The sequence below is a fragment of the Phytopseudomonas flavescens genome, assembly GCF_900100535.1.
Lineage (GTDB): Bacteria > Pseudomonadota > Gammaproteobacteria > Pseudomonadales > Pseudomonadaceae > Aquipseudomonas > Aquipseudomonas flavescens.
This window is the reverse complement of the sequence record NZ_FNDG01000015.1, coordinates 1-115,343: the sequence shown is the minus strand read 5'-3', so window position 1 is coordinate 115,343 and position 115,343 is coordinate 1. Positions and strand designations below refer to the sequence as shown.

88 protein-coding genes and 2 pseudogenes (1 of these 90 running past the window's edge) are annotated in these 115,343 nt (G+C 64.2%); 62 read left to right on the top strand and 28 right to left on the bottom strand.

The window, feature by feature from the left end:
• The 15 genes from BLR94_RS18475 to BLR94_RS27255 all read left to right on the top strand — a co-directional run.
• On the top strand, positions 1-2,347 hold the 3' portion of the coding sequence (locus BLR94_RS18475) for a toprim domain-containing protein (protein WP_084307456.1). The gene continues 470 nt to the left of window position 1, outside the view; the window shows 2,347 of its 2,817 coding nt (coding positions 471-2,817); its start codon lies beyond the left edge, outside the window; its stop codon occupies positions 2,345-2,347.
• Between the two features lie 53 nt (positions 2,348-2,400).
• Entirely contained in the window at positions 2,401-3,225 is an 825-nt protein-coding gene (locus tag BLR94_RS18470; RefSeq protein ID WP_084307457.1) for a hypothetical protein, read from the top strand.
• A gap of 175 nt (positions 3,226-3,400) precedes the next feature.
• Positions 3,401-3,769, top strand: coding sequence for a DUF7673 family protein (locus tag BLR94_RS18465; RefSeq protein ID WP_244158229.1), 369 nt, complete (start codon positions 3,401-3,403; stop codon positions 3,767-3,769).
• 74 nt (positions 3,770-3,843) lie between these two features.
• Positions 3,844-4,098, top strand: coding sequence for a hypothetical protein (locus BLR94_RS18460; RefSeq protein ID WP_084307458.1), 255 nt, complete (start codon positions 3,844-3,846; stop codon positions 4,096-4,098).
• Entirely contained in the window at positions 4,088-5,884 is a 1,797-nt protein-coding gene (locus BLR94_RS18455) for a DNA cytosine methyltransferase (protein ID WP_084307459.1), read from the top strand. Before BLR94_RS18460 ends, BLR94_RS18455 begins: the two co-directional genes overlap by 11 nt.
• Complete coding sequence (locus BLR94_RS18450; protein ID WP_084307460.1) at positions 5,881-6,120, top strand: type II toxin-antitoxin system HicA family toxin; 240 nt, start codon at positions 5,881-5,883, stop codon at positions 6,118-6,120. The genes BLR94_RS18455 and BLR94_RS18450 overlap by 4 nt, the downstream gene beginning before the upstream one ends.
• An 88-nt stretch (positions 6,121-6,208) precedes the next feature.
• Positions 6,209-6,400 carry a DUF4224 domain-containing protein gene (locus tag BLR94_RS18445; RefSeq protein WP_084307461.1) on the top strand — a complete coding sequence of 64 codons (192 nt, stop codon included), beginning with the start codon at positions 6,209-6,211 and terminating at the stop codon, positions 6,398-6,400.
• A complete protein-coding gene (locus tag BLR94_RS18440; RefSeq protein ID WP_084307462.1) occupies positions 6,397-7,548 on the top strand; it encodes a site-specific integrase in 1,152 nt (383 codons plus the stop codon). The genes BLR94_RS18445 and BLR94_RS18440 overlap by 4 nt, the downstream gene beginning before the upstream one ends.
• A 325-nt stretch (positions 7,549-7,873) precedes the next feature.
• Positions 7,874-9,193, top strand: a complete 1,320-nt coding sequence (locus BLR94_RS18435; RefSeq protein WP_084307407.1) for a tyrosine-type recombinase/integrase — start codon at positions 7,874-7,876, stop codon at positions 9,191-9,193.
• Between the two features lie 930 nt (positions 9,194-10,123).
• Positions 10,124-11,104 (top strand): integrase domain-containing protein, encoded by a 981-nt coding sequence (locus tag BLR94_RS18425; RefSeq protein WP_084307408.1) that lies wholly within the window; start codon positions 10,124-10,126, stop codon positions 11,102-11,104.
• Positions 11,101-11,376: a hypothetical protein gene (locus BLR94_RS18420; protein WP_084307409.1), complete on the top strand. Its 276-nt coding sequence runs from the start codon at positions 11,101-11,103 to the stop codon at positions 11,374-11,376. Before BLR94_RS18425 ends, BLR94_RS18420 begins: the two co-directional genes overlap by 4 nt.
• A 107-nt stretch (positions 11,377-11,483) precedes the next feature.
• On the top strand, positions 11,484-13,793 hold the full coding sequence (locus BLR94_RS18415) for an AAA family ATPase (protein WP_084307410.1): 2,310 nt from the start codon (positions 11,484-11,486) through the stop codon (positions 13,791-13,793).
• Positions 13,790-15,739 carry a UvrD-helicase domain-containing protein gene (locus BLR94_RS18410; RefSeq protein ID WP_084307411.1) on the top strand — a complete coding sequence of 650 codons (1,950 nt, stop codon included), beginning with the start codon at positions 13,790-13,792 and terminating at the stop codon, positions 15,737-15,739. The genes BLR94_RS18415 and BLR94_RS18410 overlap by 4 nt, the downstream gene beginning before the upstream one ends.
• A gap of 159 nt (positions 15,740-15,898) precedes the next feature.
• A complete protein-coding gene (locus BLR94_RS18405) occupies positions 15,899-20,278 on the top strand; it encodes an ATP-binding protein (RefSeq protein ID WP_084307412.1) in 4,380 nt (1,459 codons plus the stop codon).
• A 71-nt stretch (positions 20,279-20,349) separates the two neighbouring features.
• On the top strand, positions 20,350-21,699 hold the full coding sequence (locus BLR94_RS27255) for a hypothetical protein (protein ID WP_167359779.1): 1,350 nt from the start codon (positions 20,350-20,352) through the stop codon (positions 21,697-21,699).
• A 729-nt stretch (positions 21,700-22,428) separates the two neighbouring features.
• On the opposite strand, the gene BLR94_RS28220 is transcribed toward BLR94_RS27255, so the two are convergent.
• On the bottom strand, positions 22,429-23,745 hold the full coding sequence (locus tag BLR94_RS28220) for a methyl-accepting chemotaxis protein (RefSeq protein WP_084307463.1): 1,317 nt from the start codon (positions 23,743-23,745) through the stop codon (positions 22,429-22,431).
• A gap of 396 nt (positions 23,746-24,141) precedes the next feature.
• Here BLR94_RS28220 and BLR94_RS18395 point away from each other — a divergent pair, with 396 nt between their 5' ends.
• The gene (locus BLR94_RS18395; RefSeq protein WP_084307464.1) at positions 24,142-24,621 is read left to right on the top strand and encodes a BRO-N domain-containing protein; all 480 of its coding nucleotides are present in this window, start codon (positions 24,142-24,144) and stop codon (positions 24,619-24,621) included.
• 4 nt (positions 24,622-24,625) lie between these two features.
• Here BLR94_RS18395 and BLR94_RS18390 read toward each other — a convergent pair whose 3' ends face one another.
• Entirely contained in the window at positions 24,626-25,237 is a 612-nt protein-coding gene (locus BLR94_RS18390) for an SDR family NAD(P)-dependent oxidoreductase (protein WP_084307465.1), read from the bottom strand.
• A gap of 212 nt (positions 25,238-25,449) precedes the next feature.
• On the opposite strand from BLR94_RS18390, the gene BLR94_RS18385 reads away from it, so the two are divergent.
• From BLR94_RS18385 to BLR94_RS18365, 5 genes are all read left to right on the top strand, one after another.
• A complete protein-coding gene (locus BLR94_RS18385; protein ID WP_244158228.1) occupies positions 25,450-26,148 on the top strand; it encodes a response regulator in 699 nt (232 codons plus the stop codon).
• Positions 26,145-27,485, top strand: coding sequence for a sensor histidine kinase (locus BLR94_RS18380; RefSeq protein ID WP_084307467.1), 1,341 nt, complete (start codon positions 26,145-26,147; stop codon positions 27,483-27,485). The genes BLR94_RS18385 and BLR94_RS18380 overlap by 4 nt, the downstream gene beginning before the upstream one ends.
• A gap of 650 nt (positions 27,486-28,135) precedes the next feature.
• Entirely contained in the window at positions 28,136-28,621 is a 486-nt protein-coding gene (locus BLR94_RS18375; RefSeq protein ID WP_084307468.1) for a hypothetical protein, read from the top strand.
• A gap of 388 nt (positions 28,622-29,009) precedes the next feature.
• A complete protein-coding gene (locus BLR94_RS18370; RefSeq protein WP_084307469.1) occupies positions 29,010-29,684 on the top strand; it encodes a TetR/AcrR family transcriptional regulator in 675 nt (224 codons plus the stop codon).
• The gene (locus BLR94_RS18365) at positions 29,671-30,027 is read left to right on the top strand and encodes a DoxX family protein (protein ID WP_084307470.1); all 357 of its coding nucleotides are present in this window, start codon (positions 29,671-29,673) and stop codon (positions 30,025-30,027) included. The genes BLR94_RS18370 and BLR94_RS18365 overlap by 14 nt, the downstream gene beginning before the upstream one ends.
• A 9-nt stretch (positions 30,028-30,036) precedes the next feature.
• Here BLR94_RS18365 and BLR94_RS18360 read toward each other — a convergent pair whose 3' ends face one another.
• Together BLR94_RS18360 and BLR94_RS18355 are read right to left on the bottom strand one after the other, a co-directional pair.
• Positions 30,037-30,513, bottom strand: a complete 477-nt coding sequence (locus tag BLR94_RS18360; RefSeq protein WP_084307471.1) for an SDR family NAD(P)-dependent oxidoreductase — start codon at positions 30,511-30,513, stop codon at positions 30,037-30,039.
• Between the two features lie 4 nt (positions 30,514-30,517).
• Complete coding sequence (locus BLR94_RS18355; RefSeq protein ID WP_084307472.1) at positions 30,518-31,618, bottom strand: LysR family transcriptional regulator; 1,101 nt, start codon at positions 31,616-31,618, stop codon at positions 30,518-30,520.
• A gap of 282 nt (positions 31,619-31,900) precedes the next feature.
• Between BLR94_RS18355 and mapR the strand changes: the two genes are divergently transcribed.
• Positions 31,901-33,310: a GntR family transcriptional regulator MpaR gene (gene mapR / locus BLR94_RS18350; RefSeq protein WP_084307473.1), complete on the top strand. Its 1,410-nt coding sequence runs from the start codon at positions 31,901-31,903 to the stop codon at positions 33,308-33,310.
• 60 nt (positions 33,311-33,370) lie between these two features.
• On the opposite strand, the gene BLR94_RS18345 is transcribed toward mapR, so the two are convergent.
• The 5 genes from BLR94_RS18345 to BLR94_RS18325 form a co-directional block, all read right to left on the bottom strand.
• Positions 33,371-34,129 carry a type IV pili methyl-accepting chemotaxis transducer N-terminal domain-containing protein gene (locus tag BLR94_RS18345; RefSeq protein ID WP_244158226.1) on the bottom strand — a complete coding sequence of 253 codons (759 nt, stop codon included), beginning with the start codon at positions 34,127-34,129 and terminating at the stop codon, positions 33,371-33,373.
• 478 nt (positions 34,130-34,607) lie between these two features.
• Positions 34,608-35,366 carry a TerC family protein gene (locus tag BLR94_RS18340; RefSeq protein ID WP_084307537.1) on the bottom strand — a complete coding sequence of 253 codons (759 nt, stop codon included), beginning with the start codon at positions 35,364-35,366 and terminating at the stop codon, positions 34,608-34,610.
• Between the two features lie 233 nt (positions 35,367-35,599).
• Positions 35,600-35,980, bottom strand: coding sequence for a nitrite reductase small subunit NirD (gene nirD, locus BLR94_RS18335; protein WP_084307474.1), 381 nt, complete (start codon positions 35,978-35,980; stop codon positions 35,600-35,602).
• A complete protein-coding gene (nirB, locus tag BLR94_RS18330; protein WP_084307475.1) occupies positions 35,980-38,538 on the bottom strand; it encodes a nitrite reductase large subunit NirB in 2,559 nt (852 codons plus the stop codon). The genes nirD and nirB overlap by 1 nt, the downstream gene beginning before the upstream one ends.
• Before the next feature lie 625 nt (positions 38,539-39,163).
• Entirely contained in the window at positions 39,164-40,051 is an 888-nt protein-coding gene (locus BLR94_RS18325; protein ID WP_084307476.1) for a PA4780 family RIO1-like protein kinase, read from the bottom strand.
• 172 nt (positions 40,052-40,223) lie between these two features.
• On the opposite strand from BLR94_RS18325, the gene ada reads away from it, so the two are divergent.
• Positions 40,224-41,264, top strand: coding sequence for a bifunctional DNA-binding transcriptional regulator/O6-methylguanine-DNA methyltransferase Ada (gene ada / locus BLR94_RS18320; RefSeq protein ID WP_084307477.1), 1,041 nt, complete (start codon positions 40,224-40,226; stop codon positions 41,262-41,264).
• A gap of 118 nt (positions 41,265-41,382) precedes the next feature.
• Here ada and BLR94_RS18315 read toward each other — a convergent pair whose 3' ends face one another.
• Positions 41,383-42,660, bottom strand: coding sequence for an acetyl-CoA C-acetyltransferase (locus BLR94_RS18315; RefSeq protein ID WP_084307478.1), 1,278 nt, complete (start codon positions 42,658-42,660; stop codon positions 41,383-41,385).
• A gap of 291 nt (positions 42,661-42,951) precedes the next feature.
• Between BLR94_RS18315 and BLR94_RS18310 the strand changes: the two genes are divergently transcribed.
• From BLR94_RS18310 to BLR94_RS18285, 6 genes are all read left to right on the top strand, one after another.
• Positions 42,952-44,307, top strand: a complete 1,356-nt coding sequence (locus tag BLR94_RS18310) for a 3-oxoacyl-ACP reductase (RefSeq protein ID WP_084307479.1) — start codon at positions 42,952-42,954, stop codon at positions 44,305-44,307.
• Positions 44,308-44,471: 164 nt separating this feature from the next.
• Positions 44,472-45,323 (top strand): MaoC family dehydratase, encoded by an 852-nt coding sequence (locus BLR94_RS18305; RefSeq protein ID WP_084307480.1) that lies wholly within the window; start codon positions 44,472-44,474, stop codon positions 45,321-45,323.
• Positions 45,324-45,364: 41 nt separating this feature from the next.
• The gene (locus BLR94_RS18300) at positions 45,365-45,670 is read left to right on the top strand and encodes a MazG-like family protein (RefSeq protein ID WP_084307481.1); all 306 of its coding nucleotides are present in this window, start codon (positions 45,365-45,367) and stop codon (positions 45,668-45,670) included.
• Complete coding sequence (locus BLR94_RS18295; protein ID WP_084307482.1) at positions 45,667-46,416, top strand: methyltransferase domain-containing protein; 750 nt, start codon at positions 45,667-45,669, stop codon at positions 46,414-46,416. The genes BLR94_RS18300 and BLR94_RS18295 overlap by 4 nt, the downstream gene beginning before the upstream one ends.
• A 25-nt stretch (positions 46,417-46,441) precedes the next feature.
• Positions 46,442-47,065 carry a DUF4136 domain-containing protein gene (locus BLR94_RS18290; RefSeq protein ID WP_084307483.1) on the top strand — a complete coding sequence of 208 codons (624 nt, stop codon included), beginning with the start codon at positions 46,442-46,444 and terminating at the stop codon, positions 47,063-47,065.
• 33 nt (positions 47,066-47,098) lie between these two features.
• Entirely contained in the window at positions 47,099-47,662 is a 564-nt protein-coding gene (locus BLR94_RS18285; protein WP_084307484.1) for a DUF4136 domain-containing protein, read from the top strand.
• A gap of 140 nt (positions 47,663-47,802) precedes the next feature.
• Here BLR94_RS18285 and BLR94_RS18280 read toward each other — a convergent pair whose 3' ends face one another.
• Positions 47,803-48,738, bottom strand: a complete 936-nt coding sequence (locus BLR94_RS18280) for an SdiA-regulated domain-containing protein (protein ID WP_084307485.1) — start codon at positions 48,736-48,738, stop codon at positions 47,803-47,805.
• Positions 48,739-49,054: 316 nt separating this feature from the next.
• Between BLR94_RS18280 and BLR94_RS18275 the strand changes: the two genes are divergently transcribed.
• The 8 genes and pseudogenes from BLR94_RS18275 to BLR94_RS18240 all read left to right on the top strand — a co-directional run bounded on the left by BLR94_RS18275 (position 49,055) and on the right by BLR94_RS18240 (position 60,059).
• Positions 49,055-51,310 (top strand): ATP-binding protein, encoded by a 2,256-nt coding sequence (locus BLR94_RS18275; RefSeq protein WP_244158225.1) that lies wholly within the window; start codon positions 49,055-49,057, stop codon positions 51,308-51,310.
• Positions 51,311-51,326: 16 nt separating this feature from the next.
• Positions 51,327-51,812, top strand: coding sequence for a response regulator (locus BLR94_RS18270; protein WP_084307487.1), 486 nt, complete (start codon positions 51,327-51,329; stop codon positions 51,810-51,812).
• 61 nt (positions 51,813-51,873) lie between these two features.
• Positions 51,874-54,264 carry a response regulator gene (locus BLR94_RS18265; RefSeq protein ID WP_084307488.1) on the top strand — a complete coding sequence of 797 codons (2,391 nt, stop codon included), beginning with the start codon at positions 51,874-51,876 and terminating at the stop codon, positions 54,262-54,264.
• A 104-nt stretch (positions 54,265-54,368) separates the two neighbouring features.
• A complete protein-coding gene (locus tag BLR94_RS18260; RefSeq protein ID WP_167359778.1) occupies positions 54,369-56,123 on the top strand; it encodes a hybrid sensor histidine kinase/response regulator in 1,755 nt (584 codons plus the stop codon).
• 239 nt (positions 56,124-56,362) lie between these two features.
• Positions 56,363-56,746: pseudogene (locus BLR94_RS27545) on the top strand (response regulator); the annotation flags it as partial.
• 181 nt (positions 56,747-56,927) lie between these two features.
• Complete coding sequence (locus BLR94_RS18250; RefSeq protein WP_084307491.1) at positions 56,928-57,221, top strand: hypothetical protein; 294 nt, start codon at positions 56,928-56,930, stop codon at positions 57,219-57,221.
• 107 nt (positions 57,222-57,328) lie between these two features.
• Positions 57,329-58,567 (top strand): MFS transporter, encoded by a 1,239-nt coding sequence (locus tag BLR94_RS18245; protein ID WP_084307492.1) that lies wholly within the window; start codon positions 57,329-57,331, stop codon positions 58,565-58,567.
• Between the two features lie 202 nt (positions 58,568-58,769).
• Positions 58,770-60,059 carry an NCS2 family permease gene (locus BLR94_RS18240; protein ID WP_084307493.1) on the top strand — a complete coding sequence of 430 codons (1,290 nt, stop codon included), beginning with the start codon at positions 58,770-58,772 and terminating at the stop codon, positions 60,057-60,059.
• A 49-nt stretch (positions 60,060-60,108) separates the two neighbouring features.
• Here the strand turns inward: BLR94_RS18240 and BLR94_RS18235 are convergent, their stop codons facing one another.
• On the bottom strand, positions 60,109-60,849 hold the full coding sequence (locus BLR94_RS18235; RefSeq protein ID WP_084307494.1) for an SDR family oxidoreductase: 741 nt from the start codon (positions 60,847-60,849) through the stop codon (positions 60,109-60,111).
• A 100-nt stretch (positions 60,850-60,949) separates the two neighbouring features.
• On the opposite strand from BLR94_RS18235, the gene BLR94_RS18230 reads away from it, so the two are divergent.
• The 5 genes from BLR94_RS18230 to BLR94_RS18210 all read left to right on the top strand — a co-directional run bounded on the left by BLR94_RS18230 (position 60,950) and on the right by BLR94_RS18210 (position 73,429).
• Positions 60,950-61,894, top strand: coding sequence for a LysR family transcriptional regulator (locus BLR94_RS18230; protein WP_084307495.1), 945 nt, complete (start codon positions 60,950-60,952; stop codon positions 61,892-61,894).
• Positions 61,891-62,988 carry a tRNA (uridine(54)-C5)-methyltransferase TrmA gene (trmA, locus tag BLR94_RS18225; protein ID WP_084307496.1) on the top strand — a complete coding sequence of 366 codons (1,098 nt, stop codon included), beginning with the start codon at positions 61,891-61,893 and terminating at the stop codon, positions 62,986-62,988. The genes BLR94_RS18230 and trmA overlap by 4 nt, the downstream gene beginning before the upstream one ends.
• 94 nt (positions 62,989-63,082) lie before the next feature.
• Complete coding sequence (locus tag BLR94_RS18220; RefSeq protein ID WP_084307497.1) at positions 63,083-63,562, top strand: MarR family winged helix-turn-helix transcriptional regulator; 480 nt, start codon at positions 63,083-63,085, stop codon at positions 63,560-63,562.
• 129 nt (positions 63,563-63,691) lie between these two features.
• Positions 63,692-64,420 carry a Crp/Fnr family transcriptional regulator gene (locus BLR94_RS18215; RefSeq protein WP_084307498.1) on the top strand — a complete coding sequence of 243 codons (729 nt, stop codon included), beginning with the start codon at positions 63,692-63,694 and terminating at the stop codon, positions 64,418-64,420.
• A gap of 372 nt (positions 64,421-64,792) precedes the next feature.
• Entirely contained in the window at positions 64,793-73,429 is an 8,637-nt protein-coding gene (locus tag BLR94_RS18210) for a glycoside hydrolase family 94 protein (protein WP_084307499.1), read from the top strand.
• Between the two features lie 87 nt (positions 73,430-73,516).
• Here BLR94_RS18210 and BLR94_RS18205 read toward each other — a convergent pair whose 3' ends face one another.
• The 6 genes from BLR94_RS18205 to BLR94_RS18180 all read right to left on the bottom strand — a co-directional run bounded on the left by BLR94_RS18205 (position 73,517) and on the right by BLR94_RS18180 (position 81,898).
• A complete protein-coding gene (locus BLR94_RS18205) occupies positions 73,517-75,256 on the bottom strand; it encodes an acyl-CoA dehydrogenase (protein WP_084307500.1) in 1,740 nt (579 codons plus the stop codon).
• Positions 75,257-75,286: 30 nt separating this feature from the next.
• On the bottom strand, positions 75,287-76,525 hold the full coding sequence (locus BLR94_RS18200) for a thiolase family protein (protein ID WP_084307501.1): 1,239 nt from the start codon (positions 76,523-76,525) through the stop codon (positions 75,287-75,289).
• A complete protein-coding gene (locus BLR94_RS18195; protein ID WP_084307502.1) occupies positions 76,522-78,393 on the bottom strand; it encodes a feruloyl-CoA synthase in 1,872 nt (623 codons plus the stop codon). The genes BLR94_RS18200 and BLR94_RS18195 overlap by 4 nt, the downstream gene beginning before the upstream one ends.
• 114 nt (positions 78,394-78,507) lie before the next feature.
• Positions 78,508-79,956, bottom strand: coding sequence for an aldehyde dehydrogenase (locus BLR94_RS18190; protein ID WP_084307503.1), 1,449 nt, complete (start codon positions 79,954-79,956; stop codon positions 78,508-78,510).
• A gap of 91 nt (positions 79,957-80,047) precedes the next feature.
• Positions 80,048-80,878 (bottom strand): p-hydroxycinnamoyl CoA hydratase/lyase, encoded by an 831-nt coding sequence (locus BLR94_RS18185; RefSeq protein ID WP_084307504.1) that lies wholly within the window; start codon positions 80,876-80,878, stop codon positions 80,048-80,050.
• 72 nt (positions 80,879-80,950) lie between these two features.
• Complete coding sequence (locus BLR94_RS18180) at positions 80,951-81,898, bottom strand: LysR family transcriptional regulator (RefSeq protein WP_084307505.1); 948 nt, start codon at positions 81,896-81,898, stop codon at positions 80,951-80,953.
• A gap of 122 nt (positions 81,899-82,020) precedes the next feature.
• Between BLR94_RS18180 and ilvD the strand changes: the two genes are divergently transcribed.
• The 6 genes from ilvD (at position 82,021) to BLR94_RS18150 (ending at position 89,659) form a co-directional block, all read left to right on the top strand.
• The gene (gene ilvD, locus BLR94_RS18175; protein WP_084307506.1) at positions 82,021-83,733 is read left to right on the top strand and encodes a dihydroxy-acid dehydratase; all 1,713 of its coding nucleotides are present in this window, start codon (positions 82,021-82,023) and stop codon (positions 83,731-83,733) included.
• Entirely contained in the window at positions 83,730-85,013 is a 1,284-nt protein-coding gene (locus BLR94_RS18170; RefSeq protein WP_084307507.1) for an aconitase X, read from the top strand. The genes ilvD and BLR94_RS18170 overlap by 4 nt, the downstream gene beginning before the upstream one ends.
• Positions 85,010-85,480 carry an aconitase X swivel domain-containing protein gene (locus BLR94_RS18165; RefSeq protein WP_084307508.1) on the top strand — a complete coding sequence of 157 codons (471 nt, stop codon included), beginning with the start codon at positions 85,010-85,012 and terminating at the stop codon, positions 85,478-85,480. The genes BLR94_RS18170 and BLR94_RS18165 overlap by 4 nt, the downstream gene beginning before the upstream one ends.
• A 97-nt stretch (positions 85,481-85,577) precedes the next feature.
• A complete protein-coding gene (locus BLR94_RS18160) occupies positions 85,578-86,855 on the top strand; it encodes an FAD-dependent oxidoreductase (RefSeq protein ID WP_084307509.1) in 1,278 nt (425 codons plus the stop codon).
• Between the two features lie 69 nt (positions 86,856-86,924).
• Positions 86,925-88,289 carry an MFS transporter gene (locus BLR94_RS18155; protein ID WP_084307510.1) on the top strand — a complete coding sequence of 455 codons (1,365 nt, stop codon included), beginning with the start codon at positions 86,925-86,927 and terminating at the stop codon, positions 88,287-88,289.
• A gap of 134 nt (positions 88,290-88,423) precedes the next feature.
• On the top strand, positions 88,424-89,659 hold the full coding sequence (locus BLR94_RS18150) for an OprD family porin (RefSeq protein ID WP_084307538.1): 1,236 nt from the start codon (positions 88,424-88,426) through the stop codon (positions 89,657-89,659).
• 276 nt (positions 89,660-89,935) lie between these two features.
• Here the strand turns inward: BLR94_RS18150 and mhpT are convergent, their stop codons facing one another.
• The gene (mhpT, locus tag BLR94_RS18145; protein ID WP_084307511.1) at positions 89,936-91,147 is read right to left on the bottom strand and encodes a 3-(3-hydroxy-phenyl)propionate transporter MhpT; all 1,212 of its coding nucleotides are present in this window, start codon (positions 91,145-91,147) and stop codon (positions 89,936-89,938) included.
• Positions 91,148-91,328: 181 nt separating this feature from the next.
• Positions 91,329-91,490 (bottom strand): hypothetical protein, encoded by a 162-nt coding sequence (locus BLR94_RS27540; RefSeq protein WP_167359776.1) that lies wholly within the window; start codon positions 91,488-91,490, stop codon positions 91,329-91,331.
• Here BLR94_RS27540 and BLR94_RS18140 point away from each other — a divergent pair.
• On the top strand, positions 91,470-92,771 hold the full coding sequence (locus BLR94_RS18140) for an OprD family porin (RefSeq protein ID WP_084307512.1): 1,302 nt from the start codon (positions 91,470-91,472) through the stop codon (positions 92,769-92,771). The genes BLR94_RS27540 and BLR94_RS18140 overlap by 21 nt on opposite strands.
• Here BLR94_RS18140 and BLR94_RS18135 read toward each other — a convergent pair.
• Positions 92,750-94,096: an MFS transporter gene (locus BLR94_RS18135; protein ID WP_084307513.1), complete on the bottom strand. Its 1,347-nt coding sequence runs from the start codon at positions 94,094-94,096 to the stop codon at positions 92,750-92,752. The two genes, BLR94_RS18140 and BLR94_RS18135, sit on opposite strands and share 22 nt — an antisense overlap.
• Before the next feature lie 395 nt (positions 94,097-94,491).
• Between BLR94_RS18135 and BLR94_RS18130 the strand changes: the two genes are divergently transcribed.
• On the top strand, positions 94,492-95,556 hold the full coding sequence (locus tag BLR94_RS18130) for an aromatic ring-hydroxylating dioxygenase subunit alpha (protein ID WP_084307514.1): 1,065 nt from the start codon (positions 94,492-94,494) through the stop codon (positions 95,554-95,556).
• Positions 95,557-95,624: 68 nt separating this feature from the next.
• On the top strand, positions 95,625-96,572 hold the full coding sequence (locus BLR94_RS18125) for a PDR/VanB family oxidoreductase (protein ID WP_084307515.1): 948 nt from the start codon (positions 95,625-95,627) through the stop codon (positions 96,570-96,572).
• 659 nt (positions 96,573-97,231) lie between these two features.
• Here the strand turns inward: BLR94_RS18125 and BLR94_RS18120 are convergent.
• The 7 genes from BLR94_RS18120 to BLR94_RS18085 all read right to left on the bottom strand — a co-directional run bounded on the left by BLR94_RS18120 (position 97,232) and on the right by BLR94_RS18085 (position 104,182).
• Positions 97,232-97,537 (bottom strand): hypothetical protein, encoded by a 306-nt coding sequence (locus BLR94_RS18120; protein WP_084307517.1) that lies wholly within the window; start codon positions 97,535-97,537, stop codon positions 97,232-97,234.
• Positions 97,538-97,912: 375 nt separating this feature from the next.
• On the bottom strand, positions 97,913-98,626 hold the full coding sequence (locus tag BLR94_RS18110) for a GntR family transcriptional regulator (RefSeq protein WP_084307519.1): 714 nt from the start codon (positions 98,624-98,626) through the stop codon (positions 97,913-97,915).
• Between the two features lie 66 nt (positions 98,627-98,692).
• Positions 98,693-99,082 (bottom strand): DUF4345 family protein, encoded by a 390-nt coding sequence (locus tag BLR94_RS18105; protein ID WP_084307520.1) that lies wholly within the window; start codon positions 99,080-99,082, stop codon positions 98,693-98,695.
• Positions 99,083-99,161: 79 nt separating this feature from the next.
• Positions 99,162-101,618 carry a TonB-dependent siderophore receptor gene (locus BLR94_RS18100; RefSeq protein ID WP_084307521.1) on the bottom strand — a complete coding sequence of 819 codons (2,457 nt, stop codon included), beginning with the start codon at positions 101,616-101,618 and terminating at the stop codon, positions 99,162-99,164.
• An 80-nt stretch (positions 101,619-101,698) separates the two neighbouring features.
• The gene (locus BLR94_RS18095; protein ID WP_084307522.1) at positions 101,699-102,667 is read right to left on the bottom strand and encodes a FecR domain-containing protein; all 969 of its coding nucleotides are present in this window, start codon (positions 102,665-102,667) and stop codon (positions 101,699-101,701) included.
• On the bottom strand, positions 102,667-103,179 hold the full coding sequence (locus BLR94_RS18090; protein WP_084307523.1) for a sigma-70 family RNA polymerase sigma factor: 513 nt from the start codon (positions 103,177-103,179) through the stop codon (positions 102,667-102,669). The genes BLR94_RS18095 and BLR94_RS18090 overlap by 1 nt, the downstream gene beginning before the upstream one ends.
• 136 nt (positions 103,180-103,315) lie before the next feature.
• Positions 103,316-104,182, bottom strand: coding sequence for a helix-turn-helix domain-containing protein (locus BLR94_RS18085; protein WP_084307524.1), 867 nt, complete (start codon positions 104,180-104,182; stop codon positions 103,316-103,318).
• 143 nt (positions 104,183-104,325) lie between these two features.
• Between BLR94_RS18085 and pobA the strand changes: the two genes are divergently transcribed.
• The 11 genes and pseudogenes from pobA to BLR94_RS27990 all read left to right on the top strand — a co-directional run.
• Positions 104,326-105,510: a 4-hydroxybenzoate 3-monooxygenase gene (pobA, locus tag BLR94_RS18080; protein ID WP_084307525.1), complete on the top strand. Its 1,185-nt coding sequence runs from the start codon at positions 104,326-104,328 to the stop codon at positions 105,508-105,510.
• Positions 105,511-105,564: 54 nt separating this feature from the next.
• A complete protein-coding gene (locus BLR94_RS18075; RefSeq protein ID WP_084307526.1) occupies positions 105,565-105,999 on the top strand; it encodes a DUF411 domain-containing protein in 435 nt (144 codons plus the stop codon).
• A gap of 16 nt (positions 106,000-106,015) precedes the next feature.
• Entirely contained in the window at positions 106,016-106,879 is an 864-nt protein-coding gene (ypfJ, locus tag BLR94_RS18070) for a KPN_02809 family neutral zinc metallopeptidase (RefSeq protein ID WP_084307527.1), read from the top strand.
• A 126-nt stretch (positions 106,880-107,005) separates the two neighbouring features.
• Positions 107,006-108,073 (top strand): dTDP-glucose 4,6-dehydratase, encoded by a 1,068-nt coding sequence (gene rfbB, locus BLR94_RS18065; protein ID WP_084307528.1) that lies wholly within the window; start codon positions 107,006-107,008, stop codon positions 108,071-108,073.
• Entirely contained in the window at positions 108,070-108,939 is an 870-nt protein-coding gene (rfbA, locus tag BLR94_RS18060; RefSeq protein ID WP_084307529.1) for a glucose-1-phosphate thymidylyltransferase RfbA, read from the top strand. The genes rfbB and rfbA overlap by 4 nt, the downstream gene beginning before the upstream one ends.
• Positions 108,939-109,484 (top strand): dTDP-4-dehydrorhamnose 3,5-epimerase, encoded by a 546-nt coding sequence (rfbC, locus tag BLR94_RS18055; protein ID WP_084307530.1) that lies wholly within the window; start codon positions 108,939-108,941, stop codon positions 109,482-109,484. Before rfbA ends, rfbC begins: the two co-directional genes overlap by 1 nt.
• Complete coding sequence (rfbD, locus tag BLR94_RS18050; protein WP_084307531.1) at positions 109,481-110,350, top strand: dTDP-4-dehydrorhamnose reductase; 870 nt, start codon at positions 109,481-109,483, stop codon at positions 110,348-110,350. The genes rfbC and rfbD overlap by 4 nt, the downstream gene beginning before the upstream one ends.
• A gap of 128 nt (positions 110,351-110,478) precedes the next feature.
• Complete coding sequence (locus BLR94_RS18045) at positions 110,479-112,296, top strand: sensor histidine kinase (RefSeq protein WP_175154245.1); 1,818 nt, start codon at positions 110,479-110,481, stop codon at positions 112,294-112,296.
• Positions 112,293-113,678, top strand: coding sequence for a sigma-54-dependent transcriptional regulator (locus BLR94_RS18040; RefSeq protein WP_084307532.1), 1,386 nt, complete (start codon positions 112,293-112,295; stop codon positions 113,676-113,678). Before BLR94_RS18045 ends, BLR94_RS18040 begins: the two co-directional genes overlap by 4 nt.
• A 342-nt stretch (positions 113,679-114,020) precedes the next feature.
• Positions 114,021-115,016, top strand: a complete 996-nt coding sequence (gene dctP / locus BLR94_RS18035) for a C4-dicarboxylate TRAP substrate-binding protein DctP (protein WP_084307533.1) — start codon at positions 114,021-114,023, stop codon at positions 115,014-115,016.
• 166 nt (positions 115,017-115,182) lie between these two features.
• Positions 115,183-115,343, top strand: a pseudogene (locus tag BLR94_RS27990) (C4-dicarboxylate ABC transporter); the annotation flags it as partial.

The following is a 115,343-nucleotide window of genomic DNA, read 5'->3' as shown; positions in this document are numbered from 1 at the left end:
GCCTGGCCAGAGCTACCGCGGCGTGTGGTGGTGCCCGCCGGCGGTGGATCTGCTCGAGGTCACCGAGCTGTGGATCGTCGAGGGCATCTTCGATGCCATCGCGCAGCTGCACCAAGGCATTGACGCCGTCGCCGCCATGAGCAGCAACGCGTTTCCCGAGGAATCGCTCAAGGCGCTGATCAAGGCCCGCGCCGAGGCTGGCAAGCGGCTGCCGAAGCTGGTGTGGGCGCTGGACAACGAGCCGAGCGGCCACCGCTACACCCGAATGTGGGTCAAGCAGGCCCGCGAGCTGGGCTTCGTGTGCGAGGCGGCGCAGATCCCCCAGCGCGACGGCCGCAAGGTGGACTGGAACGACCTGCACCAGCGCTGGACCTTCCTGGAAGAAGACGTGCGCGAGCAGCGCCGCGAGGACGACCTGCGCGAGATCCGCCACCACGGCGCCCTGCTGATCGCCGAGAGTGCCAGCGAGAAGGCGCTGCTCATGTACCAGTGGAAGGAAAGCGAGGAGTTCCACTTCGGCTACGACTCCCGCCTGTACTGGTGGAAGCTCGACCTGGACAAGTACAACAAGGCCCGCACGGCCATGGAGGAAAGCGACAGCGAGGCCGACCAGAAGCTCAACGACAAGGCCGTGCGCGAGAAGGCGCTGCGCATGTCCGGCTGTGTGGTGGAAATCGCCAACTGCTACCCCCAGGCGCTGTACTTCCAGCGCAATGAGGTCACGGACGAATCCTGGTACTACTTCCGCGTTGACTTCCCGCACGACGGCGACAGCGTCAAGAACACCTTCACCGGCGGCCAGGTCGCTGCGGCCAGTGAGTTCAAGAAGCGCCTGCTCGGCATGGCCGCCGGCGCAGTATTCACAGGCAGTGGCCAGCAGCTGGACAAAATCCTGAAAAACCAGCTGTTCGGCATCAAGACCGTATCCACCATCGACTACGTGGGCTACAGCAAGGAATACCAGGCCTATGTCTACGGCGACCTGGCCATCAAGGGTGGCCAGGTGTTCCAGGTCAACGAGGAGGATTACTTCGAGTTCGGCAAGCTGCGCCTGAAAAGCCTGCAGAAGGGTGTGGCCATCCGCCTCGCCCGCGACAGCAAGGGCTACAGCAACGAGTGGCTCAGCCTGCTATGGACGTGCTTCGGCGCCCAGGGCGTGGTGGCCCTGACCTTCTGGTTCGGCTCGCTGTTCTGCGAGCAGATCCGCGCCCGCCAGCAGTCGTTCCCCTTCCTCGAGGCGACCGGTGAAGCCGGCGCCGGCAAAACCACCCTGCTCAACCTGCTGTGGAAGCTGCTCGGCCGCGAGGGTTATGAGGGCTTCGACCCGATGAAGTCCACCAAGGCAGGCCGCTCGCGCCTGATGGGGCAGGTGTCCGGCATGCCGGTGGTGTTCCTGGAAGCCGACCGCCACGGCGACGACAAGAGCCACGCCAAAACCTTCGAATGGGACGAGCTCAAGGACTTCTACGGCGGCGGCACCCTGGCCACCAAGGGCGTGAAAACAGCGGGCAACGAGACCTATGAGCCGCCCTTCCGCGGCACCATCGCCATCAGCCAGAACGCGGCGGTGGTTGCGCATGAGGCAATCATGACGCGCATCTGCAAGCTGCACTTCGTGCGCCCCGAGGTAACGCCCGAGAGCCGCGCCGCGGCCGACAAGCTCAACACCCTGGAAGGCGAGCACCTCAGCCACTTCATGCTGCTGGCCCTGCGCAAGGAAGCGGACGTGCTCAAGCAGTTCTTCGAGCGCATGCCCGTGCACGAAGCCCGGCTGCGCCGCCTGCACAGCCACTGCGTGCAATGCGACACCGCCTACCCGGCCGGCGCCGAGAAAGCCTGCGCGAGCTGCGGCAACACGCTGCGCGGCTACATCCGCGTGGAGCGTATCGCCAAGAACCACGCACAGATGCTGGCCCTGCTCAACTGCCTGGGCCAGGTAGTGCCGCTGACCGAGCACCAGGTCGCCGTCACCCAGCGCAAGCTGGTGGCCATGGCCATCGAGCGCCAGGCCTCGATCAGCGCCGACCACCCGGCCGTGGCGGAATTCTGGGAGGTGTACGAGTACCTGCAGGGCCTGGATGCCGACGGCCCAACGGTCAACCACTCGAACAAGCCCGACGAAACCATCGCCATCCACCTCAACGAGTTCGTGAAGCTCGCCGGCGAACACCGCCAGCAGCTCGCCGACATCGCCACGCTGCGCACCCTGCTCAAGGACTCGCGCAGCCACAAGTTCATCGACAGCAACGTCACCGTATCCAGCGCTGTGCGGGTGCATCAGGCCAAGAAACACAACCTGACCACCTTCAAGTCGCCATCGGTGAAGTGCTGGCTGTTCAAGGCGTAACCCCCGCCCAGGCGCTGCAACGCCCAGGCAAACAACCCCAAAGGAGAAGCACCATGCAAAACCAACAACCCACCCCCAAATGGCTGGAACTGTTCACCACCGCGTTCGGCGCCAAGGGCCTTGTAGCCCTGGCCTGGTGGGCCGGCGCCTACCATGCCGAGCGCATCCGCAACCTGCAGGGCACCTACCCCATCCTGCAGATCAACGGCGACGCGGGCAGCGGCAAATCCACCCTGGTCAGCAACCTGTGGAAGCTGTCGGGCGTGGCCGAACCGGACGGCGTCACCAACCGCAACCACACGTTCAGCGCCCTGCTGGCCCAGTTGGCCAAGGCGGTGAGCGAACCGGTGGTGATCGACGACGTGGCCAGCGATGACGGCGGCGAGCGCTTCGACTGGGAGGCCCTGCGCGAGTGCTACAGCACATCCCTGGGCATGCGCGCCGACTTCGGTCAGCCAGTGCGCTTCCGTGGCGCCCTGGTCATCGTCGGCACCGGGCCCAACATCCTCAAGCAACGCAGTGTCGAGGTGCAGCTCAAGCGCGCCGAACAGGCGCCCGAGCGCAGCGCCGCCGTGCAGGCCCTGTATGACCTGCACCTCAGCGAGCTGGAAGGCTTCCTGGCCACCGTCAAGGCGCACCAGGACATGGCCGTCTTCTGCATGGGCAAGGCCGAGGCGCTGGCCTTCGAGCTGGCCGACCAGGTGAGCACCGAGTTGAACATCCGCGACGCCCGCAACCACGCCCAGCTGATCGCCTTGCTCGACTTCCTCGACACCCTGTTCCACGTCCCAGCCGCCGCTCTCGAATCCGCCAAGGCCGTGGTGCGCGGCATGGCGTGGCACACCGTCGGCCGCACCCGCGGCCCGGTCGAGGACTGAGCCATGAACGACGAAACCCCAACCAGCGTCATCGCCACCCTGATCGGTAGCGGCATCGCCCTGCTGCTGCTCGCCGCCGGCGCCAACGCCACCCCCGACCTGCTGCTGCACCTCACCCACTGACCCAACCGCCCAGGCGCTGCAACGCCTGGGCGACACCCGAAGGAGAAGCAACATGCAGAAGCCCTCACCCCAATTACCGCAGCAGTTCCGCGATGCCCTGGCGGCGCTGGCCGCCGAGGAAGCCGAGCGCCCGGCCATCCAGGCCGCCGGCATCGAGGCGCTCAAACGCCTGGTACCGGTCGCCCAGCGCGACACCAACCAGAGCCGCATCGTCGGCATGTTCCTGCTCAGCCTCTACAACGGCCAGGCGTTCCCCTTCCCGCTCACCTTCCTGCGCGGGCTGGACACAGCACTGTGGAACGACTGCATGACCCTGCTGCGCCTGGATCGCCGGCCGGAGCAAGAGGTGCACGAGTACTTCGAGGACGGCGACGCGGTCTGGTCGCAGCTGAAAAAAGACTGGGGCCCAAGGCCCGAGTGACACGGGAATACCCGGAAAGAGACGGCGCCGGGGGCTGCAACCCCCGACGCCAACCACCCCAAAGGAGAAGCACCATGCAAGTGAATCAACCCCAAGGCGGCGGCGCAGAGCCTACCACACCGCCAGCCCGCATCAGGCCCCCACTCGCCGGCAGCCGCCTGGATATGTCCAGCATCTGCGACATCTGCCACACCGCCCGCTCCACCCGCAAACACGCCAAGTGCAGCCGCATCCGCCAGAAAATGAAAGACGCCCAGTGGCAGACCTACATGGCTGAACAAGCCGCCAAGAAACAGGCCCTGCAGGAGCGCCGCCGCTATGCTCGTTAAGCACACCCTCAAACACTTCCACTTCTGCTGTGGGCTTGGCGGCGGTGCCAAGGGCTTTAACCGGGCAAAGCCGGTAGTAGGCAACATGCAAGCCGAGTGGCGCTGTGTAGGCGGCATCGATGTCGACCCGGCTGGCCTGCGCGACTTCGAGCGCCTGGCAGGTGTGCCCGGCACCCTGATGGATCTGTTCACCCGTGACCAGTACACCCGATTCCACGGCGCTGAGCCGCTCGCGGGCTGGAAGGAAGCCACGGCCGAGGACGTGCGCCGAGCTGCCGGAAACGAAGACCCTGATGCGGTGTTCATAAGCAGCCCATGCAAAGGCGCGTCGGGCTTGCTGTCCGAAACCATGAGCCTCACCCCCAAATATCAGGCCCTCAACGAGCTGACGCTGCGCTGTGTCTGGCTCATGTGTGAGGCCTGGAAGCACAACCCGGTGTCGCTCATCGTGTTCGAGAACGTGCCGCGCCTGGCCACCCGCGGCCGGCACCTGCTCGACCAGATCGGTAAGCTGCTGGAGTACTACGGCTATGCGGTAGCCGAGACCACTCACGACTGCGGCGAGCTGGGCGGCCTGGCGCAAAGCCGCAAACGCTTCCTGCTGGTGGCTCGCCACGTCGAGAAGGTGCCGCCATTCCTGTACGAGCCGGAGAAGAAGACGCTGCGCGCTGTTGGCGACATCCTCGGCCGCATGCCGCTGGCCGGCGATGTCGAAGCCGCCGGCCCGATGCACCGCGTGCCAGCCCTGCAGTGGAAAACCTGGGTGCGCCTTGCCCTGGTCGAAGCCGGTAAGGACTGGCGGTCGCTCAACCGCCTGGCGATCGAGGACGGCTATCTGCGCGACTTCTTGATCGTGCCTGAGTACCGTGGCGGATTCCTGGGTGTGCGCCGCTGGGATCAATCAACCGGCGTCATCGCCGGCGAGTCAGGCCCCACCAATGGTGCGTTCTCCGTCGCAGATCCGCGGGCGCCTAGCGGGGCGCTGCAATACCAGCAGTACGGCGTGCGCCGCTGGGAAGACACTAGCGGAGCAGTGATCGGCGTGAAGTCGCCCGGGCAAGGTACTTTCAGCGTTGCCGATCCACGTCACCACGGCAAAGCCAAGCACTCCAACGAATTCCGCATCGTTCCCTACGACCGTGAGACCCGCACCGTAACGAGCGCCCACGGCACTGGCCAATGCATTGCCGACCCTCGCCGCGCGGGGGACGGCTTCGGCAAATACCTGGTAACTGGCTATCAGGAAGCTGCCGGCACCGTCATCGCCGGCAGCACCACCGGGCAGGGCGCTTTCGCTGTTGCAGATCCGCGCCCGGGCATGGCGAAGGTGAAAGGTGACCCGTACCTCACCGGCGGGCATTACGGTGTAGTGGACTGGAATGGCCAGGCCGGCGCGGTATCGGCCAGCGCGCGCCAGGACAATGGCCGCTGGAGCATCGCCGACCCACGCATGCCTGCTGCCGCAGAGCGCCTGACCTGCATCATTACCAGCCTTGACGGCACCTGGCACCGCCCATTCACCACCCTGGAGCTGGCTGCACTGCAGAGCCTGGTTGACCCGGAAGAACAGCTCGAACTGGACGGGCTGAGCGACCAAGCGTGGCGCGAGCGAATCGGTAATGCTGTCCCTCCCCATGCGGCCGAGGCCATCGCCCACGTGATGGGCACCACCCTGCTGCTGGCCGGCGCCGGCGAAACCTTCATGCTCAGCAACATGCCGGTATGGGTGCGCCCGGTGGCGATTGGCCTGAGCGTGGCACAACAGGGGCAGGGGCGCGGGGAATGAGCCAGATCATCCTGAGCACTGGCCGGCGCTGCGGCAAGTCACTATTGCACCTGCTGGTTTACGCCGCTAACAACGGCTGGACAGCTCGTCGCACACGCGGCGGTCACGTCCGCTTCCAGAAGCCAGGCTGCACGCCAGTTTTTACCAGCAGCACGCCGAGCGACTGGCGTGCTTACCGCAACGCCCTGGCCATGCTGGTCAGGGCAGATCGATCGGCTGAGGTGATGCATGGGTGAGCCAGAAACTGGCGCTGCCGTTTCTGGTACTGCGGGGGTTGAGGGCGGTGCTACCCTCGGCCACCCGCCACAACCAGGGCCAACCGGCATGTTGACCTTCGATGACCTCAAGCGCATCACCGGCTACCGCCGGCGCGCTGACGTGGAACGCACGCTGCAGCAACAGGGTATCCACCTGTTCCGGGGCCGCGCCGGCCCATGGACGACGGTGGATCTGGTCAACCAGGCCGGCGGTATCGGCCAAGCACCACAGGAACAGTACGGCGTCGACATCCTATGAGGCGAGCGAGAAAGCGGAAGCACAATCCGCACATTCCCCCACACATCGATCAGGCCGCTCTTCCAGCGGCCGTTTTTTTTGACCCGCGAGACAGCGGCGTCTGGTACACGCTTTACCGCGATGGAGGGGCAGGTAAGCAGCGCCGCAAGAACATCGCGCCGGCCGACGCCTCGCTGGCCGATCTGCACGCCATCATGGACGTGCGTGCAGCCGCGGATCGTGAAAGCCTGCGGTTCCTGTGCGAGCAGTACCACGCCAGCACTCGCTTTGCTGGTCTGGCTGCATCGACACAGGAAAGCTACACCTACGCCCGCGACGTACTGCTTGAGCTGCCCACGAAGCTGGGCAAGCCGCTGGGCGACCTGGCTGTTCGCAAGTTCTCTCCAGCCCTGGTGCAACGTGTCATCGACCTGATCGCCGAGGAAGGCAAACCATCCAAGGCCGCCCATGCATTGCGTTACCTGCGCCTGGTGATGCAGTGGGGCCGCAACCGCGGTTACCTGGAAGTGAACCCAGCGATTGGCATCGAGGCCCCCAAAGAGCGCAAGCGGCGGCGCCTGCCGTCACATGCCGTCATGGAGGTACTGATCGACCGTGCCAAGCACATGGGCCGACTCGCCAGGGGTGTGCCGGGAGCATGCCCACAGTACCTGGTACACGTGATCGAGTTGTCTTATCTGTGCCGACTGCGCGGAATCGAAACCGTCACGCTGACCGACGCCAACGAGACACCCGAGGGGATCATCACCAACCGGCGCAAGGGCAGCCGCGACAACATCGTGCGCTGGACACCTCGCCTACGCGCGGCCTGGGACGGCGCCAAGGCCTATCGGGCCAAGGTATGGAACAAGCGGAAGATCCCGATACCGATCAGCGCGGAGCAGCGCTTCCTGATCATCGGCGCCCACGGCCGCCAGTTGAAGAAAAGCGGCCTGGACACCGCCTGGCAGCGTTTCATCTGGAGAGCGATCGAGGAAGGCGACATCACCGCCGAGCAGCGCTTCGGCCTGCACGACCTCAAGCGCCGGGGCATCACCGACACCGCCGGCACCCGTGCCGACAAGCAGCAAGCCAGCGGCCACCGCGACGCCGCCATGCTCGATATCTACGACCTGAGCGTTCCCACGGTCGATCCCTCGGTCATCTGACCCCTTCCCACACCACGTAACAAGCGCGCCAGGTACCGCATGGAACCTGGCCCTTACGGCTGCCTGCACGTAACAAGGAATCGCGTAAGTGCATGATTTATATGCAACGACGAGATTTCTTGTAATCAGTAGGTCCCGGGTTCGACTCCTGGTGCCGGCACCATTTGAGGTTCCAGAGAAGGCTTTAAAAATCTCTGGAACCCTTGAAAAACCCGCCTTCTGGCGGGTTTTTTCGTTTTGGCGTTCCGTCGGATTCCGGTGGCAGCCAGCGCTTTTAAGGGTAAAGATTAGGGTAGGTTTCAATTCGATAATAAGGAGTACCCTTATGTCGCGTACAACCGCACCTCTTACCGACACCGCTTGCCGCTCGGCAAAGCCTACAGACCGCGCCTACAAGCTCTTCGACGGCGACGGGCTCTACCTCCTGGTTCAACCGAATGGCCGCAAGGGCTGGCGTCTTCGCTATGTGAAGCCAGACGGGCGAGAGGGCCTGACCTCTTTCGGCAACTACCCGGTGATAACCCTCGCCGATGCACGACGGAAACGGCTTGAGGCGAAAAGGCAGCTGGCGAATGGCGTTGATCCCATTGAGTCAAAGCGAGACGCCAAGACTACGGCTGCTATTAACGGCCGAACATTCGAAGACGTAGCGTTGGACTGGCACAGGGAAATGTCTGCCAAGTGGGCGCCCGGCCACTCCAAAACCGTGCTGAGACGACTCAAGACTCACGTCTTTCCCTTGATTGGCGCCCGAGCCATCGTCGATCTGGATACCCACGACCTGATGACGCCGCTTGAGGCAATCAAGAAGCGCGGCACGATCGACGTTGCCTTAAGGGTACAAAACTACCTCCAGAGCATCATGCGGGAAGCCAAACGGCTCCGGCTGATCACCCAGAACCCGGCGCACGATCTCGAAGGCTCAATAAAGGCCCCCCGCGTAAAACATAGGCCAGCACTGCCACTGGCTCGCCTGCCAGAACTGCTGGAACTCATAGACACCTATCGCGGCAGGGCCCTAACGCGGTTGACGGTGATGCTCTCCTTGCACGTGTTCGTGCGCTCCAGCGAATTGCGCTTCGCTCGCTGGAATGAATTTGACCTCAAGCGCGGTATCTGGGAGATCCCCGACACCCGCCCAGCGCTGGACGGCGTACCCTTTTCCACACGGGGTACAAAAATGGCAGGAGACATTCACCTTGTACCCTTATCCCCGCAAGCGGTGACCTTGCTGGAGCAGATCCACAAGATCACCGGCAAATTCGACCTAGTGTTTGCCGGAGACGCCAAACCATGGAAACCGATGTCCGAGAACACGGTGAACGCTGCCTTGAGGACGATGGGCTACGACACCAAGGTAGACATCTGCGGCCACGGGTTCCGCTCCATGGCGTGCAGTGCGTTGATCGAGTCCGGCTTGTGGTCGGAGACGGCCATCGAGCGCCAGATGAGCCATAAGGAGCGCAACAATGTGCGCGCCGCGTATATCCACAAGGCCGAGTTCCTTGAGGAGCGTCGGATGATCATGACTTGGTGGAGCCGGTTTCTGGAGGCAAACCGCGAGGACCATGTGACGCCGCATGAATTTGCCAAGCAGTCGGGTGAGAACGTCACGCGCATTGGCAGTGCCAGGTGGGCCAAGTAGCCCGCCGCCCCACCGCTACAAACTCGCTCTGAAGTTACACGCCGCGCCGCATGAAGCTCCTCCGCGCGGGTCCTTTTAAACGGGGCTGCAAAGCCGCCCCGTTTAAAAGGACCGACCGTTGAAAAAATACGGCTGGCACAGCTAAGCGTCTGTCGAAATCCAACATTGTCCACCGGAGGATAGTTTTATCCACAGGCGCTAATTATCTGAAATCAGGCCGCTTGACGACTTTTGTCCACAGGCGTAAACCAGACATTGCAAGCGCTGCCGAGGCAGCAAATGTGGCCAGAAACCTGAAAGGTCACGCCCCTCGTGAGGCGGTTCATCCCAAGTACGATTCGCGTCCGGTAGCTCGTACGGTCACTACCCATGTGATGGATGCCTACTTAATATCGTTGCCACTGCGGCAACCGCCCTACCCTTCTGCCCAGCAGCAACCTCCCCGCTTGGCCATTTCGTGTGCGCCAACCCTTTGCCCGTCTCTTTCTCCAGGAAAGAGACGGGCGCTCAGACCACTGCTGCAGCCCATATAGAACGTGGCTTTGCCGCAATCCTCCTCGTGACAATCGGCGTGACAAAAACCGAAATCACCAGCAACAGCGATGTAGATGATGGTGCCGCAGACCAAGGGTTGGACTGCACCTGGCTGACAGCCAGGCATGCCCCGGTCATCGCATTGCTGCCTTCACCCGACTCAAGATCTCGCGGCGCTGGTTTCGTCAGCCAATGCAGCCTCCACCCGCCCACTCCTTCGGAAGTGCTCAGGAGGCCAGATCATGAGCTGCCCAATCTCCCGGTCGTAAGGAGCCGCTAGTCCCGCGTTAGAGGACATCCCCACAGGCCGCAGGGGCCTCGATCCCTGATAACACTCAGCATTCTTGGCGGGATGACGTGGGGCAGAACTGGAGAAACGGATAGGAGATGTGCGGCATGGCATTAGTGGGTAGACGCCATGGTCGTAATTTCGGCTACGGCAGACAATTGAGCTACGCGGGACCGCAGGCCCTGAAAGACATGTTTGGCAGCGGCCACTACGGCACGGTCAAGGCGCACAGTGACCGGTGGCGGGCATTCGTGAAGTGGTGCCGGTCTGAAGCGGGGCCCGGGGTGAACGATGCGCGGCAGATTGACAGCGAGGTGTTGTCGAACTATGCCGCATACCTTCGCGGCCTGGTTGAACACCGCCACCTAGCTATCAGCACTGCGCAAAACCGGCTATCTAGCGTTAATAGGACAATGGCTGCGCTTCGCGGTGATCAGTATGTGAAAGTGCCAAGTCCGAGCAAGGCGTTGGGTCTGCAGCGCACCGGGGTTCGTCAATCGGTGCCGCAGGGCCAAGATCGCGAACACGTACAGCGAATAGTCGAGGCGCTTTGCAGCCGCCAACATCTAAGGGCCGGAGCGATCGTGCAGCTGGCACGAGCCACCGGCATGCGTTTGCGTGAGGCCATCTTGGCTGACCTGCCACGGTTGAGCCGCGAGGCTGAAAGCTTAGCCAAGATAAACATTCAGGACGGCACCAAAGGCGGCCGCGCCGGTGCATCAGCGCATCGCTGGATTACGGTGGACGACCATATTCGTGGCGCGCTGGAGTTCGCGAAGCAGGTGTCGCCTGCTGGTAGCCGAAACCTGATTGCTCCGAACGAAAGCTACTTGACCATTCTGCAGGAAATCGTCCGCCCCGCACGCGACACCATTCATGCATATAACCTCAAAGGATTCCATGAGCTACGAGCGGCGTATGCATGTGAGCGCTACGAACAAATCACCCAGCATCGAGCACCTATAAACGGTGGCGAATGTTACCGGCTAAATCAGCTCCTTGATCGAGCGGCCCGGGTCCAAATCGGCTATGAGCTGGGGCACGGCCGGGTCGATGTGGTCGCTGCCTACATCGGAGGACGTATATGAGTAAGTCATTCGATATGGAGCTGTTCTTGGCTGGGGTGCTAACTGGTTCGCATGCAACGCGGCAACGTCATGTGCGCCAGGCAAAAATCATCCAGGTCGCAATCGCAGAGCGCTGGCAGCGGGTAAATCCATGGACTTGGCAAAAGAAGCATGTGGTGTGGTTTCTTGAGAATCGCTTGAGCGAACACAGTCAGGCAACGCAGTATTACTACGTGCTGACGGTCCGGCTGCTAGCTCGACGTCTAGAAACGTCTTGGGTTTTCAAGCTCTGAAGGGGACGAAATCCTGATAATCATGACCGGGTGCAATCGGCCAGAAACGGACGATCAGATATACTATTTTGAATTGGCGCGCCCCCCATGGATAGAGAGGAACCACAATGACAGAAGCGGTCGTTACCACGCCGGTAGCCGGAAACATCACACTTCGATTCCTAGAGCTTTGTCAGTTCCGTCGACTTGGTAAGGTCCAACTCGACGTCGACAAGAAGACTACTATTCTTGTCGGCGCCAACAATAGCGGCAAAACATCGGTTCTTGCAGCGCTACGCCACTTCCTTTCAGATGGCTCTCCATTTGGTGCTTTCGATATCAGTCTTTCGCAGTGGCCAAAGTTACGAGCGCTTGGTAAAGCTTGGGAGGTGCTAAAGGAAGACCCGTCGACAGTGACCGGGTCCGAAGAGCAATGGATGGAGCAGCTCGGAATCATCCACTCGGCTATGCCGACGTTGGACCTCTGGTTCGATGCGGGGGCTGGCATGTTCCACTATGTCGCCCCATTTCTCTCCAAATTCAGCTGGAAAGGCGGAGCCGTTGGGGTACGGTTGCGTTTGGAGCCCGCTGCAAGCGTTGACGAGTTGAAGCAGTTGGCTTGGGCATACTACACGGCGCGACTGCCGGTGAAGGATATGGGTGCGGATTCGCTTGCCTGGCCCATTGACCTCCTCGACTTTTGGTTGCGCGAGCCGCACAAGTTGGGTCAAGTCCGTGCATACAAACTGGATGCCGATAACAACCCTCTGGAAGGGCTAGAGACCTATGCGACTCAGACTCTGCCAGCAGACTCCAGTCCAATTGAGCGAAAAAATTTACAGAAACTGATTCGCGTTGACTTCGTTGCCGCGCAGCGGGGTCTTGGCAGTGAGGAAGCTGATTCTCGCTCTGCTTCTGGTCCCCACCGTGTCGGCATGTTCTCCAATCAACTTCTCAAGTTTGCTCGACAGCATCTAAATGTTGCTACAACAGGTCATGGGCATCGCGCAGATCTTATTAAGGCAGTCGCTGAGGCGCAGCAGGCGCTGGACAAGAAGATTCACGAGGCGATCGCTCCGTCGGTGGAAGAGGTTAAAGAGCTCGGGTATCCAGGGTTGCACGATCCCCAAGAGATTCGCTTCCGCACGCGCATACAGACAGCTGATTTGCTCGACCATGGAACCGCTGTTCAATACAGCATGCAGAAGGACTCACTGGAAGAGCTTCTCCCCGAATACTCCATTGGGCTCGGATACCAAAATCTCCAATCGCTCAGCTATCAACTGGTTTCTTTCAAAGCCGCCCGACTCAAGCCCGAAAAGGGCGCACCGGTACCCGTTCATCTGGTATTGATTGAGGAGCCTGAGGCGCATCTCCATGTCCAAGTGCAGCGCATCTTCCCAGATAAAGCACACAAGCTGATCAGCCCAAACGACAAAGACGCATCAAGGCTTAAAAGTCAGTTAATTATTAGTACTCATTCCAGCCATCTCGCGCATGCGGAGAGCTTTGACCGATTACGGTACGTCCGCCGCATAGCGAAGAGCGCAGAAAATCTCATGCCGACCACCGAGGTGGTCAATCTTGGGCAAATTTTCGGTGATGACAAAAAGACCCGTCAATTCGCAGAGCGGTATTTCCGCGTTCAGCATACTGATCTTTTGTTTGCCAACGCTGCAATTTTCGTTGAAGGAGTTGCTGAGCGCATGCTGGTACCACTTTTCATCGAACGAGATTTCAAAATGCTCAACAGCCGCTATCTGTCCTTCCTGGACATTGGCGGTAGTCACGCTCATCGGCTTAAGCCGCTCGTGGAAAAACTTCGTATTCCCACGGTCATCATCACCGACGTCGACCCCGTTGAGGAGAGAGCTGGCAAGCCAGCTAAGGATGGTGAGCCAACCACCACTCTAGTTGCAGTAGCTAATACTGGCCAAGTCGGGCTGCAATGCGGGAACCCGACTCTGCGCGGATGGCACCCGAAACTGCTACAGCTCGAAGATTTCAAGAACCCGGCAGAGGTACAACTTGTTTGGAAAGAAGTCGCTGAATGCCTAGTGCGTTTTGCTTGGCAGTTGCCCGTGGCTGAAGCGGGTGACCATTGGCCTAGCACCTTTGAGGACTCTCTTATTCTCAAGAACATTCCTTGGTTCAAAGGCCTTAAGGATGAGAAGGTCGACAGTGATGGCAACAAAATAAAGCCGCCAAAAGGCGCGCTTGGCTCCGTAGCTCGACGGGTTGCCGACCATGAAAATATTTCGGACTTGCTCGCAGCTCTGCACAAACTCATGCACGGCTCGTTCAAGAAAGGAGACTTCGCCGCAAGCATCTTTGAGATGGTCGCGACGGGCGAACCAATAGCCTGCCCTAAGTACATTACGGATGCCTTGGAATGGCTTCAAACACAGCTGGATCCCAACCCGGAATTGATGTCATGACCTCGGTGCCGATCCTTGGCGACAACGACCGCGATGCCGGCGTAGTTGAGGAAATCTGCGGCTATCTCACTAAAGAGCCACCGCGTAGCTATTTCCTTTTTGCGGGTGCCGGTTCCGGTAAAACGCGTACTCTGGTTGAAGTTCTTCGGCGGCTTACCGGTGTCATCGAGCACGATAAAGGCGAGCAGCTAGCACGACGTATGCGAATGTACGGGCGTTCGATTAGGGTGGTGACATACACCAAGAATGCCGTCTCGGTCATCAACGGACGCCTAGGCGACAACGACTTAGTCAGCGTATCGACGATTCACTCGTTTTGCTGGGAACTCATCAATGGGTTCAACGATGACATTCGAGAGGCCCTTATTGCCGTAAAAGAAGCTCAACTCGCGAAAGAGACCGCCGAGGCGCAAGCGAAGCCGAAAGGCATCACGCCAGCTAAACAAAGAGATCTTGACGGAATCAAAGATGATATCGAGGCCTTCAGAGCGACCGATGTGTTCATCTACCATCCCGATCGCAACACGTACGGCCCCGGCGCGCTTGCGCACAACTACGTCCTCGACGCGACAGCGTGGCTACTCCGAAATAAACCTACGCTCCAAACCATTCTCAAAGATCGTCACCCCATAGTTCTCATTGATGAGTCGCAGGACACAATGAAAGGCATGCTGGACGCCTTGATAGGGCTTGCAGAGCAGGGGGGGAGCGACTTGACTCTTGGGTTGCTCGGTGATCACCGACAACGCATTTATGCGCACGGGCACGCCGATCTTCCAAGTCTTGTCCCGCAGAACTGGGCAACGCCAGAGCTGCAGATGAACCATCGCAGCCAGCGCCGAATCGTTACGCTCATTAACAAAGTCTGGGAAGCTGAGCTTGAAGGTCGAACGCAGCCTACAAACGGTGTGGAACAGCACCCTAGAACTGAAAAGGCCGGAGGCGTGGTTCGGCTATTCGTGGGGGATACCTCGCGCTCTCCTGAGGACAAAGTGCTCGGCGAACGTTGGTGCTCAGATCGGATGCACGAAGCTACTGGGGCAGCCGCCTGGAATCAAGGTCAATACCAATTGCTCGCGCTGGAGCACAAGCTCGTTGCCACTCGCGGCTCGTTTCTCGATGTATATGAGGCAATGGTCCTGCTAGATCCTGACGCCGCAGCGCCTTCTGGCAGTGGTGATAACAAGGGGCCTTCTGCCGTACAGGTTCTCCTCAACGAGCTTGCTCAATTAGAGGCGTGCCTAGGTATCAACGGTGCGGTGAACGAGTTCAAGGCCACCGAGGTATTTCGTCGGTCCGGAAGCCTCGACAACATGCCGGAAGAATGTGCCGCGCGAGCGAGTCGCGTGGAGGAGATGCTGACGGCCATCACAGCATTTGCCACCGCCTGCGCCAATCCGAAGTCAACTGTTGCGGAAGTGCTCGCACCGGTCTTGAGCGCAAATTTGTTTGAAATCGATCATCGCCTCTCGGAAGCTCATGCCGACAAGTCGCCACAACTTCCGGCGCCGGGTCGAGGTGAGGAGGAATCCAAACAGGCCAGGATGCGTCGCGGGTGGTGTGCGCTGTTCGCCGCACCCTGGAAGCAACTCAGACTGTACCGAACTTACCTCGCAGGGGATTCAGTTCTCGCAACGCATCAGGTGGTCAAGGGCTCCGAGTTTATACACGTCATGGTTGTGATGGATGACGCCCTTGCCGGTGGGTTTCTTATATCCTACGACAAGATTTTTGGTGGTGTGGAGCTTAGCAAGCGGGACAAAGAGAACGTAGAGCTGGGCAAAGAGACGACTATCGACCGCACCTTGCGGCTGCTTTACGTAACCTGCAGCCGCGCGCAGGAGTCGCTTGCCCTTGTGCTCTGGTCGTCCGACCCTGCAGCGGCACTGGCTAGAATCAAGGACAGCAACTGGTTTGCCAAAGGCGAATTTGAGGCAATCCCATAGCTTCCCGCACAGGTGAAAAGGGTGCGATGGACGCTGCACCTGCTGGCTTTGGAGGCCGACGCTGAATGAGTATGACGTGCAACCTCATTGAAGCATCGCTTGCGCACACCTTACACATTCCCAGCGTGCTGACAGCGTTTGTCAGGGAGTCGGCTCGATATGAATAGCTCTATCAAACGCAGCGCCATACCTGCTAGCGGTTACGCTTTCCAAAACCTGGTGGGCATCAAGGCGCTTTGCGAATGGCTGGACACCCCTTCTTTGTACGAGTGGGTTAAGTTCGAGGCGGACGACGAGGAAGAAGCTCGTGGCCTTGACGATATCGTTATCCAGCGTTCGGACGGCCAGATGGAACTTATCCAAGTCAAGTTCACCGTCAACGAGTTCAAGCCCGATTACGCGTTGTCATGGCACTGGTTGACGGATCGCAAAGGAAAGAAGGGCACCTCTCTTCTCGAAAAGTGGACGAAAGCCTTTTTCCGGGTAGGCCCTGACAGAGCAGCACGAACTGAGCTCATCACGAACCGCAGGCCAGAAGCCGAGTTTGCGTCCTCTCTCTCCGGCGGGAGGGTGATATGGGAGCGGCTTGACGATTCTCTGCGCCAAACGCTGGCGCAGCATGCTGGTGGTGAAGAAAAGGCACGAGTGTTTTTCGAAAGGTTTGAATTCAACCACAGCTACGCAGGTCATCAAACGCTGACCGGGGAGGTATCGGCACAGCTTCAGGCGAAGCATACCAATCATGAAGGCTGGTTGGCCCTCTACCGAGCGACCTTCGAGTGGAGCATGTTCAAAAATGCCCCTGCGCCTGATGGTCGGATTACGCTGGGCATTTTGCGCAGCACCATTTCTGAAATGCAGCCAAGGCCCTTGGATCAGGAGTTCAGAGTGCCAGCGGGTTATCGGCCTCCAGATCCGGCATTTGCGACCGACTTCATCGAGCAAGCCATGAAGGGCGATTGGAACTGCCGCGTACTTTGGGGATCGCCAGGTCAAGGTAAAAGCACGTTTCTTAGCCATTTTTGCGAGCAGATCCAGTCTTTAGGTGTCGTCACGATTCGGCATCACTATTTTCTCGATCTTCAAGACGCCTCTGAGCGCTTCAGTTTGGCAAGCGTTGCTCGGTCGCTCATGTCCCAAATGGAGTCAGAGCTCCCTGAGGTGGCCGTTTCCCTTGATAGACGCCCTGAGAACTTGAGAGTTTGGCTAACCCATTGCGGCGCGGCTTGTGCTCGTGCGGGTACACGCCTGGTATTGATTGTCGATGGGCTAGACCATGTTTGGCGAGAGAATGACGAGCGCATTTCGCCACTCAGTTCGCTGTTTTCCCTGCTATTTCCAATCCCTCAGGGGGTTACGATCGTGCTCGGCACTCAGCGCGTTGGTGACGAACAATTGCCACCAAAGCTGCATCAGTTCGTGGAGCCTGAGTGTTGGATAGAGCTTCCAAGAATGAAGGTGCCCTCGATATCGGCTTGGCTGGCGGCTCACTACGATTCGAACGCATTTGAACTCCCTCCAGGCGTTACACCCGATCAAACAATGGGGTCGTTGGCCGAGGCATTCCTATCGCTAAGCGAAGGGCACCCTTTGGTGCTCACATATACGTTCATGAAGATGATCCGCCATCATCGCGTGCTTTCTGCGCAGATTGTTCGCCAGAGTGATTCAGCTCCCCATGGAGATGCACTTGCCTACTACACGTCGCTGTGGCAACGGCTTTCCTGGGATGCAAAGGACGCTCTGCATCTCATAGCAGAGGATAATTTCATCTGGCCTTCTGGAGCTTTGGAGCAGTGCCTCCAGTTGAAGAAGGTCAATTTAGAGGCTGAGATTGGTCACTTGCTGGCAACCGTCGATGTCGGTGTCAAGGCGTTTCACGGCAGCCTCTATGTGTTCATTCGTCAACAACCCTCTCATCAGGGCCGGGCGAACGTACTCCTGCCACGGGTCGAAGAATGGTTGGATTCTGAAGCTCCGTCTTATCTGCGGTGGGGTTGGCTGTGGCTGTACCAATCCCGTCGAGGCGATCATTCCGGCCTGCTGTCTGGTACGACCAAAGGGTGGATGCTGCATGCGTTGGTCCAAGCTTTCGATATTAATCAGATTATCCGAATCCTCGAAGACGCCGAAGAGGTCGCATTTGTCTTGGGTGACTACGAGCTCGCACTTCGTAAGCGGGCCCTCAAACATCGAATCCAGAATGGTCCGGAGTTCCAGATAGAGGATGGAAGTCTGCTATTCAAATCGGCGCTTCAGCTGGCGTCCGACCCTTATCCTGCGCTGCTGACGGCCTCCCGTGTTAATCAATCCAGCTTGCAAGCGCTGGGAGATTTAGCTCATCTCTACCTATCCCTTGGTGAAGTTGGTCGTGCGTTTGACGTACAGGAGCGAATTCGACAAAAGATAAAGGATCGATTGGACGCCGGAACCCTGAATAGCCATGAGCACGAGCGCGCAATCAAAGTCTATTTGGATGTGGTAGGGGGGACTGGCCGCTATGCGCCGGATAAGCTGATAAACGTTTTTTTGAATCATGAAAGCGGTGAGGCGTGGTTTGCGGCATTTCTGGAGAAAGCTAGCGGCTACTCAGATCTGACCCCGGTCATGGCATTTGCATCGATTCCAATGCCTGCTCGACTTCGTCGAGTGCTGGAGCTGCAAGCCATCCGAGTGGCCGGCTGGGCACAGGCCGCGTTGCATTCTTGGGCCGGGTTTGAACGTTTTACCAAACACCCCTTGTCTGCCTGTTGGGCCATGTTGTATGGGGAGCCTGCGAACGATGCGTACATTCGGTACATACCGCTGGATAGGCTTGCGATCCTGGACGGAAATAGTGAGACAACCTTAGCGAATCATCTGCATTCAATCTTTTTTGCCGCCGTTGCCAGCAGCCTTCAGTTAAATGGCGCACCAGCGCTCGAAAAGGTGGCACTGAATGCAAAACGTGAGTGGCTGTTGCCCCTGCTTCATCGATTGATTGCTTCTGCTAACGCCACTGCAACAATATTGGCCAGAGGTGAGACCCCGCCAGTACCGATCGTTTATCGGTTCATCGCCGGGGATCGACCCGCCCAACACGATCATGACGCCTGGGCAGAATATCGCGCTCTGCGAGAGGCTTTAGCGTTGATCACCGCTGACCTTTTTTTGTTGGGTAGGCTTCGCAGTGAGATGAAACACATCTCGGCAGCAGATTGGGCTGAGTGTCAGCGGTCGAAATTGTTTGCTCCTGATCGCCTTCGCGAAGCTTACTTTATGCGTCAGTGCCATTTGCTGAGCGAGGATACGGCAGAGCTCCAGATACGCACCGAGGCAAAACAGATCAGACAGACCGTTGGCCCCTTCAACGAAAAAGCTAATTCGCTTTGTGAGCTTTGTGGCTGGGCAACAGCGTATGGGCTCGAAGATACGGCTCGTGAGCTGCTGCAAGGGAGCTACGAGTATGTGACTGGATTTGGTTGGCGCAAAGATCCTGGGCTTCGTCATCTGTTGGATGTCATTGCAGCTGTTGCGCCGACTGAGCCGGAATTTGTCCGTCATGCACTCGCCAGGCTTGCTCCCATTTACAACCAAATCGATGAAATGACGGAAGATTCCGGTACCAGTCCTAGCGACTTAGCGGACCTGCTGCTGCAATTGCGGCCAGATATCTTTGTGCATTTTTATCAGCATTGGATTGCTCACAGTCAGTGGTACTACGCCGATCAAACCTTTGCGGCGTTTGCCAGAAATGCTGACATCAATGCACCAGGGGTGGCGGCTGCCCTGGCTTATGCTTCGGGAGAGCAAGCGGTCACTGCCTTGCGAGCTCGCAGCCAGTTGGACGCAAGTCAGAAAATCTCCGAAATGGTCCGCCTGTGGGACGTGCCGGAGCAATCTGTGCGTGACAATCCTCCTGCGATCAGTCGAGAGAAAGACGCTTTTGACGACTCGGATAGCCAGCAGCCCATGATGCCTGAACCCGAGGATTACCCGCCCTCAAAGCTGGCTGAGTTCTTAAAAGCGCTGGATGAGACACGCGAATTCACTGCCACATCCAAGCGAACGGTTGAATGGTTCAGTTTCTGGGAGGCAAAAGGGAAAGGGGTTGAGCTTTTGAGCTCTCTCGCAGATGTCTTAGAGAGCTCTATCTCGCTATTTCGAGGAACCGAGCTGCTCGATCTGGCATTCGAACTCTCACGCAGACTTCAGGGACCTAAAGTCGCGTTCGTTTGGCTGGTACGTGCCCATCAGTACCGATATGGATGGAGCGAATACTATTACGGGCATGTGGAATCCCAGCGGCGCTTGGCATTGGTAGGTTCTCTGTATCCTAAACGTTGGGAAGAGTTTCTTCAGCTTTCCACGTTGCCCCTCCCACACTACCCAGAAAAGAAGCGAGCCATTCCCGATGCTAGGTTGGTGTATCTGTTACTGGAGGTGGGGCAAACTGCCCGGGCCCTGTCAATTCTGAGCAACCTGATCGACACCACAGTGGCTGAGTTTGAATGTCAGCCATTGGTACAGCCAGCTTGGTGGCGAGAGGATGAAAAATGACTCCTAGGCAAATTGCAGATATTAGCGTGGCGCGTTTGGGCCTCCCAGTTCCCACAGGGAAGCTGGTGGTTATGCATGCCATAGCGGAGGCATTGGCAGTGCCGGAAACTGCCGGAGACTTCGAAGACGCCTTGGTTGATTGGACCGCTACCCGACGCCTGGAGTCTGAATGCCTGGAGGCACTGTCGGTATTGCTGATTGCACAAGCACGTCCGGAATTCGTGAGTCGTGTCAGGGCAGCTGTAAGCCGACCTTCATTGGCGTCGGAGTACCTGGTGGCGCTCGCCTCAGGAGCCCCAGCGATCGTTCGTGACTGGCAGGGATGTTATTCCGGAAAAGCTCCTCATCATGTGGATGTACGCGCTTCTGAGGAGTTGTTGAGCAGCGGTGCAGTTCTACCCCCTATTTTTCAGGATACAGTCGAGCGCCTCGAAGAAATCTCCGGACGCCCGATGAGCCGACAATGGGCTTATGAGTTCGATGTCTTGAGTGACCGCTTCAAGGACATCACAGATGGGCACCTGAGTTATTTTCTATCGAGAGATCGAAGCACGGGTGGCCAATTTGTGGCTGGTCAAGGGCAACTGGCTAGATCAGCGTTTCTACGGACACTGGCTTGTGCGGTCGAGCTATGGGGAATGCCAGAGAAGCTCGCGGCTTCATATGCGCGCAAGGCACTACCGGCAGATCCCATCTATCTAAAGCTTCAGCCCGGCCCTGCTCCTCAATGGGCTCAAGGTTTGCACCACAGCTTTGATGATGATTCAACTCCACCAGAAATAGCTGTTCGGGACTGCTTAAGATTGATCGAGCGAGAAGAGCAAGGCAGGCTTTTGCACCTCTGCGCGACAGTTTCCGATACTGAGCTACGCCACATCGAGCTCACGGTGTTTGGAGTGTCCAGTCCGGTCGGTGTCGCAGACGCTAAGACTGGGGTGAGATTTCATAAGTGGTTGGCAGGACGCCTCTCCCCCAAACAGAACGGCCTTCGATCATTGACCTCGCCATCCTGGCAGAAGAACGACGATCTGGACTTCTCGCCAGCGGTTCTACCCCTGATGGGCTCCAGTGTGGGGTATCTGCAGTTTGATTACGTCAAATGCTTTCCATACGTTCCGTTTTCCACACCGTCGATGCCCGATCTAGAGCTACTTCCGGCCGCAGGACGCTTACCACTTATGTCGCAGGGAGTGCATGTGGGGGAGTTCAATTCTTGGTATTGGGAATGGCAGCCGAGTCGTCCCATGGGTTGGGCAAGCCCCATGGCGTGCTATTCCATGCTCCGTGCTGAAGCCGCGCAAACCTGTGAAGCCGATGCGGGCGCGCCTCTTCGATACGTATGGATGGTTGAGAAATGGACGCGTGATAAAGCGTACGGTGATTGGGTAGAAGAGAGTGAAATAGGAAGCCTGTCCGAGTAAGCGGACCAGTAATTCTACATTACACCTTTTAGTGGCTTGCATGGACTTGACCGGTCAGTTACATCCCACCTCACCAAGCGGCTGCATCGGATTTGACCAGCACACTTCGTGTCCATAATTGGCGGGATTCTACCCATACGAACCTGCGGTGAGAGGATGGAGTGGGTCGAAATCAGCCGGTCGGGCCTGACCGCTTTTCGACCAAAAGCTGCGGATCGTATATGGCAGTTTTTGGCCGATAACGCCCGTCTAGCAACGGAAGCCTTTCGTCGTTAGCTGTCGCTTACCGTAGTTGTAGAACGAGCCCCCAGATTCAGGAAAGCATGAGAGGCAGCCATGCACGGAGGGCAGTCGGTCCCATTCTGGCTTTCTACCCCCTCTCTCAATGCTTAGCAAGCCCCGGGTGCCGGGATAGTTTTAGAGATAGATGGCTCGTCACGTATGAATTAAAGAATTATAGATCAAATAGTTAAAAACTTTTTCGACTCCTGGTGCCTACAAAACAAGGCCTCGCAGAAATGCGGGGCTTTGTCATTTATGGCGATTGCTGATGCAGCGCCCACAAGACGTCCACGCGACAGGAAAGTCGCGCGTGCATCCCGAGCGCACGGCGCCTAAAGCTCGCCATGCTCTGCGAGCCGTGGCAAAGCAGGCTCGGGCGGATCAGCCGTGGATGAAATGCAGAGCGCTCGATCGAGGTAGCCGCCGGCCCCTGCCGAGCGCCTCGAGTCAGCTCGAGACCTGGCTGGAGAACTGGCTCACGGCAGCGACGACGCACTCCGCGTCTTTCTGGATATCCTGAATCACGGTGTCGGACTCGTTGGCCAGTGTCAGTGCTTCGCCGGCCAGTTCGCGGCTGCGGTTGATCACGTCGACGGCATTGGAGGCGAGTTCCTGGTTCTGCTTGACCACGCCGACGATTTCCTGGGTGGCCTTGGAGGTGCGCGACGCGAGCTGACGGACTTCATCGGCCACCACCGCGAAACCACGCCCCTGTTCGCCCGCACGCGCGGCTTCGATGGCGGCGTTGAGCGCCAGCAGATTGGTCTGGTCGGCGATACCGCTGATGGCCTTGACGATGGCCTCGATCATCTGCCCTTGCTGATCCAACGCCTGGATGCCATGGGTGGCGTTTTCCATGGAGTTGGCCAGCCGGTGCAGCACTTCGACCGTGTCGCGAATGACCTCGCGGCCCTTGCTGGCACTGGTATCGGTCTGCAGCGATGTGGTGTAGGCGAGGTTGGCGGCGTCGGCGACGGCTTTTTCCATGTTCACCTGGTCGGTAATCACGGTGGCGAACTTGACCACCTTGTAGAGCTTGCCGTGGATATCGGTGATGGGGTTGTAGGAGGCTTCCAGCCAGACGTCTCGACCGCTGCTGTCGATGCGGCGGAAGCGGGCTACGACGAATTCACCGCGGCGCAAGCGCTCCCAGAACTGACGATAGCCCTCCGAGGCACTCTCCTCGGCGGTGCAGAACATGCGGTGGTGCTTGCCCACAACCTGCGCCAGGTTGTAGCCCATGCCGCGCAGGAAGGAATCGTTGGCGGTGATGACCGTACCGTCCAGGCTGAATTCGATCACCGCCGTCGAGCGCAGCAGTGCCTTGACCAGGCTCTCGTTCTCCAGCGACGCCTCGATGGTGCGCGTCAGATTGCTGGAGTGGATGACCACCTGCTTTGTGCCACTCAAGTGATCGCTCATGGGAATGACCACAGAACGCAGCCACACGTGCTGGCCATCCTTGCCCAGCAAGCGCAAGGCGCCGTTGAAATGGCGGCGCTCCTTGATCGCGGAGAGCGCGCGCAACTGGTGCGGGTCACGGGCCAGTTCCGACGGCGATAGCTGGGTCAGGTACTGCCCCTCGACTTCCCCGGCCCGGTAGCCGAGTTCGTTCTGGAACAGCTCGTTGACACGCTCGATGCGGCCATCCGCGCTGAGCTGGATGATGATCATTTCCTTTTCGAGGTTCTCCCTTACCTCCTCCTGCATCGCTAAGCGAGCTTCCAGCTCACTGTTGATTTGTTTGAGGCGAGAGTTGAACACGACAAGGACTCCAGAGTAGGTATCACTGCATCGGCCCGTGGCTGAAAATCTTGAAAGATGGGTGGTGCCGGCAGCTGTTATTTCGAGCATAGAGCGCTTCGCTTACAACCGCGGGCCAGACATACGATTGCGCTTGTTCAATGCCCGAGCAGGCAGTAAGGTTCGACCGTCGCCGCATATCGGCGATACAGGATTGGCGTCCTGGAAAGTGGAAGACACATCAGCTGCTGTCGCGGCTTTGCTGTGTCCTGCGTGTGGCTGCCTGCGTTATGGGCGGGCCGTATGTGGGCATCTTCGGATGCGCCGGATCCACTAGCCGGTACGCCAACCCATACGGTTCCGCCCACCCTGATTGGCGTCAGGAGGCGGCATGTCACCACTAGTGGATATATCAAGATGAACGAACACTTCGAATCCCTTCGCTTCACCCGTCACAACCGTTTCCTGCACGCCCTGATGCTCGAATCCCAGGTATGGTTCAGCGTCGTCGATCTCGGCCGCCTGATGGGCTGCCACCTCAACGAACGGCTAATCCGCAAACTCGATGACGACCAGCACCGCATCATCAGCCTCAATCATCACGGCAATGTCCGGCCCACCCTGATGGTCAGCGAATCCGGCATGTATGCGCTGATGGTGTATCACCACATTCCCGAGAACCAGAACCTGCGCCGCTGGCTCACCCATGAAGTGATCCCCACGCTGCGGGCGGCCTGCACACCCACGCCCGACCAAGCACCCAGCCTGAGTTCACTGCAGTGGGCAGGCCTGTCCGTGAGCCTGCTGCACTGGCAGAACGAGGCCTGGGTCAAATGGCGGGATATGCCGGCGCTCATACCTTCGGTGGAGAAGGCACCGGGTCGCTCGCAAGGCTAGTGGATCAGGCCTTGGTGAAAGGCCCGCTGCTCTGCTGAGCGAACCCCACGTTATGCCGGCAGAACAGCGAGCCGATGCTGAGCATGCCGATATGCACGCCGTCGCACGCCAGCTCCTGCTGAAGACCGTGCAGATAGCTGCACGCGGCAGCCGCCGGATCTGCACCGCCAAGGCTGGGTTGCGCTGAGGTTGTAGTGTCGTTGCGCTCGACCAAAATGGCACCCGACTTGCGCGAGCGCATCTCCGGCAGCACTTCGTCCACCACGGCAGTCATGCTCAGGTAGGTGAGCGCGCATGTTTCGGTGGCGCTGTCCGGGTTCAATGCGGCGGCGTAGTCAGCTGTATTGAGCGGATCGAGGCCGTAGTACACCGCATCGATAGGGCCCACCGTGCTGCGGATGGAGCGGATCATCGCCTTGGCGTGCTCGGGGCTGGAGACGTCGCCGGTGAAGGTTCGTGTCGAGATGCCTTCGCTTTCCAGCACGGTCGTCAGCGCGCGCACGCACTGCGCGTCATCGGCCACCAGCACCACGTCGTAGCCGTCATTGCCGTACTGGCGAGCGGCCAATGCACCTGCGCTGTTCTGCGCACCGAATACCACAAGAGTCCGACTCATGATCAGCCCTACCTAACAGTTGCGGTGCTCTGCTGGTAAAGATCTGCAGGTAGCACATGTCCCGGCAGGATCTGTGCACCGGCTAGGCAGAGAAAGCCGCTGCGTCGCATGAAGCCCCGATCCCTGGGAGCAGTTGTCCTGGCATAGTCACCGCCGAACATTGCCTGAACATTGCGTCGCAAACTTTTGCGCTCCGCTACTATGGCGCCTCGGTGAAACGGTGCGGTGAAGCGGCTTTGCGAATCCTTCTGGTCGAAGATGACTTACCTATGGCCCAGGCTCTGCAGGCAGCGTTGGGGCGACATGGCTTGATCGTGGACATGGTTCATTCGCTCGCCGCAGCGGCGATGACCTTGCGCCTGCATGTGCACGATCTGTTGCTCCTCGACCGCGGCCTGCCCGATGGCGATGGTCTCGACTTCATTGCCACCGCCCGGCGCCTGACGCCCGCCCTGCCCATCGTGCTGCTGACCGCCCGCGGGGAGGTCGCAGAACGGATCGATGGCCTGAATGGAGGGGCGGACGATTACGTGGTCAAACCCGTTGCCGCCGACGAACTCCTGGCCCGCATAAGGGCCATCGCTCGGCGCCCGGCCACGGTCATTCTGCCCACCGCTACCCTTGGCGCGCTGTCCTTCGACTTCACCGCCGGTGAGGCCATCGTCGATGGCCAGCCGCTTCATCTGCCGCGGCGTCAGTTGCTGATTCTGGAAGCCCTGATCTATCGCCAGGGGCGGACCGTACTGCGAGAGAACCTCCATGAAGCGGTCTACGGCCTGGCAGACGAGATCCAGTCGAATGCGCTCGACGCGCATGTCTCCAAGCTCCGGCGCGCGTTGAAAGAGGCGGAGGCCGGGGTCGAGATCGCGGTGATTCGTGGTGTCGGCTATCTGCTCAAGGAAGGCCAATGAAAGCACTGCACAGCCCCTCGCTCATCGGCCGCCTGCTGTGGTCGCTGTGCCTCATGCAGGTGGTGGTACTGGTGACCTCGATCGCCGGCACCCTGTACTACATCATCGACGACCGCTTCACTTTCATGAGCGATTCGGTCATCGACACCCTGGTGAGTGCCATTGCCGTGCAGCCGGATGGCCTGGCGTTCGAACGTACCAATGAGCTGCGCAGTTTGCAGGCGGACAACCCGCAGCTCTGGGTGGTGATTCGCGACGCCAACGGCCATCGTCAGCAGTTGGGTAACGTGCCGTCCGCGTATCAGGCGCTGGAACGGAGCCTGCCCTTGCTGGGCGTCTCGCAAATGCGTGCGCTGCCGGAGCAGAACGAGCTGACGATGCGCATCGAGGTCAAGCCGATACAGGACCAGCAGATCCACATCATGGTCGGCGGCGTGGCAATGTCCGACTTCAAGAGCCTGATTCTCCAGGCGACGGGTTTGCTCAGTCCCTACTTCCTGACGCCATTGATTCTGTTCACCCTGCTCGCCACCCCCATGGTCGTGCTGCATGCGACGCGAGGTGTGCGGCGGGTGACCAAAGAGGCATCGGCGCTGGATATCTCCACCCCGGATGCGCACCTGACAGAGGACTCCGTACCTCGGGAGATTCGCCCGCTGGTCAGCGCCTTCAATGCCGCCATGGAGCGCCTGAGCAAGGCGTATCACGCCCGTGATCGCTTCCTGCGTGACGCGGCCCATGAGTTACGCATGCCCATCGCCGTGCTGATGGCGCGTCTCGATGGCATGCCCTCACACCCACTGAAGCCGGTTCTGCTCATCGACCTGAGCCGCCTGGCCACCGTCGCCGAACAGTTGCTGGACCTGCAGCGGCTGCAGTCTCCCCAGGTCGAGTTCGTTCGCGTCGACCTCGTGGCCCTGACCCGCGACCTGGTCTCCGATATCGCGCCTGTGGCCCTCTCCCGCTGCGATGACCTGGTACTGAATGCGCCCGATCAGCCCGTGTGGGTACTCGGCCAGGCCAGTGCACTGAGCCGCGTGATCACCAACCTGGTGCAGAACGCGCTCGTCCACGGTGAAGGCACCGGCACCATTGGCATCACCGTGGCACCACGCGGAACCGTGGCTGTCGCCGACCAGGGCAAGGGCGTGGCGAGCGAGGACCGCGAGCACATCTTCCAACCCTTTTACCGCGGCAAGACCGACGTCCCTGGTCACGGCCTCGGGCTGCATCTGGTGGAGGAGATCGTGCGCGCTCACAGGGGCCGTATCACGATCAACGACGCCGCCGGAGGCGGTGCCGTTTTCACGGTTCATCTACCGGTCGTGTCGGCGTAGTGCGGTGTGAGCGGACTATCGCTGCCAGCACTGGCCAGCCTCTGCGTCTCCATCGCCTGCCTGGCGTTCAAGGCTGACGCCTACGCCTTTGCGCAAACGGGGATCTCACGCATGATGCAGGTGGCTCCAGCCCCCTGATGGACAAGGCGCCGGTACTCAGAAAAGCTCCCAGACGCACGCCACCAGCAACCAGACCAGGAACAGTGCAGTCATCACCGCCACGGTACGCGCCAGAATCATCCGGCAGCCCAGCGGGTGTCATGGCCGCAACGCCAGACCACCACCAGACGTATATCAACAGCGGCGCAAGCGCGATAAGCGCAAAAACGTGCAGCCCACTCCTGCGCAGCAACTGCTCGTCCCAACGATGCACGAGGTCGAAGATCGAGGCAGCGAAGTGCTCCAGTACGCCAAAACGGAGAATGGCGAAGAAGAGTGCGCGCCCAAGGACATGCACCAGCCAGAACGCTTTCCAGAGCGGTTTCCCGCGGGTGCAATGGTCAGCGCAGCCTCTGGTATTCGATAAGGGGAAGACGCCATGCTGACGCCTGCAACGAGTGAAAACGCTTGATATCCTAGCCCGTCGGCTCGAAACGATAGCAACCCTCGGCATGCAGAGGGCGGCGTGTCAGCAATCTGGGAAAAATACGATGAAGAAGTTACAGCGCGGATCCGGCCACCTGTTCAGCCTGATGGTCATCGCGCTCATTGCCTGGGGTGCTTATGTGACTATCTACGTGCCCTACGAACACAAGAAATCGATGGACGAGTTCCGAAGCAGACCACCAACGGTGAGCGCGGCGAAGCTGGAAATCGTCGACGCCTACAAGGCAAAACCAACGCCCGAGCCACGGCCGCGCGGGCTGTACACCGGCACCGCTGAGCAGGACGGTTACCCGATGACCATCAGCTTCGACTTCGGCGAGAACCATGTCATCACCAAGAAGGCCCACATCAAGACCTACGAGTTCACGGGCTCGGCAACTTATGACTGGGTGGGCTCGGTGATGACCTTCGGCAAGGTGCAGGGCGATGCCGTGCTGTTTCCGGGAACCGGCGAACCCATCGAAGTGATCAGCGCATCCGAAATCCATGTGCCGGGGCCTGGGACGACGCTGGTGTTGAAGCAGCAGTGAGCTTGCTGGCGGCAGCCATGAATGCCTCGTGAGCCTGCAACGTCGGCCCGCTCCAACAAACCTCCCAGGCGCCCGCCTCTGGCCGGGGCTTGAGTCCTTTATCTCAGCTGGGAAGGGCTGCTTGCGGCTCAGAAGTTGCCTCTCGCGACCAGCTTTTAAGATCGGTCGAAAGCAGACGGGGTGATGACTTAAACAGTACCCAGGGCATTTCTTCGGCTCAAGCCCGGACTCTAAACAAAGTAGAAAACCGAAACCAGGCATTCACAGCGGGCGCGCTGTTTGGCACAACTACGTTTTGTGCTTATGGAGCCCCTCGGTTCATCCACGCTAGCCAGTAGCCGAACAAATGGTACAATTGCGTACCTTTTAGTCGATTGGCGGATTGCGTATGCCACAACAGCAAGTCGAAGCACCGCCCGGCAACAGAACCAGCAAAGGCGCGCTGCGCCTTCGAGACCTCACTGCGGTTGCCGCCGAGCTATTTCTGGAACGCGGCTTTGCGTCGGTGGCGGTAGATGACCTGATTGCTCGCGTAGGTGGTTCGCGTCGCAACGTGTACAGCCATTTCGGCGGCAAAGAGGGATTGTTCATTGAGGCGGTGGAGCAGCTTTGCGCTGAACTGGCTCGGCCCCTTGAAGCTTTAAACCTCGGTGAGGGCTCTGTTCAGGAAGCCTTGTCGGCCTTCGGACATCAGTTGCTGCAAGCAGTCTTGCAGCCACGCACGTTGGAGTTGCATCGCCTGATGCTGGCTGAAGGCAAACGCTTTCCGGCGCTTTCCCAAGCCGTACTGCAAGCGGGCCACTTCAGGGCCGCAGACATCCTGGCACCGTGGATCGAAGCCCACCAAGCCACTCCCTCAAACGGTTTTTCAACAAGGCTGCCAGCGCAAACGCTCGCACAGCAGTTCGTCAACATTGTGGTGATGGAAGCCCAGTTGCGTGCCCTTGCCGGGCTCGACCAGCTTCCACTGTCGGCAGACCGGATGAACACCATCGTCAACAGCGCCGTAACCACTTTCCTTCACGGCGCGCAGGCAATAAGGAGCTCGCATGACCCTGACTAATTTCCCTTGGAAGTCCATTCTGGCCTTGCTGCTTGCGGCCTTCTTCCTGATCGGTGCTGGCGGCAACATCATCGCGCCCCCGGGAGTCGTCGCTGACTATGCGCGGTGGGGTTATCCAAGCTGGTTTCACTATGTAACGGGGTTGCTGGAGTTGAGTGCGGCCATCCTGCTGGCCATCAAGTCGTTACGATTCTGGGGGGCAGCAATCGGCGCAGCAGCAATGGTCGGCGCTGCGGCCACGGTGCTGTGGCACGGGGAGCTTACCCACTCTATCGCGCCGCTGGTCGTATTAACCCTTTGCCTCGTGGTCGGCTGGGTAAACAAACCCGGCATCCACCGGTAAGCCCTCCTATCAAATGGCCAGGCCGTGCAAGGCTGTCTGGCCTCGTGCGTGAACGTGGTATCTCGACCCACTCAAAGGCTTCGATGTCCCCGCTGCGCCCCTCTTCTGCGCAGACCTTTTCAACGCGAGAAAAGCGCCAAACTGAGCCTTACTCGACCGGCGGCCCGGCAGCCTGTTCAAGACACTGTCATAGGTACCATCCGCCTGCGAATAGCGGACAAACTTGGCATTGTTCACGATGACGTCTTTTCGCGGGGCCTCGGCATGCAGAAGGCCAAGCGCTGCGTCGAGGATATCGTCCGAGGGCGTGGCTTGTTCAGCGTTTTCTTGGCCGAACATGGTGATACGCACACCTGGTGGGGCCACTTTGATCACGCTTACCGTCGTCTCTGCGAGCTGAACGCACAGGCTCTCGGTGAATGAGTGGACCGCCGCCATGCTCGCGCTGTAAGTAAGCGGGGCAGGTAGTGGTACAGCGATCTCCATTCCCCTACGGCAACGCCTCGACCATGAAGTCGACGAAGGCGCGAACCCGTGGCGAGAGGTGCCGGGACTGGGGATAGACGATGGACATCACGTCCGCCTCGGGCTGGAACTCTTCGAGCACCGGCAGCAGCAGGCCGGCGGCGATTTCGGCTGCGACGTGGTAGTCGTGGATCTGCCCCAGGCCGAAGCCGGCCAGCGCGGCGGCATGCAGGGCGAAGCCGTCGTTGAAGGTCATCGAGCCCTTGGGCCGGAAGCTGCGCGACTCGCCAGCCTCCTGAAAGACCCAGGAGCGGGCGCGCCCGGTTTCGTGATAGGTCAACGCCAGGCAGTTGTGCCGCGCCAGCTCATCGAGCGATTCGGGCACCCCGTGCTTCGCGAAATAGGCTGGCGTGCCGACCAAGCGCCGACGCACCCGAGCGAGGGGCCGTGCGATCAGGCTGGAGTCCTCCAGGGGGCCGAAGCGAACGGCGACATCCATGCCTTCGTCCACCAGGTTGACGTAGCGATCGGTGATGGCGATGGCCAGGTCGACCTGTGGATAACGGGCCTGGAAGGCGCCGAGCAGCGGCACCACCCGGTTGCGCCCGAAGGAAACCGGCAGGCTCACCCGCAAGGTACCGGTCGGTTGGCGCTGGGCGCGGCACAGCACCAGCCTGGCGTCGTTGAGATCGGCGATGACCTGCCGACAGCGATGGAAGAAGGCCTCGCCATCGACCGTCAGGTTGACGCTGCGCGTGGTGCGCACCAGCAGCGCGGTCGCCAACTGGGTTTCCAGGCGCTTGATGGCATTACTCACGCCAGCCTGGGTAATGCCCAGGGCTTCGGCCGCACGCACGAAGCTTCGTGTGGTGAAGTGCCCGTAATCGCGGTCGTAGTCCCGCGCGATGGCCGCCAGGGTGCGCAGTTGCCTAGCCGACAGGGTGCCGTAGGGGATCGCCACGCGCAGCATATAGGCGTGCTTCTGCAGGTACAGGCCGTTCTGCAGGCGCAGCGGGAGAAACTCCTCCTCGCTCAGCTCGCCGCTGATGCGCCGCTGCACCTGATCGCGAAACTGCGCAACGCGCTCGCGCACCAGAGCGTGGTCGTACTCGTCGTAGTGATACATACAAGGCCCTCATTGCCGCCACACACGGCATACAGGCCTGCACTATGGACAACAGGGGCATTTCGAAACAGACGCAGATAAAACTGAAAAACCCATATCAGAAGCAGAAACTGCTACCTTTTTCATCCCGAAAGCCCCTTATGGCAGCGCGCTCCCAGCTCTGATCCGTATTTTATCGAGATCTCTGGATCTGTTCCCAGAGTCGTCAGCGGGCCATCATCCGCGCCCACGCCATGGCGAGCAGCGGTGCTGCCCTGCTCCCATCCGCCAAGTCAGGACAGCATGAAGCGCTACGAGAAATTCGCCGATGAAATAGCCGGGCTGATCCGCACCGGCGTTCTCGCGCCTGGCGAAAAGGTGCCCTCGGTGCGCCACGCCAGCCGCACCTACGGGGTAAGCCCGTCGACCGTGTTCCAGGCTTACTACCTGCTTGAAGACCGTGGCCTTGTCCACGCCCGTGCACGTTCCGGCTATTTCGTCCGCGAGCACGCCCAACGTCCGTTGCACGAGCCGGAGGTGCGCGCAGGCACGGCGCAGACCACCGATGTCGATGTCAGCGAACTGGTGTTCTCGGTGCTGGGCTCGTTGAAGGATCCGCACACCGTGCCTTTCGGCTCGGCCTTCCCCAGCCCGGACCTGTTCCCGCTGCCGCGCCTGGCCCGCTCCATGGCGCAGAGCGTGCGCGACATGCCCAGTCATGCGGTGATCGCCGACATGACCGAGGGCAATCCCGACCTGCGCCGGCAGATCGCTCTGCGCTACATGGTCAGCGGCGTGCGGCTGCCGCTGGAAGAGCTGGTGATCACCACCGGCGCCATGGAGGCACTCAACCTGTGCCTGCAGTCGGTGACCGAGCCGGGCGATCTGGTGGCCATCGAGAGCCCGGCGTTCTACGCCACCCTGCAGGTGCTGGAACGGCTCAAGCTCAAGGCAGTGGAAATTCCCGTGCACCCACGCGAAGGCATCGATCTGGACAGCCTGGCCGACAGCCTGCAACGCTTGCCGATCAACGCCTGCTGGTTCATGAGCAGCCTGCAGAACCCGCTCGGCGCGAGCATGAGCGACGACAAGAAACGCGGCCTCTACGAGCTGCTGCAACGCCATCAGGTGCCACTGATCGAGGACGACGTGTATGCCGAGCTGTACTACGGCACCCAACCGCCAAAACCGGTGAAGAGCTTCGACCGCGAGGGCCTGGTGATGCACTGCGGCTCGTTCTCCAAATGCCTGGCGCCGGGCTATCGGGTCGGTTGGGTCGCCGGTGGCCGCTATGCCCAGCGCATCGCCCGGCTCAAGCTGATGACCACCATCTCACCCTCGGTGCCGGCCCAGGCGGCCCTGGCCGACTACCTGCAGCACGGCGGTTACGACCGCCATCTGCGCAAGCTGCGCCATCATCTGGAAACCCAGCAGGCGTCGATGCTGGCCTCGGCAGCGCGGCACTTTCCGGCGGACACCCGGGTGACCCAGCCGAGCGGCGGTTATTTTCTTTGGTTCGAATTCGCCCAGCGGGTGGATGCGCTGCAACTGTTCCGGCTGGCCCTGGCCCAGGGCATCAGCCTGGCGCCGGGGCCGATCTTCTCGGCCACCCGCAGCTTCGGCCATTGCGCCCGGCTCAACCACGGCCACCCGTGGAGCACGCAGAGCGAGCAGGCCATGGCGACACTGGGGCGGATCATCGAGTCGTTCTGAAGGTGCAGCGAGTCGAGGCGCGAGCCGGTGCTCATCCCGGGCGGGATGAGCACCGCCGGGTCAGAGCTGGTCGCCCTGCAGGCCGGCGTAAAGGCGGGTCATCTCGTTGAGCTGGCGGAACATCGACTCGGCATTCACGGCGACGATGGTCGGCACGAAGTCCTTGGAGGCGAAGGCCTTGGTCGCGAACTGCCAGCGCGCATCGGCCTTGCGCAGCGCGGCGGCGATCTGGTCATTCGGTGCGCCAGCGGCCTGCAGCTCCTTCATGATGCTGTCGAACTCCTTCACCGAGGCGTCGAAGTTGGCATCCAGGTCGGGGGCTTGAACTCCCCAGGCGCGGGCCATGTAGAACATCGCGGTACGCTGGGTCAGCACACGGTTCCAGCCACTGCGGTTGATCGCATGCGAGGCGGCGTCGCCGTTGTGCTTTTCGAACAGGTCGGTGACGTGCTGGCACTGCTTCACCAGTTCCTCGGCCTTGGCGAGCATCGCGCTCGCCTGGGCCTTGTCCGGCGTGGCAGTGATCATGCCGCGATAGGCGCTCCAGATCACCTCGACCTGGGCCAGGGCAGCACGCACCTCGTCGTTGGTGGGGTGAGCCTTGAGCTGGGCGTGGTGGTCTTCGAACAGTGCAATGCTGGTGTTGAGCTGCTTGATGGCATCGTCGACCTTCACGTCGGAGCCGATCATCAGGTAATCCTTGGCCATGATCTGGCCCAGGCTGCGCTGCAGGCCAGCCATGTTCATCGCTTCCAGCGGCTTCATTTCGGCCCAGCTGGCGAAGCTGATCAGGCTGAGGCCCAGCAGAAGCGTTCCCATGCAACGTTTAATCAACTCGATATCCTCAATACGCTCTGGAGGGGCGCCCCCGACGAACCACTGACCGCGCAGCAGCGCGACGTGAGCAGCGAGGGTCGACCCAGGTGACGACTGGCGCACGGTGGCAGCCGGAGCTGCCAACATTCCGACGCCAGCGGTGGTTGATTCTAGTCCATACGCCCGTCGTTGACGTGCTGCCATGACGCCTTCGCCGGTTATCCGCCCAGCGAACATGGAGATTGGTGACGTCCGTCACAGTGGCGGGCTCATGCCCGGAATGCGCAGGCACTGCGCGGCGCTGGCGAACCGCCGGGGCCGAAGGCCATGGGCGCGTGCGTCGGGGTAGGTCAGGGCGAAAGCTTGCCGGGCTCGATACGGGCAGGGGGCAGGACGCGCAGGCCATCCGAAGGACAGCCGCCGGCCAGGGATGCGTTGCGGGGCCCCTCCCCCCCGGCCAACGGGGGTGAGGGGCCTGGCCTCAAGGTGCCTTGTCGGTTTTGGCCGCCGCTTTGCGGCGGGCGCGACGGGACAGCATGTTGAGCCCTTCGATGATCGCGGAGAATGCCATGGCGGCGTAGATATAGCCTTTTGGCACGTGAGCGCCGAAACCTTCGGCGATCAGCGTCATGCCGATCATGATCAGGAAGCCCAGGGCCAGCATCACCACGGTCGGGTTGGCGGCGATGAAGCGCGCCAGCGGGTTGGCGGCCAGCAGCATCACGGTGACGGCTGCGACCACGGCGATGACCATGATGGGTACGTGGGGGGTCATGCCCACCGCCGTGATGATGCTGTCGACCGAGAACACCAGGTCGAGCAGCAGGATCTGCACGATGGCGGCGCCGAAACCCAGGGAAGCGGCACGGCCGACGAACATGTCGCCTTCCGGCTCCGGGTCCATGGAGTGATGGATTTCCTTGGTCGCCTTCCAGAGCAGGAACAGGCCACCGGCGATGAGGATGATGTCCTTCCAGGAGAACGCCTGGCCGAACAGTTCGATCACCGGCTCGACCAGTTGGACGATCCAGGCCACGGTACCGAGCAGCCCCAGGCGCAGCACCAGTGCCGCACCAATGCCGAGGCGCCGCGCTTTGTCGCGCTGATGTTCGGGCAGCTTGTTGGTGAGGATGGAGATGAAAATCAGGTTGTCGATGCCCAGTACCACTTCCATGACCACCAGGGTAGCCAGGGCGACCCAGGCAGTGGGGTCGCTAGTCAATTGCAGGAGATAGTCCACGATCACGCACTTTATGGCTGAACAGAGGCCGCATTCTGTCTTGTTGTCTGGCGAACAAATGTGACATTTTATGACAAATTATTTCATGGCACTGCCCCACCCAAGGCGCCCTAACAATGTGCGCGCATGGGACCACCCAGGCATGGCTACAGCCGCTCACGGCACGCCGCCTGATGGCTGTGTGCGGCAGCGCCTGGGGCTGCCCGCCCAGCCATCCCCCAGCTGACGGGCGATCAGCCTGCCAGGCCGATTTCCACGCTGTCGCCATCGAGCCGCACCGGCCATGTGCGCAGGCGCTGTTCAGGGTCCTCCAGGCACGTGCCGTCGGCCAGGCGGAAATGCTGCTTGTAGAGCGGCGAGGCGATCACCAGGTCGCCCTTGATGCGTCCGATCAGGCCACGGCCGATGACGTTGGCGCCGGATTGCGGGTCGCGATTCTCCACCGCGAACAGTTGCTCGCCGACCTCGTTGTCGGGCAGGTGGAACAGGGCGATCTGCGCACCATCGAACCAGGCCACTACCCCTGAGTTGGCGACCAGGTCCTGGCTGCGGCACAGCGGTTGCCACTGCGTGGCGGCAAGCGATGGGGCGGGCACGGTACTGGGCTGGCTCATCAGTGCACCTCTTCGGTCACGGCGGGCAGGTTCAACTCACTGGCGGCGCGCGGACGACGCTGGCCACGCTCCCTGACGAAATGGATGTCCGGGTCGGCGCGCTGGTCGTTGACGAAGGTGCGGAAGCGCTTGAGCTTCTCCGGGTCCTTGAGGGCACCGGCCCATTCGCACTCGTAGCGCTCGACCACCCGTTGCATCTGCGCTTCCAGCTCATTGCCGAGGCCCAGGCTGTCGTCGAGGATCACCGCCTTGAGGTAATCCAGGCCACCTTCCAGCGACTCGCGCCATACCGAGGTGCGCTGCAGCTTGTCGGCGGTGCGGATGTAGAACATCAGCACGCGGTCGATGGTACGGATCAGCGCTTCGTCATCCAGGTCGGTTGCGAAAAGCTCGGCGTGCCGCGGGCGCATGCCGCCGTTGCCGCATACGTAGAGGTTCCAGCCCTTGTCGGTGGCGATCACACCGATGTCCTTGCTCTGCGCTTCGGCGCACTCACGGGTGCAGCCGCTGACTGCGAACTTGATCTTGTGCGGCGCACGCAGGCCCTTGTAGCGATCCTCCAGGCGCAGCGCCATGGCGACGCTGTCCTGTACGCCGTAGCGGCACCAGGTGCTGCCCACGCAGGACTTCACGGTACGCAGCGACTTGCCGTAGGCATGCCCGGTCTCGAAGCCGGCGGCGATCAACTCGCTCCAGATCTCCGGCAGCTCGTGCAACTGGGCGCCGAACAGGTCGATACGCTGCCCGCCGGTGATCTTGGTGTAGAGGTCGTATTTCTTGGCCACGGCGCCAATGGCGATCAGCCCATCCGGGGTGATCTCGCCGCCGGGAATACGCGGCACCACCGAGTAGGTGCCGTTCTTCTGCATGTTGGCCATGAAGGTGTCATTGGTGTCCTGCAGCGGGATCAGCGCCGGGTCGGTGATCGGCTGGTTCCAGCAGGAGGCGAGGATCGAGCCGACCGCCGGCTTGCAGATATCGCAGCCGGTGTGGCCGCGGCCATGCCTGGCCAGCAGTTCTTCGAAACTGAGCACACCCTCCACCCGGACGATGGCATACAGCGCCTGACGGGTATGGGCGAAGTGCTCGCAGAGGCTCCTGTCCACCGCCACGCCGCGGGCGCTCAGCTCATGCTCGAAGACCTGTTTGAGCAGCGCGCTGCAGCCACCGCAACCGCTGCCGGCCTTGGTGATGGCCTTCAGCTCGCCGAGGTCGGTGATGCCGGCGTCGACCTGGCAGCACACCGCGCCCTTGCTGACGTTGTGGCAGGAGCAGATGGTCGCGCTGTCCGGCAGCGCATCGGCGCCCAGGGTCGGCGCGCCTTCGGACAGCGGCAGGATCAGGCTGGACGGATCGGCCGGTAGCCTGATGCCGTTCTGGGCGTACTGCAGCAGGGTGTCGTAATAGCTGTTGTCGCCGACCAGCACGGCGCCGATAACGTGCTGACCATCCGCCGAGACCACCAGACGGCGGTAGCTGGCATTGGCTTCGTCGATGTAGCGGTAGCTCTTGGCACCCGGCGTAATTGCATGGGCATCGCCGATGGAGCCGACGTCGACGCCAAGCAACTTGAGCTTGGTCGACATGTCGGCGCCGGTGAACAGTTCGTGCGGCTCGCCAGCCAGTTGCGCGGCCACGACGCGGGCCATGCTGTAGCCGGGCGCGACCAGACCGAAGACCCTGCCATTCCAGGACGCGCATTCGCCGATGGCGAAAATCGCCGGGTCGCTGCTGCGACAGTCGTTGTCGACCACCACGCCCCCGCGGGTCGCGATGTCGAGCCCGGCGGCACGGCCGAGGGCGTCCTGCGGACGAATACCGGCGGAAAACACGATCAGGTCGGTTTCCAGGCATTCGCCGTCGTCGAATGTCATGCGGTAGGCGTATTGTTCACCTGTGACGATTTCCTGGGTGGCACGCGACAGGTGCACGCCAACCCCAAGAGCCTCGATGCGCGCCCGCAGTGCGTCGCCGCCGTCGGCATCCAGTTGCACCGGCATCAGCCGCGGCGCGAATTCCACCACGTGGGCTTCCAGGCCCAGGGACTTGAGGGCATTGGCCGCCTCCAGACCGAGCAGACCGCCGCCCACCACCACGCCACGCCGGGCACCGGTCGCGGCAGCGCGGATGCCGTCGAGGTCGTCCAGGGTGCGGTAGACCAGGCGCGAATTGCCCTCGGCGCCCGGAATCGGCGGCACGAAGGGGTAGGAACCGGCGGCCAGCACCAGCCGGTCGTAGCCGCGACGGCCCTCGCTGGTGACGACTTCGCGGTGCTCGCGGTCGATCTCCAGCACCTGCTCGCCGAGGTGCAGGTGCACGCCGTTGCGGGCGTACAGATCAGGCTCGCCCAGGGCCAGGGCTTCGGCATCCTTGCCGGAGAAATACTCGGACAGGTGCACACGGTCGTAGGCGCGCTGGCGCTCTTCGCCATACACGTGCACCTGATAGCGATGCAGGGCGCCGCTGGCGATCAGCTGCTCCACACAGTGGTGGCCGACCATGCCGTTGCCGATGACGATCAGGTTCTCGCGCTTGATCGATGTAACGATGGAATTCATAGCCTGCCCTCTGTCTGCGGCGCTATAACGGTTTTCTGCAACGCAAAAAAAAGACGCCTGGAGCTGTTGTCAGCTTCAGGCGTCTTTGCCTTGGATTCAGTGATGTAGTTTTGGGTGGATGGCCGGCTAAGCCGCCCAGGCTCATCACCCCGGCAGCCTAAGCCGCAAGGGCACCTGCGGGGTAATGGCAGGTCACGCAGAATGAGCAGCATGTTGCATGCCAACGCCTGGATCAACGCTAAAGCGCAGGAATGGCAAGGCTTTCCAGGCAGGCGAACAGAACGCAAGCGGCATGCAACACAGCAATGCTACGAACCAAAATCAAGCACATCGCCCCTCCGCTCACTGTTTCGGGGCATGCCGCAATTCCCAACATGGCAGCGAGCGGCTCTGATCGATCAGTCGTGGAATCCGTTCACGCTCACCAGCCAGAGCCAAGCGTTGGACCGTGAGACGCTACAAGGCGGAAGCAGTCATTTGTAGGGTGGACGACGCTTCATCCGTCCACCGCTCTGAGATCGCGATGGTGGATGAAAAGAGCGTCATCCACCCTACGGCTGCTTTCGCCACTTTGCGGTCGTGCATCAGGCATCTGCAGGCAAGCGAGCAGACCGTGAACAGGATCTCAGCGCTCCCAGGGCGGCGGCGGTTCCTTATCCTTGGGCTCGTCCTCGGCGTTGAGCGCGGCCTGGCGACGCGCCTCGTCGGCCAGGGCAGCCTTGATCTCACGCAGCACCGCATCGACGTCGGCATCGTCCTCGGGGTCATCGAATTCACCGGTCAGCACGCTGTCCGGCGTCAATTTGCCTTCCTCGTAGAGCGCCCACATTTCCTTGGCGTACTTGCTGAACTTGAGTTCCGGGGCGAACTGGCCGAAATAGGCGGCCATGTTGCCAACGTCACGCTCGAGCATCTTGAAGGCGTGGTTGTTGCCCGCCGCATCCACCGCTTGGGGCAGGTCGATGATCACCGGGCCTTCCGGGCCGAGCAGCACGTTGAACTCGGACAAGTCGCCATGCACCAGGCCGGCGCAGAGCATCTTGACGATCTCGTCGATCATGAACGCGTGGAATTCGCGGGCGTCCTCGGGGTGCAGGTCGACGTCGTTGAGGCGCGGCGCGACGCCCCCCTCGCCGTCGGTGACCAGCTCCATGAGCAGCACGCCTTCGAGGAAATCATAAGGCTTGGGCACCCGCACACCAGCGCTGGCCAGGCGAAACAGGGCCGCCACCTCGGCGTTCTGCCAGGCATCCTCCTGCCCCTTGCGGCCATATTTGGAGCCCTTGGCCATGGCCCGTGCGTCACGGCTGTTGCGTACCTTGCGACCTTCCTGATATTCGGCAGCCTGGCGGAAACCACGCTTGTTGGCTTCCTTGTAGACCTTGGCGCAACGCAACTCGGTACCGCAACGCACCACGTAGACCGCTGCTTCCTTGCCGCTCATCAAAGGGCGAATCACCTCGTCCACCAGGCCGTCTTCGACCAGGGGTTCAATGCGTTTTGGCGTCTTCATCAGCTTTTATTAGGGTCCTCAATGGGCTATGCGGCCCTTTTATACGGCAATCCTCGGGCAGCGCACAGCCTCTATGACAAATGTGCCGGCGCAAAGACTTTGAAAGCGCGATCGGCACTGGCGTACAACCTGGCGGATACCGACAATCGACGTACGCCCACAGGAGATCGACATGTCGGAAGAACGCCGCTGGCAAGCCGTGTGCGAGCGCGACACCACGCAGGACGGCCACTTCGTCTTCGCCGTGCGCTCGACCGGCATTTACTGCCGCCCCAGTTGCCCGGCACGCCGGCCACGCCGCGAGAACGTCAGCTTCCATGCCACCGCTGCGCAGGCCGAGGCCGCGGGTTATCGCCCCTGCAGGCGCTGTACGCCGCAAGGCAGCAGCGCGGCCGAGCGACTCGACACCCTGGTGACCGCCGCCTGTCGCCTGCTCGATGAGGCCGACAAAGCGCCGACGCTGAGCGAGCTTGCCGCGCGCATCGGCCTGTCCCCGTCGCACCTGGCCAGGGCCTTCAAGGCACGCACCGGAATGACCCCCAAGACCTGGGTCAATGCCCGTCGGCACGAGCGTCTGGCGCTCGCGTTGCCCCAGGCGAATTCGCTGCTCGATGCCGCCCTGAACAGCGGTTACTCCAGCACCCGAGTGCTCTATGAGCAGGCCGACGGGGTGAGCGCGGCCAGCCGACGCAAAGGTGCCGCCGGGGAACGGCTGTGCATGGCCGTGGTGCCCTGCCCGCTCGGCTACCTGCTGCTGGCGGGCAGCGACAGGGGCCTGTGCGCCTTGCTGTTCGGCGAATCGGAAGCCGCGCTGGAAGCGGAGCTGCGCCAGCGCTTTCCGGCGGCGACACTGCAGCGCGATGACCGGGCATTGCAGGGTTGGCTGCAGGAGGTGCTTAGGCAGATCGAGGAACCGGCACGCGCCGCCAGCCTGCCGCTGGATCTGCGGGGCACGGCTTTTCAGCAGAAGGTCTGGCAGGCCCTGCGGGCCATCCCCTCGGGGCAGACGCGCACCTATGGGCAACTGGCCGCCGGCCTCGGCAGCCACCCGCGCGCCATCGCCCGAGCCTGCGCCAGCAACCCGCTCGGCCTGCTGGTACCTTGCCACCGCGTTACCGCCGCCGATGGCAGCCTCGGCGGCTATCGCTGGGGCGTGGCGCGCAAGGCCGCCTTGCTCGAGGCCGAAGCCGAGACGACGAGGCGCGAGGATTGATCGCGCAGACTCTGCATCCGTAGCCTGGCGTTGAGCGCAGCGATACCCGGGGCAGCGATACCCGGGGCAGCGATTCCCGGGTTTCGCTGCGCTCGACCCGGGCTGCTTTCCGCCCGGCTCAGCGTTCCAGAATCGCCGTAACGCCCTGGCCGCCTGCGGCGCAGATGGAGATCAGGCCACGGCCCTCGCCAGCCACCGCCAGCAGCTTGGCCAGGTTGGCGACGATGCGCCCGCCGGTCGCAGCGAACGGGTGGCCGGCAGCCAGGGAGCTGCCCTTGATATTGAGCCTAGCGCGGTCGATGCTGCCCAGCGGCTGCTCCAACCCCAGCCGCGTGCGGCAGTAGTCGGCGTTTTCCCAGGCCTTGAGCGTGCACAGCACCTGGGCGGCGAAGGCTTCATGGATTTCGTAGTAGTCGAAGTCCTGCAGGGTCAGGCCGTTGCGCGCCAGCAAGCGCGGCACCGCATACACCGGCGCCATCAGCAGCCCTTCGTGGCCTTTGACGAAATCCACCGCTGCCGCCTCGCCATCACGCCAGTAGGCAAGGATCGGCAGGCCGCGGGCCTTGGCCCATTCTTCGCTGGCCAGCAGCACCAGGGATGCACCATCGGTCAGCGGTGTCGAGTTGGCCGCTGTCAGGGTACCGCGTTGGCCACGCTCGAACACCGGCTTGAGGGTGGCCAGCTTGCCCAGGTCGATATCGGGGCGCAGGTTCTGGTCGCGGGTCAGGCCAAGAAACGGCGTCAGCAGATCGTCCTGCCAGCCTTCGGCATAGGCGGCAGCGAGCTTGCGATGACTCTCCACCGCCAACTGGTCCTGCTCGTCACGGGCAATGGCCCAGTGCTGCGCCATCAGCTCGCAATGCTGGCCCATGGACAAACCCGTGCGTGGCTCGCCATTGCGCGGCAGCGACGGCGCCAGATGCCATGGCCGGATCTGCAACAGCGCCTTGATCTTGTCGCCGGCGCCCTTGCCGCGGTTGGCTTGTAACAGGATCTTGCGCAGACCTTCGTTGACGCCGATGGGCGCATCCGAGGTGGTGTCCACGCCACCGGCGATACCGCTCTCGATCTGCCCCAGGGCAATCTTGTTGGCCACCAGCAGCGCGGCTTCGAGCCCGGTGCCGCAGGCCTGTTGCAGGTCGTAGGCCGGGGTTTCGGGGGCCAGGCGCGAGCCGAGTACGCATTCGCGGGTCAGGTTGAAGTCCCTCGAGTGCTTGAGCACCGCCCCGGCGACCACCTCGCCGAGGCGTTCGCCGTGCAGGTTGTAGCGTTCGATCAGGCCGTCCAGCGCGCTGGTGAGCATGGCCTGATTGCTGGCGGTGGCGTAGGCGCTGTTGGAGCGGGCGAAGGGAATACGGTTGCCGCCAACGATGGCGACCCGGCGCGGCAGGCTCATGTACGGCTCCTTGTAGGTAATATTGTGCGGCACTTTAATTGGCACCTCTAAAAACTACCTGCGTTGTCATCGCTGCGTTAAGAACAGACTCAAAATGCTCATTTACAGCTCGTAAACTCCGCTTTTTCGCCTGTTCTTGCCTTGCGCTGACTGCCTCGCCAACGTTTTTAGAGATACCAATGTGGCTGATCACCGCCGAATTGGCCGGTCAGCCGGCCCCTGTCGATGCATGAAACGAGTGATGGCGTACAGTGGTCAACCTCTTTGAGTTTCAGCCCTGGAGTCTGTTCCATGTCCGATCGCTACCTCAACTTCGCCAACACGCCTACCGGACGCCGCCTGGTCGGCGTACTCGGGTTGCCCGCTCCGCTGCCGCTGGAACGTTGGGTGGCTGGCCGTAACCGGCCCCTGGACGGTGCGTTGCTGATCGGCGGCGACGGCGACCTGGGCGCTGCGGTGGCGGGCTTCGCCACGCGCCTGACCGATGAGCGTTTCGTCGCACGCGATGAGCAGCACGGCCTGCCACGCTGGACTGCCGAGCACGGCCCGAAGCTCAAGGGGCTGGTGTTCGATGCCAGCGGCCTGAGCCGCTTCGAGGAGCTGGATGCCCTGCGCCAGTTCTTCCAGCCCGCGCTGAAGAACCTCGGCCGCTGCCCGCACGTCGTGGTGCTCGGCCGTGCGCCGCAGACCCTGGACGACCCCCAGGCATCCGGCGTACAACGGGCCCTGGAAGGCTTCACCCGCTCCCTGGCCAAGGAGATCCGCCGCGGCGGCACCGTGCAACTGCTGTATGTCGATCGGGGTGCCGAGTGCCAACTCGAAGGTGCCCTGCGCTTCCTGCTTTCGCCCAAGAGCGCCTACGTATCGGCCCAGGTGCTGCGCCTGCAACCCTGCGTGCAACAGGTCGGCGACTGGACGCGCCCGCTGGCCGGCAAGACCGCCCTGGTCACCGGTGCCAGCCGTGGCATCGGCGCAGTCATCGCCGAGACCCTGGCCCGCGATGGTGCCGAGGTACTGTTACTGGACGTCCCCCAGGCCAAGGATGCCCTCGATGCCCTCGCCGCGCGCCTGGGCGGGCGCAGCCTGGCGCTGGACATCTGCGCCGAGGACGCCCCCGGCAAACTGGTCGAGGCCCTGCCGCAAGGTGTGGATATCGTCGTGCACAATGCCGGCATCACCCGCGACAAGACCCTGGCGAAGATGAGCGAGGGGCTCTGGGAATCGGTGATCGACGTCAACCTGCGCGCGCCGCAGCGGCTCACCGATGCCCTGCTGCAGGCCGGCACCCTGCGCGACAATGGCCGAGTGGTGCTGATCGCCTCGCTCAGTGGCATCGCCGGCAACGTCGGCCAGACCAACTACGCGACCAGCAAGGCCGGGCTGATCGGCCTGGCGCAGAGCTGGGCGCCGACGCTGGCCGAGCGCGGCATCAGTATCAACGCCGTGGCACCCGGCTTCATCGAAACCAGCATGACCGCCGCCATCCCCTTCACCATTCGCGAGGCGGGTCGGCGCATGAACGCCATGAATCAGGGCGGCCTGCCCCAGGATGTCGCCGAAGCCGTGGCCTGGTTCGCCCAGCCCGGCTCCGGCGCGGTCAGCGGGCAGGTGTTGCGGGTGTGCGGTCAGAGCCTGCTGGGCGCCTGATCGGCAGCCGAACGCAGGCATGGAAACGCGAATCGCCCCGCCAGCGGCACCGTCGCGGCGATGCGCGGGGCATGATGGCGTGGGCAGCGGCACCAATAGTGGCTGGCGACTGTCCTAGATACTGGCAGGAGCAGGCTGATACTCATTTCGCACCGGAGCGCACGATGGCAACCGAATGGCTCGATCTGCACACACCACCGGCCCTGCCCGGCCTGCTCTTGCGCGCGGCGCTGCGCCGTGGCATCACCGGCAAGGTGTTGCCGCATCGTGGGTTGCGCTGTCAGGTCAGCGTCGATGCCAGCCACCTGGCCCGCTATCGCGCGCTGTGCGGCTTCAGCGACGAAGCCCGGTTACCGGCCACCTATCCCCATGTGCTGGCCTTCTCGCTGCAGATGAAACTGCTCAGCGAGCCGGACTTTCCCTTTCCGCTGCTCGGCCTGGTACACCTGGAAAACCGTATCCGGGTGATTCGCCAGCTGGCCGGGCTCGGCCCCTTTACCCTCAGCGTGGAGGCCAGCAACCTGGCACCCCACGACAAGGGCGCGGTATTCAGTGTCATCACCCGCCTCGAGGACCAGCTCGGGTTGCTATGGGAAGGTGACAGCCGCCTGCTCTGCCGGGGCATGAAGCTGGACGGCCCGACGGTTGGCCGCAGCGAACCGGCCAGCCTGCCGATGGACGAGCTGACTCAATGGCCGGCACCGGCCAATATCGGCCGGCGCTATGCGCGGATCTCCGGCGACTACAACCCCATCCACCTGTCGGCACTGAGCGCCAAGCCCTTTGGCTTCCCGCGCGCCATCGCCCATGGCCTGTGGAACAAGGCGCGGGCCCTGGCAGCACTGCAGGCGCACCTGCCGCCCTCGGGCTACAGCGTCGAGGTACGCTTCCAGAAGCCGGTGCTGCTGCCGAGCAGCATCCGCATGCGTGCCAGCCTGCCGGCGGCCGAGGGCCAGTTCGACCTGCTCGGCAAAGAGGACGTGCCGCATTTGACCGGGTACTGGCAGGTCATATAAGCGTCGTGAAAGAATGTGTGGCTAATGCCTAGGGCCACCGCATGAACATCGCCGAACTCACCGCTCGCCTGCACGCCATTCGTGATCGCAACGACTGGCGACAATTCCACGCGCCGAAGAACCTCGCCATGGCGGCCAGCGTGGAAATGGCCGAGCTGGTGGAGATCTTCCAGTGGCTCAGCGAGGAGCAGTCGCGCAGCCTACCGGCTGACAAGCTCGAGCATGCCGGGCAGGAAATCGGTGATGTGGTGCTTTATCTGCTCCTGCTGTGCAGCGAGCTGGGCCTGGACATGGAACAAGTGGTTCGCGCCAAGCTGGCCGACAGCGAACGGCGGTTCAGCCGATGAGTGACCGTCACTTCGACGAGCTGGCGACCCGTTTCGCCGAAAAGATCTATGGCGGCGCCAAGGGCGCTATCCGCCTCGCCGTGCTGCAGGCCGACCTCAGCGAGGCACTGCCCGAGCGCCCACTGCGGGTGCTCGACGTCGGCGCCGGGCTCGGCCATATGGCCCTGTGGCTGGCTCGACGTGGTCATCAGGTGACCCTGGCAGAACCCGCCGAACCCATGCTCGCCGGCGCACGCCAACGCTTCGCCGAGGCCGGTGTGGCGGCAACCTTCATTAACGCGCCGTGGCAGGAGCTGCCGGGACGCTTCGAGGCCCCCTTCGACCTGGTCGTCTGCCATGCGGTGCTCGAATGGCTGGCCGAGCCGGCCGCCATCCTGCCCGCCCTGCATGGCCTGACCGCGGCCGATGGCTGGCTGTCGCTGGCCTTCTACAACAAGGATGCGCTGATCTACCGCAACCTGCTCAAGGGCCACCTGCGCAAGCTGCGCAGGGCAGAGTTCGCTGGCGAAAAGCAAAGCCTCACGCCGCAGCGTCCCCTCGATCCCCGGGAGCTGGCAGCGCAACTTGCCGAGCACTGGCAGGTCGAACAGCAGAGCGGCGTGCGGGTATTTCATGATTACATGCCACGGGAGTTCCAGGCCAAGGCGGAACTCGCCGACCTGCTGGACATGGAGTTGGCCCACCGCCGCCACCCGGCCTTCGCCGGACTCGGACGCTACCTGCACTGGATCTGCCGGCCGCGCTGAACGCCTGCTCTGCCAGGAGAACCGCATGAAACGCATCGCGCTGTTGCTGCTCACCACCGCCCTGGCGGCCTGCCAGAGCCAGAACCCGTACCGCACGGACTCGCTGCCGCTGCCCCCGGCCCCGGCCCCGGCCGGTGCGGCCAGCCACTTCGACAAGAGCGCCTACCCTGCCGCCCCCCGCGACTACGCGGCCTACCGCAGCTGGACCTGGCAGCAACGCCCGGCGGGCAACGCCTGGGCCAGCGCGGACCTGCTGCAGGAGGCCCTCAACAATGCCCTCGATCAGCGGGGGCTGCGCCCCGCCCAGGGCAGCGCTGCGGCCGATCTCAAGGTGCGCACCGACACACGCCTGGAACGCCGCGTCCGCCAGGTCGCCGACCGCTACGACCCCTACTATGGAGGTGGCTACGGCAGCTACGGCAACCGCGGCTATTACGGCAATGGTGTCGGTGTGGGTACCCGCGTTCCGCTGACTCGTACCTACGAAGAAGAGGTCGTGGTGGTGCGTATCGACTTCTTCGACGGCCGCAGCGGGGAACAGGTGTGGAGCGGGCAGGCAGAAATGCGCAGCAGCGGCAGCCAATCCGAACGCGCCGAGGCCCTGCGCAAGGCGGTCAGCAACGCCCTTGGCGAATACCCACCGGCATGACCCTCGATTTCTGACCGATTCAGGAGAACCCTTATGCGCCGCCTGCCTGTGCTGTTGATCCCCGTCCTGTTGCTGCTCGGCGCCTGCCAGAGCCAGCAGGTCAACCGTGACTTCGATGCCAGTCGCGACTTCGCCGGCTACCGCAGTTGGAGCTGGCAGGAGCCGGCCGTGCAGTACAAGCCCAACGATCCACGTATTCGCAGTGACCTGACCGAGCGGCGCCTGCGCGGCGCGGTGAGCGAGCAGCTCGACCAGCGCGGCCTTCGCCCCGCCGCGGCTGGCACCTCGGCAGACCTGCGCGTGCAGGTGTGGTTGATCGTCGACCAGCGCCAGCAGCAGGTCAGCACCGGCTTTGGTGGCGGCTTCGGCGGCTATTGGGGCAATTACTGGGGCAGCCCGGCCTATAACGAGACCCGCACCCTCGATTACAAGGTCGCCACCGTGCAGGTCGACCTGCTCGACGGCAAGGACGGCAAGCTGGTCTGGCGCGGCAGTGACGAACGCATCATGCGCAATGACGAGGGCAACCCCGCCCAACGCGAGACGGTGATCCGTGAAACCGTCGGCCGGGTGCTGAGCCAGTATCCGCCGCGCTAGGGCCGCAGCGGCAGTATCCATAGAGGGCGGTGCGGCGATGGTGTAAGAACAGAGCGTCTTGCACCCTACGGCCAGGCTCCCTCGAATCTGTAGGAGCCGGCTAGCCGGCGAACATGGCTCGCGGCTCCGGCCGCGCTCTGCTAACCGCGCCCGAAGCGATAGAACAGGTTGGGTTCGCTGACGATATAAAGGTTGCCTTGATCGTCGAAGGTCATGCCTTCGCCCTGGGGCACCGCCTTGCCGAGGCCGGCGAAGTCGCTGTCGAGGGTGCGGAAGCCGATCAGCTCGCCGTTGTCCGCATCCAGTTCCATGATCCGCTTCGACTCGTCGCTGAGCAGTGCCAGGTGACCGGTATGCTCGTCGAAATGCACCGACGACAGGTCCGAGGCGAACACCGAATCGCGAATCCAGTCGTCGTGGTCGATGACTTCCAGGCCGAAGTCGCCACCCACGCTGGCTTTGAAACCACGGATTTCATAGAGCTTCATGGGCGAGTGCTCCTTGATCACGAACAACCGGTCCCGCGTACGATCGTAACCCACCCCCTCGAAACCCTGGTTGCCGTCCCGCTGGATGCCCAGGGTCAGGGCGCGGTAATCCTCGCGGAACAGGGCGCCGGCCCGCTCTGGCACCGGCACCACCACCAGCGCATGTTCACGTTCCTCGGCGAGCAGCAGCATGCCGTCACCCAGGTAGGTCACCCCTTCGACATCGCTGAAACCGCTGAGCGGGTAGCGTGCCAGCACCTCGCCGTCCTTACTCATGGCCAGCAGCTCTTCAGGGTTGTTGAGCACCGCCCAGAGCTGGTCGCGCTGGTCGTCGTAGCTCAGGCCCGAGAGGTTGTCGCCGACGCCAGCGACCACCTTGGCATCCACCTGGACCTGGTAGCGATGGGAGAGCAGGCTGTTCGGCGCCCACTGCGAGACTGCCGGGGTGGTCAGCCAGTAGTAAAAACGGTCGTCCAGATGCAGGGCGCGCACCTGATAACCGGCGACCAGCAGGATCAGCAACAGCAGCCACGCCCATGGGCGCAGGACGGGCAGACGGGAAAAGGCCCGTTTGGCAACAGATATCATGGGGGCTCTCGTGTTGGCGGATGCAGGCAGCCTGCCTGGGAAATGTTGCAATCCGTCGACACGACGGACCGTTTTGAGAGACCTGCGGCGCTGCGAAGTTCCTCGCTACCCGGCGGTCGGGGCGAGTCGCTGCATTCCACTGATTACACCGTATTACGGTTTACCCAGCCCCTGAGAGCGTGCAGACTGCCCGCGCAGGGCGACTGTCGGGCAGAACCGCACAACGCGAACGTCCACGGGGACTGGCGTGCCTGCCCCACCGCACCCGCCCTCGAGACCGTTCATGCAGACCGGCCTGGAACCGAAGGAGAACGTCTTGGCGTCCAGCGAAACCATCACCTCATTGAGCAGCGCGATCGCCAACTGCGCCAAGGAGCCGATCCAGACTCCCGGCAGCATCCAGCCCCAGGGATTCCTCATGGTGCTCGACGAGCAGGCGCTGACGGTGCTGCAGGTGAGTGCGAACGTCGCCGAGTGGCTAGGCCTCGCTGCAGAGCAACTGCTGGGCCAGCACCTCGACGCGCTGTTCGAAGACAGCGCCTCGCTGGCCGAGCGCCTGGCCCAGCTCTCACCGGATGAAACCGCGCCGTTGCACATCGGCGACGTGCGCTTCCTGCAGGGCACGCGCAGCAACCAACTGATCGCCATGATGGCGCACCACTACGATGGCGTGCTGATCGCCGAGTTCGAACCGACCAGCAACGTGATCGCGGCTTACAACAACCTCTATCCGGTGGTGCGCACCTTCATCGGCCACCTGCAGAGTGCCGAGGACATCGACGAGTTGTGCCGCCTGTCGGTGGACGAGGTCAAGCGCATCACCGGTTTCGGCCGGGTCAAGGCCTACAGCTTCGATGCCGAGGGCAACGGCCTGGTGCTCGCCGAGTGCCTCGACCCGGGGTACCCCAGTTACCTGGGCCTCAGTTTTCCCGCCTCGGACATCCCGACCCAGGCTCGCGCGTTGTACATCGGCAACCGCATCCGCGTGATCGAGGATGCCAACTACCAGCCCTCGCCGCTGTGCCCCCCGCTCAACCCGACGACCGGCAAACCGCTGGATCTCAGCCATGCCGCGTTGCGTAGCGTGTCGCCCGTGCACCTGCAATACATGCGCAACATGCAGACCATCGCCTCGATGTCGATCTCCATCGTGGTCGAGGGGCAGCTCTGGGGGCTGATTTCCTGCCACCACGCCGAAGCCCGCCCGGTCGGTTTCCAGACCCGTACTGCCTGCGAACTGCTGGGACGGATGCTGTCGCTGCAGATCGAGGCGAAGATCGCCCAGGCGCGCACCCAGCACTTGCTGCAGTTGCGCCGGCATATCGTGCAGATGCTCTCGGCCATGGCCGATCGCGACAGCGTCAGCGATGGCCTGCTGTCGATGCCCGACACCTTCCTCGGCTTCGCCCAGGCCAGCGGCGCGGCGATCATCAGCGCATCGCACTGCGACCTGCTCGGCGACACCCCGCCGCGGCACCTGGTCAACGCACTGGCGCAGTGGCTGGGCGCCCGCGGCGAAGACCTGTTCCAGACCGATAATGTCGGCCGCGACATCGCCGAGCTGCCGGAGCTCGCCAGGCATGTCGGCGGCGTGCTGTCGGTGGCGATTTCCGAACTGCATTCCCATTACCTGATCTGGTTCAAGCCGGAGCAGACGCGCGTCGTCGACTGGGCCGGCAAACCGGAAAAGTCCATCGCCGCCAGCGGCGTGCTCAACCCACGCAACAGCTTCGCGCGCTGGCAGGAACGGGTCGCCGGCTTTTCCGCACCCTGGCACCCGCAGGAGGCGGAAAGCGCCCTCGAGCTGCGTGTCGCGGTACTCGGCATCGTGCTACGCAAGGCCGAGGAAATGGCCCAGCTGAGCAGCGACCTGAAAAAGTCCAACAAGGAGCTGGAAGCCTTTTCCTACAGCGTGTCCCACGACCTGCGCGCGCCCTTGCGGCATATCGCCGGCTACGCCGAGCTGCTCGGCGATTTCGAGGGCCCCAAGCTGTCGGAGCGCGGCCTGCGGTTCCTCGAGCACATCGAAGAGTCGGCACGCTTCGCCGGCACCCTGGTGGACAACCTGCTGAGCTTTTCGCAGATGGGCCGCTCGGCGCTGCGCATGTGCGAGGTCAATCTGCAGGCCCTGTTCGATTCGATCCGCGAGGAAATGAAACCCGACTATCAGGGTCGAAACCTGGAATGGCACGTGCAGCCACTGCCGACGGTGGTCGCCGATGCGGCGTTTCTGCACCTGGCGCTGCGTAACCTGCTGGCCAACGCCATCAAGTACAGCCGCGAGCGCAACCCGGCGGTCATCGTCATCGGCGCCCAGGAAACCGCCGACGAAGTGGTGGTGTTCGTTCGCGACAACGGCGTCGGCTTCAACATGGATTACGTCGACAAACTCTTCGGGGTCTTCCAGCGCCTGCACCGTATGGAGGAATTCGAGGGCACCGGCATAGGCCTGGCCAGCGTACGGCGTATAATCGAGCGCCACGATGGGCGTGTCTGGGCAGAGGGCGTTGTCGACCAGGGCGCTACCTTCTATTTCGCGTTGCCCAAACGCCACCAACCCGCTCTTGTGTGACGGGACGAGGACTTGAATGCTCAAACCGATTCTGTTGGTCGAGGACAACCCCCACGACCTGGAGCTGACCCTGATAGCCCTGGAACGCAGCCAACTGGCCAATGATGTGATCATCATGCGTGACGGCGCCGAAGCGCTGGACTACCTGTTCCGCCGCGGCGACCACGCCGACCGGCTGCCCGGCAACCCGGCGATCATGATGCTCGACCTCAAGCTGCCCAAGGTCGACGGCCTCGAGGTGCTGCAGGTGGTGCGCAACACGCCCGAGCTGCGCAGCCTGCCGATCGTCATGCTCACGTCCTCCCGCGAAGGCCCTGACCTGCATCGTGCCTACGAATTGAACGTGAACGCTTACGTCGTCAAGCCAGTCGAATTCAAGGCGTTCGTCTCGGCGATTTCCGACCTGGGTATATTCTGGGCGGTGCTCAACGAGCCGCCTCCCGGCTCGCTGCGCCTGCAGCGGCGCGTAGCCGATATAGACGCACCATCCGATAACGACTGACAGACACAACGCTTCGCCTGCCGGGCGAGGCAACCACAGACAGTAACCGACGACTTTCTACATGCCGTTCGACCCCTTGAGACTGCTGTTCATCGAAGACAGTCCGCGTGATGCGGAACTGGCCCTGCTCACCCTCGAACGCAACGGATTGTCGGTCGCCTGCACGCTGGTCTACGACCACCTGGCTGCCGAACAGGCACTGCAGAAGGACCACTTCGACCTGATCCTGTCCGATTACCTGCTGCCGGGCTCGTCGGGGGCTCAGGCACTGGAGGTGGCTCGCCGCCTGGCGCCAGAGACGCCCTTCATCTTCCTGTCCGGCATGTTCGGTGAAGAACACGCGGTGGAGATGATGCGCCTGGGCGCCGTCGACTACGTGCTCAAGCAGAACCTGCCGTTTCTGCCCAAGGCCGTCGACCGCGCCATGGCCGAGGTTCACGAGCGACGGGAGCGGCGCCGCGTCGAAGACACGCTGCAGTCGGTCGAAGCCCGTGCACGGCTGGCCATTGGCGCGGCGCGCATGGGCATGTGGGACTACCTGCCGGCGACCGACACCATGGTCTGGGACGAGCGCTGCCGGGCACTCTACGAGCTGCCGCCCGGCGCAGAGGTCGACATGGCGATGTTCTACAGCCGCTGCCATGCGGACGATCTTGCGCACTTGCAGCAGCGTGTGGGCGAGGCCCTGGCGTCGGATACCGGCAACGAGTTCCAGGCCGAATTCCGCCTGCCCCTGAGCAACGGCAGCGAGCGCTGGATTTCCGCTCGTGGCCAGGCCTTCTTCGAAAACGGCCACTGCGCGCGTTTCCTCGGCGTGCTGCATGACATCACCGAACAGAAACAGGCCAACGAAGCCCTGCTGCGGCTCAACGACATGCTCGGTGAACGTGTCGAAAAGCGCACCCGCGAGCGCGACCGCAACTGGGAACTGTCCCGCGACCTGCTCGCCGTACTGCGTCTCGACATGCGCCCCAGCGCACTGAACCCGGCCTGGGAACAGACCCTCGGCTGGTCGCGCCAGGAGCTGCTCAAGGGGCCGTTGTGGGAACTGGTGCACCCCGAGGATCTCGACGACACGCTGGAACAGATCGGGCAGGTGACCTCGGAAAACGTCTCGGTGCGTTTCGTCAATCGCCTGCGCCACGCCAGCGGCGATTATCACTGGCTGTCATGGATTCTGGTGCGCGAAGACGACCTGCTCTACGCCGCCGTGCGCGACATCACCCACGAAAGGACGGTGGTCGAGGAACTGGCTGCCACCAACCAGCAACTGCGCGAGCAAATCGCCGAACGCGAGCGCGTCGAAGCGACGCTGCAACAGATGCAAAGACTGGAAGCGATCGGCCAGCTCACCGCCGGCGTGGCCCACGACTTCAACAACCTGCTGACCGTGGTGTTGACCAGCACCAGCTTCCTCATCCGCGACCTGGAGAGAGGCACGCTGGACAAGGCACGCAGCCGCCTGCAGAACATCACCGACGCTGGCGAGCGCGGCGCCAAGCTGACCGGCCAGTTGCTGGCCTTCTCGCGGCGCCAGCGCCTGGTGCCGGAAGCGGTCAACCTGGGCGAAACCGTGCTTGGCATGCTGGAATTGCTGAAAAGCACCCTGGGCGGCAGCGTATTGATAGAAACCACCACCCAGCCCGGCCTCTGGCACGCCCGGGTCGACCCGACGCAGATCGAGCTGATCATTCTCAACCTGGCGATCAACGCCCGCGATGCCATGGCCGGCGGTGGCAGCCTGCGCCTGGGCACCAGCAACGAGGTGATCAGCGAGGCGGCGCGCCGCGCCGAAGACCCGGAGCCCGGTGACTATGTGGTGCTATCGGTGCAGGACTCCGGCAGCGGCATGAGCGAGGCGGTGCTGGCCAAGGCCTTCGAGCCCTTCTTCACCACCAAGGAAATCGGCAAGGGCTCGGGCCTGGGCCTGGCCCAGGTCTTCGGTTTCGCCAAGCAGTCCGGCGGCGGCGCCCGCATCCTCACGGAAATGGGCATCGGCACCACCGTCAAGGTGTACCTGCCGGGCCTGCGCGACATCGTCCAGCCAAACGATGAAATCTCCAGCCAGCCACTGCCGGTGGCCGAGCATGGTGCGCAGCGCACCATTCTGCTGGTCGACGATGACCCACGGGTGCGCGAAGTCACCGCGCAGACCCTGGACGCCCTGGGTTACCAGGTGCGCGAAGCGGGTAGTGGTACCCAGGCGCTGAGCCAGCTCGATGGCGACATCGACCTGCTGCTGGCCGATTTCGCGATGCCCGGCATGAACGGCGCAGAGCTCGCGCAGGTCGCCCGTCAGCGTTTCCCGGCATTGCCGGTGGTGTTCGTCACCGGCTATGCCGAGCTGGGGGGGCTGGACGCCGATGAAGCCTTCATCGTGCAGAAGCCGTACCGCAGCGAAGAACTGGCGGAAAAACTGCATCACGCCCTCGCCGCCGCCAAACCCGGCTGAATGCCTGCCGCGCCACAGCTGGCAGGCCGCTGCCACCGAGCAACCCGGACCGGGCGCGGCAGCGCTGCGCCAGCCCATCACGCTCCTTGCCCGCGATGCCGATCATGCCCCTAGAACCCTGCCTGTTCGCTGGCCAATCCGGCGAGACCGTCGACCTCATCCGCCGCTTCGACTGGGCCGCCACCCCACTCGGCGCGATCAGCCAATGGCCGGAGGTTCTGCTCGGCGCCACCCGCCTGATGCTGTCCTCGCCCACGCCCATCGTGCTGCTCTGCGGCCCGAGCGGTGTACTGATCTACAACGATGCCTATGCCACCTTTGCCGGCCAGCGCCACCCGGCCATCTTCGGCCTGCCGGCCGAACGCGCGTGGCCGGAAATCGCCGAATGGAACCGGCAGGTGATCAGCGCCGGCCTGGCCGGCCAATCGATGGCCCAGGAAAACCTTCACCTGCCGCTACGCCGCCCGGGGCTGCCGGACGACGCCTGGATGAACCTGTACTACAACCCCTTGCTCGACGCCCGGGGCAACTCCCACGGCATGATGTGCATCGTGGTGGAAACCACCAGCCAGGTCACCGCCACCCAGCAACGCGTGCAGGCCGAAGCCGAATTGCGCAGCGCCAACCAGCGCATCGAACTGGCGCTCAATGCCGGCGCGGTAATGGGCACCTGGGTGTGGGACATCGCCAACGACCGGGTGACCGGCGATGAACGCTTCGCCCGCGCCTTCTCCATCGGCACCCTGGAGGCCAGCACGGGGATGACGCTGGAGCGCGTGACGACCGCCATCCACCCGCACGACCTTCCCGGCCTGCAGGCGTCGATCGCCCAGAGCCTGCAGACCGGCGGTGCGCTGCGTGCCCATTACCGCCTGCGCCAGGCGGACGGCGGCTACCGCTGGATCGAAGCCAATGGCCGCTGCGAACGGGCAACCGACGGCACGCCGCTGCGCTTGCCCGGGGTACTGATCGATATCGATGAGCACAAGCAGACCGAACTGGCCCTGCGGCAACTGACCCAGACCCTCGAGGAACGCGTCGACGAAGCCGTGCTGCAACGCACCCAGGCCGAGGAACAGCTGCGCCAGGCACAGAAAATGGAAGCCATCGGCCAGCTCACCGGGGGCATCGCCCATGACTTCAACAACTTGCTGGCCGGTATTCTCGGCAGCCTGGAGCTGATCCAGCGCAAGCTGCCGGCCGCCGACGCCCCATCGCTGATGAAATTCATCGACGCCGCCATCGCCTCGGCCAACCGCGGCGCGTCCCTGACCCACCGCCTGCTGGCGTTCGCCCGGCGTCAGTCGCTGGACATGCGTGCAGTGGAGGTCAATGCCCTGGTGCACGCCATCGAGGAGCTGCTGGTGCGAACCCTGGGTGAGCAGATCAACCTGGAGATCCGGCTCGCCGACGACCTGTGGCCGACCCGCAGCGATGGCCATCAACTGGAAAATGCGCTGCTCAACCTGGTCATCAATGCCCGTGACGCCATGCCGGCGGGCGGGACGCTGCGCATCGAGACCCGCAATACGCAACTGCGCGAGGCGGACGCGCTGCATTACCAGGTGCCGGCCGGGGACTACCTGCTGCTGTCGGTCAGCGACACCGGCAGTGGCATGTCCGAGCAGATCATTGGCCACGCCTTCGAACCGTTCTTCACCACCAAGCCCATCGGCCAGGGCACTGGCCTGGGCCTGTCGATGGTCTATGGCTTCGTGAAGCAGACCGGTGGCTACCTGCAATTGAGCAGCCAGGTCGGCCTCGGCACCACCCTCGACCTCTACCTGCCGCGCCTGCACCTAGGGTCTGTTGACGTTTCAGCGCGAGCCGCGTTGCCGCGAGAAATCTCGCCAGGCTAGGCGGAGGACGCAGGGAATGGTTGTTCCCTTGCCAAGTCCTCCAACGACGCATGGCGAGATTTCCCGCGCAACCCTCAGGGCCGGGCCCGTTTTGCCGCGATGCGGCGTTTCTCGCCGGCTCATTTAGCCCGCTAAACGTCGCGGCTCGTGCCTTGCCTCGCGGCAAAACGGGCTCCGGCGCGGCCGTGCGTGAAACGTCAACAGACCCTGCGCCCACGCCTCCCCTGCACAGCGTCGCGCCAGCGGCGGCAAGGGGTAAAGGCGAACGGATTCTGCTGGTGGAGGACGACAAGGTAGTGCGCATGCTGGTCGTCGAGGCGCTGGAAGAACTTGGCTACCAGTTGATCCAGGCCGGCGACGCGCAAAGTGCCCTGAGCCTGCTGGAGCAACACGCGCCGCTCGACCTGCTGCTCACCGATGTCGGCCTGCCCGGCATGAACGGCCGCCAGCTCGCCGATGCCGCGCGGCATCGACAGCCCGGCCTCAGGGTGCTGTTCAGCAGCGGCCATGTCGAGGCGGCAGTAGCAGGCGACGCCGTCTCGGGCGACGGCACGCAGATGATCGCCAAACCGTTCTCGTTCGAAGCGCTGGCCGCCACCATCAGGGCACTGCTCGACGCATGACCCCGGCAACCGGTGCCACAGGCCCACGCGCAAACGGCGGGAACTCCGCCTGCGCCAGGCAGCCCAATAGGCCAGCACGTCGGTTTTCCGGCCCGCCACCGCTGTGGGCCGGCGCGATCGACGTCGAGAATCGCTCCCGGCCATTTGTTGACCGCCTCTCTTGCTTTCCAGGAATGTGTCCATGCGCGTAGAAGGTTTTTTCGAATCCCTCGGTGAGGCGTTCGGCTCGTTCATCCGCTTCATCGTCGACGCCCTGAGCGGCGTGATCGGCCTGCTGGGCGGTGCGGTCGCCAGCTTCATCGACGGCATGTCCGGCGCACTGGGCGTCACCCCCTCGCTGCTCAGCATCGCCGTGCTGCTGCTCGGCCTGGTGCTGCTCTACAGCGCGGTGCGCTCGTTCATGCGCGGCTCGGTGATCGGCGGGCTGATCTGGCTGCTGCTCGGGCTGTGGCTACTCAGTGGCCTGATTCGCTGAGCGCGCCAGGGCGGCGGTAGCTCGTCGCGCCGCGCCGGGTTTCGCATCCAAATGTTACAAGGGACATGCTAGTCTGGCCGGCCGTCGTTAGCCGCCTAAGTATTCCAATGTCCGTTCATGGTCAGTTACTGCTGCGTCATCACACCCCCTTCATTCGTTTCTGGCTGGCGCGGGTGTTCACTGCCAGTGGCTTCCAGATGCTCGCCGTGGCCATCGGCTGGCAGATGTACAGCCTCACCGGCAACGTCCTCGACCTGGGCCTGGTGGGCCTGGTGGAATTCCTGCCGAAGGTGCTCTTCATCCTGCTGACCGGCCATGTCGCCGACCGCTTCGACCGCCGCAAGGTCGCGGCGCTGTGCCAGTGCGGCCAGGCCGTGGTGGCCATCACCCTGCTGGTCGGCAGCAGCACCAGCAGCCTGACCCGCGAGATGATCTTCGTCATCGCCTTCATGATGGGTACCGCACGGGCCTTCGAGATGCCCACCACCCAGGCGCTGCTGCCGAATATCGTGCCGCCAGGCCTGTTCCCCGCGGCGGTGGCGGCGTCCAGCTCGGCGATGCAGACCGCCACCATCGTGTCGCCGGCCCTCGGCGGCGTGCTCTACGCGGTGGCGCCGGCCTGGGTCTACGGCCCTGCACTGGTGCTGTACATGATCGCCATGGCCATGATGCTCAGCCTGCCGTCGCAGCAGAAGCCGTTGAAACAGAAGATCTCGGTGGAGTCTCTTCTGGCCGGTTTCCGCTTCATCCGCAGCCGCCCGGAAGTCTTCGGCGCCATCTCCATGGACATGTTCGCCGTGCTGCTCGGGGGCGCCACGGCGCTGCTGCCGGTGTTCGCCAAGGACATCCTGCTCACCGGCCCCTGGGGCCTCGGCCTGCTGCGTTCGGCGCCAGCGGTGGGCGCTCTGCTGATGTCGATCTGGCTGGCGCGCCACCCCATCGAGCGCCGGGTCGGCCCAGTGATCCTCGGCTCGGTGGCGATCTTCGGGGTGGCGACCATCGGCTTCGGCCTGTCCACCTCGCTGTGGTTCAGCCTGGCCACGCTGGTGCTGCTCGGCGCCGCGGACATGGTCAGCATGGTGATCCGCGGCGCCTTCGTGCAATTGCAGACGCCAGACGCGATGCGCGGCCGGGTCGGCGCGGTCAACAGCCTGTTCATCGGCGCCTCCAACCAGCTCGGCGACTTCCGCGCCGGGGTCAGCGCCGCCTGGTTCGGTACCGTGCCGGCGGTGTTGATGGGCGGTGTGGGCGCCATCGCCATCAGCGTGCTGTGGATCAAACTGTTCCCGGCACTGTCGAGCCGCGACCGCCTGCATGATCCCCTGGTGGGTGACGACAGGCCCTGAATCCGCCTCCAACGGACGCCGTGCCCGCCAAAAGTGCTTGATCAGGCCGCGCAGTGAAGCTGCTATGATGCCGCGCTTTCGCGGATCGACAACACCCCGGGGTCAACCTTCGCTCGCGCAAGCCGGCCCGGATGGCACGTGATGTGCTTTTGTTTGCCCTCTGCCTCTGTCAACGCACGTTCGCCGCCCCGGGAGCCCCCGCATGCTGGAAAGACTGTTCCAACTCAAAGCACACAACACCAACGTGCGCACCGAAATCCTCGCCGGGGTCACCACTTTTCTGACCATGGCCTACATCCTGTTCGTCAACCCGAGCATCCTCGGCGAGACGGGCATGGACAAGGGCGCGGTGTTCGTCGCCACCTGCCTGGCGGCCGCCTTCGGTTCCGCGGTGATGGGCCTGATCGCCAACTACCCGATCGCCCTGGCGCCGGGCATGGGCCTAAACGCCTTCTTCACCTACACCGTGGTGATGGGCATGGGCCATAGCTGGCAGGTGGCACTGGGTGCAGTGTTCCTCTCGGCGTGCCTGTTCTTCCTGCTGTCGATCTTCAAGATCCGCGAGTGGATCATCAACAGCATTCCGCTGGAGCTGCGCTCGGCCATCGCCGCCGGTATCGGCCTGTTCCTGGCACTCATCGCCCTGCAGAACGCCGGTATCGTCGCCGCCAATCCGGCGACCATGGTCGGCCTCGGCAACCTGGGTTCGCCCGCGGCGCTGCTGGCGATTCTCGGTTTCTTTCTGATCATCGGCATGGAGGCGCTGCGCATCACCGGCGCGGTGCTGATCAGCATCCTGGTGGTCACCGGGCTGAGCATTCTGCTCGGGGTCAGCGAGTTCGGCGGCCTGGTGTCGATGCCGCCCTCCCTGGCGCCGACCTTCATGCAGCTGGATATCGCCGGAGCGCTGGATGTCGGCCTGATCAGCGTGATCTTCGCCTTCCTGTTCGTCGACCTGTTCGACAACTCCGGCACCCTGATCGCCGTAGCCAAGAAAGCCGGGCTGATGCGCAAGGACGGTCACCTGCCGAAGATGGGCCGCGCCCTGATCGCCGACAGCACCGCAGCCCTGGGGGGCTCGCTGCTGGGTACCTCGACCACCACCAGCTACATCGAGTCGGCGGCTGGCGTCAGCGCTGGCGGGCGCACCGGGCTGACCGCCATCGTGGTCGCCGTGCTGTTCCTGTTCGCCCTGTTCTTCGCTCCCCTGGCCGGTAGCGTGCCGGCCTTCGCCACGGCGCCGGCGCTGCTGTTCGTCGCCGTGCTGATGGCTTCCGGCATGGCCGAGATCGAATGGAGCGACATCACCGTGGCCGCCCCCGTGGTAGTCACCGCCCTGGCGATGCCACTGACCTACTCGATCGCTACCGGTATCGCCTTCGGCTTCATCACCTGGGTCGCCGCCAAGACCCTGGCCGGTCGCTTCCGTGAACTCAACGGCATGCTGGTGGCGCTGGCGGTGTTCTGCGTGATCAAGCTGGCGCTGTTCTGAAGCCGTTGGATCGGCCCTGATCGTCCGCCGCAGGCAACGGACGGGCCGTTCAGCGCAGCAGCAACCCACCGTCCACGGCGAACTGGGCACCGGTGACGAAGCTGGCCTGCCCGGACAGCAAGAAGGCCGCCACTGCGGCCGCCTCGTCGGCACGCCCACTGCGCCCCAGCGGTACCCGCGCCAGCACGGCCGCCTCGAATTCACGTTGCATCCGCGGCGCCATGAAGTCGCGCAAGCCGGTCTCGATCGGACCGGGCACCAGTACGTTGACGCGGATGCCACGTGGCGCCAGCTCGCTCGCCCAACAACGCGCCATGGCGATCAGCGCCGCCTTGCTTGCCGCGTACAGGCTGGTCTGCGGCGCCCCCTCGTAGGCCGACGAGGAGGCGCTCACCAGCACCGCCGCACCATCGCGCAACAGCGGTGAAAGCCGGGCGAGCTGCAGCGCCGGCCCGCGCACGTTGGTCGCCATGATGCGCTCGAAGGCGTCGGCGTCCACGCTTTCCAGCGCACCAAGCTCGGCGCGCCCGGCATTCAGCCAGAGGCCATCGAGCGCTCCCCAGCGTTGCACCTGTTGCGCCAAAGCCTGCGCCGCCGCCGCGTCCGCCGCATCGTTGTCGATCACCACCGCCCCTGGCCCCAACGCCTGGGCCGCCGCCCGCAGGCCCGCCGGGTCGCGGCCGGTCACCGCCACCTGTGCACCCTCGTGCTGCATACGCTGCGCGCCGGCCAGGCCGATGCCCCGCGTGCCGCCCGTGATCAATAGCCGTTGCCCCTGAAAGCCCTGCATGGTCCTCTCCTCTCGTTGCACCAGAGAACCTAGCCTGCCAGGATCGGATACGGTGGATAATCCCTGGTAATTGGCATACCTCATGAAGCAGGACTACACAATGACGGGGCGCGAATACGCCGAACTGCATGCTTTCGCCGCCGTGGCCGAGCAGCGCAATTTCGCCCGCGCGGCGGCCCGGCTGGGTGTCTCGCCGTCGGCCCTGAGCCAGACCGTCAAGGCCCTGGAGACGCGTCTGGGGGCGCGCCTGCTGCATCGCACCACGCGCAGCGTCGCCCTCAGCGAAGCCGGCGAGCGCCTGCTACGGCAGTTGCGCCCGGCCCTGGCGGCCATCGAGGGCGCCCTCCAAGACACCCTAAGCCAGGCCGCCCAGCCCAGCGGACGCCTGCGCCTGAACAGCACGCGCCTGGCTGCCCAGCATTACCTGACGCCCTTGCTCGCGCCGTTCCTGGCACGCTACCCGGGCATCCACTTGGACCTCGAGATCAACGAACGCCTGGTCGATATCGTCGCCGAGGGCTTCGACGCGGGCATCCGCCTGGGCGAATGCCTGGAACGCGACATGATCGCCCGTCCGCTGGGCCCCCCACAGCGCCTGCGGGTGGTCGCCGCCCCCGCCTACCTGGAACGCCACGGCCAGCCGCGCAGCCCCGCCGACCTCACCGCGCACCGCTGCCTGAGCTACCGCTGGCCGACCAGCGGCACGCCCTACCGCTGGGAGTTCGCACGGGGCGGTCGCCAACTGGAGATCGCCGTGGCCGGCCCACTGATCGTCAACGACCCGGAACTGCTGGTGCGCATCGCCGTCGAGGGCGGCGGTATCGCCTACCTGTTCAGCCAACTGGTCGACGAACCGCTCGCCACGGGTCGGCTGCTGCCGCTGCTGGATGCCTGGACGCCGACCTTTCCCGGCTTCCACCTGTACTACCCGAGCCGCATGGTGTCCCCTGCCCTGCGCGCCCTGGTGGACTTCATGCAGGACGCCACGGCGCCCGGGAGCCGCTACAATGGCGACCCGTTTCCCAGCCCCACGAGTGACCGATGAGCCGCCCCGCATTCGACCCCGCCGCCTACGACGCCCAGCTCGCCGAGAAGAAGGCCCGCCTGGTGGAGCTGCTGGCGCCCTTCGCCGCCCCGGAGCCAGCGGTGTTCGAGTCGCCCCGCGAGTACTACCGCCTGCGCACCGAATTCCGCCTGTGGCGCGAAGCCGGCAGCGAGAATCGTCACTACGCGATGTTCGAGGCCGGTGACAAGCACAGTCCGATCTTCTTCGAAGACTTTCCCATCGCCAGCCTGCGCATCAACGCGCTGATGCCGCGCCTCAAGGCCGCCTGGCAGGCCAGCCAGGCGCTGGGCTTCAAGCTGTTCCAGGTGGAGTTCCTCACCACCCTGACCGGCGATGCGCTGATCACCCTGTGCTACCACCGCCCCCTGGACGATGCCTGGGAAGCTGCCGCCAAGGTGCTCGCCGACGAGTTGGACGTGAGCATCGTCGGCCGTTCGCGAGGCAAGCGCATCGTGGTCGGGCGCCCCTATGTGGAAGAGCGACTGGACGTGGCCGGGCGTACCTTCCGCTACCGCCAGCCGGAGGGTGCCTTCACCCAGCCCAATGGCGAGGTGTGCCAGAAGATGCTCGGCTGGGCCTACGAGGTACTCGGCGAGCGCGACGACGATCTGCTGGAGCTGTATTGCGGCAACGGCAACTTCACCCTGCCGCTGGCCACCCGCGTGCGCAGGGTGCTGGCCACCGAGATCAGCAAGACCTCGGTCAATGCGGCGCTGGCCAACCTGGCCGACAACGGGATCGACAACGTCACCCTGGTGCGCCTGTCCGCCGAGGAATTGACCGAAGCGCTCAACGAGGTTCGTCCGTTCCGCCGCCTGGCCGAGATCGACCTGAAGAACTACGACTTCGGCAGCGTGTTCGTCGACCCGCCCCGTGCCGGCATGGACGAAGGCACCTGCGAGCTGACCCGCCGCTTCGAGCGCATCCTCTATATTTCCTGCAACCCGCAGACCCTGGCGCAGAACATCGCCCAGTTGCACGACACCCACCGCATCGAACGCTGTGCGCTGTTCGACCAGTTCCCCTATACCCACCATATGGAATCGGGGGTGTTGCTGGTGCGCCGCGGCTAAGCGCCCCGGGCGCCCATGGCACGGCTGTGCTGCTGGCCAGCCTGCTCATGAGCAGGCAAAATGCTTAACACGCTTAACCGACGAAGAGCCCACGATGAGCAGCCCCTCCAGCCAGATCGATGCAGCCTCCGACACCGCGCACAGGGCCGATGCCCTCAGCGACAGCTGGCTGGACACACTGATCGGCTATGCCCTGCGCCGCGCCCAGCTAAAGGTGTTCCAGCACCTGGTCGGCAACCTCGCCGAACATGACCTGCGCCCCGCACAATTCACCGCCATGGTGATCATCGACGACGAACCCGGCCTGATGCAGGCCGACCTGGCCCGCCAACTGGCCATCGAACCACCACAACTGGTGCCGCTGCTCAACAAACTGGAAACCCGCGGCCTGGCGCAACGGGTGCGCGGCGTGCAGGACAAGCGGGCCTATGGCGTGTTCCTGACCAAGGCCGGCCAGCAGTTGCTGAAAAGACTCAAGGCCATCGCCGTGGCCAGCGACGCCGCCGCCACCGACGCCCTGGACGAGGACGAACGCGCGCAATTGCTCAGGCTGTTGCGCAAGGTCAATGGCTAGGTTTCAGCGCGAGCCATGCATCCGGATCAGCGTCTGCCCACCCCGTTTATGTGCGACTCTGGGCCCAGTGCCGGCCGGGCCTCGTTAGTCCGGGCGAGCACAGCAACCATCCGCTGCCGGTGATCTGAGATGTGCGAAACGCTTGTTCCACAGCAGAACCATCTGCTAGCGGCCCTGCCCGACGAGGTTCGGCGACGCGTCTTCCCGTATCTCGAACTCGTGACCCTGCCGCTGGGCAGGGTGCTGTACGAGGCCGGGGATGTCCTGCGTCATGTCTATTTCCCCATCGACTCGATCGTCTCGCTGATCTGCGTGATGGAAAGCGGCGCTTCGGCGGAAATCGCCGTGGTGGGCAACGAAGGACTGGTCGGTGTGGCGCTGTTCATGGGCGGGGAAAGTACGCCGAGCCGGGCGGTCGTACAGAGCGCTGGCCATGCGCTGCGCCTAACGGCGCAACGTCTCAAGGATGAGTTCAACCGCCACGGCGAGCTGCTGCTGCTGATGCTCCGCTATACCCAGGCGTTGATCACGCAGATGGCGCAGACGGCGGTCTGCAATCGCCACCACTCGATCGACCAGCAACTGTGCCGCTGGCTCCTGCTGTCGCTGGACCGCCTGCCGGACAACCAGTTGCTGATGACCCAGGAACTGATCGCCAACATGCTCGGCGTTCGTCGCGAAGGAGTGACCGAAGCGGCCGGCAAGTTGCAGAAACTCGGTGTCATCGAGTACAGCCGCGGGCATATCACCGTGCTCGATCGGCACAGGCTCGAAGCGCTGAGCTGCGAATGCTACGCCGTGGTCAGGAAGGAAAATGACCGCCTGCTGCCCTATGTCCCCGCGCGCCCGACGGACTGAGACCCGGTTGGCAATCTGCTGCGCCTCCAGGAACCAGCACCAGCTCCCGGATGCCCGGGTCTGGGCGCGACGAGTGGACGCCAGGCAACAGCTAGGGCAGTTCGCCCTGCCTGGCCCTTTGCCGACCCGCGCATCAGCAGCGTAGCGCCACGGGTTGCCCAGTGGCCCCCGGCGTCGCCGAGAAAGTCGCCGTTGCCCGTCGGTCTATGTGCGCCAGCGGACAGACGCCGGACCGCCGCCCCGCCAGACTCGGACTCTGCACAGCCGCCTGCGCGCCCGTCGCCGACCGCCCCCCATGGCAAAGCCTCCCCGTCGCGGCCCCATGCTCACCGACGCCAATGCCGGAAACGCACATGGCAAGCCCAGGAAACCATGGACAGCAAATGGCTCCACGCCCTGCCCCGCTTGCGCCGACTGGCGACGGCCCTTCGCCGCTGGCGCGTTCCGCTACGCAAATTCGACTACGAGCCGGCCCTGCGCGCCGAGCTGTTCAGTGCCGAACAGATGGCCAGCCACGGCACCCGGCTAGCTCGCCAGCACCAGTTGAGCCAACACCCGGCGGCGGACTCGCTGCTGGCGCGCCTGGCCGACAATCAGGCCCTGCTTGCCAGCAGCTGCGCGGCGCTGAGCCGCGAGGCGCTGTCCAGCCGACGGGCCACGCCAGCGGCCGAATGGCTGCTGGACAACGTCTTTCTGATCGAAGAACAGATCCGCACCGCCAGGATGCACCTGCCCGAAGGCTATAGCCGCGAACTGCCCTGCCTGGCCAACGGCCCGTCGGCCGGGCTGCCGCGGGTCTACGACATCGCCCTGGAAACCATTTCCCATGGCGACGGGCGGGTCGACAGCGAGAGCCTGGGCCGCTTCGTCAGCGCCTACCAGACGATCATGCCGCTCACCCTTGGCGAGCTGTGGGCGATTCCCATCATGCTGCGCCTGGCCCTGATCGAGAACCTGCGCCGCGTGGCCTCGCGGGTCATGGCCAACTGGAACGAGCGTACCCTGGCCAACCACTGGGCCGACCGCCTGAGCGCGACCGCGGAAGGCGCTGCCAAGAGCATGGTGCTGACCGTGGCCGACCTGGCACGCTCCGAGCCGCCGATGACCAGTTCGTTCGTCGCCGAACTGGCGCGACGTCTGCAGGGACAGAACGCCGCGCTGATCCTGCCGCTGACCTGGATCGATCAGGTGCTCGCCGAATCCGGGCAGGGTATAGAGCGCCTGGTGCAACTCGATGCCCAGCAGCAGGCAGCCGACCAGGTATCCATCAGCAACAGCATCGGCAGCCTGCGCCTGCTCTCGGCCATCGACTGGCGCGAGTTCGTCGAGCACATGAGCCGTGTCGAGCAGATCCTGCGGGAAGACCCGGCGGCGGTCTACGCGGCGATGGATTTCGCCACCCGCGACCATTACCGCCACCAGGTGGAGCGCCTGGCGAAGCACTGCGGGCATTCCCAGGAGCAGGTGGCGCGCAGCGCCATCGCGCTGGCCACAGCCAATGCCGGGCGGCCCGACGGCGGCACGCTCGCCGGGCATGTCGGCTTCTATCTGCTGGCTGCGGGGCTGGCCGACCTGGAGCAGCAACTGGCCGCCCGGGTGCCCCTGGCCGAGCGCTGGCGGCGCCTGCTGCGCCGGGCACCGCTGCTGTTCTTCCTCGGCCCGGTGCTGCTGCTCAGCCTGCTGTTCGCCTGGCCCTTCCTCGACACCGCCCGCAGCGAAGGCCTGCCCGGCTACCTGCTGGCGGGCCTCGCCATACCGGCGCTGCTGATGAGCAGCCGCGTGGCCATCGGCCTGGTGAACTGGCTGGCGACCCTCACCGTCAAGCCGGATGTCCTGCCGCGCATGGACTACAGCGAGGGCATCCCGGAGCGGGCACGTACCCTGGTGGTCATCCCGACCCTGATCGCCAGCGCCGGGGACATCGAGGAACTGGTCGAGGGGCTCGAAGTGCGCTTTCTCGCCAACCGTGACGGCAACCTGCACTTCGCCCTGCTCACCGACTTCATGGACGCCCCCAGCGAAGTGCTCGAGCAGGACGCCGCGCTGCTGCAACTGGCGCGCCGGCTCATCGAGGCACTGAACCGCAAGTATCCCGCCGCCGGCGCCGGTCGCTTCTTCCTGCTGCATCGCCCACGGCGCTGGAACCCGGCCGAACGGGTATGGATGGGCCACGAGCGCAAGCGCGGCAAGATCGCCGAACTCAATGCCCTGCTGCGCGGCCAGGGTCGGGAGCGCTTCGCGCTGATCGTCGGCGATATCGAGGCGCTGCCGCCGGTGTGCTACGTCATCACCCTGGACACCGACACGCAGCTGCCACGGGACGTGGCGCGGCAACTCATCGGCGCCATGGCGCACCCGCTCAACCAGGCCGTGCTCGACCCCACGCAGCGGCGCATCAGCACCGGCTACGCGATCCTCCAGCCACGCATCGGCATCAGCCTGCCGAGCACCGCGCGCTCGGCCTACGCCCGGCTGTTCGGCAGCGATGCCGGCATCGACCCCTACACCCGCGCCGTCTCCGACGTCTACCAGGACCTGTTCCAGCAAGGCTCGTTCATCGGCAAGGGCATCTACGCGGTGGATGCCTTCGAGCAGGCCCTGCAAGGCTGCTTCCCCGACAACCGCATCCTCAGCCACGACCTGATCGAGGGCTGCTACGCGCGCTCCGGCCTGCTCAGCGACGTGCAGTTGTACGAGGAGCACCCGGCACGCTATGGCGCCGACGCCAGGCGTCGACATCGCTGGATTCGCGGCGACTGGCAATTGCTGCCCTGGCTCCTGCCATGGACGCGCAAGTCCCGCGACGGGCGGGACGCCAAGCGCCTCAGCCCCCTGGCGCAGTGGAAGATCTTCGACAACCTGCGGCGCAGCCTGGAACCGGCGGCCTTTCTGGCGATGCTGGCGTGGGGCTGGTTCGGCGTGGAGCAGGTGCTGTCCTGGACTCTGGCGGTGCTCGCCCTGGTATTCGCCCAGCCGTTGCTCAACGCGTTGCTGGAGCTGTTGCACAAACCCCACGACATAGGCTTCGACCAGCACCTGGCGGCGGTCCTGCGCTCCGCCGGGCTGCACGTTACGCGAGCCCTGCTGGCGCTGGTCTGGCTTCCCTACGAGACGCTGTACAGCCTGGACGCCATTGCCCGTACGCTGTGGCGCATGCTGCTCAGCAAGCGCCGCCTGCTGCAATGGAACCCCTCGCGGGAGGTGGAGCGCAGCGCTGGCAACGACCTGCCCGGGCTGTACCGGCTGATGTGGATATCCCCGCCGCTCGCCCTGGCACTGCTCGCGCTAATGCTGCAGCGTCCCATGGCGTTGGCCGTGGCCGCCCCGTTCCTGTTGCTCTGGCCGGCCGGGCCGGCGCTCGCCTGGTGGCTCAGCCGACCGCCGGCGCGGGCGCGGTTCACCCCGAAGCCCGCCGAACAGCGTTTCCTGCGCAACCTGGCGCGCCGCACCTGGGCATTCTTCGACCAGCACGTCGGCCCGGCGGACAACTGGCTGCCGCCCGACAATCTCCAGGAGCATCCCGGCCCGACCATCGCCCATCGCACCTCGCCGACCAACATGGGCATGGCGCTGCTGTCACACCTGGCCGCCCACGACTTCGGCTACCTGAGCGGCGCACGCCTGCTGGCGCGCCTCGACCAGTCGCTGACGAGCATGGCGGGCCTGGAACGCCATCGCCGGCACTTCTACAACTGGTACGACACACAGACGCTGAAACCCTTGCCGCCGCACTACGTGTCGACGGTGGACAGCGGCAACCTGGCCGGGGCGCTCCTCACCCTGCGCCCGGGCCTGCTGGCGCTGGCGGACGCACCGCTGATCCATCCGCAGTCGTTCGCCGGCCTCGCCGACAGCCTGGACGTACTGGCCAATGCCTTGCAGGCCGATGGTCTCGACAACCAATCGGTGCAAGGGCTACAGGCCGAACTGGCACTCGCCCAGGACGCCGCGCCGGAGCCGCTGGAGGCGACCCTGACGCGCCTGCACCAACTGCTCGGGCAGGCCACCGCCCTGAGCCTGGCCTGCCAGGCCCCGGACGACAGCGATAGCACCTTCTGGTGGCAGGCCCTGCTGACGCAGGGCGACGACCTGCGTGCCGAACTGGATGGCTGGCGCCTGCCGCCGGGCATGGGCGAAGAAGCACCAGCGCCCTCGACCTGGCGCCGGCTGGCCCAGCTCGACGCCGGTCTCTGGCCCGAGTCGGCGCGCGACGAGGTCCATGCCGTACGGCGCCGCGCCGATCAGCGCATCGCCACGGCCCTGCGTCTGGCGCAACTGTGCGGGGAGCTCGCGGAAATGGACTTCGGCTTTCTCTACGACCGCCACCGCGAGCTGTTCGCCATCGGCTACAACGCCGACCAGCGTCGCCTGGACGACGGCTACTACGACCTGCTGGCTTCGGAGGCACGGCTGACCAGCTTCGTGGCGATCGCCCAGGGCCAGTTGCCGCAGGACGGCTGGTTCACCCTCGGCCGCCTGCTCACCCGTAGCGGCGGCGTGCCGGTGCTGCTGTCGTGGTCCGGTTCGATGTTCGAATACCTGATGCCATTGCTGGTGATGCCGAACTATGCCGGTACCCTGCTCGAGCAGAGTTGCCGCGCCGCAGTGGCCCGGCAGATCGACTACGGCAACCAGCTCGGCGTGCCCTGGGGGGTTTCCGAGTGTGGTTACAACACCCTGGACGCCCACTTCAACTATCAGTACCGCGCCTTCGGCGTCCCTGGCCTGGGCCTCAAGCGCGGGCTGGCGGAGGACTGCGTGATCGCTCCCTATGCCTCCGCCCTGGCCCTGATGGTCGCCCCCGAGGCCGCCTGCCAGAACCTGCAACGCCTGGCCGGGCTGGGCCTGGCCGGACGCTATGGACTGTACGAAGCCATCGACTTCAGCGCCCCGCGCCTGCCGCGCGGGCAGCGTTCGGCACTGGTCCGCTCGTTCATGGCCCACCACCAGGGCATGAGCCTGCTGGCGCTGGCCTGCGTGCTGCTGGACCGGCCGATGCAGCGCCGCTTCGAATCCGATCCGCAGTTCCAGGCCACCGCCCTGCTGCTGCAGGAACGCATCCCGAAAAGCGCGGTGCAATACCTGCACGCCGCCTGTGCCTCGGTCGCGGATGCGCAGGCACGGACGTCCGAGACCAAGCTGCGCGTCTACACCGATCCGGGCCGGCGGCGACCCGCCGTGCAACTGCTGTCCAACGGCCGCTACCACGTGATGCTCAGCAGCGCCGGCGGCGGCTACAGCCGCTGGGGCGAACTGGCGGTGACCCGCTGGCAGGAGGACATCGGCAGCGACAACCGCGGCATGTTCTGCTACCTGCGCGACGTCGCCAGCGGCGTCTTCTGGTCCAGCGCGCACCAACCGACCCTGCGCCGGACGGAAAGCTACGAAGCCATCTTCACCGACGCCCGGGCCGAGTTCCGCGTGCGCGAGCGCGGCTTCGACGTCCACACCGAGATCGTGGTGTCGCCCGAGGACGATATCGAACTGCGCCGGCTGCGCGTCAGCAACCGCGGGCGAACGCGCCGCTGCCTGGAAGTGACCAGCTATGCCGAAGTGGTGCTGGCGCCGGCGATCGGCGATGCGCTGCATCCGGCCTTCAGCAAGCTGTTCGTGCAGACCGAGCTGCTGCCTGCGCTGCAGGCGATCGTCTGCACCCGCCGGCCCCGCGCCAGCGGCGAAGCGCAGCCGTGGATGTGCCACCTGCTGGCGGCGCACGGCGTGGATATCCAGGCGATCTCCTACGAAACCGACCGCGCGCGTTTCATCGGCCGCGGCCGCAGCCTGATCGATCCGGCGGTGATGGACGAGGCCACCGGGCGCCTGTCCGGCAGCGCCGGCGCGGTGCTCGATCCGATCGTGGCGATCCGCTGCCGCATCGATCTGGACCCTGGCCAGACGGCCACCATCGATCTGGTGACTGGGGTCAGCGACAGCCGCAACGGCTGCGTGCAACTGATCGAGAAGTACCGCGACCGCCACCTGGCCGACCGCGTCTTCGACCTGGCCTGGACCCATAGCCAGGTGCTGCTGCGCCAGCTCAACGCCACGCCGGGGGAAGCGCGGCTGTACGAGCAGATGGCTGCCTCGATCCTCTACGCCAATGCCTCGCTGCGCGCCGAGGCCGGCGCCCTGAGCGCCAACCGGCGCAACCAGTCCGGCCTCTGGGGCCAGGGGATTTCCGGCGACCTGCCGATCGTACTGGTGCAGATCGCCGACCCGGCGCACATCGAACTGGTGCGCCAGCTGGTACAGGCGCATGCCTACTGGCGGCAGAAGGGCCTGACCCTCGACCTGGTGATCTGGAACGAGGACCAGGCCGGTTACCGCCAGCAACTGCAGGACCTGATCATGGGCCTGGTCACCTCGGGCAGCGAGGCCGGCCTGGTCGATCGCCCCGGCGGCATCTTCGTCCGTCCCGCCCAGCAATTGTCCAGCGAGGACCGCCTGCTGATGCTGGCCGTGGCCCGCCTGGTCCTCAGCGACAGCCGTGGCAGCCTGGCCGAACAGGTCCACCGGCGCCTGGTGGAACCGCCGCTGCCGCGCTTCGACCCCAGCCGCATACGGCTGCTGAAGGATTCCCGGACGGCCAAGCCCGCCGTCGATCCCACGCTGATCCTGGGCAATTGCCACGGCGGCTTCAGCGCCGACGGCCGCGAATACGTGATGACCCTGGCGCCGGGAGCCGCCACTCCGGCCCCCTGGGTCAATGTCCTGGCCAATCCGCAGTTCGGCACGGTGGTTTCCGAAAGCGGCGGCGCCTACACCTGGAGCGAGAACGCCCACGAGTTCCGCCTGAGCCCCTGGTACAACGACCCGGTCACCGACGACAGCGGCGAAGCGCTGTACCTGCGCGACGAGGAAAGCGGGCACTACTGGTCGCCAACGCCGCTGCCCTGCCCCGGCCGCGGCGGCTACCTGACCCGCCACGGCTTCGGCTACAGCGTCTTCGAGCATGACGAAGACGGCATCCACAGCGAACTATGGGTCTATGTGGCGCTGGACGCGCCGCTCAAGTTCTCCCGGCTGAGGGTACGCAATACCTCGGGCCGCCCACGTCGCCTGTCCGCCACCGGCTACGTCGCCTGGGTGCTCGGCGACCTGCGCGAGCGCTCGGCGATGCACGTGGTCACCGAGGCGGACCCGGCCAGCGGCGCCCTGTTCGCACGCAACGCCTTTTCCATCGAGTTTCCAGAGCGCGTGGCCTTCTTCGACGTGGACGCGCCGGCACGCAGCATCAGCGGCGACCGCTGCGAATTCCTCGGCCGCAACGGCAACCTGCAGGCACCGGCCGCCCTCGCGCAGGAGCGCCTGTCGGGCCGCACCGGCGGCGGCCTCGACCCCTGCGCGGCGATCCAGGTCGGCTTCGAACTGGAGGACGGCGCCAGCCAGGAGATCGTCTTCCGCCTGGGCGCCGAACGCAGCGCCCAGGCCGCCAGCCAACTGGCTCAGCGCTTCCAGGGCGCCAGCGCGGCGGCAAGCGTGCTGGCTGACGTGCAGGAACACTGGAGCAGGACGCTGTCCGCGATACGTATCGAAACCCCCGAGCCGGCCATCGACGTGCTGGCCAACGGCTGGCTGATGTACCAAGTGATCGCCTGCCGCTTTCGGGCCCGCAGCGGCTACTACCAGTCCGGCGGCGCCTACGGCTTGCGCGACCAGTTGCAGGACAGCATGGCGATGATCCACGCCGACCCGGCCGCCAGCCGCCAGCACCTGCTGCTCTGCGCCGCCCACCAGTTCGTCGAGGGCGACGTGCAGCACTGGTGGCACCCGCCGCTGGAGCGCGGCGTGCGCAGCGCCTGTTCCGACGACTACCTGTGGCTGCCCCTGGCGGCCAGCCGCTACGTACGGCTCAGCGGCGACCGCGGCGTACTCGACGAAACGGTCGGCTACCTGGAGGGGCGCCCGCTGCACGCCGGGGAGGAGGCCTACTACGACCTGCCCCAGCGCTCCGCGCTGGAGGAGAGCCTCTACCGTCACTGCGTGCGGGCCATCGAGCACAGCCAGGCGCGGGGCCCCCACGGCCTGCCGCTGATCGGCTGCGGCGACTGGAACGACGGCATGAACCGGGTCGGCGAACAGGGCCGAGGAGAAAGCGTCTGGCTGGGTTTCTTCCTCCACGAGGTGCTGCAGCGCTTCGCCGAGACCGCGCGTCTGCAGGACGACGCCGACTTCGCCCAACGCTGCGAGGAACAGGCGGCGGCGCTGCGCCCGAGCCTGGAGGAGCACGGCTGGGACGGCGCCTGGTACCGCCGCGCGTATTTCGACGACGGCACCCCGCTCGGCTCGGCGGACAACGACGAGTGCCGCATCGACTCCATCGCCCAGAGTTGGGCGGTGCTCTCCGGCGCCGCCGAGGATGGACGCCGGCGTACCGCCATGGACTCGCTGGAACGGCACCTGATGCGCCGCGAGGCCCGGTTGGTCCAGTTGCTCGACCCGCCCTTCGACAAGACCCCCCTCGACCCCGGCTACATCAAGAGCTACGTGCCAGGCGTGCGCGAGAACGGCGGCCAGTACACCCACGCCGCCGTGTGGGCGGGCATGGCCTTCGCCGCCCTCGGCGACGGCGCGCGGGCCTGGGAACTGTTGCGCATGATCAACCCGGTCGAACATGGCATCCGCGGCATCGACGTCTACAAGGCCGAGCCCTACGTGGTGGCCGCCGATGTCTACGCGGTGGCCCCGCATGTCGGGCGTGGCGGCTGGAGCTGGTATACCGGCGCGGCCGGTTGGATGTACCGGCTGATCGTCGAATCCCTGCTCGGCCTGCAGCGCCAGGGCAACCGCCTGCGCATCCAGCCCGTGCTGCCGGCCGAATGGCCGGGGTTCACCCTGCACTACCGGTATGCTGGCAGCCACTACCGCATCGAGGTAAGGCAGAGCGACGATGGCACGCGGTCACTCAGCCTGGACGGCATGCCGCTCGAAGACGATGAGATCGAGTTGCTGGACGACGGCCGCGAGCACCATGTCGTGGTCCACTGCTGCCAGGCGAAGCAGCCATAGGGCCTGTCGACCGGTTCACCACGGCTGCTGCCCGGCGCATGGCCAGCCAGGTAGCCCATGGCGGCCGTCACGGCGCTGCGCTGCCTGTCACTCGACGAACGGCAACGGCGCACGGGCGGCCTCGATCCGTGCGATACGCAGGTCGATTTCCGGCAACAGATAGTTGAAGAAGAACGCGGCGCTATCGAGCTTTTCCTGATACCCGGCATCCTCCGTCAACAGCGTGCGCGCCAGGCGTGCCGAGCGCGCCCAGGCATGGGCCAGCAGTGCCCAGCCCAGCAGATGGAGAAAGTCACCGGCGATCCGATAGGGATATTCAGCATCGCCCTCGACGCCTTCACGGATCCGTAGCAAGACCCCGCGCAGCTTGATGCACAGGTCACTCAACAGCCCGGCGTACGCACCGCCAGCGGCACTCTCCTGGTCGAACAGCGCGAGCAGCTCGGCGAAAGCCAGGCCCTGGTCCGCGAGCACCTTGCGCAGCAGCAGGTCGTTGGCCTGAATCTCGTTGCTGCCTTCGTAGATCATGGCGATACGGCTATCGCGCAGGGTCTGCTCGACGGCGTACTCGCCGATGTAGCCGTAACCACCGAAGACCTGCAGCGCCTCGCTGGCCAGGTGAAAGCCCTGATCGGTGAAGAATGCCTTGATGACCGGCGTCAGCAGACCCGCCAGGCGCTGAGCCTGCTGGCGCGTCTGCTCGGCGACGGCGTGCTCGGCCTGATCCAGCAGATGCGCCCCCCAGTAACCGATGACCCGCAGGCCCTGGCTGACCGTGCGCAGGCGCAGCAGGGCCAGACGCATGGCCGGGTGGTAATGGATCGGGTCGGCGCCGACACCAGCCACCCCGGCAGGACGCGCCGGTGCCCGCATCTGCTGACGCTGACGGGCGTAATCCGCGGCGTTCTGCCAGGCGGCCTCGGCATGCCCAAGGCCCTGCAGACCGACGTGCAGGCGCGCCGAGTTCATCATCACGAAGATCGCCGCCAGGCCGCGATGCGCCTCACCGATCAGCCACCCCTGGGCGCCGTCGAAACGCAGCGAACAGGTGGCGCTGCCCTTGATGCCCATCTTGTGCTCGATGCCGTCACAACGCAGGGCATTACGCTGGCCATCCTCCAGGCGCCTGGGCACCAGGAACAGCGAAATGCCCCGGCTGCCGGCTGGCGCATCCGGCAGACGGGCCAGCACCAGATGCAGGATATCCTCGCTCAGGTCGTGCTCGCCGCCGGAGATGAACAGCTTGCTGCCGGTGATCCGGTAGCTGCCATCGGCATGGGCTTCGGCACGGCAACGCAGCAGCCCGACATCGCTGCCGGCCTGTGGCTCGGTCAGGCACATGGTCGGCAGCGCCTGCCCGGATACGATGGTTTCCAGGTAGCGTGCCTTGATGCCCTCCGGCGCGTGGGCCTGCAGGCACAGGTAGGCACCCTGGGCGATGCCGGTGTACATGGCCCAGGCATGGTTGCTGGCGTAGAGCATTTCCTGCAGCGCTGCGTCGAGCAACTGCGGCAAACCCTGGCCACCATGGGCGGGGTCACAGGCCAGCGCCGGCCAACCACCCTCCACGAATGCGCGGTAGGCGTCTGCGAACCCCTCGGGCGTGCTCACCTCGCCATCGTGCCAGCGGCAACCCTGACGATCGCCACTGGCGTTCAAGGGCGCCAGCACGCCTGAACTGAAGCGCCCGGCTTCCTCCAGCACCTGCAGCGCCAACGGCAGATCGACGTCAGCGAAAGACGGCAACTCGGCCCAGGCCGCAGGCGCCTGCAGCCAGTGTTCGAGAACGAATTGCATATCGCGCAGAGGCGCTTGGTAATGCCACATGAAGCACCTCGCAAAGTACCGGTTGAAACCTCAAGGCCGATAGCCTGGGTTCTCGATCAGCAGCGCCATGCCCTGTCCACCACCGATGCAGGCAGCGGCGATGCCGTAACGTAGATGGGCGTCGCGCAGCTGCCGTGCCAGGGTCATCACCAAACGCAGGCCGGTAGCGGCCAGTGGGTGGCCAAGAGCGATGGAGCCGCCGCGTTGATTCAGACGCGAAGGATCCAGCTCCAGCACCTGACTGACCGCTAGTACCTGGGCGCCCTGAGCCTCGTTGATTTCCAGCAGGCCGATCTCATCGAGCCTCAGGCCGCTGCGCTTGAGCAATATCTGGATGGCGGGCGCGGGGCCGATGCCCATGATCTCCGGCGCAACGCCGATCACGCTGGCAGCGCGCAGCAGCGCCAGAGGCGAGCGCGTGCAGTCGCACGCGCGGCCGACCAGGGCCGCCGCCGCGCCATCGACCACCGCGCAGCTGTTGCCAGCGGTCTGCACACCGCTGGGATGAATGGCGTTCAAGCGGGCCAGCGCCTCGGCATGGGTAGGCCGTGGATGACTATCCTGCGCCACGTCGGCAACCCGCCTGGGCAGCTGAATGCCGCGCGTCTGATAGCCATCCAGTTCAAAGCGCTCATTGCCGACGGCGACGATCTCTTCGGCCAGCCAGCCACCGTCGCGAGCCTGCAGGGCTCGCTGGTGACTGCTCAGCGCATAGGCATCCACCTGCTCGCGGCTGATGCCATAGTCACGGGCCAGGCGTTCGGCGGTGGCGATCATGTCCACGCCCGGGGCCGGGTCGTAGAGGGCCTCCCAGAGGAAATCCTTGAACTCCACCGCTGCGCCAAGGCGAAACCCTGCGCGGTGTGCATAGGCGACGATGGGGTTGCGCGACATGGACTCGGCGCCCACGCACAGTGCCAGTTGCACGCCGTCACGCAACTGCGTGCCGGCCTGGCGCAACAGCTCCAGGCCGGTGCCGCAGATCCGCTGCACGGCCAGCGCCGGCACCTGTCGTGGCACGCCACTGTAGAGCCCGACATGCCTTGGCAGCAGGTAGGCGTCGAAACTGGCCTGGGCCATGGAGCCGGCCAGCACGCTGTCTACCGCGCCTGGCTCGAGACCTGCTCGTGCCAGCACGGCGCGCCCGACCTTGATGCCCAGATCGATGGGCGAGACCTGGGCCAGCATCCCATTGAGGTCGACCCAGGGGGTGCGCACCGCCTCGATGATCGCGACATCGTCGAAACCCGTGAACTGCCCGCCGTTCACGAACCCGTCTCGGCCCGCAGGATCGAATCGTCCTGCCCGCGATACAGCGCTTCGACCTTATCGGCACGCCACTGCAATACGGCACGTTGGTTGAGCGAGCCCTTGTCGGTGATCTCGCCACGGTCGATGGAAGGCGCCTGGTCCATCAGCGCGAGCCACTCCAGACGCGTGGCATTACCGGTCGCTTCACGGTTCAGACGCTGCAGCCAGCCGGCGAACCAGTCGCGCACCCCGGCACTGGCCAGCACCTCGGCATCGCTGGCAGCGGCATCCAGCCCGGCCAGTTGCCGGCACTCGTGCAGGCGCGGGAACACCAGCAGCCCCAGGCATTCGCGATCCGGCGCGGTGACCACCACGTCCTGCACGTAGGGCGAGCCTTCGAGCACCGCGCGGTTGCGCAGCGGGCCGACGCTGACGAACACCCCGGAAGACAGCTTGAAGTCTTCGGCGATACGCCCGTCGAACATCAGCCCGAGCTGCGGATCTGCCGGATCGGCCAGCTTGAGGGCGTCACCGGAACAGTAGAACCCTTCCTCGTCGAACACCTCCTCGCTCTGCTGCGGAGCACGCCAGTAGCCGGGCATGATGTGCGGCCCGCGGAAACGACCTTCCAGCTTGCCGTCAGCCGGTACCAGACGGACTTCACAGCCCGGCGCCGGCAGGCCGATGTAGCCGGCCATGGACAGCGGTCCGGTGGTGAAGGTGCAGGACGGCGCGGCTTCGGTCATGCCCAGCCCGGCCATCATGCGGATACGTTCGCCACAGTGCTGTTCGGCGACCCGATCGAGGCGATCCCAGACACTCTGCGACAGCCCGGCAGCGGCGAAGAAGAACAGTTTGATGCGGGCGAAGAAGGTCTCGCGCAGGGCGGCATCCTGCTCCAGTGCACTGACCAGCTCTTCCCAGCCCTTGGGTACGGTGAGGTAGGCAGTGGGCGAAATCTGCCGCAGGTTGCGCAGGGTTTCGGCCATGCCCTGGGGCGTGGGCTTGCCTTCGTCGAGGTAGAAGGTGCCGCCGTTGTAGAGCACGATACCCAGGTTGTGGCTGCCACCGAAGGTGTGGTTCCAGGGTAGCCAGTCGACCAGTATCGGTGGCTCTTCGCCGAACACCGGAAAGGTCTGCAGGAGCATCTGCTGATTGGCGCAGAGCATGCGCTGGGTGGTGACCACCGCCTTGGGCAGCTTGGTCGAACCGGAGGTGAAGAGAAACTTGGCGATGCTGTCCGGCCCGGTGGCCGCGAAGGCTGCCTCGGCTTCGGCACCACCTGGCTGCTCCAGCAGGCTGGCGAAGCGGAGGCAACGCCGACCGTCGACTTCACCGCGCACGGCAATCACCGGTACATCGCCAGGGATCACCGCTTCGATGGCGCGCTGGAACGGCTGGCTATCGGCGACGAACACCAGCCCGGGGCGCAGCAGATCGCAGACGTGGCGCAGCTTGGCGTAGTCCTGGGAGAGCAGCGAGTAGGCCGGCGATACCGGGCAATAGGGAATGCCTGCGTACATCGCGCCAAGGGCGATCTGCAGATGTTCCAGGCCATTGCCGGAGAGGATCGCCAGCGGCCGTTCGGCGCTCAGGCCGAAGCTCAGCAGGCTTTGCGCGATGGCGCGCACCTGGCCGAGCATCTGTGCATAACTGGTGTGCTGCCAGGCACCCGCACTGTCGCGCACGGCCAGGAAGGTCTGCTGCGGGCGCACCTCGGCCCAGTGCAGCAGACGATCGAGCAGGCGCTCGGGTAGCGGCGCCAACGGCTCCAGCGAACGCATGTGGAGAATGCCCTTGCGCTCACTGACTTCCACGGCCGGGTGGCCGATGGAAACCTGGCGATAACGCGGTCTGATATCGGAGTTCACCTTGCGTTTCTCCATTCGGGCGGATCGGTCCGCCACTGTTGTTCTTGTTTTCTTCTGTCGCGCCGCCGCCCCGCTGAAAGGACGGCAGGCAGACGCAGCCAGGCAGGTACGGTATTGGACCGGCCGCGGCTAAATGGGATAGTGCCGCGGGCCGTTCTGCAGGGTGACCCAGCGCAGTTGGGTGAACTGCTCGATCGCCGATCTGCCGCCGAAGCTGCCGTAGCCGCTGGACTTGACGCCACCGAAGGGCATTTGCGCCTCGTCGTGCACGGTCGGCCCATTGATGTGGCAGATGCCCGACTCGACGCGCTGCGCCAGCGCCAGCGCTCGGCTGGTGTCACGGCTGAAGATCGCCGCCGACAGCCCGAACTCGGAGTCGTTGGCCAGGCGCAGCAGATCCTCGTCGCCGTCACCGCGTAGCACCACGGCAACCGGGCCAAAGGACTCTTCGGCATACAGACGCATCGCCGGGGTGACCCCGTCGAGCAGCGTGGCCTGCATGATGCTGCCTTCGACCTGACCGCCCGCGACCAGGCGCGCGCCCTTGCTGACGGCATCGTCGACCAATGCCTTGATACGCTCGCCTGCCGACACGTCGACCAGCGAACCCAGCACCGACGTGCCGTCGGCCGGGTCACCGGCACGCAAGGTGGCGATCTTCTCGGCCAGCCTGGCCACGAAGGCATCGGCAACCCGGGCATCCACCAGCAGCCGTTCGGTGGACATGCAGATCTGCCCCTGGTTGAAGTAGGCACCGAACGCCGCGGCGTCGACGGCGGCATCCAGATCGGCGTCATCGAGCACCAGCAAGGGAGCCTTGCCACCGAGTTCCAGCAGCGCCGGCTTGAGGTGACGTGCCGAGAGCTCACCGACGATGCGCCCGACCTTGGTCGAGCCGGTGAAGTTGACCCGTCGCACCGCCGGGTTGGCGATCAGCCGCTCGACGATCGCCGCGGCATCGGCCGGCGCGTTGCTGATCACGTTGACCACGCCATCACCCAGGCCGGCATCCTGCAGCACCTGGCCGATCAGCCGATGCACCGCCGGGCTCAGCTCGGATGCCTTGAGCACCACGCTGTTGCCGCAGGCCAGCGGCATGGCGATGGCGCGGGTGGCGAGAATCACCGGCGCGTTCCAGGGCGCGATGCCAAGCACCACGCCACAGGGTTGCCGCAAGGCCATGGCGAAACTGCCGGGGACGTCGGAGGGGATCACCTCGCCGTTGATCTGCGTGGTCAGCGACGCCGCCTCGCGCAGCATGTTGGACGCCAGGTGCACGTTGAAACCGTACCAGTTGGCCATCGCCCCGGTTTCCCCGGCGGCGGCGATGAACTCGCCGGCCCGTGCCTGCATCTGCTCGGCCGCCTTGAGCAGGCGTGTACGCCGCTCGTTGGGCGCCAGCGCAGCCCAGGCGGGAAAGGCAGCCTGGGCCGCGGCAACCGCCGCGTCGGCATCCTCCAGCGTGGCGGCAGCGACACGCGAAACCACGTCACCGGTCACCGGGTTGCGGCGCTCGAAGGTTCGTCCATCACCGGCGGGGCACGATTGGCCGCCGATCAGCAGGGGCACGTCCAGCATGATGATTCCTCTTATTGTCTTTATCGGGAGCTGCCTGTGTCGGCAGCCCTGCGGCGCTGTCGCCAGCGCCACATGAAGCAAGGCACAGCGATCAGCGCTTGTAGGCCTGCAGGCCGGGCTTGATGCTCTTGTCGTCGAGGAACTGCTTCATGCCCTGCTCGCGGCCACCCTCCTCGTCGAGCAGACGCGACTGATCGAGCTTGGCGTACAGGTAATCTTCGTTCTGCTCCCAGGTCAGCTCGCGGCAGCGCTTGAAGCCATGCTTGGCCGCGCGCAGCACCACCGGGTTCTTCTCCAGCAGGTTGCGCGCCAGCTCCAGGGTGGTTTCACGCAGCTGCGCCAGCGGCACGCTCTCGTTGACCAGCCCCATCTCGGCGGCTTTCTGACCCCCGAAGGTCTTGCCGGTCATGATGTAGTACAGCGACTGACGATGGCCCACGGTGTCGGCCATCGCCTTGCTCACCAGATTGCCCGGCGGGATGCCCCAGTTGATCTCCGACAGACCGAAGGTGGCTTCGTCGGCGCAGATCGCCAGGTCACAGGCCACCAGCGGGCTGAAACCGCCTCCGAAGCACCAGCCATTGACCATGGCAATGGTCGGCTTGGCGTAAAAGCGCAGCAGGCGCCATTGCCATTGCGAGGCTTCGCGACGGATCTTCTCCTGGAGGATTTCCGGGCCAGCGTCCACTTCGCGGAAGTATTCCTTGAGGTCCATGCCCGCGGTCCAAGACTCGCCGGCACCGGTAAGCACCAGCACGCGAGCCTCGGCATCCTGTTCCAGCACCTCGAGAATCTCGACCATCTCGCGATTGAGGGTCGGGCTCATGGCGTTGCGTTTTTCAGGACGATTGAGGGTGACCCAGGCGATGCCTTCTTCGACATCGACCTTGACGGTTTGCCAGCGGCCTTCGTACGTGCTCATCGAATTGCTCTCTTGTTGTCTGTTGTCGATGAGCAGAAGCTAGCCCTGAAAAATAGTTATGTCAATTAACTATTAATCAGGATCATCAAATCGCTGCAGCGGACTGCGCGCCGGGAAGTCAGCCAGCAGGTCGGCCAGGGTTTCGCGTAACCAGCGGTTGGCCGGATCGTGATGAAAGCGGGTGTGCCAGTGCAGGTGGATGTCGTAGCCGGTGATGTCCCAGGGCAGCGCCACCAGGCGTACCCGGGCGATCTCGGCGAACCGTCGACCCACGGCCAGGGGCACCGTGGCGATCATGTCGGACTCGGCCACCAGAAACGGCACGCCCATGAAACGCGGCAGGCTGAAGCGCACTCGCCGGGTCACCCCACGCATGGCCAGCTCGCGATCCAGCACGCCCATGCCACGGCCGTCGGCCTGCACCGCAACGTGATCGGCAGCCTGATACTGCTCGGCACTCAAACGCTCGCCGATCTGCGGATGATCCTCACGAACGATGCACACGAAGCTGTGGCTGTACAACGCGCGGTTGCGAATCGATGAGTTGAGCAGACGCGGGAAGTAGCCGATGGCCGCGTCCACGTCGCCAGCGTCCAGCCCCTCCTCCAGTTGCTCGGAGGACAGCGCCAGGGTCCGGATGCGCAGCCCCGGCGCACGTTCGTCGAGCACCCGCATCAGGCGTGGCAGGAACACCATTTCGCCGATGTCGGACATGCACAGCACCAGCTTGCGCTCGGAATACTCGGCAACGAAGCCCGAAGAAGGCAGCACCTCGCTGCTCACCAGTTCGAGGATGCGCTGCACCGGCTCGGCGATCTGCAGAGCCCTTGCCGTGGGCTGCATGCCCCGTGACGTGCGCACGAACAGCGGGTCGTCGAACAGGATACGCAGCTTGGACAAAGCGAAGCTCATGGCCGGCTGGCTGAGCCCCATGAGATCTCCGGCCTGGGTCACGCTCTGCTTGCGGCGCAGGGCATCGAAGATCTTCAGCAGGTTGAGGTCGACATCTTTGATATCCATATTTTGGATTTCACATATAAGCGAAATTAGGTTTGCGGATTCTAGGCCCACCCCTAGACTCGCCACAAGACACCCGTGAACCACGGCCTGGCCGTCAACAATAAGAAAAAACGGAGCACCCAATGCCCAGAAAGCTACGCAGCAACTTTCCCTATGGTTCCTACCTGTGGGCGGTACGCGCCGCCCAGTGGCGGGCCCTGGGGATCGACGAGAGCGAACTGGAGAAGCCGAAGATCGCCATCGTCAACTCCTCGTCCAACCTGGCCATCTGCTTCAGCCATCTGGATGGCATCGCCGCCGAGATCAAGCGATCGATCCGGGACGCGGGTGCCCTGCCCTTCGAGATTCGTACCGCTGCACCGAGCGACTTCATCACCGGTGCCGGCGCTGGCGGCGCCTACATGCTGGCAGCCCGCGATCTGATCACCAATGACATCGAGGTGGCGGTCGAAGGTGCCCAGCTCGACGGCATGATCTGCCTGGCCTCTTGCGACAAGACGGTGCCCGGTCAGTTGATGGCCGCCGCGCGCCTGAACATCCCGACACTGGTGGTGGTTTGCGGCTACCAGCCCAGCGGTGAATACAACGGCCGCCACGTCGATATCGAAGACGTCTTCATCGGTTCCATGCACGCGGTCACCGGCAAACTGCCGGTGGAGGAACTGGTGGGCATGGCGCGCAATGCCATCAAGGGCCCGGGCGTGTGTTCGGGCATGGGCACGGCCAACTCCATGCATCTGGTCTGCGAAGCACTGGGCATGGCCCTGCCGGGCAGTTCGCCGATCGCCGCCAACAGCCCGAAGATGTTCGACTTCGTGCGCCAGGCCGGGCAACGCATCGTGGCCATGGTCGAAGAGGACCTCAAGCCGCGCGACATTCTCAGCCCAGGCGCCTTCGCCAATGCGGTCAGCGTGGTGCTGGCCGCCGGCGGCTCGGTGAATTGCATCAAGCACCTGCAGGCAGTGGCCGCGGAGGGAGGCATCGATGTCGACGTCTACGGCCTGTTCCGCGAACTGGGCAACCGGGTACCGGTGCTGGTCGGCGTGAGGCCCATGGGCGAGCACAGCATCGAACAGATGGAGGCGGCTGGCGGTGGCCGCGCCTTGCTCAAGCGCCTCGAGCCGCTGCTGCATGGCAACGCCTTGACCGTCACCGGCAAGACCCTGAGCGACAACCTGAGAGAGGTGACCGTCGCCGACGATCAGGTGATCCGGCCACTGCAGCGACCGTTCGCCACCCAGCCGGCGATCGTCATGCTGCGCGGCAACATCGCGCCCCAGGCCGGTATCGTCAAATACGGCATCGACCCGAGCAAGATGCGCCGTTTCAGTGGTCCGGCCATCTGTTTCGAACGCGCTGCCGATGCCATCGCGGCCTTGCAGGACGGGCGCATCCAGCCCGGCCATGTGCTGGTGATGCGCGGTGCCGGAGTACGCGGCGGCCCGGCCATGGGGGGCGGCGCATCGCGGGTGGTGTTCGCCATCGATGGCGCCGGTCTCGGTGACAAGGTGGCGATGCTTACCGACGGGCACCTCTCCGGCCTGGTCTGCAAGGGTCTGGTAGTGGCCGAAGTGGCTCCGGAATCGGCCGTCGGCGGCCCCCTGGCACTGGTGATCGATGGCGACATCATCGACATCGATCTGGACGACAACCGCCTCGACGCACGGATCGAACCCGCCGAGCTGCAGGCCCGCGGCGAACGCTGGCAGGCCCAGCCGGCGCAGTTCGGCGGCGGCTGGCTGGATATCTATCGGGGCGCGGTCAAGGGCATGGAACATGGCGCCGTGCTGATCAAGCCTGTGGCTATCAGCGATCGCCGGGAGGGCGGACAATGAGACTGCGCGACGATGAAAAAGCCATGCTCGACGGCGCCGAAGGTCCGGCGGTGAGCAAGGCCATGGACCTGCTGGTGCGCTACGGCGAAGCCCTGGGTGCCGAGTGCCTGGTGGATACCCACAACGTCGCCGGCACCATCGGCGCCACGACGCCCTTCCTGCGTCAGTACGGCGACCGTCACGGCGGCATGGATGCGGTGTTCAGCGAGTTCAATCTGGATAGTGCGCAGGTCGTGCAGATACCCAGGGTCAAGGTATTCAGCAGCCACCTGCAGCAGGGCATCGACCCCAGGCAGGCGGCCCGGCAAGGCGTCGGCGAGGATGTGCTACGCCTCTACGAACGGGGCCAGGCCTATAGCAGCGGCCTGGGCGTGCAGCCACTCAACACCTGCACGCCCTATCAGGTCGGCAACGTGCCGGTGAAGGGCGAGCACTGCGCCTGGATGGAATCTTCGGCGGTGATCTACATCAACGCGGTGCTCGGCGCCCGCAGCAACGCCGAGGGCCGAGAAAGCACCGGGGCGGCCATGCTCACCGGCAAGATTCCCTACTGGGGCCTGCATATCGATGACAACCGCCGTGGCAACCACCTGATCCAGCTCGACATCGACGTCAGCAGCACTGCCGACTGGGGCCTGCTCGGCTACTGGGTGGGCGAACAGGTGCAGGACCGTATCCCGGTGATCGAGGGCCTGAGCCACCAGCCCAATCTGGCACGGCTCAAGCACTTCGGCGCGGCGGCCGCCTCCAGCGGCGGGGTGGAGATGTATCACCTGGTCGGTGTCACCCCGGAAGCCCGCACCCGCGAGGAAGCCTTCGGCACCAGCCAGATCGAGTCCGTGCTGCACTTCGGCGAGGCGGAGCGGCGCTGGGCCTACGAGCAGGTCAACATCACCGCGCGCAACGCCGAGGTGGATTTCGTCATGCTCGGCTGCCCACACTACAGCCTGGAGCAGATCTGGGAGGTCTGCCAGTTGCTCGAAGGCCAGCGCCTGAGCGCCAACACCGAGCTGTGGATATTCACGGCGGCGTCGATCAGGCACCTCGCCGATCAGGCCGGCTACACGCGCATCATCGAAGCGGCTGGCGGCCACCTGATGACCGACACCTGCTCGGCCATCGGCAAGGTGATCCCCAAAGGTACCCGAGTGGCGGCAGTGGACTCGGCCAAACAGGCCCACTACCTGCCGGCGATCATGGGCATCGAAGCCTGGTTCGGCAGCACGGCCGACTGTGTACAGGCAGCCATCGAAGGCCGCTGGAGAGGCGTGCTGCAATGACCGATTCATTCACGCTCAAGGGCCGCAGGGTGGTCGGCGGGGTCTTCGAGGGCGAGGCCCTGGTAACCCGTGATCGCATATCCGGCTGGGGTGGCATCGACCCGCGCAGTGGCACCGTGATCGAGACCCGCCATGAACTCAGGGGCATCAGCTTCGCCGGCAAGGTACTGGTGTTCCCCGGCGCCAAAGGCTCCTCGGGGTGGTCGTCGCAGTTCCATATAGCACGCCTCGCCGGGATGGCTCCAGGCGCCCTGCTGTTCAACGAGATGACCGCGAAGATGGCCCTCGGCGCCGTGGTGGTACACGCACCGGCACTGACCGAATTCGACGACGACCCCCTGTGGCGCATCCGCACCGGCGACTGGGTACGGGTAGATGCCGACGCCGGTACCGTGGAGGTCACCCCGCGCCAGCGCAGTCCCCAGCGAACACCCCAGGCACCACAAGGTGCCAGCCCGGAGCCCTGAAGCTCCGCCGCCACCCCACCCGTCAGCCCTTGTCACCACCTGCACTGGCCAGGTGACGGGCTCGGCCGCACTTCTTTCAGCGCAAGAGTAGATACCCATGGCTCATATCATTCGCACGGTTCGCCGTGACAACGCCCCCCAGGCCCAGCGCCTGAAGGCCGACATCTGCATCGCTGGCGCCGGTATTTCCGGTGTATCGGCCGCCCTCGAAGCGGCCCGTCTGGGCAAGCGTGTGGTGCTGTTCGACGCCCTGCCGATGCTTGGCGGCCAGGCTGTCGGCTCGATCATCGGCACCTTCTGCGGGCTGTTCTCGAACGGCCCGAACCGCCGACAGCTGACCCACGGTATCGCCGACGGCATCCTGCACGACCTCGGTGCCAGCGGTGACCTGCACCACAAGGTCGGCCCGCTGACCACCGTGGTCTACTACGACGAAGTGGCCCTGGGCCGCTGGATCGGCCAGCAGATCCTCGACGCCGGCATCACCGTGGTACTCGGTGCGGTGCTGCGCGATGTGGTGCGTGAAGGCAACCGGGTCTGCCAGGTACAGCTGGCCACCCGCTATGGCGATGTGCACGTCGATGCCGACGGTTTCATCGATGCCAGTGGCGATGCCGCGCTGACCTGGAATGCCGGCTTTGCCTGCCGCGAACCCGACACGCCAATCTACGGCACGCAGATGTTCGTCATGGAGCATATCGACGAAACCCACCTGCCGAGCCGCGAAGCGTTCACCGAGCGAGTCAAGAGTCGAGCCAGGGACTATGGCATCGAGCGTGACGACGGCCTGTTCTTCCAGTTCCCCGGGCGGGGTACGGCGGCCTTCAACATGACCCATATCGAGACGCCCCTGGACCCCGTCGCCGCGTCCCACGTGGCCATCGAGGGACGCCAGCAGGTGGACAAGGTGATCGCCTTCCTGAAAACCGAATACCCCGAGGTGTATGGCCAGGCACGGGTTCGTGCCTACGCCCTGCCAGGCATCCGCCAGACCCGCTGGATAGTCGGCCAGCACCATCTGAGCACCGACGAAGTGCGGGCGGCGACCCGCTTCGCCGACGCCGTGGCGCAGACCTCCTGGCCGGTGGAACTGCACGGCGATGCAGGTGGCTACCAGTGGGAGCCGTTCGCCGATGATCATGTGCACAGCGTGCCGCTGCGCAGCCTGCTGCCGGAAGGCAGCGACAACCTGGTGGTCGCCGGACGCTGCGTGGACGCCGATGCGGCTGCGTTGTCGAGCATACGGGTCATGGGCCCCTGCATCGCCATGGGCGCCGCGGCCGCGCATGCCCTCGACCTGGCAGGCCCACGGGGCAGGGTCGCTGACGTTGCGGCGGCCGCCCTTGGCGAACGCCTGAGTTTCAACCTGCAGTAACGGCTGGCACCCGGCGGCCTGGCTGCCGGGTCTTACAACAAGAAAATCGCAGCGCTGTGGAGAACAACAATGACAAACCCACGCACCATCGATGTCGCCGCCCTGATCGAGGGGCGCAAGCTGACCCGCTTCAACTACGTGGTGATCGCAGTGTCGGTGCTGATCACCTTTCTCGACGGCTTCGACCTGCTGGTGCTGTCGCACACCGCCTCCTACATCGCCGACGAAGTCGGCCTGGACAAGCTCCAGCTCGGCGAGATCTTCTCCGTCGGCCTGTTCGGCATGATGCTCGGCGGGTTCTTCTTCGGGTACCTGGGGGACCGCATCGGCCGCCGCCCGACCATCATCTTTTCCACCGTGTCCTTCGGCGTCCTGACCCTGCTGTTCGCCCTGGCCGACAGCTACGCGTCACTGATGGTGCTGCGCTTCTGCAACGGCTTCGCCCTGGGCGCGATGCTGCCGTTGTGCTGGGCGCTGAACATCGAATTCGTGCCCAAGCGCTACCGCTCGACGGTAGTGACCATCATCATGGTCGGCTTCAGCCTCGGCAGCGCCATGGCCGGCCCGCTGACCGTGTGGCTGGCACCGCACATCGGCTGGCAGGGCGTGTTCATCTTCGGCGGCCTGCTGACGCTGCTGGCCAGCGCGTTGCTGCTGTTCACCCTGCCCGAGTCGGTGCGTTTCCTGACCACCAAGCGTCGCGAGCCGGAAAAGATCGCGCGCATTCTCAAGCGCCTGGATCCCGGTTTCGACGTGCGCCCCGATGACCGCTTCGTGCTACTCGACGAGATCGACGTGGGCACCAGGAATTTTCGCGTCGGCCAGCTGTTCATCGGCAAACTGAAGTGGATCACGCCGATGATCTGGATAGGCTACTCAGCCAGTTCCATGGCCATGTACTTCCTCGCCTCGTGGAGCCCGCTGGTCTACACCTACGCCGGCTTCGACCGGGCCACCGCGTCGTGGGTCAGTTCGATCGCCTCGTTCGCCGGCGCCATGGCGGGCCTGGCGATGATGCGCTTCGTCGATACCCGCGGCCCCTACGCGGTGATGATCTATCCGTTGCTGGCCCTGCCGTTCCTGCTGGTGCTCGGCATCACCGGCATGCAGGGCAGCGCCTTCCTGATTCTCAGCATGGTCGGTGCGGTGTTCGTCAAGGGTAGCCATTACGGCATCCTCAGCATCGCCGGGATCTTCTACCCCAGCGCCATCCGCGCCAATGGTGCTGGCTGGGCCACATCGATCGCCAAGATCGGCTCGATCCTCGGCCCACTGCTGGGTGCCTACGTCCTCAATAGTGGCCTGCCGGTGGTCAAGAGCTTCCTGATTCTGGCCATCTGCCCCGCTGTACTGGCGCTGTGCGCATTCATCGTCGGGCGCATCGTCGACAAGCAACCACCCGCTCCCCCGCTGTCGGCAGCTTCACAGACCTGAGCTGACGCCGGCCTTGCCCGGCAGCAACCCGCCACAGCCCTCCCAACCGCGCACCGATTGCGCGGCCGGGGGCGCTCACGCCCGCGATTCGTCCCCTATGAATGTCCTGGAGACCCACAACAATGATCAGGAACATGACGCTTTCACGCCCAGCCTCGTGCCTTGCCACCGCCACGCTGCTAGCAACCACGCTGGCGGCCAACGCCGACTTCATCGAAGACAGCACGGCCAGCGTGACTACCCGCAACTTCTACCTGAACCGTGATTTCCGGCAAAGCGCTGCCGCCCAGTCCAAGGCCGAAGAATGGACCCAGGGGTTCATCGCCGAATTCAACTCCGGTTATAGCGAGGGGCGCATCGGCTTTGGCGTCGACGCCCTCGCCGAACTGGGCATCAAGCTCGACTCCAGCCGCGAACGGCGCGGCAGCGGACTGCTGCCATTCGGGCCGAGCAGCCAGGAGCCGGTCGACGATTACAGCGAGCTGGGCCTGACCGGCAAGCTGCGCCTGTCGGACAGCGAACTGCGCATCGGCACCCTGATGCCGGTGCTGCCGCTGGCTTACTACAGCGACACCCGCCTGCTGCCATCGACCTTCACCGGCGCCCTGCTCACCTCTCGGGAAATCGACAAGCTGACCTTCACAGCCGGTCGCCTGACCCACGCCAATGGCCGCGACTCATCGGGCAACGATGACGTCAGCTATGCCGGGCAAAGCAGCTCGCACCTGGACATGCTCGGCGGCGACTATCAACTGAACAGGAACCTGACCCTGCGCTATCACCATGGCGAACTGGACGATATCTACCGCCAGCAGTTCGCCGGTCTGGTGCATACCCTGCCGCTGAGCGACGACATGAGCCTGAAAACCGATCTGCGCTACTTCGACAGCCGCGACATCGGCGCCGGCAAGGCGGGCAAGATCGACAACCGCAACGTCAACGGCCTGTTCACCCTGAGCGTCGGCTTCCAGCGTTTCGCAGCCGGTTTCCAGCGTCTATCGGGAGACAGCGTGTTCCCGGTGATCGACACGGGTACGCCCTACGTGGCCAATCTGGTGACCTTCAACCCCTTCACCAAGATCAACGAAAAATCCTGGCAGTTGCGCTACGAGTACGACTTCGCCGGCATGGGCATTCCCGGCCTGTCGTTCATGACCCGCTATGTCGCCGGCAGCGATATCCACAGCGGCGCGGTACGCGACGGCCGTGAGTGGGAACGCGACACCGACATTGGCTACATCGTCCAGAGCGGGCCGCTCAAGGGCGTCAATCTGCGCTGGCGCAACGTCACCTTCCGCTCGGGCAACGGCCTGACCCAGGACCTGGACGAGAATCGTCTGATCGTCGGCTATACCCGGAAACTCTGGTGATCGGCCTAAGCGTGCCGGTCAGCGCGCCGCGACGAAGGCGCAGGAAACCCCGCGCTATGGCAAAAGGCTTACACGATGTCAGGGGGATTGGCTCTGTCCCCGGAGGGGGCGCCCCCGTAATCTACACCCATACCTGCAGCACAGGAGGTGCTCAGGATCAAGGATGATGTGACCATAGCCAGGATGGCAGCCGACAGGATGTTGGCATTGGTCAAACAAAAACCCGCTTCGGCGGGTTTTTTATTGCCTGGCCTTTCTTGCCGGCACCCCGGCGGTTCAGGCCGCCCGGGTATCGGCCTGCCGGGCGACGGCCCGCCGGCTCATGCCCAGCACCACCAGCGCCGCGATCACCAGCCCCGGCGACGCCGCCAGCAGCACCCCGGCCGTACCCGCGCCAGCGGCCAGGATCTGTCCGGCCACCAGGGGACCGGATACCGAGCCCAGGCGCCCGACGGCCACCGCCGCGCCAACCCCGGTAGCACGTACCACCGTCGGGTAGGCCGGCGGCGCCAATGCATACAGCACCAGTTGCGCGGCAATGACGAACAGCCCGGCGGCGAACCCGGCGATCGCCATAGCCAGCATGCCCGAAGCCAGCCCCAGGCCGGCCAGGGATGCCAGCAGGCCGCCGTAGACCAACAGCACCACGCCGGTACGCCCACGGCGATCCAGCAACACCCCGCCCAGCAACGATCCCAATGCGCCGCCGATATTGAACAGCATCTGGATGCTGCCGGCCTGGGACTTGCTGAATCCCTGCTCGAGCAGTAGCGAAGGCAGCCAGTTGAGCAGCATGTACATCACGGTGAGGGTGAAGAAGTAGCTGACCCACAGGGCCAGCGTCGCGCTCGCACGGTTCTCGCCGAACAGCGCGTGCAAGGTGGACTCGCGAACCGGCGCCGCATGCTGACGCTGTTCATGGAAATCCCGGGACTCGGGCAGCAGCGCCATCAGCAGGGGCGCCACCAGCAAAGGCGCCACGCCGCCGACGATGAACACCGCCTGCCAGCTTTCACCACCGAGCATGCCGACCACCGCAGCGATCGCACCACCCAGAGGAACACCGCAGTACATGATGCTGATGGCCGTACCGCGACGCCGCTCGTCGACGGCCTCGGCACACAGCGCGATCAGGTTGGGCAATGCCGCACCAAGGCCCAGGCCGGTCATCAAGCGCGCCAGCAGCAGCGCATTGACACTGCCGACGTAGGCCGTCCACAAGGAGAAGATGCCGAAGATGACCACTGCACCGATCAGCACGCGCTTGCGACCGATGCGATCGGCCAGCCAGCCGCCGAAGAAGGCGCCGGGCAGCAGGCCGATGATGCTGGCACTGAACACCCAGCCCAGCATTTTCTGATCGAGTTCGAAGGCCTGGCGAATTCCGGCGGCAGCGATACCTGCCGACTGCAGATCCAGCCCTTCGATGAGCGCGACGATGAAACACAGCGTGACGGTCAGCGTCGAGCGACGCGATGACGTATCCATGGGTAACCCTCGATTTTATTGTTGTTGTAGGCGCTCGCGACAGACCGACCCGCGAACCTTGAAAAAGATTAACAAAGATAATGGATAACGAAAGTAATTCAGTCTGACGGCCTGATTCAATGATAAACGAGGCGTATCAATCACTTAGCCAAGGATATTAATTAACAAATAAAATAATTAATTATTTTAATGTTCGATTATCGAGCAAAGCACATTGACCACCTGCCATTGCCTTTCCATTCTCGCCGCACTGCAGCGTGAACAGCGCTGCATCCACCGCCAGCATCGGCGGGGCGAAGAACAACAATAAAAGGACAATGACATGCACAACCACCGGGCGCACGACTCCCTCTCCTTTCGCCGTGGCTCGCTACTGGGCCTGCTGCTGGCCCCTGCCATGCTGGCCAGCCATGCCCTGGCCGAGGGGTTCGTCGCAGACAGCAGCGCCAAACTGACCACTCGCAACTACTACATGGATCGCGACTACAAGGACGATGGCGCCAAGTCGGCAGCCCGCGAATGGGCCCAGGGCTTCATCCTGAAAATGGAGTCTGGCTACACCCCGGGCGCTGTGGGCCTCGGCCTGGACGTCACCGGCTTGCTGGGCGTGAAGCTGGACTCCTCGCCCGGGCGCAGCGGCACCGAGCTGCTGCCGGTTTCCGCCAGCAGTGGACGGGCAGCCGACGAGTACTCACGCCTGGCGCCGACGGCGAAGCTGCGCGCCGGCAAGAGCGTGCTGAAGGTCGGCGATGTGTCGCCCTTCCTGCCCTCCATCGTCGCCAGCCCGGCACGGCTGCTGCCCCAGAGCTTTCGCGGCACCTATCTGCAGTCCGCGGACATCGACGACCTGACCCTGCATGCCGGCTACCTCGACCGCATCAACCGCCGCGACTCCAGCAACTACCAGGCGATGACGGTGGCCTCGCCGAACCGGCGTTTCAACCCGAGCGCAGAAAGCTCCCACGCGGCCTTTCTCGGTGGCGACTATCAGCTTGGCAAAGGCCTGAAGCTGCGCGCCTATCACACCACCGTCGCCGATCTGTACCGCCAGCAATACCTCGGCCTGCTGCACGAGCTGCCGATGGGCCGTGGCGTGCTGAACAGCGACCTGCGCGCCTTCATCAGCAACGAAGACGGCAGCGCCCGGGCCGGCAAGGTGGACAACCGTAACGTCGCCGCGCAGTTCGCCTACGCCCTCGATGGCCACCGTTTCACCCTGGGCTACATGCACCAGAGCGGCGATACCGCCAAGCCCTATATCTCCGGTACCGAATCCATGGTGATCAGCGAAATGGCGATGAGCTCGGACTTCCTCAATCCCAGGGAGCGCACCTGGCAGGCGATCCTTGACTACGACTTCGCGGCGGCCGGCATTCCTGGCCTGAAGAGCCGCCTGCGCTACCTGCGCGGCGACAATATCGAGCTGCCGACCCTGGGCGGTGCCGACCTCAAGGAGCGCGAGCTGCAGATGGAGATCGGCTACGTGATCCAGAGCGGCACCTTCAAGGGCATCGGGCTGAAGGCACGGCACTCGATCTATCGCAACGACTTCGCCGCCGGCGCGGCATTTCGCGACGAGAACCAGACGCGCCTGATCATCGACTACAGCCTGGCGCTCTGGTGAGTCGGGGCGGGCTTCAACGCCCGCGCCTTGCCAACCGGCAACAAGGTCAGCAGCAACAGCGCCGCGACGACGAACACCAGGGCGAACCAGGTGTACAGTTGCAACGGCTGCCAGCCGCCATCGAGCATGAAACCGGCCACGGTGGGCGACAGGATCGCGCCACCTCGGCCGACGCCGATCGCCCAGCCCACGCCAGTGGCACGCACCGAGGCGCCGTAGATCAGCGGCGACAGCGCGTACAGGCCCGCCACGCAACCGTTGGAAAACAGGCCGATCAGCAGCCCCATGCCCAGGGCGGCGGTGAACGACGAGCCGACGCCGGTGAACACCACCAGCATCACCGCCGTGATCAGCATGAATGCCGCCAGCACCCGGGCCAGGGAAAAACGTGCCGACAGCAGGCCGAGCAATGCCGCCCCGAAGATCCCGCCGATGCTCAGCAATACACCACCCGTTACGCCCTGCTGCACAGACAGGCCCGACGAGGTGAGCAGCTTGGGCGTCCAGCTCATGATGAAGTAGAAACCGAACATCACCAGGAAGAACAGCACCCAGATGAGCAACGTGCTGCGCCGCTGCTCAGGGTCGAACAGGCGTGCGAAGGATCCGCCCCCGCCCTGCTCGCCCACCGGCAACGGCGGCAATGCCGCCAGGCTCGGCTGCCCCAGGCGAACCGCCAGCGCGTTGACCCGTACCAGTGCCTTCGCCGGCCGCTTGGACAGCAGGAAATCCAGGGATTCGGGTAGCCACAGCAACACCAGTGGAATGGCCGCGAAGGTCATCAGGCCACCCGCGAAGAACACCGAACGCCAGCCCCATTGCGACAGCAACCACACCGCCAGCAGGCCGCCGAGGGTGGCGCCCAGCGCATAGCCGGTGGACTGCAGGCTGACCGCCAGACCGCGCCAGCGCTTGCAGGCGTACTCGCTGGCGATCACGTTGCTGCTGGCCAGGATACCGCCGATGCCCAAGCCAGTGAGCCCGCGCAGCAGCGCCAGCTGGCTGGGCGTCTGGCTCAGCGCCGAGAGCAGCATACCGGTGCCGGAAACCACCAGACACAGCAGGATCAGCGGGCGCCGGCCGATGCGATCCGCCCAGGGCGCGATGAACAGCGAACCGGCCGCCATGCCGAGCAGCCCGGCGCTGAGCAGCAGGCCGATCTCGGCACCGCTGAGCTGCCACTGCGCAGCCACCGACGATGCCGTGAAGGCCATCACCAGCACATCGAAGCCGTCGATCATGTTGAGGACGATGCACACCCCGATGGCGACCCATTGGAAGCCACGCATCGGGCCCTGGTCGACGACCTGCCTGAGATCGCTCATCGCGCACCTCCCGCATCGGCGATGGAGAACGCCCGCGGGTGACATGCGGGTATCGGCGAGCGGAGGCGGCTCACGGCAGCGACGTCCAGAACGGAGAAAGGATGGTTCATCAGCGCAAACCCTTGATTGTTTTTATGGGGGACAACTGAACAGCAAACTCGCAGAAATGGATCCAACTCTCAATCCATGGAAACTGCCTGAAAAAACCCTGCGACGGCCCTGAATCGATGCCATGCCCGAAAACCGGGTACCCGGACTGCCTGGCCGACCTGAATATTGCGTGCGATGATCGGACAGTTTGTTTTGTTAACTATTTTTCCGAATGACCATTGACATTAGGCTGTTTAAAAATCAACCATTGGATCCAATAACACCAACAAGAACAGAGGTCACTCATGTACCCGAAAAATGCCTGGTATGTCGCATGCACCCCTGACGAGATCGCCGACAAGCCCCTCGGCCGGCAGATCTGCGGAGAAAAGATCGTCTTCTATCGAGGCGCCGATGCGCAGGTCGTGGCGCTCGAAGATTTCTGCCCGCACCGCGGTGCGCCGCTGTCGCTCGGCTATGTGGAGAACGGCAACCTGATCTGCGGCTACCACGGCCTGGAGATGGGTTGCGAAGGCAAGACCGTGGCCATGCCCGGCCAGCGCGTTCGGGGCTTCCCCGGCATCCGCCGCTTCGCGACCGTGGAACGCTACGGTTTCATCTGGGTATGGACGGGCGACCAGGAGCAAGCCGATCCGGCCACCATCCACCATCTGGAATGGGCGGAAAACCCCGACTGGGCATACGGCGGTGGGCTGTTTCACATCCACTGCGACTACCGCCTGATGATCGACAACCTGATGGACCTGACCCACGAGACCTACGTGCACGCCTCGAGCATCGGCCAGAAGGAAATCGACGAAGCGCCGCCCGTCACCAAGGTGGAGGGCGATGAAGTGATCACCAGCCGCCATATGGAAAACATCATGGCCCCGCCTTTCTGGCGCATGGCGCTGCGTGGCAACGGCCTGGCCGACGATGTACCGGTGGACCGCTGGCAGATCTGCCGCTTCAGCCCGCCCAGCCACGTGATGATCGAAGTCGGTGTGGCTCATGCTGGCCATGGCGGCTACCAGGCACCGGCGCACGCCAAGGCGGCCAGCGTGGTGGTGGACTTCATCACCCCCGAGAGCGATACCTCTATCTGGTACTTCTGGGGCATGGCGCGCAGCTTCAAGCCCGAGGACCAGGCCCTCACCGACAGCATTCGCGAAGGCCAGGGCAAGATCTTCAGCGAAGACCTGGAGATGCTCGAGCTGCAGCAGCGCAACCTGCTCTGGCAGCCCGAGCGCCAGCTGCTCAAGCTCAATATCGACGCCGGCGGCGTGCAATCGCGGCGCATCATCGAACGCCTGATCAACGAGGAACAGGCCACTGTCGCCGAGAAGATCGACGTCCGCCAGGTCGGCTGAGACTTCGTCCGCCCGTAGCGCTCGCCACCGATGTGGGGAGCGGAGCGAATTTTCGTGAGAGAACCATCATGATCGACGTCGTCGTCAAATCCATCGAGCAGCAGGCCCAGGACATTCTCAGTTTCGACCTGGCCCGTGAAGATGATGCCCCTCTGCCGGCCTTCAGTGCCGGCGCCCATATCGACGTGCACCTGCCGGATGGGCTGATACGCCAGTACTCGCTGTGCAACCATCCTGAAGAGCGTCACCGCTACCAGATCGCCGTGTTGCAAAGTGCCGATTCCCGCGGTGGATCCAGAGCCATGCATGGCTTGCAGCAAGGTGTCAGGCTGAGCATCAGCGAGCCGCGCAATCTGTTCCCGCTGCAGCACGATGCCAGCCGCCACCTGCTGATGGCTGGCGGCATCGGCATTACCCCGATCCTCTGCATGGCCGAACGCCTCAGCCATACCGGTGGCGATTTCACCCTGCACTACTTCGCTCGCTCGGCGCAGCAGGCCGCATTCGTCGAACGCTTGCGGCAATCGCCGTTCGCCGACCGCGTGCACCTGCACTTCGATGAAGGCGACCCCGGTAAACGCCCGGATAGCGCAGCGCTGATCGGCGCGCCGCAGGCGACAACCCACCTGTACGTGTGCGGCCCCGGTGGCTTCATGGAGCATGTGCTCGACAGCGCCCGCAACCTGGGCTGGGCCGGCGACAACCTGCACCGCGAATACTTCAGCGCCGAAAGCGCTGACCAGCCTCAGGAAGGCTTCGAGATTCAGCTGGCCAGCAGCGGTGATGTGCTGCAGGTACCGGAAGGAATCAGTGTGGTGGAGGTGCTGCGCGGCATCGGCGTGGAGATTCCGGTGTCCTGCGAGCAAGGCATCTGCGGCACCTGTCTGACCCGCGTCCTGGACGGTGAGCCGGACCACCGTGACCTGTTTCTCACCGAGGACGAACAGGCCGCCAACGACCAGTTCACGCCCTGCTGCTCACGTGCGAAAAGCCCACGCCTGGTACTGGATATCTGAGCGGGCCAAGAGACTGTGGGAGCGCATGATCCGCGGGCCGCTCCCACAGGTTCAAAGCCGACATCAGCATACCGGGTGGATCGGGGCGCTTAGCCGACGCTGTTTTCATCCCGCATTGCCACTTGCGAGCGGTGGACGGTGGACGGTGGACGGTGGACGGGAAAGTGTCGTCCAGCCTGCGCGACTGCCATGATCAACCGCCAGTTGGTGAGCCATCTCCAGGGGTGCGCTCGCCCCCTCGACGACTTCGCGGATCACGCGATAGCCAAGAGCGTCGTAAAGGCATCGCTTTCATAGAAAGATACGAACGCCTGCAAATGCTCTCTTACAATTGGCCTTGACAACTACTCGTTCACGTTGCGTGATAACACCCTCGATCATGCGCGTTTCAAGGGCCGCCTTACATCGTTCAGATGCGACTTGCGGCGGGAGATAATCTCTCGAATCCGCCGTAATCAAGGCCAGAGGAGACGCGCCGGTCTTGGTGCAATGAATCTCCAGTTCACGCCCGAGTACATCGACTCCCCACGACATGCGCTGTGTAAATTCATACCTGTAATCGAAAATGCCCACCATCGTTGATCCAGCGCTCGACAACGCTCAGCCTTAGGCGTAAACCGATCAAGATCAATCCAGTCAACGGCTAAGCTGTACACTGCTTATTCAAATAGCTCATATGCTTTTTCTTGCAGAGCCATTCCGATATCTTCGTATCGTTGAGTTTCGCTTTCATTATAAAAGCCATTCGAGATGCTAAAGTTGGCATATATGTCGACGAACGCCAGCGCTATCTTTTTAGGAATAACATCTTTCCCACTGCAGTCGCTAATTATAAAATCAATGGCTGCAAATAACTCGGCGACTTCTTCTTCAGAAACTTCGACCTTGGTCCGTATTTTTACCGGAATAGAATCTGTACCCAGAAGTCTTGCATCGATCAGATCAGCGGCGATTTCAGCGTTCATGTTTATTACCTTAGCAAATAGTCAGCTTGCTTGATGGAACATACCTTTCGACTGATATTTATCTGGATGTCGCGGCATGATGAAAAGCACGGCGCCGGCACCAGCAGCTGTTTCTCGCCGGCTCATTTAGCCAGCTAAACGTCGCGGCTCGTGCCTTGTTTCGGGGCAAAACGGGATCCGGCGCGGGCGGGGGTGAAACGTCAACAGACGCTAACGCGAGGCCATGAGGCGACGTCGACATTACCCGCCACCCGCTCGATCACTTCGGGCGGATAATCCTCGGCGTTGCTGAACCGCAAGGTCCGCACGATGAGCAGACCGATCGCCTCGGCATCGCTCTCCAGCGCGTAACGGATCGAGCAACCTGACCCGCTCTCAGCCATGCCGCAACACGGTCATCGCCGTCTCGCTCGAATCACCCCGTTGCACCGTACGGGCATAACGCAGGGTGGCGTTGGCATGCTCGCGCATGATGCCTTCGGCACGGGCCCCCTGGCCGTTGACGAGCGCGTCGTAGACGGCGTGATGCTGCATATGGGCGAAGCTGAAGCGCCGGTATTCGCGCGGCAGGTCGTTGCCATCCACCGCCAGGGAACTGACCGAGGCGAAGGGCAGATGATCGTTGCGCGACAGGGCCACGGCGATGGCGCTGTTGCCGCTGGCCTCGATGATCGCCTGGTGAAAGCGCTTGTTGAGGTCGTGATAGGCCTCCAGTTCCTCCATCACCACATGGCCTTTCTCGAACAACCGGTCCCCCTCCACCAGGCAGGCATGCAGGCGGCTGCGCACATCCTCGCAGAGGCCCCGCTCGGCAGCCTGGCGCGCCGCCAGCCCCTCCAGCACGCCGCGTACCTCCACGGCGCCGGCGATATCCTCGTCGGTCACCGCACGAACCGTGTAACCGCGGCCAGGGGCCTTGCAGAGCAGCCCTTCCTGCTCGAGCGTACGAAAAGCGATGCGCACCGGCGTGCGGGAAACCTGCAGCCGCTCGGCGGTGGGAATCTCGGCAACCCGCTCACCCGCCGCCAGTTCGCCACAGGCGATCATCTGCCGCAACGCCGCCAGTACCCGCTGTCCGGATTTGTACATCGCATCAGCCCACCGTCGCCTGGAGAGCGGCCATCATAGCGCCTGCCCGCACCGCTGCGTCAGACCCTAGCGTCCGGCGCGAAGCAGCCAGGCCGCGGCGGCGGCGCACAGCAGTTCGAAAAGGATGGCCCAGAGGTTGAAGGTCTGTTGTGCGCCACCGTCGAGGACGATCCCGGTCAGGCGCGCCAGCGCCAGCCCGGCATACAGCACCAGCAGCAGAATCAGCGCCGGGCGCAGCAGGGCCTGGTGCCACGCCGCGAGGCCGAGGAACAGCGCCAGGCCGAGCGGTAGGCCGCCGTAGCGGGCACGCACGTCGGTCACCGCTGCCGACTCCATCATCAGCATGCCGCTGAGCGACGCCATTTCATGGGGCCACAGGCCATAGAGGATGCCGGCGGCACCCAGCAGCAGCAGTTGCACGACGAGATATACGCGGGCGAGCGACACGATCGACATGGGCGGGCTCCTTGGCTGTCATCGCACTGAGCATAGGCCAGCCGCACCGTCTCCTCCGTGCCGGCACCGCGGGCAGGTTTCAGTAGGTCCAGTTCACCGTCAAGGCGGCATTACGCGGTTCGCCATAGAAGTTGTTGCCGCCGCGATGCCGGTTGGAAACCGGAATGTAGTAGGACTTGTCGCCGAGGTTGTTGCCCACCAGGCTCAGGGTCAGGTGCGGATCGACGCGGAAGGCCAGGTGCGCATTGAACAGCGTATAGCCGCCCTGGTACATGTCGCGGCTGGTGCTGGTGCTGTCCTGGGTGGTCAGCCCGGCGCCCACGCTCAGACGGTCGCTCGCCAGCGGCAGGCGATAGTCGCTGTACAGGCGCAGCAGGTGCTTGGGGAAGGCCTTCTGGAAGGTGTCGCCGGCCTGCGCGCCGCCCGGTACGTCCTCGCGGTATTCGCTGCGGCTGAAGGTATAGCCCGCGTACAGCTGCCAGCGCTCGCTCAGGGCGCCGGAGGCCTCCAGCTCGATGCCCTGACTGCGGACCTTGCCGGCGGCCTCGTAGCAGTTGAGCACACAAGCGGTGTTGCCGTTGTCGATGGCACGGTTCTCCTGGAGGATGCGGAACACCGCGGCCGAAAGGTTGAGGCCGCCGTCGAAGAACTCGCCCTTGACGCCGGTCTCGTAGTTGGCGCCGACGATCGGCGCGAGCGGGCTGCCCGACTCGTCGACCAGGTCCTGCGGCTTGAAGATGCGGGTGTAGCTGGCGTACCACGACAGGGCTTCGGCGAAATCCCAGACCACGCCGCCGTAGGGTGTCAGCTCGCCGGTCTCGCGGTAGGGCGAGCGCCGCTCGGTGTCCCTGGCCAGGTTGCGGAAGCGTGAATTGAAGTAGAAGTCGCTGTAACGGCTGCCGAGGATCAGCCTCAGTTCGTCGCTCAGGTTGAAGCGGGTGGTGGCGTAGACCCCGCGCTGGTAACTGTCGTAGCGAAAGCGGTTGGTGTAGGCGAACTGACGGCGCGGGATACTGGTCGGGTCGAAACCGTAGACATCGACCAGCGACGTCTGCGCGGACGTACCGAGCAGGTTGTCGTAGTGCTCGAGCTGGTAGTCGCCCCCCAGCACCAGGTCGTGCTCGCGCCCCAGCAGGGCGAAGCGGCCGTCGAGATTGAGGCTGGCGGCATACTGGTCGCTCTGCCCCTCACGGGCGATGTAGTTGTTGAGCCGCGCCGTCCCGGCACTGCCGACCCCGGCGGTGCCGTTGCCGAACACACCGATGAATTCGCCCTCGGAATTGGAACGGGTGTAGTTCAGCGACCCGCTCAGGTGCCACGCGTCGCTGAAGCGGTGCGCGACCTCGGCGAACAGGTTGTCCTTCTCGTATACCCGGTGGTTCCAGCTGGCGCCGAGGAAGGTCGAGCGCGGCAGGTCCAGGCTGCCATAGCCGGTGGACATGGGCACGCCGTAGAGATTGGGCACGGTGTGCGACTTCTGCCAGAGGTAACCGCCGCTGAGGGTGGTGTCCGGCGTGATGTCGTAGGCCAGGGTGGTGAAGACCAGCTGGCGGTCGGAGTCCACGTGATCGACGAAGGACTGGCTCTCCTGGTAGGCGGTGACCAGCCGGCCGCGCAGGGCGCCGCCGTCGCTCAGCGGGCCCGACACGTCGACTTCGTTGCGGTACTTGTCCCAGGTGCCGGCGCTGAAGCGGGTGGAGGCCTGGAAATCGCGGGTGGCAGCCTTGCGCACCAGGTTGACGGTACCGCCGGGCTCGCCGCTTCCCTGGGTCAGGCCGGCGGCGCCGCGCAACACTTCGACCCGGTCGTAGATGGCCATGTCCGGCGAATCGCTCGACGCCTCGGCCGAGCCCATGCCCGGCACGCTGCCCTGGAAGAAGGAGGTGGCGCCGTTCTCCTGCACGTTGTCCATGGCGAAACCACGGGAATAGAAACGAACCTGCTCCGGGGTCTCATACAGCACGTTGACGCCGGCGACCTGCTTGAGCGCGTCCTCCAGGCGCGTCATACCCTGGTCATCCATGCGCTTGCGGGTGACCACGCTGACCGACTGCGGGGTCTGGCGAATAGACAGCGGCAGGCGGGTCGCCACTGCCATGCTGCCGGTGGTGTAGGAACCACTGCCCTCGGTGGTGCTGCCCAGGGCGTCGCGGCTGGACTCGACGCGGGTGCTGTCCAGGGTCAGCGCATCGCGCCGCTGCAGGCGCAGGTCCTGGCCGCTGCCCACCACTTCGAGGCCGGTTCCCTCGAGCAGGGCGACGAACCCCTCGTGCAGCCCGTACCGGCCCTGCAACCCAGGCGTGCTGAGCCCCTGGGTCAGCCGGGTGTCGAAGATCAACGCGACACCCTGGCTGGCGGCGAAGCTCGACAGCGCCTGGGCCAAGGAGCCGGCGCCGATCGCGACGCGCGGGCTGGACGTGGCCTCGGCCGGGCCAGCGTGGCTTTCCAGGGGCAGCCCCAGGACCAGGCAGGCAAAGAGGCTGCAATTGAAACGGGAAACGCGCGCCGACGGGCGCGATGGGGTGGACGTGTTCACGAAGCGAGCTCCATACGGTGGTTGGCACCATGGAAGCCAAGCGAGGACGCGAAAGTGTCAGGCATCGGCCGATTATTTTTTCAGCGCGCCGCCGTCAGGGCCTCGACCCGGACCCAGTAGCGCGAGAAATAACGCACCTTCACCGGCAGGATCCGCTCGAGCTGCTGCAGCAGACGGTCACTGTCGTCGAGGGCGAACACCCCCGACACCAGCAGGGCACCGGCCCGCGCGTCGCACCCCAGCAAGCCGCGGCGGTGCTGCGCCAGATGGCGCAGGTAACGCGCCAATGGCATGCCATCGGCGAAGATCAGCCCCTGCTCCCAGGCCGCTACGTGTGGATCGACGGGATAGACCTGCCACGTCGCGCCGGGTCCCAGGCGCAGGGCCTGGCCCGCCGCCAGGTCGTGGGGCGGGGCGGCGGACGGCTGCACGCGCAGCGCCCCCTCGAACAGCGACACCTCGACCTCGCCATCCAGGTCGCTGACCATGAACCGCGTGCCCATGACCCGCAGGCTGCCGCGCGAGGTCTGCACCAGGAAGGGAATCGCGGCGTAGGCCGGGGCATGGCCGGTGTCGACGGTGATTTCGCCGTGATACAGGTGCAGCAGGCGCTGCGCCTGGTCGAAACGCACGTCCACGGCGCTGCGTGCATTCAGGTGCAGCACGGTGCCATCGGCGAGGATCCACTGCCGCCGCTCGGCGGTGGCCGTGCGGTAGTCGGCGAACGACCGCTGCCACAGCTCGCTGCGCATGCCCCAGAAGGCGCTGCCCCCAACGGCCACGGACGCACTGAGCAGCTTGAGTGCTGCACGACGATCGACGCCCGCTCGCTGCAGGGTACCGTGAGCGATGTCGGCGGGCAGCCCCTGGAAACGCCCGACCACCTCTTCCACCTGGGCCCAGGCGGCCGCATGCTCCGGCGCCGCCTGCAGCCATTGCTGCCAGCGGCTGCGCTGGGCATCATCCACCTGGCCGGACGACAGCCGGGCGTACCAGTCGGCCGCCTGCTGCTGGGCCTGCGCCAGGCGGCGAGGCGTGGAGCCGCCCATCAGCGTTGCTCCCGGGCCAGCGCGGCCATGCAGTGCAGCAACGCGCGGGCGATGTACTGGCGCACCGAACTGCTCGAGACACCGAGCCGCTCGGCGATCTGCCGGTGCGTCAGACCCTCCAGCTGACACAGCAGGAAAGCACGGCGAACCTTGGCCGGCAGGCCATCGAGCATGACATCGATGGCCTGCAGGGTCTGCAGCAGTTGCCAACGCTCCTCCGGCGAGGGCACCAGGTGCTCGGGCAACTGCGCCAGGGCCTCGAGGTAGCTCTGCTCCAATTGCCGACGCCGCAGGAAATTCACCAGCAGGCCGTGGGCGATTGTCGACAGGTAGGCCTTGGGCTGCTCGATGCGTTCGCCGGCACGTTTGGCCAGTACCCGGACGAAGGTGTCCTGGGCCAGATCGGCCGCCACCTCCGGGCAGTTCAGGCGGCGCTGCAGCCAGCGCTTGAGCCATGGGTGATGTTCGCCATACAGCGCGTCAAACGCTCGATGCTGCTCGTGATCAACCATGCATTCGTCCAGAAGATTAAGGCCTGATGCCACCTCGGCTGAGCCCCCGATGGTCGACGGCCCAGGAGAGATAATGGCAAATGAGAATCATTATTTCACGATACCCTCCGTCGGGAAAAGCTGCCGAGCCACGCGCCTAGCGCTGACGACGGAACGCGCTGGGTGTCAGGCCGGTAAGGCGCTTGAAGAAGCGCGAAAAATACGCCGGCTCGGAGAACTGCAGGGCGTCGGCGATCTGGCCCAGGGTCATGGACGAATACACCAGCAGACGCTTGGCCTCTAGCAACTGGCGCTGGTGGATCAGCGCCTGGGCGCTCTGCCCGGCGTAGCGGCGGGTCATGCCGTTGAGGTGGGCGGTGGTGATGCCCAGCCGCCGAGCGTATTCCTCGACCGACAGCTGCTCGCGAAAATGCTGCTCCACCAGGCGGTTGAAGGCGACCAGATGGCGCTCGCCCCGCAGCGGCCGGTCAGCGGCCTGGCGCACCAGCAGCTGACGACCGAGCCACACCGACAGCATGCCGACCAGCGACTGCAGCAACAGGTTACGCGCTGGCGCGCTGTGCTCGTACTCCCGGTCGAGGGCATCGAACAGGGTATCCAGGTAGGGCCGGTCAGCACCGACCGGATATCGCGCCGGTGCGTTGAACACCGGATGGCGGGCGCCCAGGTGCGCCTCCAGTTGCGTGACCAGCGGCGCCGCCAGGGTCAGCACGTAGCCGTCGACATCGTCGGAAAACCGGAAGCCGTGCACGCACAGCGGCGGCAGCACCTGCAGCGCGGCCTCTTCGATGCGCGACTGTACGCCTTCCACCTCGATCAGCGCCCGGCCATGGCGCAGATACAGCAGTTGCAGCAGATCCGGATGGCGATGGGGCGCGATCACCCAGTCGTGCAGGCGGCTGCGCTTGGCGATCGACTCGCAGTGCAGCAGGTCGGGCGTCGGCCACTCCAGGGTGTCGCCATACAACTTGAATACCGGCACGGCGATCTGCTGCTGGCTCATGGTGCGTTCCCGAGGAAAATGGCCGATAGGCGAACGGAGTTTACGAAAGTCCAAGTAAACGAGGTGAATTTGCCTTATCCAGCGGCCAGGACCCATCAAAAATACAAGGACAACGGTCCCTACAACAATATCGAGGACAGCCCATGAAAACCTCCGTCGCCATTATCGGAGCCGGCCCATCCGGCCTGCTGCTCGGCCAGTTGCTGCACCAGGCGGGCATCGACACCGTCATTCTCGAACGGCAGACACCCGACTACGTGCTCGGCCGCATACGCGCCGGGGTGCTCGAGCAAGGCATGGTGGATCTGCTGCGCGAGGCTGGCGTGGGCGCGCGCATGGACCGCGAGGGGCTGGTGCACGACGGCTTCGAGCTGGCCTTCGACGGCCGTCGCGAACGCATCGACCTCAAGGGCCTGAGCGGCGGCAAGACGGTAATGATCTACGGCCAGACCGAAGTCACCCGCGACCTGATGCGAGCCCGCGCCGCCAGCGGCGCAACCACTCACTACGACGTCAGCGACGTGCGCCTGCACGACCTGAAGGACGGCTCGCCCCACGTCACCTACCGCAAGGATGGCATCGAGCATCGCCTCGACTGCGACTACATCGCCGGCTGCGACGGCTTTCATGGCGTGTCACGTCAATCGATTCCCGCCGACACCCTGCAGGTGTTCGAGCGGGTCTATCCGTTTGGCTGGCTGGGCGTCCTGGCCGACACGCCGCCGGTGGCCGAGGAACTGATCTACGCCAGCCACCCGCGTGGCTTCGCCCTGTGCAGCATGCGCTCGGCGACGCGCACCCGCTACTACGTGCAGGTGGGCCTCGAGGAACAGGTGGAGGACTGGTCCGACGAGCGCTTCTGGGATGAACTCAGAGCGCGCCTGCCAGCGGAGACCGCGGCCAATCTGGTGACCGGCCCGTCCCTCGAGAAGAGCATCGCCCCGCTGCGCAGCTTCGTCGTCGAGCCCATGCAGTATGGCCGCCTGTTCCTGCTCGGCGACGCTGCCCACATCGTGCCGCCGACCGGCGCCAAGGGCCTCAACCTGGCCGCCAGCGATGTCAGCACGCTGTACCGCATCCTGCTCGAGGTTTACCGCGAAGGCCGTACCGAGCTGCTCGAACGCTACTCGGCGATCTGCCTGCGTCGCGTGTGGAAAGCCGAGCGGTTTTCCTGGTGGATGACCGGGCTGCTGCACAACTTTCCGGATACCGACGCCTTCACCGTGCGCATGCGCCAGACCGAACTGGATTACTTCGTCGGCTCCGAGGCGGGCCGCACCAGCATCGCCGAGAATTACGTGGGGCTGCCCTACGAAGCCATCGAATGAGGTAAATGTGCTGCCACGGCGCTATGCTCGCGGAACCCTACCGAGGATTCCAGCATGCGCCCACTGCTGTTGCTCGCCGGCCTGTTCGCCGGCATCGCCCAGGCCGCCGAGCCACCGACCATCGACGTCCACCGCGATGCCAACTGCGGTTGCTGCAAGGGCTGGATCAGCCATCTGCAGGCCAACGGCTTCCAGGTCAACGACCATGTCGAGACCGACATGCATAGGGTCAAACAGCGCCTCGGCGTGCCCGAGCATCTGGGCTCCTGCCACACCGCCGTGATCGACGGCAAATTCGTCGAGGGCCATGTGCCGGCGGCGGACATCCTCGCCCTGCGCCGGCGCCCGGATCTGCTCGGCATCGCCGCACCGGGCATGCCCACCGGCGCGCCAGGCATGGAGCGCGGCGACATCCGCGACGCTTATCAGGTCATCGGCCTGGACGCACGCGGCGAGGAAAGCGTGGTCAGTAGCTACCCGGGCAACTGATTGAAAGGACAATGCCATGCGCTGGAAACGAGCACGACGCAGTGACAACGTGGTGGATGCCCGCGGCAGCGGTGGGTCACGCTTCGGCGGTGGCCGCGGCCTGGGCCTGGGCGGTATCGCCATCGTGGTGGTGGTCGGCCTGCTAATGGGCCAGGATCCGTTGCAGATTCTCGGCCAGCTGGCCGGCCAGTCGGGCGGCTACAGCACCAGCCAGACGGAGCAGCCAGCGGCGGATGACGAACAGTCGCAATTCGTGCGGGCGATCCTCGGCGATACCGAAGACACCTGGCGCGATATCTTCCAGTCCGCCAATCGCCAGTATCAGGATCCGACGCTGGTGCTGTTCGATGGCGGCGTGAACTCCGCCTGCGGCTTCGCCAATTCGGCGGTCGGCCCCTTCTATTGCCCGGGCGACAAGCAGGTCTATCTGGATCTGAGTTTCTTCCGTGACTTGGAACAGCGCTACGGCGCGGCGGGCGACTTTGCCCAGGCCTATGTGATCGCCCACGAGGTCGGCCACCACGTGCAGACCCTGCTGGGCGTCTCCGCCAAGGTCGCTGCGGCGCGCCAGCGCGGCGAGAACCTGGAAGGCGCCAACGGCCTGCTGGTTCGCCAGGAACTGCAGGCCGACTGTCTGGCCGGGATCTGGGCGCACCACGCACAGCGGCGCCTGGACTGGCTCGAGCCCGGTGACCTCGAAGAAGCCCTGAACGCCGCCAACGCCATCGGCGACGATCGCCTGCAGCAACAGGCCCACGGCAGGGTGGTGCCCGACTCCTTCACCCACGGCACCTCGGAGCAGCGCGTGCGCTGGTTCACCACCGGCTTCGAGGGTGGCCAGGTCAGTGCCTGCGACACCTTTTCCAGCGCGCGACTGTAAACCGCCAGCCGCACCCGGCTCATGGCACGCGCCACCCCGGCTCGCGGAAGCGGCCGGGGCTTGCCCGCTGTACGCAAAACCTGCCGGGCAGGCATACTTCACACTTTTACCGTCGGGTTATCCTTCATGCGCATTCTCGTCACCGGCGGCGCGGGCTTCATTGGCTCCGCGCTGATTCGCCACCTGATCAACGATACCGATCATGAGGTGCTCAATCTCGACAAGCTGACCTACGCCGGCAATCTGGAATCCTTGCGGCAAGTCGAGAACGACCCGCGCTACCGCTTCGTGCAGGCGGACATCGGCGACCAGGCCGCGGTGGCCGATGCCCTGCAGCGTTTTCAGCCGGACGCCATCATGCACCTGGCGGCCGAGTCCCACGTAGACCGCTCCATCGACGGCCCTGCGGCGTTCATCCAGACCAACATCGTCGGCACCTACGCCCTGCTCGAGGCCACCCGCGCCTACTGGCTAGGGCTGGACGAACAGCGTCGCCAGGCCTTCCGCTTCCATCACATTTCCACCGATGAGGTGTATGGCGACCTGCACGGCGTCGACGACCTGTTCACCGAGCAGACACCCTACGCCCCCAGCTCGCCCTACTCGGCCAGCAAGGCCGCGTCCGACCACCTGGTGCGCGCCTGGCAGCGCACCTACGGCCTCCCCGTGCTGCTGACCAACTGTTCGAACAACTACGGCCCGTACCACTTCCCGGAGAAGCTGATCCCGCTGGTCATCCTCAACGCCCTGGATGGCAAGCCGCTGCCGGTATATGGCAACGGCCAGCAGGTGCGCGACTGGCTGTTCGTCGAGGACCATGCCCGCGCCCTGCTGCAGGTGGTCAGCCGCGGCGCGGTGGGCGAGACCTACAACATCGGCGGCCACAACGAGCAGAAGAACCTCGACGTGGTACAGGCCATCTGCGACCTGCTCGACGAGCTGCAGCCGCGCGCGGCGGGCTCCTACCGCGAGCAGATCACCTTCGTCACCGACCGCCCCGGCCACGACCTGCGCTACGCCATCGACGCCGGCAAGATCGAGCGCGAGCTGGGCTGGACGCCGGAAGAGACCTTCCCCAGCGGCCTGCGCAAGACCGTGCGCTGGTACCTGGACAACCTCGACTGGTGCCGCCGCGTACAGGACGGCAGCTATCAGCGTGAGCGGCTCGGCGCCCCCAAGGAGCAACAACAGTGAAAGGCATCATTCTCGCCGGCGGTTCCGGCACCCGGCTGCACCCGATCACCCTGGGCGTGTCCAAGCAACTGCTGCCGATCTACGACAAGCCGATGATCTACTACCCGCTGTCGGTGCTGATGCTGGCCGGCATCCGCGAGATCCTGATCATTTCCACGCCCCACGACCTGCCGCAGTTCCAGAAGATGCTTGGCGACGGCAGTCAGTTCGGCCTGCAACTGAGCTACGCCGAACAGCCCGAGCCGGATGGCCTGGCACGCGCCTTCATCATTGGCGAGCCGTTCATCGGTGACGACTCGGTGTGCCTGATCCTCGGCGACAACATCTTCCACGGTCAGCACTTCACCGAAAAACTGCTGCGTGCGGCCGCTGCGGACAAGGGCGCCACGGTCTTCGGCTACTGGGTCAAGGACCCGCAGCGCTTCGGCGTGGTCGAATTCGATGCCCAGGGCCAGGCCATTTCCATCGAGGAAAAACCAGCACAGCCGCGCTCCCAGTATGCGGTGACCGGGCTGTATTTCTACGACAACGACGTGATCGAAATCGCCAAGGCAGTCAAGCCTTCGCCACGTGGCGAACTGGAAATCACCGACGTCAACAATGCCTACCTGCAGCGCGGTAATCTGCGCGTGGAACGCCTCGGCCGTGGCTTCGCCTGGCTCGACACCGGCACCCACGACAGCCTGCTGGAAGCCTCGCAATACGTGCAAACCATCGAGCACCGCCAGGGTCTGAAGGTCGCCTGCCTGGAAGAAATCGCCTATGGGCAGGACTGGATCGATCGTGACCGCCTGCTGCAACAGGCCAAGGCGCTTGGCAAAACCGGCTATGGCCAGTACCTGTTCGGGCTGGCCGAGGACAATTGATGCAAGTCATCCAAACCGAAATCCCCGATGTACTCATTCTGCAACCCAAGGTGTTCGGTGATGAGCGGGGCTTCTTCTTCGAAAGCTTCAATGCCCGGGCGTTCGCCGACGCCACCAGCCTGAATCTTCAGTTCGTCCAGGACAACCATTCGCGCTCGCAGCGCGGGGTGTTGCGCGGTCTGCACTATCAGGTGCAACAGGCCCAGGGCAAGCTGGTGCGGGTCACGGCGGGCGAAGTGTATGACGTCGCCGTGGACCTGCGCCGCCAGTCGCCGACCTTCGGCCAGTGGGTCGGCACCCATCTTTCCGCCGACAACAAGCGCCAGATGTGGGTACCGGAAGGCTTCGCCCATGGTTTTCTGGTGCTCAGCGAATTCGCCGAATTCCTCTACAAGACCACCGACTACTACGCCCCGGCCCATGAGCGTTGCATCCGCTGGGATGATCCCAGCCTGGCCATCGATTGGCCCCTGCAAGGCGAACCCAGCCTGTCGGCGAAGGATCAGCAGGGCCTGCGCTTCGACCAAGCCGAGCTGTTTCCATGAAGATCCTTCTGCTCGGCCAGCACGGCCAGGTCAGCCGCGAGCTGCAGTTGCTGCTTGGTGAGCAGCACGAGCTCATCGTGCTGGGCCGAGAGCAACTCGACCTGGCCGATACCGGGCGCATTCGTGAGGCCGTACGCCACCTGCGCCCCGAACTGATCGTCAATGCCGCCGCTCACACGGCAGTGGATGCGGCAGAAAGCGAGCCGGGCGCCGCCTTCGCGATCAATGCCACCGCCCCCGGCGTGCTCGCCGAGGAAGCGGCAGACCTCGACATGCCGCTGATCCACTACTCCACCGATTACGTGTTCGACGGCAGCAAGCCCGCCGCCTACCGCGAAGACGATACCCCCAACCCGCTGAGCGTCTATGGGCGCAGCAAGCTGGCCGGCGAACGTGCCATCACCGCGGTCGGTGGCCAGCACCTGATCCTGCGCACCAGTTGGGTGTATTCCCTGCACGGACGCAACTTCCTGCTGACCATGCAGCGCCTGTTGCAGGAACGCGAGCAGCTCAGCGTGGTGGCCGACCAGATCGGCGCACCCACCTGGGCGGGCAGCATCGCCGCGGCCACCGCCCAGTTGATCGAGCGCTGGCAAACGCAGCAGACCGCAGCCTGGGGCGTCTATCACTTCACCGCCCGTGGCGAGACCTCCTGGTTCGGCTTCGCCGAAGCCATCGCCGCGCAGTTGCAGGCCCAAGGCAAAACCGTCGCGCAACTGACGCCGATTGCCACCACCGACTACCCGACCCCCGCGCAGCGCCCCCTCAACTCGCGACTGGACGGCACTCGCCTGGAGCAAGGCTGGGACGTATGCCTGCCGGATTGGCAGGACGGCCTGCTGGAATGCCTGAGCAGCCCACGCTGACGCCACGGCGCAGCCTGGGTTGAGCGCAGCGATACCCAGGGCCTTAACACGTCGCATGCGCTCGCCCCGGGCTACCAGGCTGAAAGCTTATGCGCTCATAATGCCCGGGTCTTCCCGGCGCGCATTTCATGAACACGATTCCCACCACCATGCCCAAACGCCCACGCTGGCGCAGCCTGGCCCTGCTGGCGCTGTTGCTGGCGCCCCTGCTATGGCCGCTGCAGCACCTGGCCGAGCGTTACTACCGCGCCGAACTGACCGAGCAGAATCGTCAGACCCTCGACCTGTACGTGGCCAACCTGCTGGGTACCTTGCGCCGTTACGAAGTGCTGCCTCCGATTCTTGGCGACCTGCCAGGCCTGCGTACCGTCCTCGCGACGCCGGCAGACGAGGCGGCCCAGGCCGCGGCCAACCAGTTGCTCAAGCGGGTTCGCCAGCAGACCGGTGCCGACGTGATCTACCTGATGAACCCTGCCGGAGAAACCCTGGCCGCCTCCAACTGGGACCAGCAGGACACCTTCGTGCGCGGCAACTTCGCCTTCCGGCCCTACTTCCAGGAAGCCCTGGCCGGCCGCCTGGGACGTTTCTTCGGCCTCGGCACCACCTCCGGCAAGCGCGGCTATTACTTCGCCTCCGCCGTCTACGATGACACCCGCAAGATCGGCGTCATGGTCATCAAGGTCGACCTCGACCATACCGAAAGCCTGTGGGGCAATACCCCGGAACAACTACTGGTGACCGACGGCAATGGCGTGGTGATCCTCACCTCGCGGCCGGACTGGCGGTTTCACGCCAGCCGTCCGCTGGACAAGGCCGAGCGTGCTTCCATCGCCGCCATCCAGCCGTACCCGACCCAATCGCCGCCGCCCCTGCACCTCGATGCCGATGTCTGGCTGACCCAGAGCCGGGTGCTCGACGAGACTGGCTGGAGCGTCAGCATTCTCGCCCCCCGCGTGGCACTCGACCGCTCGGTACGCACGGTGGTGGCCATCGGTGGCGGCGCCCTGCTGGTACTGATTCTGCTCCTCGGCCTGATGATGCAGCGACGCCGTCACTACCTCGACCGCATCGCCCTCAGCACACGGGCCCGCCAGGAACTGGAGCAGCGCGTGCAGGAACGTACCCAGGATCTGGAGCGCCTCAACAGCCACCTGAAACAGGAAGTACTGGAGCGCGAGCAGGCCCAGCAGGAGTTGGTGCAGGCCCAGGACGAGCTGGTGCAGGCCAGCAAGCTGACGGCCCTGGGCACCATGAGCGCCAGCATCAGCCACGAACTCAATCAGCCACTGGCGGCCATCCGCAGCTATGCGGAGAACGCCGGGGTGCTGCTCGATCACCAACGCATCGAGGATGCTCGCGGCAACTTGAAGCTGATCAGCCAGCTTACCGAGCGCATGGCCTCGATCATCGCTCACCTGCGCGCCTTCGCCCGGCGCGACCGGCATGCCCCGGAAAGCGTGGCCCTGCAACCGGCCATCGACGATGCCCTGGCGCTGCTGGCCAAGCGCCGGCGCGCCATGGACGTGGAACTGATCCGCGACTTGCCCGATGCCACGCTCTGGGTGCAGGCCGGCGAAACCCGCCTGCGCCAGGTGCTCAGCAACCTGCTGGCCAATGCCCTCGACGCCCTCGGCGAACGGGCGCAGCCGCGGCGCATCTGGATCAGCACCGAGCTGCACGACGACCTGGTCGAGCTGCACCTGCGCGACAACGGCCCGGGCTTTTCCGAGACCGCCCTGGCCCACGCCCGGGAACCCTTCTTCACCACCAAGACCAGCGCCCAGGGCCTCGGCCTCGGCCTGGCGATCTGCGACACCCTGATGCGCGCCCTGGGTGGCGAGCTGCTATTCAGCAACCACCCCAAAGGGGGGGCTCACCTGATCCTGCGCCTGCACAGCGCCGACAATGGCGTGAACATCCAGCCGCCCGAGGACTTCGCCGTATGACCACCATCGACGCCCGCACCCAGGTCCTGCTGATCGACGACGATCCGCACCTGCGCCAGGCCCTCAGCCAGACCCTTGACCTGGCCGGCCTCAAGGTCGCCACCCTGGCCGATGCCAAGGGCCTCGCCGAGCGCATCGACCGCAGCTGGCCCGGCGTGGTGGTCAGCGATATCCGCATGCCCGGCGTCGACGGCCTGCAATTGCTCAAGCAACTGCACGAACAGGATCCTGAGCTGCCGGTTCTACTGATCACCGGCCATGGCGACGTGCCCCTGGCCGTACAGGCCATGCGCGCCGGTGCCTACGACTTCCTGGAGAAGCCCTTCGCCAGCGAAGACCTGCTGGAAAGCGTGCGCCGCGCCCTGGCCCTGCGGCGCCTGGTGCTGGACAACCGCAGCCTGCGTCTGGCCCTTGCCGACCGCCAGCAACTGTCAGCTCGCCTGGTCGGGCACTCGCCCGCGATCCAGCGCCTGCGCGAGCAGATCGGCTCCCTCGCGGGGATCAGCACCGATGTGCTGATCCTCGGTGAAACCGGTGCCGGCAAGGAAGTGGTGGCGCGCGCCCTGCACGACCTGTCGAGCCGACGTGACGGTCCGTTCGTGGCCATCAACGCCGGCGCACTGGCCGAATCCGTGGTGGAAAGCGAGCTGTTCGGCCACGAGCCCGGCGCCTTCACCGGTGCGCAGAAACGCCGCATCGGCAAATTCGAGTTCGCCAACGGCGGCACCCTGTTCCTCGACGAGATCGAGAGCATGAGCCTGGAGGTGCAGGTCAAGCTGCTGCGCCTGCTGCAGGAGCGCGTGGTCGAACGCCTTGGCGGCAACCAGCTGATCCCTCTGGATATCCGCGTGATCGCAGCCACCAAGGAAGACCTGCGCACCGCTGCCGACCAGGGGCGCTTCCGCGCCGACCTGTATTACCGGTTGAACGTCGCCCCACTGCGTATTCCGCCACTGCGCGAACGCGGCGAAGACATCCTGGTGCTGTTCCAGCACTTCGCCAACAACGCCAGCACCCGCCACGGCCTGACCCAGCGCGAACTGCAGCCCGGCCAGCGCGCCCTGCTGCTGCGTCATCCCTGGCCGGGCAACGTGCGGGAACTGCAGAACGCTGGCGAGCGCTTCGCACTGGGGCTGGACCTGGGCCTGGAATTGTCCCATGACAGCCCGTTGCACAATGCCCCCCTGTCCGGGAGCCTGAGCGAGCAGGTCGAGGCCTTCGAGCGCGCGCTGATCGCCGCCGAGCTGACCCGCAACCACGGCTCGTTGCGCAGCCTGGCCGAGGCCCTGGGCGTGCCGCGCAAGACCCTGCACGACAAATTGCGCAAGCATGCGCTCAACTTCGCTGACGCTGGCGGAAGCTCGCCAGAGGACATCGAATAGATAAGCGGATTCCTGCCGATAAATCCGCTCCTCTTTCAGACACCTGGTAAAACCCGCTGGCCGCAATGGCTAGCGGCGTATCCCAAGCGAATCAAGCGAGCCATGCCGGACGCGGCTTTGCGTCTGACGCAAAGCCGCCCTGCGCGGTTTCGCCGCACAATGGCACAGCACTTGCTCTAGTCCGATCCAGCGAAAAACAAGTACAGGTCCAGGCCAATCGCTGCCAACCGATGCTGCCGTCTCCACGGCAATCCTCGACTTGCCCTTGTTCGCTCGTTTCAGCGCCCCATCGAGGGTGCGCCATCCAACAACAAGACAGGCAACAACAAGAGGAAGCATCCCATGTTCAATTTCACTGCCAAGGCGCTGGTCTGCGCCCTGTCGCTGAGCATCGCAGGCCTGGCCCAGGCTGCCGATCCAATCTCCATCAAGTTCGCCCACGTGGTTGCCGAGCACACGCCGAAAGGCCAGGGCGCGCTGCTGTTCAAGAAGCTCGTCGACGAGCGCCTGGACGGCAAGGTGACCGTGCAGGTCTACCCGAACTCCTCGCTGTTCGGCGACGGCAAGGAAATGGAAGCGCTGCTGCTCGGCGACGTACAGATCATCGCCCCGTCCCTGGCCAAGTTCGAACACTACACCAAGCAGATCCAGATCTTCGACCTGCCGTTCCTGTTCAACGACATCAGCGCCGTCGATCGTTTCCAGCAAAGCCCTGAAGGCAAATCCCTGCTGACCAGCATGCAAAGCAAAGGCATCACCGGTCTGGGTTACTGGCACAACGGCATGAAGCAGCTGTCTGCCAACAAGAAGCTGGTCGAACCCAAGGACGCCCGCGGCCTGAAATTCCGCGTACAGGCTTCCGCCGTGCTCGACGAGCAATTCAAGGCCCTGCGCGCCGCGCCGCGCAAGATGAGCTTCGCCGAGGTCTATCAAGGCCTGCAGACTGGCGTGGTCAATGGTGCCGAAAACCCCTACTCGAATATCTACAGCCAGAAGATGCACGAAGTGCAGAAGTTCATCACCGAGTCCGACCACGGCGTGCTGGACTACATGGTGATCACCAACACCAAGTTCTGGGACGGCCTGCCGGAAGACATCCGTACCGAGCTGACCGCGATCCTGGCCGAGGTCACCGTCGAGGTGAACAAGCAGGCCGAGGCGCTGAACCAGAACGACAAGCAGCGCATCATCGATGCCGGCACCACCGAAATCGTCACCCTGACGCCCGAACAGCGCGAACTGTGGCGTGAAGCCATGCGTCCGGTGTGGAAGAAGTTCGAAGGCGAGATCGGTGCCGACCTGATCAAGGCTGCCGAAGCCGCCAACCAGGCCAACTAAGGCCGCCCGGCTCCGCATGCTGGAGCCATCCGGTGGCGACTCCTGAACGGGGTCGTCACCCGCTTTACCGACAGAGACACGTCAAGGCTGCAGCCTGGCTGCCGAGCCCTGGGCGTCGCTGTCCCTCACGTCGCTTCGCGACCGTTCTATTGACGGAGATAACCCCATGCACGCTGTCGCTCGTGTCTGGAACCAAGCGGAAGAAATGCTGGTGGCGTTCCTGCTCGCCGGCATGACCCTGGTCACCTTCTCGTACGTGGTGTTCAACAACCTCTACGGCGTTTTCTATGCCCTTGGCGATGCGCTGCCGTTCGCAGGCGATGCGCT

Coding starts and splice junctions, on each gene's coding strand:
- pobA (WP_084307525.1), top strand. CDS start 104,326: ATGAAAACCTCCGTCGCCATTATCGGAGCCGGCCCATCCGGCCTGCTG.
- BLR94_RS18445 (WP_084307461.1), top strand. CDS start 6,209: ATGTTGACCTTCGATGACCTCAAGCGCATCACCGGCTACCGCCGGCGC.
- BLR94_RS18285 (WP_084307484.1), top strand. CDS start 47,099: ATGCGCCGCCTGCCTGTGCTGTTGATCCCCGTCCTGTTGCTGCTCGGC.
- BLR94_RS18455 (WP_084307459.1), top strand. CDS start 4,088: ATGCTCGTTAAGCACACCCTCAAACACTTCCACTTCTGCTGTGGGCTT.
- mhpT (WP_084307511.1), bottom strand. CDS start 91,147: ATGGATACGTCATCGCGTCGCTCGACGCTGACCGTCACGCTGTGTTTC.
- nirB (WP_084307475.1), bottom strand. CDS start 38,538: ATGAATTCCATCGTTACATCGATCAAGCGCGAGAACCTGATCGTCATC.
- ada (WP_084307477.1), top strand. CDS start 40,224: ATGTCGGAAGAACGCCGCTGGCAAGCCGTGTGCGAGCGCGACACCACG.
- BLR94_RS18160 (WP_084307509.1), top strand. CDS start 85,578: ATGGCTCATATCATTCGCACGGTTCGCCGTGACAACGCCCCCCAGGCC.
- BLR94_RS18370 (WP_084307469.1), top strand. CDS start 29,010: ATGCCACAACAGCAAGTCGAAGCACCGCCCGGCAACAGAACCAGCAAA.
- BLR94_RS18390 (WP_084307465.1), bottom strand. CDS start 25,237: ATGAGTCGGACTCTTGTGGTATTCGGTGCGCAGAACAGCGCAGGTGCA.
- BLR94_RS18040 (WP_084307532.1), top strand. CDS start 112,293: ATGACCACCATCGACGCCCGCACCCAGGTCCTGCTGATCGACGACGAT.
- rfbD (WP_084307531.1), top strand. CDS start 109,481: ATGAAGATCCTTCTGCTCGGCCAGCACGGCCAGGTCAGCCGCGAGCTG.
- BLR94_RS18355 (WP_084307472.1), bottom strand. CDS start 31,618: ATGTATCACTACGACGAGTACGACCACGCTCTGGTGCGCGAGCGCGTT.
- BLR94_RS18295 (WP_084307482.1), top strand. CDS start 45,667: ATGAGTGACCGTCACTTCGACGAGCTGGCGACCCGTTTCGCCGAAAAG.
- BLR94_RS18250 (WP_084307491.1), top strand. CDS start 56,928: ATGCGCGTAGAAGGTTTTTTCGAATCCCTCGGTGAGGCGTTCGGCTCG.
- BLR94_RS18395 (WP_084307464.1), top strand. CDS start 24,142: ATGAACGAACACTTCGAATCCCTTCGCTTCACCCGTCACAACCGTTTC.
- dctP (WP_084307533.1), top strand. CDS start 114,021: ATGTTCAATTTCACTGCCAAGGCGCTGGTCTGCGCCCTGTCGCTGAGC.
- BLR94_RS18450 (WP_084307460.1), top strand. CDS start 5,881: ATGAGCCAGATCATCCTGAGCACTGGCCGGCGCTGCGGCAAGTCACTA.
- BLR94_RS18130 (WP_084307514.1), top strand. CDS start 94,492: ATGTACCCGAAAAATGCCTGGTATGTCGCATGCACCCCTGACGAGATC.
- BLR94_RS18185 (WP_084307504.1), bottom strand. CDS start 80,878: ATGAGCACGTACGAAGGCCGCTGGCAAACCGTCAAGGTCGATGTCGAA.
- rfbB (WP_084307528.1), top strand. CDS start 107,006: ATGCGCATTCTCGTCACCGGCGGCGCGGGCTTCATTGGCTCCGCGCTG.
- BLR94_RS18360 (WP_084307471.1), bottom strand. CDS start 30,513: ATGGAGATCGCTGTACCACTACCTGCCCCGCTTACTTACAGCGCGAGC.
- BLR94_RS18420 (WP_084307409.1), top strand. CDS start 11,101: ATGAGTAAGTCATTCGATATGGAGCTGTTCTTGGCTGGGGTGCTAACT.
- trmA (WP_084307496.1), top strand. CDS start 61,891: ATGAGCCGCCCCGCATTCGACCCCGCCGCCTACGACGCCCAGCTCGCC.
- BLR94_RS18375 (WP_084307468.1), top strand. CDS start 28,136: ATGAAGAAGTTACAGCGCGGATCCGGCCACCTGTTCAGCCTGATGGTC.
- BLR94_RS18305 (WP_084307480.1), top strand. CDS start 44,472: ATGGCAACCGAATGGCTCGATCTGCACACACCACCGGCCCTGCCCGGC.
- nirD (WP_084307474.1), bottom strand. CDS start 35,980: ATGAGCCAGCCCAGTACCGTGCCCGCCCCATCGCTTGCCGCCACGCAG.
- BLR94_RS18125 (WP_084307515.1), top strand. CDS start 95,625: ATGATCGACGTCGTCGTCAAATCCATCGAGCAGCAGGCCCAGGACATT.
- rfbC (WP_084307530.1), top strand. CDS start 108,939: ATGCAAGTCATCCAAACCGAAATCCCCGATGTACTCATTCTGCAACCC.
- BLR94_RS18290 (WP_084307483.1), top strand. CDS start 46,442: ATGAAACGCATCGCGCTGTTGCTGCTCACCACCGCCCTGGCGGCCTGC.
- BLR94_RS18155 (WP_084307510.1), top strand. CDS start 86,925: ATGACAAACCCACGCACCATCGATGTCGCCGCCCTGATCGAGGGGCGC.
- BLR94_RS18300 (WP_084307481.1), top strand. CDS start 45,365: ATGAACATCGCCGAACTCACCGCTCGCCTGCACGCCATTCGTGATCGC.
- BLR94_RS18240 (WP_084307493.1), top strand. CDS start 58,770: ATGCTGGAAAGACTGTTCCAACTCAAAGCACACAACACCAACGTGCGC.
- BLR94_RS18085 (WP_084307524.1), bottom strand. CDS start 104,182: ATGAGCCAGCAGCAGATCGCCGTGCCGGTATTCAAGTTGTATGGCGAC.
- BLR94_RS18105 (WP_084307520.1), bottom strand. CDS start 99,082: ATGTCGATCGTGTCGCTCGCCCGCGTATATCTCGTCGTGCAACTGCTG.
- BLR94_RS18425 (WP_084307408.1), top strand. CDS start 10,124: ATGGCATTAGTGGGTAGACGCCATGGTCGTAATTTCGGCTACGGCAGA.
- BLR94_RS18465 (WP_244158229.1), top strand. CDS start 3,401: ATGCAGAAGCCCTCACCCCAATTACCGCAGCAGTTCCGCGATGCCCTG.
- BLR94_RS18195 (WP_084307502.1), bottom strand. CDS start 78,393: ATGGAGAAACGCAAGGTGAACTCCGATATCAGACCGCGTTATCGCCAG.
- BLR94_RS18215 (WP_084307498.1), top strand. CDS start 63,692: ATGTGCGAAACGCTTGTTCCACAGCAGAACCATCTGCTAGCGGCCCTG.
- BLR94_RS18345 (WP_244158226.1), bottom strand. CDS start 34,129: ATGGGAACGCTTCTGCTGGGCCTCAGCCTGATCAGCTTCGCCAGCTGG.
- BLR94_RS18260 (WP_167359778.1), top strand. CDS start 54,369: ATGCCCCTAGAACCCTGCCTGTTCGCTGGCCAATCCGGCGAGACCGTC.
- BLR94_RS18210 (WP_084307499.1), top strand. CDS start 64,793: ATGGACAGCAAATGGCTCCACGCCCTGCCCCGCTTGCGCCGACTGGCG.
- BLR94_RS18265 (WP_084307488.1), top strand. CDS start 51,874: ATGCCGTTCGACCCCTTGAGACTGCTGTTCATCGAAGACAGTCCGCGT.
- BLR94_RS18170 (WP_084307507.1), top strand. CDS start 83,730: ATGAGACTGCGCGACGATGAAAAAGCCATGCTCGACGGCGCCGAAGGT.
- BLR94_RS18365 (WP_084307470.1), top strand. CDS start 29,671: ATGACCCTGACTAATTTCCCTTGGAAGTCCATTCTGGCCTTGCTGCTT.
- ypfJ (WP_084307527.1), top strand. CDS start 106,016: ATGCGCTGGAAACGAGCACGACGCAGTGACAACGTGGTGGATGCCCGC.
- BLR94_RS18230 (WP_084307495.1), top strand. CDS start 60,950: ATGACGGGGCGCGAATACGCCGAACTGCATGCTTTCGCCGCCGTGGCC.
- BLR94_RS18415 (WP_084307410.1), top strand. CDS start 11,484: ATGACAGAAGCGGTCGTTACCACGCCGGTAGCCGGAAACATCACACTT.
- BLR94_RS18165 (WP_084307508.1), top strand. CDS start 85,010: ATGACCGATTCATTCACGCTCAAGGGCCGCAGGGTGGTCGGCGGGGTC.
- BLR94_RS18410 (WP_084307411.1), top strand. CDS start 13,790: ATGACCTCGGTGCCGATCCTTGGCGACAACGACCGCGATGCCGGCGTA.
- BLR94_RS18095 (WP_084307522.1), bottom strand. CDS start 102,667: ATGGGCGGCTCCACGCCTCGCCGCCTGGCGCAGGCCCAGCAGCAGGCG.
- BLR94_RS27255 (WP_167359779.1), top strand. CDS start 20,350: ATGCATGCCATAGCGGAGGCATTGGCAGTGCCGGAAACTGCCGGAGAC.
- BLR94_RS18405 (WP_084307412.1), top strand. CDS start 15,899: ATGAATAGCTCTATCAAACGCAGCGCCATACCTGCTAGCGGTTACGCT.
- BLR94_RS18110 (WP_084307519.1), bottom strand. CDS start 98,626: ATGTACAAATCCGGACAGCGGGTACTGGCGGCGTTGCGGCAGATGATC.
- BLR94_RS18270 (WP_084307487.1), top strand. CDS start 51,327: ATGCTCAAACCGATTCTGTTGGTCGAGGACAACCCCCACGACCTGGAG.
- BLR94_RS18460 (WP_084307458.1), top strand. CDS start 3,844: ATGCAAGTGAATCAACCCCAAGGCGGCGGCGCAGAGCCTACCACACCG.
- BLR94_RS18235 (WP_084307494.1), bottom strand. CDS start 60,849: ATGCAGGGCTTTCAGGGGCAACGGCTATTGATCACGGGCGGCACGCGG.
- mapR (WP_084307473.1), top strand. CDS start 31,901: ATGAAGCGCTACGAGAAATTCGCCGATGAAATAGCCGGGCTGATCCGC.
- BLR94_RS18435 (WP_084307407.1), top strand. CDS start 7,874: ATGTCGCGTACAACCGCACCTCTTACCGACACCGCTTGCCGCTCGGCA.
- BLR94_RS18190 (WP_084307503.1), bottom strand. CDS start 79,956: ATGCTGGACGTGCCCCTGCTGATCGGCGGCCAATCGTGCCCCGCCGGT.
- BLR94_RS18220 (WP_084307497.1), top strand. CDS start 63,083: ATGAGCAGCCCCTCCAGCCAGATCGATGCAGCCTCCGACACCGCGCAC.
- BLR94_RS18310 (WP_084307479.1), top strand. CDS start 42,952: ATGTCCGATCGCTACCTCAACTTCGCCAACACGCCTACCGGACGCCGC.
- BLR94_RS18150 (WP_084307538.1), top strand. CDS start 88,424: ATGACGCTTTCACGCCCAGCCTCGTGCCTTGCCACCGCCACGCTGCTA.
- BLR94_RS18245 (WP_084307492.1), top strand. CDS start 57,329: ATGTCCGTTCATGGTCAGTTACTGCTGCGTCATCACACCCCCTTCATT.
- BLR94_RS18075 (WP_084307526.1), top strand. CDS start 105,565: ATGCGCCCACTGCTGTTGCTCGCCGGCCTGTTCGCCGGCATCGCCCAG.
- BLR94_RS18280 (WP_084307485.1), bottom strand. CDS start 48,738: ATGATATCTGTTGCCAAACGGGCCTTTTCCCGTCTGCCCGTCCTGCGC.
- BLR94_RS18045 (WP_175154245.1), top strand. CDS start 110,479: ATGAACACGATTCCCACCACCATGCCCAAACGCCCACGCTGGCGCAGC.
- BLR94_RS18180 (WP_084307505.1), bottom strand. CDS start 81,898: ATGGATATCAAAGATGTCGACCTCAACCTGCTGAAGATCTTCGATGCC.
- BLR94_RS18205 (WP_084307500.1), bottom strand. CDS start 75,256: ATGTGGCATTACCAAGCGCCTCTGCGCGATATGCAATTCGTTCTCGAA.
- BLR94_RS18440 (WP_084307462.1), top strand. CDS start 6,397: ATGAGGCGAGCGAGAAAGCGGAAGCACAATCCGCACATTCCCCCACAC.
- BLR94_RS18120 (WP_084307517.1), bottom strand. CDS start 97,537: ATGAACGCTGAAATCGCCGCTGATCTGATCGATGCAAGACTTCTGGGT.
- BLR94_RS18135 (WP_084307513.1), bottom strand. CDS start 94,096: ATGAGCGATCTCAGGCAGGTCGTCGACCAGGGCCCGATGCGTGGCTTC.
- BLR94_RS18380 (WP_084307467.1), top strand. CDS start 26,145: ATGAAAGCACTGCACAGCCCCTCGCTCATCGGCCGCCTGCTGTGGTCG.
- BLR94_RS18325 (WP_084307476.1), bottom strand. CDS start 40,051: ATGAAGACGCCAAAACGCATTGAACCCCTGGTCGAAGACGGCCTGGTG.
- ilvD (WP_084307506.1), top strand. CDS start 82,021: ATGCCCAGAAAGCTACGCAGCAACTTTCCCTATGGTTCCTACCTGTGG.
- BLR94_RS18090 (WP_084307523.1), bottom strand. CDS start 103,179: ATGGTTGATCACGAGCAGCATCGAGCGTTTGACGCGCTGTATGGCGAA.
- BLR94_RS18140 (WP_084307512.1), top strand. CDS start 91,470: ATGCACAACCACCGGGCGCACGACTCCCTCTCCTTTCGCCGTGGCTCG.
- BLR94_RS18315 (WP_084307478.1), bottom strand. CDS start 42,660: ATGAGCCTGCCGCGCCGGGTCGCCATCGTTGGCGGCAACCGTATTCCC.
- BLR94_RS18470 (WP_084307457.1), top strand. CDS start 2,401: ATGCAAAACCAACAACCCACCCCCAAATGGCTGGAACTGTTCACCACC.